Origin of the sequence: Shewanella aestuarii, assembly GCF_011765625.1 — a bacterium.
Lineage (GTDB): Bacteria > Pseudomonadota > Gammaproteobacteria > Enterobacterales > Shewanellaceae > Shewanella > Shewanella aestuarii_A.
The window spans coordinates 182,501-297,843 of record NZ_CP050313.1 but is presented as its reverse complement, the minus strand read 5'-3'; the positions used below and the strand labels follow the sequence as shown (position 1 = coordinate 297,843).

At 41.9% G+C, this 115,343-nt stretch carries 107 protein-coding genes, 1 tRNA gene, 2 rRNA genes and 3 pseudogenes (2 of these 113 running past the window's edge); 61 read left to right on the top strand and 52 right to left on the bottom strand.

The window, feature by feature from the left end:
- The 8 genes from HBH39_RS01500 to HBH39_RS01465 form a co-directional block, all read right to left on the bottom strand.
- Positions 1 to 362: the beginning of an AAA family ATPase gene (locus tag HBH39_RS01500; protein ID WP_167674950.1), read on the bottom strand. Its footprint begins 1,135 nt before the window's first position; 362 of the gene's 1,497 nt are visible here — the first part of the coding sequence; its start codon is at positions 360 to 362; its stop codon lies off the left edge, out of view.
- Between the two features lie 18 nt (positions 363 to 380).
- Positions 381 to 1,457 carry a 3-dehydroquinate synthase gene (aroB, locus tag HBH39_RS01495; protein WP_167674948.1) on the bottom strand — a complete coding sequence of 359 codons (1,077 nt, stop codon included), beginning with the start codon at positions 1,455 to 1,457 and terminating at the stop codon, positions 381 to 383.
- A 9-nt stretch (positions 1,458 to 1,466) separates the two neighbouring features.
- Positions 1,467 to 1,982: a shikimate kinase AroK gene (gene aroK, locus HBH39_RS01490; protein ID WP_167674946.1), complete on the bottom strand. Its 516-nt coding sequence runs from the start codon at positions 1,980 to 1,982 to the stop codon at positions 1,467 to 1,469.
- 234 nt (positions 1,983 to 2,216) lie between these two features.
- Positions 2,217 to 4,265, bottom strand: coding sequence for a type IV pilus secretin PilQ (locus tag HBH39_RS01485; RefSeq protein ID WP_167674944.1), 2,049 nt, complete (start codon positions 4,263 to 4,265; stop codon positions 2,217 to 2,219).
- A gap of 21 nt (positions 4,266 to 4,286) precedes the next feature.
- The gene (locus tag HBH39_RS01480; RefSeq protein ID WP_167674942.1) at positions 4,287 to 4,805 is read right to left on the bottom strand and encodes a pilus assembly protein PilP; all 519 of its coding nucleotides are present in this window, start codon (positions 4,803 to 4,805) and stop codon (positions 4,287 to 4,289) included.
- Positions 4,806 to 5,426 (bottom strand): type 4a pilus biogenesis protein PilO, encoded by a 621-nt coding sequence (locus tag HBH39_RS01475; protein WP_167674940.1) that lies wholly within the window; start codon positions 5,424 to 5,426, stop codon positions 4,806 to 4,808.
- Positions 5,423 to 6,007, bottom strand: a complete 585-nt coding sequence (locus tag HBH39_RS01470) for a PilN domain-containing protein (RefSeq protein ID WP_167674938.1) — start codon at positions 6,005 to 6,007, stop codon at positions 5,423 to 5,425. The genes HBH39_RS01475 and HBH39_RS01470 overlap by 4 nt, the downstream gene beginning before the upstream one ends.
- Positions 5,995 to 7,074, bottom strand: coding sequence for a pilus assembly protein PilM (locus HBH39_RS01465; RefSeq protein ID WP_167674936.1), 1,080 nt, complete (start codon positions 7,072 to 7,074; stop codon positions 5,995 to 5,997). Before HBH39_RS01465 ends, HBH39_RS01470 begins: the two co-directional genes overlap by 13 nt.
- A gap of 187 nt (positions 7,075 to 7,261) precedes the next feature.
- Between HBH39_RS01465 and HBH39_RS01460 the strand changes: the two genes are divergently transcribed.
- Entirely contained in the window at positions 7,262 to 9,868 is a 2,607-nt protein-coding gene (locus HBH39_RS01460) for a penicillin-binding protein 1A (protein WP_167674934.1), read from the top strand.
- Between the two features lie 94 nt (positions 9,869 to 9,962).
- Here HBH39_RS01460 and yjjG read toward each other — a convergent pair whose 3' ends face one another.
- The 3 genes from yjjG to HBH39_RS01445 all read right to left on the bottom strand — a co-directional run bounded on the left by yjjG (position 9,963) and on the right by HBH39_RS01445 (position 13,031).
- Positions 9,963 to 10,643, bottom strand: coding sequence for a pyrimidine 5'-nucleotidase (gene yjjG / locus HBH39_RS01455; protein ID WP_167674932.1), 681 nt, complete (start codon positions 10,641 to 10,643; stop codon positions 9,963 to 9,965).
- Between the two features lie 32 nt (positions 10,644 to 10,675).
- Complete coding sequence (locus HBH39_RS01450) at positions 10,676 to 11,743, bottom strand: aminoglycoside phosphotransferase family protein (protein ID WP_167674930.1); 1,068 nt, start codon at positions 11,741 to 11,743, stop codon at positions 10,676 to 10,678.
- Between the two features lie 64 nt (positions 11,744 to 11,807).
- Entirely contained in the window at positions 11,808 to 13,031 is a 1,224-nt protein-coding gene (locus HBH39_RS01445; RefSeq protein WP_167674928.1) for a hypothetical protein, read from the bottom strand.
- A gap of 158 nt (positions 13,032 to 13,189) precedes the next feature.
- Here HBH39_RS01445 and gmk point away from each other — a divergent pair, with 158 nt between their 5' ends.
- The 28 genes and pseudogenes from gmk (at position 13,190) to HBH39_RS01310 (ending at position 40,887) form a co-directional block, all read left to right on the top strand.
- Entirely contained in the window at positions 13,190 to 13,813 is a 624-nt protein-coding gene (gene gmk / locus HBH39_RS01440; RefSeq protein WP_167674926.1) for a guanylate kinase, read from the top strand.
- A gap of 61 nt (positions 13,814 to 13,874) precedes the next feature.
- Complete coding sequence (rpoZ, locus tag HBH39_RS01435) at positions 13,875 to 14,153, top strand: DNA-directed RNA polymerase subunit omega (protein ID WP_167674924.1); 279 nt, start codon at positions 13,875 to 13,877, stop codon at positions 14,151 to 14,153.
- A 13-nt stretch (positions 14,154 to 14,166) separates the two neighbouring features.
- Positions 14,167 to 16,263 (top strand): bifunctional GTP diphosphokinase/guanosine-3',5'-bis pyrophosphate 3'-pyrophosphohydrolase, encoded by a 2,097-nt coding sequence (gene spoT, locus HBH39_RS01430; RefSeq protein WP_167674922.1) that lies wholly within the window; start codon positions 14,167 to 14,169, stop codon positions 16,261 to 16,263.
- A gap of 29 nt (positions 16,264 to 16,292) precedes the next feature.
- Positions 16,293 to 16,676 carry a RidA family protein gene (locus tag HBH39_RS01425; RefSeq protein WP_167674920.1) on the top strand — a complete coding sequence of 128 codons (384 nt, stop codon included), beginning with the start codon at positions 16,293 to 16,295 and terminating at the stop codon, positions 16,674 to 16,676.
- 264 nt (positions 16,677 to 16,940) lie between these two features.
- Positions 16,941 to 18,596, top strand: coding sequence for an AMP-binding protein (locus HBH39_RS01420; RefSeq protein WP_167674918.1), 1,656 nt, complete (start codon positions 16,941 to 16,943; stop codon positions 18,594 to 18,596).
- Between the two features lie 156 nt (positions 18,597 to 18,752).
- Positions 18,753 to 19,685 carry a calcium/sodium antiporter gene (locus tag HBH39_RS01415; RefSeq protein ID WP_167674916.1) on the top strand — a complete coding sequence of 311 codons (933 nt, stop codon included), beginning with the start codon at positions 18,753 to 18,755 and terminating at the stop codon, positions 19,683 to 19,685.
- 323 nt (positions 19,686 to 20,008) lie between these two features.
- Positions 20,009 to 22,084 carry an ATP-dependent DNA helicase RecG gene (gene recG, locus HBH39_RS01410; RefSeq protein WP_167674914.1) on the top strand — a complete coding sequence of 692 codons (2,076 nt, stop codon included), beginning with the start codon at positions 20,009 to 20,011 and terminating at the stop codon, positions 22,082 to 22,084.
- A 113-nt stretch (positions 22,085 to 22,197) separates the two neighbouring features.
- On the top strand, positions 22,198 to 23,073 hold the full coding sequence (locus tag HBH39_RS01405; RefSeq protein WP_167674912.1) for a DUF3014 domain-containing protein: 876 nt from the start codon (positions 22,198 to 22,200) through the stop codon (positions 23,071 to 23,073).
- A gap of 205 nt (positions 23,074 to 23,278) precedes the next feature.
- Complete coding sequence (locus tag HBH39_RS01400) at positions 23,279 to 24,007, top strand: beta-ketoacyl synthase chain length factor (RefSeq protein ID WP_167674909.1); 729 nt, start codon at positions 23,279 to 23,281, stop codon at positions 24,005 to 24,007.
- Positions 24,000 to 24,830, top strand: coding sequence for a lysophospholipid acyltransferase family protein (locus tag HBH39_RS01395; RefSeq protein ID WP_167674907.1), 831 nt, complete (start codon positions 24,000 to 24,002; stop codon positions 24,828 to 24,830). Before HBH39_RS01400 ends, HBH39_RS01395 begins: the two co-directional genes overlap by 8 nt.
- Positions 24,830 to 25,087, top strand: coding sequence for a phosphopantetheine-binding protein (locus HBH39_RS01390; RefSeq protein WP_167674905.1), 258 nt, complete (start codon positions 24,830 to 24,832; stop codon positions 25,085 to 25,087). The genes HBH39_RS01395 and HBH39_RS01390 overlap by 1 nt, the downstream gene beginning before the upstream one ends.
- Before the next feature lie 8 nt (positions 25,088 to 25,095).
- Positions 25,096 to 25,344 (top strand): acyl carrier protein, encoded by a 249-nt coding sequence (locus HBH39_RS01385; RefSeq protein ID WP_167674903.1) that lies wholly within the window; start codon positions 25,096 to 25,098, stop codon positions 25,342 to 25,344.
- Positions 25,344 to 25,895 carry a hypothetical protein gene (locus HBH39_RS01380; protein WP_167674901.1) on the top strand — a complete coding sequence of 184 codons (552 nt, stop codon included), beginning with the start codon at positions 25,344 to 25,346 and terminating at the stop codon, positions 25,893 to 25,895. Before HBH39_RS01385 ends, HBH39_RS01380 begins: the two co-directional genes overlap by 1 nt.
- On the top strand, positions 25,888 to 27,255 hold the full coding sequence (locus tag HBH39_RS01375; protein ID WP_167674899.1) for an AMP-binding protein: 1,368 nt from the start codon (positions 25,888 to 25,890) through the stop codon (positions 27,253 to 27,255). The genes HBH39_RS01380 and HBH39_RS01375 overlap by 8 nt, the downstream gene beginning before the upstream one ends.
- Positions 27,248 to 27,621, top strand: a pseudogene (locus HBH39_RS01370) (thioester dehydrase). The gene HBH39_RS01375 and the pseudogene HBH39_RS01370 overlap by 8 nt, the downstream one beginning before the upstream one ends.
- Before the next feature lie 3 nt (positions 27,622 to 27,624).
- Positions 27,625 to 29,055 carry a glycosyltransferase family 2 protein gene (locus tag HBH39_RS01365; RefSeq protein WP_432280132.1) on the top strand — a complete coding sequence of 477 codons (1,431 nt, stop codon included), beginning with the start codon at positions 27,625 to 27,627 and terminating at the stop codon, positions 29,053 to 29,055.
- A gap of 17 nt (positions 29,056 to 29,072) precedes the next feature.
- The gene (locus HBH39_RS20075) at positions 29,073 to 29,309 is read left to right on the top strand and encodes a hypothetical protein (protein ID WP_432280131.1); all 237 of its coding nucleotides are present in this window, start codon (positions 29,073 to 29,075) and stop codon (positions 29,307 to 29,309) included.
- 4 nt (positions 29,310 to 29,313) lie between these two features.
- A complete protein-coding gene (locus tag HBH39_RS01360; protein ID WP_167674897.1) occupies positions 29,314 to 30,879 on the top strand; it encodes an HAL/PAL/TAL family ammonia-lyase in 1,566 nt (521 codons plus the stop codon).
- A complete protein-coding gene (locus HBH39_RS01355) occupies positions 30,879 to 31,316 on the top strand; it encodes an acyl-CoA thioesterase (protein WP_167674895.1) in 438 nt (145 codons plus the stop codon). The genes HBH39_RS01360 and HBH39_RS01355 overlap by 1 nt, the downstream gene beginning before the upstream one ends.
- 10 nt (positions 31,317 to 31,326) lie before the next feature.
- Entirely contained in the window at positions 31,327 to 32,118 is a 792-nt protein-coding gene (locus HBH39_RS01350; RefSeq protein WP_167674893.1) for an outer membrane lipoprotein carrier protein LolA, read from the top strand.
- Positions 32,119 to 34,488: an MMPL family transporter gene (locus HBH39_RS01345; protein WP_167674891.1), complete on the top strand. Its 2,370-nt coding sequence runs from the start codon at positions 32,119 to 32,121 to the stop codon at positions 34,486 to 34,488.
- Positions 34,489 to 34,491: 3 nt separating this feature from the next.
- Entirely contained in the window at positions 34,492 to 35,754 is a 1,263-nt protein-coding gene (locus tag HBH39_RS01340; protein ID WP_167674889.1) for an NAD(P)/FAD-dependent oxidoreductase, read from the top strand.
- Positions 35,747 to 36,373 (top strand): DUF3261 domain-containing protein, encoded by a 627-nt coding sequence (locus HBH39_RS01335; RefSeq protein ID WP_167674887.1) that lies wholly within the window; start codon positions 35,747 to 35,749, stop codon positions 36,371 to 36,373. Before HBH39_RS01340 ends, HBH39_RS01335 begins: the two co-directional genes overlap by 8 nt.
- Positions 36,374 to 36,432: 59 nt before the next feature.
- Positions 36,433 to 37,635, top strand: coding sequence for a beta-ketoacyl-[acyl-carrier-protein] synthase family protein (locus tag HBH39_RS01330; RefSeq protein ID WP_167674885.1), 1,203 nt, complete (start codon positions 36,433 to 36,435; stop codon positions 37,633 to 37,635).
- Between the two features lie 11 nt (positions 37,636 to 37,646).
- The gene (locus tag HBH39_RS01325) at positions 37,647 to 38,138 is read left to right on the top strand and encodes a hotdog family protein (protein WP_167674882.1); all 492 of its coding nucleotides are present in this window, start codon (positions 37,647 to 37,649) and stop codon (positions 38,136 to 38,138) included.
- A 38-nt stretch (positions 38,139 to 38,176) separates the two neighbouring features.
- Positions 38,177 to 38,902, top strand: coding sequence for a 3-ketoacyl-ACP reductase FabG2 (locus tag HBH39_RS01320; RefSeq protein ID WP_167674880.1), 726 nt, complete (start codon positions 38,177 to 38,179; stop codon positions 38,900 to 38,902).
- Entirely contained in the window at positions 38,899 to 40,128 is a 1,230-nt protein-coding gene (locus HBH39_RS01315; protein ID WP_167674878.1) for a beta-ketoacyl-ACP synthase, read from the top strand. The genes HBH39_RS01320 and HBH39_RS01315 overlap by 4 nt, the downstream gene beginning before the upstream one ends.
- Positions 40,129 to 40,143: 15 nt before the next feature.
- Positions 40,144 to 40,887, top strand: coding sequence for a hypothetical protein (locus tag HBH39_RS01310; RefSeq protein ID WP_167674876.1), 744 nt, complete (start codon positions 40,144 to 40,146; stop codon positions 40,885 to 40,887).
- Between the two features lie 73 nt (positions 40,888 to 40,960).
- Here HBH39_RS01310 and HBH39_RS01305 read toward each other — a convergent pair whose 3' ends face one another.
- The 8 genes from HBH39_RS01305 to HBH39_RS01270 form a co-directional block, all read right to left on the bottom strand.
- Positions 40,961 to 42,463, bottom strand: a complete 1,503-nt coding sequence (locus HBH39_RS01305; protein WP_244325713.1) for a methyl-accepting chemotaxis protein — start codon at positions 42,461 to 42,463, stop codon at positions 40,961 to 40,963.
- 105 nt (positions 42,464 to 42,568) lie between these two features.
- Complete coding sequence (locus tag HBH39_RS01300; RefSeq protein ID WP_167674874.1) at positions 42,569 to 43,195, bottom strand: SCO family protein; 627 nt, start codon at positions 43,193 to 43,195, stop codon at positions 42,569 to 42,571.
- Between the two features lie 82 nt (positions 43,196 to 43,277).
- Complete coding sequence (locus HBH39_RS01295) at positions 43,278 to 43,871, bottom strand: FMN-dependent NADH-azoreductase (protein ID WP_167674872.1); 594 nt, start codon at positions 43,869 to 43,871, stop codon at positions 43,278 to 43,280.
- A gap of 234 nt (positions 43,872 to 44,105) precedes the next feature.
- Complete coding sequence (locus HBH39_RS01290; RefSeq protein ID WP_167674870.1) at positions 44,106 to 44,594, bottom strand: thioesterase domain-containing protein; 489 nt, start codon at positions 44,592 to 44,594, stop codon at positions 44,106 to 44,108.
- 16 nt (positions 44,595 to 44,610) lie between these two features.
- The gene (gene dtd / locus HBH39_RS01285) at positions 44,611 to 45,048 is read right to left on the bottom strand and encodes a D-aminoacyl-tRNA deacylase (protein ID WP_167674868.1); all 438 of its coding nucleotides are present in this window, start codon (positions 45,046 to 45,048) and stop codon (positions 44,611 to 44,613) included.
- 17 nt (positions 45,049 to 45,065) lie between these two features.
- Entirely contained in the window at positions 45,066 to 45,632 is a 567-nt protein-coding gene (locus tag HBH39_RS01280) for a YbjN domain-containing protein (protein WP_167674866.1), read from the bottom strand.
- 44 nt (positions 45,633 to 45,676) lie between these two features.
- The gene (locus tag HBH39_RS01275; RefSeq protein ID WP_167674864.1) at positions 45,677 to 46,624 is read right to left on the bottom strand and encodes an alpha/beta fold hydrolase; all 948 of its coding nucleotides are present in this window, start codon (positions 46,622 to 46,624) and stop codon (positions 45,677 to 45,679) included.
- A complete protein-coding gene (locus tag HBH39_RS01270) occupies positions 46,617 to 47,642 on the bottom strand; it encodes a virulence factor BrkB family protein (RefSeq protein WP_167674862.1) in 1,026 nt (341 codons plus the stop codon). The genes HBH39_RS01275 and HBH39_RS01270 overlap by 8 nt, the downstream gene beginning before the upstream one ends.
- Positions 47,643 to 47,795: 153 nt before the next feature.
- Between HBH39_RS01270 and HBH39_RS01265 the strand changes: the two genes are divergently transcribed.
- Together HBH39_RS01265 and HBH39_RS01260 are read left to right on the top strand one after the other, a co-directional pair.
- Positions 47,796 to 48,029, top strand: a complete 234-nt coding sequence (locus HBH39_RS01265) for a hypothetical protein (protein WP_167674860.1) — start codon at positions 47,796 to 47,798, stop codon at positions 48,027 to 48,029.
- A 47-nt stretch (positions 48,030 to 48,076) separates the two neighbouring features.
- Complete coding sequence (locus HBH39_RS01260) at positions 48,077 to 48,727, top strand: DUF2959 domain-containing protein (protein WP_167674858.1); 651 nt, start codon at positions 48,077 to 48,079, stop codon at positions 48,725 to 48,727.
- A 102-nt stretch (positions 48,728 to 48,829) separates the two neighbouring features.
- On the opposite strand, the gene HBH39_RS01255 is transcribed toward HBH39_RS01260, so the two are convergent.
- From HBH39_RS01255 to leuA, 6 genes and pseudogenes are all read right to left on the bottom strand, one after another.
- The gene (locus HBH39_RS01255) at positions 48,830 to 49,288 is read right to left on the bottom strand and encodes an Lrp/AsnC family transcriptional regulator (protein ID WP_167674856.1); all 459 of its coding nucleotides are present in this window, start codon (positions 49,286 to 49,288) and stop codon (positions 48,830 to 48,832) included.
- Positions 49,289 to 49,407: 119 nt separating this feature from the next.
- Positions 49,408 to 51,003, bottom strand: a complete 1,596-nt coding sequence (locus tag HBH39_RS01250) for a sensor domain-containing diguanylate cyclase (protein WP_167674854.1) — start codon at positions 51,001 to 51,003, stop codon at positions 49,408 to 49,410.
- 360 nt (positions 51,004 to 51,363) lie between these two features.
- Positions 51,364 to 51,969, bottom strand: coding sequence for a 3-isopropylmalate dehydratase small subunit (leuD, locus tag HBH39_RS01245; RefSeq protein ID WP_167674852.1), 606 nt, complete (start codon positions 51,967 to 51,969; stop codon positions 51,364 to 51,366).
- Positions 51,970 to 51,988: 19 nt separating this feature from the next.
- Positions 51,989 to 53,401 (bottom strand): 3-isopropylmalate dehydratase large subunit, encoded by a 1,413-nt coding sequence (gene leuC / locus HBH39_RS01240; RefSeq protein ID WP_167674850.1) that lies wholly within the window; start codon positions 53,399 to 53,401, stop codon positions 51,989 to 51,991.
- Positions 53,401 to 54,494 (bottom strand): annotated as a pseudogene (leuB, locus tag HBH39_RS01235) (3-isopropylmalate dehydrogenase). The gene leuC and the pseudogene leuB overlap by 1 nt, the downstream one beginning before the upstream one ends.
- On the bottom strand, positions 54,491 to 56,059 hold the full coding sequence (gene leuA / locus HBH39_RS01230; RefSeq protein ID WP_167674848.1) for a 2-isopropylmalate synthase: 1,569 nt from the start codon (positions 56,057 to 56,059) through the stop codon (positions 54,491 to 54,493). The pseudogene leuB and the gene leuA overlap by 4 nt, the downstream one beginning before the upstream one ends.
- Positions 56,060 to 56,556: 497 nt before the next feature.
- On the opposite strand from leuA, the gene HBH39_RS01225 reads away from it, so the two are divergent.
- On the top strand, positions 56,557 to 58,353 hold the full coding sequence (locus HBH39_RS01225; protein ID WP_167674846.1) for a tetratricopeptide repeat-containing diguanylate cyclase: 1,797 nt from the start codon (positions 56,557 to 56,559) through the stop codon (positions 58,351 to 58,353).
- 36 nt (positions 58,354 to 58,389) lie between these two features.
- Here HBH39_RS01225 and recQ read toward each other — a convergent pair whose 3' ends face one another.
- Positions 58,390 to 60,234, bottom strand: a complete 1,845-nt coding sequence (gene recQ, locus HBH39_RS01220) for a DNA helicase RecQ (protein ID WP_167674844.1) — start codon at positions 60,232 to 60,234, stop codon at positions 58,390 to 58,392.
- Between the two features lie 192 nt (positions 60,235 to 60,426).
- Here recQ and HBH39_RS01215 point away from each other — a divergent pair, with 192 nt between their 5' ends.
- Together HBH39_RS01215 and rarD are read left to right on the top strand one after the other, a co-directional pair.
- Complete coding sequence (locus HBH39_RS01215) at positions 60,427 to 60,891, top strand: thioesterase family protein (protein WP_167674842.1); 465 nt, start codon at positions 60,427 to 60,429, stop codon at positions 60,889 to 60,891.
- A 123-nt stretch (positions 60,892 to 61,014) separates the two neighbouring features.
- Positions 61,015 to 61,929 carry an EamA family transporter RarD gene (gene rarD / locus HBH39_RS01210; protein ID WP_167674840.1) on the top strand — a complete coding sequence of 305 codons (915 nt, stop codon included), beginning with the start codon at positions 61,015 to 61,017 and terminating at the stop codon, positions 61,927 to 61,929.
- Between the two features lie 5 nt (positions 61,930 to 61,934).
- On the opposite strand, the gene HBH39_RS01205 is transcribed toward rarD, so the two are convergent.
- The 5 genes and pseudogenes from HBH39_RS01205 to radC all read right to left on the bottom strand — a co-directional run bounded on the left by HBH39_RS01205 (position 61,935) and on the right by radC (position 65,507).
- The gene (locus HBH39_RS01205) at positions 61,935 to 62,456 is read right to left on the bottom strand and encodes a PH domain-containing protein (protein ID WP_167674838.1); all 522 of its coding nucleotides are present in this window, start codon (positions 62,454 to 62,456) and stop codon (positions 61,935 to 61,937) included.
- A 135-nt stretch (positions 62,457 to 62,591) separates the two neighbouring features.
- Positions 62,592 to 63,911 carry an amino-acid N-acetyltransferase gene (gene argA / locus HBH39_RS01200; protein WP_167674836.1) on the bottom strand — a complete coding sequence of 440 codons (1,320 nt, stop codon included), beginning with the start codon at positions 63,909 to 63,911 and terminating at the stop codon, positions 62,592 to 62,594.
- Positions 63,912 to 64,286: 375 nt separating this feature from the next.
- Positions 64,287 to 64,460: a 50S ribosomal protein L33 gene (gene rpmG / locus HBH39_RS01195; RefSeq protein WP_028773492.1), complete on the bottom strand. Its 174-nt coding sequence runs from the start codon at positions 64,458 to 64,460 to the stop codon at positions 64,287 to 64,289.
- A 6-nt stretch (positions 64,461 to 64,466) separates the two neighbouring features.
- On the bottom strand, positions 64,467 to 64,703 hold the full coding sequence (gene rpmB, locus HBH39_RS01190) for a 50S ribosomal protein L28 (RefSeq protein WP_167674834.1): 237 nt from the start codon (positions 64,701 to 64,703) through the stop codon (positions 64,467 to 64,469).
- A 121-nt stretch (positions 64,704 to 64,824) separates the two neighbouring features.
- A pseudogene (radC, locus tag HBH39_RS01185) lies at positions 64,825 to 65,507 on the bottom strand (RadC family protein).
- A gap of 149 nt (positions 65,508 to 65,656) precedes the next feature.
- On the opposite strand from radC, the gene coaBC reads away from it, so the two are divergent.
- The 5 genes from coaBC to folE all read left to right on the top strand — a co-directional run bounded on the left by coaBC (position 65,657) and on the right by folE (position 70,935).
- Positions 65,657 to 66,901: a bifunctional phosphopantothenoylcysteine decarboxylase/phosphopantothenate--cysteine ligase CoaBC gene (gene coaBC / locus HBH39_RS01180; RefSeq protein ID WP_167674832.1), complete on the top strand. Its 1,245-nt coding sequence runs from the start codon at positions 65,657 to 65,659 to the stop codon at positions 66,899 to 66,901.
- The gene (gene dut / locus HBH39_RS01175) at positions 66,898 to 67,356 is read left to right on the top strand and encodes a dUTP diphosphatase (protein ID WP_167674830.1); all 459 of its coding nucleotides are present in this window, start codon (positions 66,898 to 66,900) and stop codon (positions 67,354 to 67,356) included. Before coaBC ends, dut begins: the two co-directional genes overlap by 4 nt.
- Positions 67,357 to 67,392: 36 nt before the next feature.
- Complete coding sequence (gene slmA / locus HBH39_RS01170; RefSeq protein ID WP_167674827.1) at positions 67,393 to 67,986, top strand: nucleoid occlusion factor SlmA; 594 nt, start codon at positions 67,393 to 67,395, stop codon at positions 67,984 to 67,986.
- 134 nt (positions 67,987 to 68,120) lie between these two features.
- Positions 68,121 to 70,082, top strand: a complete 1,962-nt coding sequence (locus HBH39_RS01165) for an alpha/beta hydrolase family protein (protein ID WP_432280130.1) — start codon at positions 68,121 to 68,123, stop codon at positions 70,080 to 70,082.
- A gap of 202 nt (positions 70,083 to 70,284) precedes the next feature.
- Complete coding sequence (gene folE / locus HBH39_RS01160; RefSeq protein ID WP_167674823.1) at positions 70,285 to 70,935, top strand: GTP cyclohydrolase I FolE; 651 nt, start codon at positions 70,285 to 70,287, stop codon at positions 70,933 to 70,935.
- 57 nt (positions 70,936 to 70,992) lie between these two features.
- Here the strand turns inward: folE and pyrE are convergent, their stop codons facing one another.
- Positions 70,993 to 71,634 carry an orotate phosphoribosyltransferase gene (gene pyrE / locus HBH39_RS01155; protein ID WP_167674821.1) on the bottom strand — a complete coding sequence of 214 codons (642 nt, stop codon included), beginning with the start codon at positions 71,632 to 71,634 and terminating at the stop codon, positions 70,993 to 70,995.
- 86 nt (positions 71,635 to 71,720) lie between these two features.
- Positions 71,721 to 72,434: a ribonuclease PH gene (rph, locus tag HBH39_RS01150; protein WP_167674819.1), complete on the bottom strand. Its 714-nt coding sequence runs from the start codon at positions 72,432 to 72,434 to the stop codon at positions 71,721 to 71,723.
- 163 nt (positions 72,435 to 72,597) lie between these two features.
- On the opposite strand from rph, the gene HBH39_RS01145 reads away from it, so the two are divergent.
- Complete coding sequence (locus HBH39_RS01145) at positions 72,598 to 73,461, top strand: YicC/YloC family endoribonuclease (RefSeq protein WP_167674817.1); 864 nt, start codon at positions 72,598 to 72,600, stop codon at positions 73,459 to 73,461.
- 64 nt (positions 73,462 to 73,525) lie between these two features.
- Here the strand turns inward: HBH39_RS01145 and rpoH are convergent, their stop codons facing one another.
- The 4 genes from rpoH to ftsY all read right to left on the bottom strand — a co-directional run bounded on the left by rpoH (position 73,526) and on the right by ftsY (position 77,746).
- Positions 73,526 to 74,386: an RNA polymerase sigma factor RpoH gene (gene rpoH / locus HBH39_RS01140; protein WP_167674815.1), complete on the bottom strand. Its 861-nt coding sequence runs from the start codon at positions 74,384 to 74,386 to the stop codon at positions 73,526 to 73,528.
- Between the two features lie 238 nt (positions 74,387 to 74,624).
- Entirely contained in the window at positions 74,625 to 75,590 is a 966-nt protein-coding gene (gene ftsX / locus HBH39_RS01135; RefSeq protein WP_167674813.1) for a permease-like cell division protein FtsX, read from the bottom strand.
- Positions 75,590 to 76,276 (bottom strand): cell division ATP-binding protein FtsE, encoded by a 687-nt coding sequence (gene ftsE, locus HBH39_RS01130; RefSeq protein ID WP_167674811.1) that lies wholly within the window; start codon positions 76,274 to 76,276, stop codon positions 75,590 to 75,592. The genes ftsX and ftsE overlap by 1 nt, the downstream gene beginning before the upstream one ends.
- A gap of 6 nt (positions 76,277 to 76,282) precedes the next feature.
- Positions 76,283 to 77,746 (bottom strand): signal recognition particle-docking protein FtsY, encoded by a 1,464-nt coding sequence (gene ftsY, locus HBH39_RS01125; protein WP_167674809.1) that lies wholly within the window; start codon positions 77,744 to 77,746, stop codon positions 76,283 to 76,285.
- 179 nt (positions 77,747 to 77,925) lie between these two features.
- Here ftsY and rsmD point away from each other — a divergent pair, with 179 nt between their 5' ends.
- Positions 77,926 to 78,504: a 16S rRNA (guanine(966)-N(2))-methyltransferase RsmD gene (rsmD, locus tag HBH39_RS01120; RefSeq protein ID WP_167674807.1), complete on the top strand. Its 579-nt coding sequence runs from the start codon at positions 77,926 to 77,928 to the stop codon at positions 78,502 to 78,504.
- Positions 78,505 to 78,539: 35 nt separating this feature from the next.
- Positions 78,540 to 78,809, top strand: a complete 270-nt coding sequence (locus HBH39_RS01115) for a DUF1145 domain-containing protein (RefSeq protein WP_167674805.1) — start codon at positions 78,540 to 78,542, stop codon at positions 78,807 to 78,809.
- A gap of 78 nt (positions 78,810 to 78,887) precedes the next feature.
- Here HBH39_RS01115 and HBH39_RS01110 read toward each other — a convergent pair whose 3' ends face one another.
- From HBH39_RS01110 to plsB, 4 genes are all read right to left on the bottom strand, one after another.
- A complete protein-coding gene (locus HBH39_RS01110; protein WP_167679919.1) occupies positions 78,888 to 79,451 on the bottom strand; it encodes a NapC/NirT family cytochrome c in 564 nt (187 codons plus the stop codon).
- A 345-nt stretch (positions 79,452 to 79,796) separates the two neighbouring features.
- On the bottom strand, positions 79,797 to 80,573 hold the full coding sequence (locus HBH39_RS01105) for a VOC family protein (RefSeq protein WP_167674803.1): 777 nt from the start codon (positions 80,571 to 80,573) through the stop codon (positions 79,797 to 79,799).
- A gap of 125 nt (positions 80,574 to 80,698) precedes the next feature.
- A complete protein-coding gene (gene mtr, locus HBH39_RS01100) occupies positions 80,699 to 81,955 on the bottom strand; it encodes a tryptophan permease (protein ID WP_167674801.1) in 1,257 nt (418 codons plus the stop codon).
- The gene (gene plsB / locus HBH39_RS01095) at positions 81,955 to 84,378 is read right to left on the bottom strand and encodes a glycerol-3-phosphate 1-O-acyltransferase PlsB (protein WP_167674799.1); all 2,424 of its coding nucleotides are present in this window, start codon (positions 84,376 to 84,378) and stop codon (positions 81,955 to 81,957) included. The genes mtr and plsB overlap by 1 nt, the downstream gene beginning before the upstream one ends.
- 292 nt (positions 84,379 to 84,670) lie before the next feature.
- On the opposite strand from plsB, the gene lexA reads away from it, so the two are divergent.
- From lexA to HBH39_RS01065, 6 genes are all read left to right on the top strand, one after another.
- Positions 84,671 to 85,285, top strand: coding sequence for a transcriptional repressor LexA (gene lexA / locus HBH39_RS01090; RefSeq protein ID WP_167674797.1), 615 nt, complete (start codon positions 84,671 to 84,673; stop codon positions 85,283 to 85,285).
- Positions 85,282 to 85,800 carry a cell division inhibitor SulA gene (locus tag HBH39_RS01085; protein WP_167674795.1) on the top strand — a complete coding sequence of 173 codons (519 nt, stop codon included), beginning with the start codon at positions 85,282 to 85,284 and terminating at the stop codon, positions 85,798 to 85,800. The genes lexA and HBH39_RS01085 overlap by 4 nt, the downstream gene beginning before the upstream one ends.
- Before the next feature lie 395 nt (positions 85,801 to 86,195).
- A complete protein-coding gene (gene coxB, locus HBH39_RS01080) occupies positions 86,196 to 87,761 on the top strand; it encodes a cytochrome c oxidase subunit II (protein WP_167674792.1) in 1,566 nt (521 codons plus the stop codon).
- Between the two features lie 9 nt (positions 87,762 to 87,770).
- A complete protein-coding gene (gene ctaD, locus HBH39_RS01075) occupies positions 87,771 to 89,363 on the top strand; it encodes a cytochrome c oxidase subunit I (protein ID WP_167679918.1) in 1,593 nt (530 codons plus the stop codon).
- Between the two features lies 1 nt (position 89,364).
- The gene (locus HBH39_RS01070; protein ID WP_167674790.1) at positions 89,365 to 89,928 is read left to right on the top strand and encodes a cytochrome c oxidase assembly protein; all 564 of its coding nucleotides are present in this window, start codon (positions 89,365 to 89,367) and stop codon (positions 89,926 to 89,928) included.
- A complete protein-coding gene (locus tag HBH39_RS01065) occupies positions 89,925 to 90,800 on the top strand; it encodes a cytochrome c oxidase subunit 3 (protein WP_167674788.1) in 876 nt (291 codons plus the stop codon). Before HBH39_RS01070 ends, HBH39_RS01065 begins: the two co-directional genes overlap by 4 nt.
- 18 nt (positions 90,801 to 90,818) lie before the next feature.
- Here HBH39_RS01065 and HBH39_RS01060 read toward each other — a convergent pair whose 3' ends face one another.
- The gene (locus tag HBH39_RS01060; RefSeq protein WP_167674786.1) at positions 90,819 to 91,037 is read right to left on the bottom strand and encodes a DUF2909 domain-containing protein; all 219 of its coding nucleotides are present in this window, start codon (positions 91,035 to 91,037) and stop codon (positions 90,819 to 90,821) included.
- On the opposite strand from HBH39_RS01060, the gene HBH39_RS01055 reads away from it, so the two are divergent.
- The 6 genes from HBH39_RS01055 (at position 90,985) to HBH39_RS01030 (ending at position 95,964) form a co-directional block, all read left to right on the top strand.
- On the top strand, positions 90,985 to 91,803 hold the full coding sequence (locus HBH39_RS01055; protein WP_167674784.1) for an SURF1 family protein: 819 nt from the start codon (positions 90,985 to 90,987) through the stop codon (positions 91,801 to 91,803). The two genes, HBH39_RS01060 and HBH39_RS01055, sit on opposite strands and share 53 nt — an antisense overlap.
- 22 nt (positions 91,804 to 91,825) lie before the next feature.
- Positions 91,826 to 92,377 (top strand): hypothetical protein, encoded by a 552-nt coding sequence (locus HBH39_RS01050; RefSeq protein ID WP_167674782.1) that lies wholly within the window; start codon positions 91,826 to 91,828, stop codon positions 92,375 to 92,377.
- The gene (locus HBH39_RS01045) at positions 92,377 to 93,357 is read left to right on the top strand and encodes a COX15/CtaA family protein (RefSeq protein WP_167674780.1); all 981 of its coding nucleotides are present in this window, start codon (positions 92,377 to 92,379) and stop codon (positions 93,355 to 93,357) included. Before HBH39_RS01050 ends, HBH39_RS01045 begins: the two co-directional genes overlap by 1 nt.
- 15 nt (positions 93,358 to 93,372) lie before the next feature.
- Entirely contained in the window at positions 93,373 to 94,281 is a 909-nt protein-coding gene (gene cyoE / locus HBH39_RS01040) for a heme o synthase (RefSeq protein WP_167674778.1), read from the top strand.
- A 34-nt stretch (positions 94,282 to 94,315) separates the two neighbouring features.
- The gene (locus tag HBH39_RS01035; protein WP_167674776.1) at positions 94,316 to 94,984 is read left to right on the top strand and encodes an SCO family protein; all 669 of its coding nucleotides are present in this window, start codon (positions 94,316 to 94,318) and stop codon (positions 94,982 to 94,984) included.
- A gap of 92 nt (positions 94,985 to 95,076) precedes the next feature.
- A complete protein-coding gene (locus HBH39_RS01030) occupies positions 95,077 to 95,964 on the top strand; it encodes an IS982 family transposase (RefSeq protein WP_167674774.1) in 888 nt (295 codons plus the stop codon).
- A gap of 53 nt (positions 95,965 to 96,017) precedes the next feature.
- Here the strand turns inward: HBH39_RS01030 and HBH39_RS01025 are convergent, their stop codons facing one another.
- Positions 96,018 to 97,115, bottom strand: coding sequence for a polysaccharide deacetylase family protein (locus tag HBH39_RS01025; RefSeq protein ID WP_167674772.1), 1,098 nt, complete (start codon positions 97,113 to 97,115; stop codon positions 96,018 to 96,020).
- Positions 97,116 to 97,151: 36 nt separating this feature from the next.
- Here HBH39_RS01025 and dinF point away from each other — a divergent pair, with 36 nt between their 5' ends.
- The 4 genes from dinF (at position 97,152) to HBH39_RS01005 (ending at position 101,803) form a co-directional block, all read left to right on the top strand.
- Positions 97,152 to 98,492 (top strand): MATE family efflux transporter DinF, encoded by a 1,341-nt coding sequence (gene dinF, locus HBH39_RS01020; protein WP_167674770.1) that lies wholly within the window; start codon positions 97,152 to 97,154, stop codon positions 98,490 to 98,492.
- 113 nt (positions 98,493 to 98,605) lie between these two features.
- Complete coding sequence (locus HBH39_RS01015) at positions 98,606 to 100,555, top strand: alpha/beta hydrolase family protein (protein ID WP_167674768.1); 1,950 nt, start codon at positions 98,606 to 98,608, stop codon at positions 100,553 to 100,555.
- Between the two features lie 80 nt (positions 100,556 to 100,635).
- Positions 100,636 to 100,980: an FKBP-type peptidyl-prolyl cis-trans isomerase gene (locus HBH39_RS01010; protein WP_167674766.1), complete on the top strand. Its 345-nt coding sequence runs from the start codon at positions 100,636 to 100,638 to the stop codon at positions 100,978 to 100,980.
- 145 nt (positions 100,981 to 101,125) lie between these two features.
- The gene (locus HBH39_RS01005) at positions 101,126 to 101,803 is read left to right on the top strand and encodes a sulfotransferase family protein (protein ID WP_244325712.1); all 678 of its coding nucleotides are present in this window, start codon (positions 101,126 to 101,128) and stop codon (positions 101,801 to 101,803) included.
- A 112-nt stretch (positions 101,804 to 101,915) separates the two neighbouring features.
- Here HBH39_RS01005 and argH read toward each other — a convergent pair whose 3' ends face one another.
- The 5 genes from argH to argC all read right to left on the bottom strand — a co-directional run bounded on the left by argH (position 101,916) and on the right by argC (position 107,371).
- Positions 101,916 to 103,280, bottom strand: coding sequence for an argininosuccinate lyase (gene argH / locus HBH39_RS01000; protein ID WP_167674764.1), 1,365 nt, complete (start codon positions 103,278 to 103,280; stop codon positions 101,916 to 101,918).
- A 109-nt stretch (positions 103,281 to 103,389) separates the two neighbouring features.
- The gene (locus HBH39_RS00995) at positions 103,390 to 104,613 is read right to left on the bottom strand and encodes an argininosuccinate synthase (RefSeq protein WP_167674762.1); all 1,224 of its coding nucleotides are present in this window, start codon (positions 104,611 to 104,613) and stop codon (positions 103,390 to 103,392) included.
- Positions 104,614 to 104,659: 46 nt separating this feature from the next.
- The gene (locus HBH39_RS00990) at positions 104,660 to 105,565 is read right to left on the bottom strand and encodes an ornithine carbamoyltransferase (protein ID WP_167674760.1); all 906 of its coding nucleotides are present in this window, start codon (positions 105,563 to 105,565) and stop codon (positions 104,660 to 104,662) included.
- A gap of 11 nt (positions 105,566 to 105,576) precedes the next feature.
- On the bottom strand, positions 105,577 to 106,356 hold the full coding sequence (argB, locus tag HBH39_RS00985) for an acetylglutamate kinase (RefSeq protein ID WP_167674758.1): 780 nt from the start codon (positions 106,354 to 106,356) through the stop codon (positions 105,577 to 105,579).
- A gap of 34 nt (positions 106,357 to 106,390) precedes the next feature.
- On the bottom strand, positions 106,391 to 107,371 hold the full coding sequence (gene argC / locus HBH39_RS00980; protein ID WP_167674756.1) for an N-acetyl-gamma-glutamyl-phosphate reductase: 981 nt from the start codon (positions 107,369 to 107,371) through the stop codon (positions 106,391 to 106,393).
- Between the two features lie 266 nt (positions 107,372 to 107,637).
- Here argC and argE point away from each other — a divergent pair, with 266 nt between their 5' ends.
- From argE to HBH39_RS00965, 3 genes are all read left to right on the top strand, one after another.
- Positions 107,638 to 108,789: an acetylornithine deacetylase gene (gene argE / locus HBH39_RS00975; protein WP_167674754.1), complete on the top strand. Its 1,152-nt coding sequence runs from the start codon at positions 107,638 to 107,640 to the stop codon at positions 108,787 to 108,789.
- 142 nt (positions 108,790 to 108,931) lie between these two features.
- A complete protein-coding gene (gene ppc / locus HBH39_RS00970; RefSeq protein ID WP_432280129.1) occupies positions 108,932 to 111,580 on the top strand; it encodes a phosphoenolpyruvate carboxylase in 2,649 nt (882 codons plus the stop codon).
- Positions 111,580 to 112,116: a DUF1439 domain-containing protein gene (locus tag HBH39_RS00965; RefSeq protein WP_167674752.1), complete on the top strand. Its 537-nt coding sequence runs from the start codon at positions 111,580 to 111,582 to the stop codon at positions 112,114 to 112,116. Before ppc ends, HBH39_RS00965 begins: the two co-directional genes overlap by 1 nt.
- 47 nt (positions 112,117 to 112,163) lie before the next feature.
- Here the strand turns inward: HBH39_RS00965 and HBH39_RS00960 are convergent, their stop codons facing one another.
- The 4 genes from HBH39_RS00960 to HBH39_RS00945 all read right to left on the bottom strand — a co-directional run.
- The gene (locus HBH39_RS00960) at positions 112,164 to 113,438 is read right to left on the bottom strand and encodes a CinA family nicotinamide mononucleotide deamidase-related protein (RefSeq protein WP_167674750.1); all 1,275 of its coding nucleotides are present in this window, start codon (positions 113,436 to 113,438) and stop codon (positions 112,164 to 112,166) included.
- A 420-nt stretch (positions 113,439 to 113,858) separates the two neighbouring features.
- Positions 113,859 to 113,935 (bottom strand) — tRNA-Asp (locus tag HBH39_RS00955).
- A gap of 11 nt (positions 113,936 to 113,946) precedes the next feature.
- Positions 113,947 to 114,062, bottom strand: a 5S ribosomal RNA gene (rrf, locus tag HBH39_RS00950).
- Between the two features lie 168 nt (positions 114,063 to 114,230).
- A 23S ribosomal RNA gene (locus tag HBH39_RS00945) occupies positions 114,231 to 115,343 on the bottom strand (it continues 1,779 nt past the right edge of the window).

Below are 115,343 nucleotides of genomic sequence, written 5' to 3'. Positions count from 1 at the left end.
TCTGCCCATAATGTTTTTGGCAGTAAATGTGCATCATCAATAATGATGTGTAATGGCTTGGTTAGAGTAGATTGAATACGTACAAAAGTCTCAATCAGAGGTACATCATCATCAAAAATGGGAGACGAAATAAGCTGAACGAGGATTTTACGGCGAATTTCACAAGGTTCAGCATGTTGCGGGCATAAAACCAGCGCAGAATTATACTCATCAAGCTCGCTTGCTAAGGCAATACTTAAAGTGGATTTTCCTGAACCTTTGACTCCACAAAGCAATAATAATTGCTCACTATAGCTAGCAATATGTTGCAGCCTTTGAATCAAGGCGTCTTGGCTGGGGAGTAATAATAATTCTGAGCTCAAAGATCTACCACACGTTATTTATGCGCGGCTGATCACCTGTTCAAGCATGGCTTCAGTTACATCACTGAAGACATCTGCTTGACCTAAAGCAGTAGGAAGAATCAATCTGATTTTTCCCCCTAGCACTTTCTTATCACGCCGCATGTGCTTTATAAAACTGTCAAAATCCATAGAATCCGGCGCATTGACGGGTAAATCAAACGCGATGAATAAATCCCGAATTCGACAAACTATTGACTCGTCGATTAAATTTAGTTGTTGTGCTGTTTGAGCAGCAAGAATTGTGCCTACGGCAACAGCGTCACCATGCAGCCACTCGCCATAGCCCATTTCAGCTTCAATCGCATGGCCAAAGGTGTGGCCTAAATTTAATAGTGCACGTACACCGCGTTCAGTTTCATCTTGAGTAACAACATCGGCTTTAATCTGACAGCACTTGGCAATGGTATATTCAAGTGCTTGGGTGTCTAAGCCTTTTAATGCTGCGACATTTTGCTCAAGCCACTCAAAAAACTCACTATCCCAAATAATGCCATACTTAATGACCTCCGCCATTCCGGCAGCAAATTCATTTGCCGGCAAGGTCGATAAACAATCGGTATCAATCACCACTGATTGAGGCTGATAAAAAGCACCAATCATGTTTTTACCTAAAAGATGATTAACCGCCGTTTTACCACCGACAGACGAGTCAACTTGTGATAACAAAGTAGTTGGCACCTGCACAAAATCAATGCCCCGTTGATAACATGCAGCAGCAAAGCCTGTCATATCACCAACCACACCGCCACCAAGTGCCACAAGAACTGAATCTCGGGCAAAGTTTTTTTCTAATAATGCAGAAAAAATGTCATCGAGATGCTGTAAGTTCTTAAACTTTTCACCATCGGGAAGAATAATATGCTCAACACACGCACAAGACACCATTGCCTGTTCCAATGTGTTTAAATACAAAGGGGCAATAGTGTCATTGGTTACGATGAGTACATTCTTGTTTGCTAGGTAGCGACTAAATAAGTCGCCATCACACATCAAATTCTGGCCTATATAAATGGGGTAACTTCTATCACCTAATTCAACCTGAATTTGTTGCATGTTTTTTTCCTAAAAACCGAGTTGCTCAATAATTTGATTGGCGACAATTTTCGCACTTTGCTCATCTGTCTTAACGATGACATCTGCAATCTCTTCATATAAAGGATTACGGATTTCAGCTAAGCTTTCGAGCACTTCACGAGGATCATCAACTTGTAGTAAAGGACGACGCTTATCACGTTGCGTACGAGCAACTTGCTTGTCGATTGTCGTCTCTAAGTAAACCACGATACCACGTGCTGAAAGGTAATTGCGGATGTCCTTACTTTGAACAGAACCACCACCCGTTGCTAATACAATTCCTTGCCTCTCTGAAAGATCGGCAATGACTTGTGCTTCACGACGACGGAAACCTTCCTCACCTTCAACATCAAATACCCAAGCGATATCAGCACCTGTACGTTGCTCTATCTCTTGATCTGAATCGTGGAAATCTAAATGCAGCATTTGAGCCAAATGACGGCCAATTGTGCTTTTACCTGCGCCCATAGGGCCTACTAGAAAAATATTACGTTTTTCAGCCATTGCGTATACGTCTGAATCTTATATTGAAGAATGCCAGATCGACGAAAGATAGCGTCGACCAACTAAATTATTACCTTGCTCTATTGAGACTTGACGCGGGATTATCTCAGTTTAGGCCTACCGCTGGCAAGTGATGGCGACAATTTATAACCATTTTATTAAATAAAGCCTGTCAAAATGCTTAAAAACAAAGGCCAGCATGGTGTTTGCTGGCCTTAATATATTTTCTAAACCTTATAATTCATCAGATATGATTTTGGGTGTAACAAATATCAATAGCTCTTGGCGCTCATTACTATCAGTACTATTACGGAACAAGAATCCAACTAATGGAATATCCCCCAAGACTGGCACTTTGCTCACTCGGCTTATCAAGTTTTGCTGGTAGATTCCGCCTAAAACGATGGTTTCACCATCATTAACCAATACCTGAGTACCAATGCGTTGGGTATCAATCGATACAGCCTGACCAAGAGGGGTATCAACCGTCTGACCTTGTGAATCTTGGGTTATCTCTAAATCCAAAATCACACGATTATCAGGGGTAATTTGTGGCGTTACCCGCAGCGATAATACTGCCTTTTTAAACTGTACAGTTGCTGCACCACTTGATGCTGACTCAACATAAGGTATCTCGATACCTTGTTCGATGTATGCTGCCTTTTGATTTGAAGTCGTGATCCGTGGACTTGCAATAATTTCACCTTTATTTTCTTGCTCAAGTGCACTTAACTCTAAATCAAGCACAGTACCATCGGCTAATTTGGCTACATGGAAAGCAATACTCGTTGGGTTTGAAACCGCTGCAGGTAAATTCACATTTAGGCGGTCATCCATACTTGGAATTAATCCACCAGCAATACCTTCCGCTCCTTCAAGCGAGCCTGATGTACCTTTAGTACCTTGCTGATCAGTTACCCCCCAGCGTATACCTAAATCTTCTGACACATTATCTTTCACTGTCACCATGCGTGATTCAATCAGTACTTGTTTGATTGGAATATCAAGCACTTCAATTAAACGATGAACGCTTTCTAAAATTTCAGCCGTGTCTTTCACTAATAGTGTATTGGTACGCTCATCAACCGCCACTGTGCCACGAGATGAAAGTAAACTTGAATCACTACCTTTGAGCAACTCGGCAATATCAACTGCCTTGGCATAATTAATCTGCAAAAACTCTGAATAAAGCGGCGCAAGCTCTTTCACTTCTTGCTTGTTCTTTAAATCATTACTTTCACGGATTGCTAATTCTTCACTTGGGGCAACCATTAAAATATTGCCTTCAATACGCTTATCTAACCCTTTGGTTTGCAGGATTAAATCTAACGCTTGGTCCCATGGCACATCATCTAAGCGTAAAGTAATATTACCTTCAACAGTATCACTGGTCACCAAATTGAAATTGTTATAATCAGCAATAATCTGCAATACCGTACGCACTGAGATATTTTGGAAGTTTAATGATAATGAACGGCCATTGTATTTCTTAGCTTCTTTGGCAACAGAGACTCGCTCAACTTTGTCGATATTAACCTTAAATACATTACCATCTTGCTGATAGTTGTATTCATAGTTGCCTTTTACATCGACTAAAATGCGCGATGTTAAGTCTTCTTTGAATGTTTCAAAACTACTGACTGGCGTAGCAAAATCTTGCACGTCCATTACATATAGTAAATCGTCACCCATGTTGGTGTTATATAATTTAATTTCTAATTTTGCGCCAATCTGTTCAACATTGGCAGCGACAGAACGATTGCTAAGATTGAATAATAGCTCGCCTCCACCTTTGCTATTACGCTTAAAGTCGATGCTATTAACTGTATTAACAAAAGGATTATCTGCACTTGAGGGCCCTGAAGTTGCATCATTAATAGTTAATCTGTAACGATTACCTTCAATTTTACCTTGGTAAGGTTTTACACTTTCTAGCGCCACAATAATTGACAAATTGTCTGCTTGTTGTTGCGCCGTTAAGTGCTTAACCCCTACATTGTCAATTGGTAGCCGATCTTTTGGTAAATTAGAAATGCTGTCATCAAAATTTAAAATTATTTCAGCTGGGTCAGCAGATAAATCAACTTCTGGTGAAGTAATATCTGATTCAAAAACCAACTCTAATTCTAATTGATGATCGACAACTGTATGGTATTTGACATCTAATAGACGATTTGCAGCTACAGCACTAGGCAGCGCACATATTAATAATGCAGCCCCAAAAAAGGCTTTAAAAGTTGATGAACTCGTCATTGATGCTTTCATCGCGGCAGAAGATTTCATTATTCCCTCATCCTTCGCACGTTACTTGCCAGATAATTCTAAGTTACTTGGACGTTCTGCCCAGCAACCTGAACCATCAGGAATTAATTCTATAATTTCGATATATTGGGGCGTTACATTTGAAATGCGACCATGATAAAGCCCTAAATATTCACCCACGCCCATTCGATAAACATTTGAATCGGCAGATTCGATCAATGCCCAAATTGTATCGTCTTCACTCAACGTTCCGCGCATTCTTAAATTATCTAAAGCATAGGTTTCTAAACGCCCTTTACGACGCTTTAAATCTGGCTGTAAACAATCTTTTGAAGTATCAATAACTTCTTCCGTCAATTCCCTTGATGGCGGAACAAATGGACTACGCATAAGTTCTGCTTGATAGGCAAAATGCTCAAACTTAGGCGTCTCTTTTAATGGTGGTATACGAGCTACATGCTGTGCTTTAGTGGTAGTAACAAATAACTCTAAGTCACTGTGATCACCAATACAACCTGTTAGCAATAAGCTAGCTCCTATTAATACGGGTAGGGATCTCATTTATTTCTTCCCCCCTTTTTTTGGATCTTTGGCTAACTCAGCCCCCTCTTTAAAGCGGTAGGTTTTTGCCAATATAGCCATAGATAACCCACCATTCTCTTTATGAGTAATGGTAAAATCATGCAAACTGACGATACGAGGTAACTTTGCAACACCACTTACCATATTACCAATTTGATGATAGTCACCTTCCACATTTAAACGAATAGGGAACTCAATATAGAAATCACGTTCTATTTCGTTATCCCAATCTAAACTGTTAATTTTTAAACCTGCGTCTGTTGCAACAAAGGTGACATCATCGAGTAGTCCGGGCATCTCATTTTCTGAAGGCAGCATCTTTAATAATTCAGCAAACTGCGCTTCCATAACCACTAATTGTTCTCGATATAATTTTAGATTAGCAGCTAATCGATATTTCGTTTCAAAATCTGCTTTTAATTCGATTTCTTTGTTTTGCTCTGATTCCATCACAGCAATGGTATCTGCAATAAATAAATAATAACTAGCACCAATAACACATATTGACAAAAAGGCAGCAAAAACGATTTTAACTAATTTTGGCCATGCACCGATATTTTCAAAATCAATATCATTGAATTGATCTAAATCTAAATTCATTTTTTCGCTCCTTGCTGCATATCAAGGGCTTGATTACCAAATTCATCAGTTATCGTTACTCTTAACTTAAATCGTTGCAACTGACGTAAGTTTTCATTTTGAGTAACAATGGATTGCATACTAGGGTCATTTAAATAACTTGAAGTTTTAACCTTACGCATCATATTAGCTACGTTATTGTTAGATTCGCTTCGACCCTCAATCCATAAAATACTGCCTTTCTTATCAACACTTGAAAGGTAAATTCCCGGCGGCACGATTCTAACAAGCTCATCTAAAACGTGGGTTGGCAAGTTACGAGATTGCTGAAGCCCTAAAATAATTTCTGTTCGCCTTTCGATATCTTTTTTACGTTCAGTAATTTTTTTAATTTCTGCAATTTGGGTATCTAATAAACTAATTTCTGTCTGTAAATAATTATTGCGCTGACGTTGATCATCGGTCACTAATTCCAAGTAACTAATAAACAAATACACCAATAACGAGGTCACAAGAAATACGAGTGCCAAAATACCAATAAAGTCACGTTTTTGTTTTTCCCTAGCTTCTTCACGCCAGGGTAATAAGTTTATGTTCGCCATTGAGCGTAACTCCTTAGCGCTAGGCCGCTTGCGACCATGAACTTATTAATTGATGGTTGCAATTGAGTTTTAATTGCTTCATCGGCGTGCAAACAGCCTTGAAATGGATCGGCGACAATTGTGTATACACCAAGCTCGTCGGTTAATACTTTTGCCATTCCTTCAATTTTTCCAGTTCCACCACACAGCACCACATAATCAACTTTGTCACGGCCACTTGCAGTGCAATATATTTGTAAGGTACGTTTAATTTGCTGCAATAATTGGGTTTGAAAAGGAGATAAAACCTCAAACATATAATTGCGGGGAAGATTGCCACTGACTTTAGCCAATTCCGCTTCAGCATATGGCATACCATAAAAAGATAGAATTGATTGGGTGAATAACTCTCCACCAAATGCTTGCTCTCTAATAAAAGTGGTTTCACCATTTTCCACAACAGCAAAAGTAGTGATATTGGCACCAATATCAACCATAGCGATGGTCTTAGCTTTCGCGCCTTCAGGAAGTTGCGCATAAATAAGCTCAGCTGAACGCCCTAAAGCATAACCTTCAACATCAACCACTTTAGCGTCAAGATCGACCTCAATAAGCGCATCTACTCGAGAGTCGATGTTTTCGGTTCGACAAGCACTTAACAGTACATCGACTTTAGTTGGGTCTGTGGTATTGGGGCTTAAAGTCTCAAAGTCGATACTCACTTCATCAAGTGAATAAGGGATTAGGTTATCTGCTTCAATTTCAATTTGCGCTTCCATTTCTTCTTCATTTAATGAAGCATCCATGTAAATCACTTTTGTCATTACAGCAGAACCAGACACAGCAACAGACGCAAACTTCACCCCTTTTGGTAAAGACCGCTTAATTTGCCTTAAAGATTCTATTACCGCTTCAGAGTCTCGAATGTCATGATCAACAACAGCGCCCTTTTTGATAGGCACGGTCGCATAATTTTGAATTTTATATCCATCTGCAGTCTTGCTCAACAATATGGCTTTTACTTCGTGAGAACCGATATCGATCCCGACCATTTGAGGAGCCTGACGCTTCCATAGTTTAGAAAGCATAGTCCATCGTCACAATTCTATTATTGTTATTAAAAGATATTAGCACAAAATCATCTCGTTACACTTATTTGTACAAAATGTTTCTGTTTTTTACAAATAGTATTTTGAGTTTACACGTTTTTGCTTCACCAACAAGCCTGTCGCTTATATACTATTATATCTATTTAGGTTTTTGGGAATATGGCGTGTGAAGTGGTTTAAAAGAATACTTATTGCTGTTTTTAGCTTGGCACTACTTGGTATTGCTGCAATTACAGCTGCGTACTTTTATGTTCTACCAGAACTTCCAGATGTTAATTCTCTGAAAACGGTACAACTACAAACCCCGTTGCGAATTTATAGCAGCGATGGAAAATTGATTTCACAATTTGGCGAAAAACGTCGCATACCGGTTGAATATAAAGATGTACCACCACAGTTAATTAATGCTGTTCTTGATACCGAAGACGCTAGATTTTTTGAACATAAAGGCATAGATCCTATTGGTATTGTCCGCGCAGCAACAATATTAATCACCACAGGTAAAAAAAGCCAAGGCGCAAGTACCATTACCCAGCAAGTCGCTCGTGGTTTTTTCTTATCAAATGAAAAAACATATATCCGTAAAATTAAAGAAATCTTCTTAGCTCTAAAAATTGAAAAAGCATTAACCAAAGAAGAAATTCTAGAACTTTATTTGAATCGTTCATTTTTAGGTAATCGAGCTTACGGAGTTGGAGCTGCGGCACAGGTTTATTACGGCAAATATTTAAATGAACTTACCCTGCCAGAAATGGCCATGATTGCAGGTTTACCCCAAGCACCATCTGCAGCCAATCCTATTCGCAACCCAACCAGAGCCATTGCTCGTCGTAATTGGGTGTTAAGCAGGATGTTGGAAAAGAGAAATATCACTGAAGCTGAATACCAGCAAGCCATCAATGCTCCCGTTACCGCCAAATATCATGGTGCTGAAATTGATTTGTATGCACCCTACATTTCAGAAATGGCGCGTGACTATATGATCCAAAAGTATGGCGAAGAAGCAGCCTACACCAATGGCTATAATGTCTATACGACTATCTCATCTGAGCTACAGTTAATGGCTCAGGACGCATTACGTAATAATGTATTTAATTACGATCAACGCCATGGCTACCGTGGCCCAATTAAACAATTGTGGACTGATACTCCATTAAATCAAGACGATATCATCACTGTTCTCGCCAAGGTCACCCCAATGCAAGGCATTGTACCTGCTGCGGTATTAGATGTGGCAGAACAACAAGCCACGGTGATGTTAACTGATGGCAGCAAAATGACTCTTGAGTGGCCAGGACTTAAATGGGCTCGTAAATATATCACTGATAAACGTCAAGGTTTACCGCCAAAACTCGCCAGCGATATCCTACAAACAGGCCAACAAGTATGGGTACGTCATAATGGCGAATTTTGGCAATTGTCACAAATTCCTGAAGTATCAAGTGCAACAGTTAGTTTAGACCCATTTGACGGCGCCATTCGTACTTTGGTAGGTGGTTTTAGCTTTTCACAAAGTCAATTTAACCGGGTAACACAAGCTAAGCGTCAATTAGGTTCAAACATAAAACCTTTTATTTATGCAACCACGCTTGAGCAAGACTGGACTTTAGCAACCATTATTAACAATGCCCCAATCAATAAACCCGACACGCGTCAAGGTACTGCTTGGCGACCTAAAAACTCACCCGATATTTATGGTGGCCCAACCCGTTTACGAGTTGGACTTGCACAGTCAATTAACGTCATGTCGGTCAGAGCATTACGTCATGCGGGACTAGATAACACCATCAATGAACTAGTGAAGTTTGGCTTTGATGCAGGTGATTTACCCCGCAATGAATCTTTAGCTTTAGGTTCTCCTTCAGTAACACCACTTCAAGTTGCCACCGCGTTTAACGTGTTTGCCAATGGCGGCTACTTGGTAGAGCCCTATTTTATCGATCACATTACTGATGGGTACGACAATGTTATCGAGCAAGCTTCTCCAACGCTGGCTTGCTCACCAAGTGATAATGAAGAAGATCCATCTAACCATGATCAACAAGATAGCTTAAATGATGATCCTTTTGCGGCCATGAATGACGAATTAGCACAATTATCTGCTCCCAAAGATACACAAGCAGATGTTGCCGCCCAGCTTGATTACACTCATGAAGAGGAAGGAGAGTTAATTTGCAATCGCCAAAATGCGCGTTACGCTAAGCAAATAATCTCTGAGCAAACTGCATTTTTAATTACTGATGCGTTGAAAAGTGTCATTTGGGGTGGCGGTGATTGGAGTAAGGGTACAGGCTGGAACGGCACGGCATGGCGCGCATCTAAATTAATCAAGCGTCATGACATTGCAGGTAAAACAGGTACAACGAATGAATCAAGAGATACTTGGTTCAGTGGTTTCAACCCCACTTTAACCTCCACTTTTTGGGTTGGTTTTGATGATCACGGTCGTCAATTGGGTCGAACAAGCTGGATGGCAAACGGCGCACCAGATCAAATTTCAGGTACCGAAGCAGGAGCTAAAACGGCAGGCCCTGGCTGGAATGATTTTATGAATCAAGCTCTTAAAGGTACACCAGAAATAATCGCTGAACCACCAAAAGGTATAGTAACGGTTCGGATTGATCTTGAAACAGGTAAATTAACTCGTAGAACTGATCACACAACAGCATTTGAATATTTTGTTGAGGGGACCGAGCCAAAAGAATACGTCAGAGAAATCCAAGAAGCTGACGAAATTTTTATCGACAATTCCGCGGAAGATTTATTCCAATAAATCAGATCGCAACAAAAAGGCAGGTGTTGAGCTTTCAACATCTGCCTTTTTTATTTGTGGCACAGATAGAAAGGCATAGGCAATAGACGTTTGCTTAGCCCAATAAGCGTTGATGCAATTCGATTAATGAGCTGACCTGAAAATGCGGTGTGATCTTATCAGCAATTACCCCTTGCTGATTCAACCAGCAAGTATCAATACCATAATTTAACCCACCAAGAATATCTGAGCTTAATGAATCGCCTATCATCAATACCTGTTGTTTATTGGGTTGGCCCATGCGTTCAAATGCATGCTCAAAAATTGCTTTATCAGGTTTAGCTTTACCTACCTGCTCTGAAATAATCACCTGCGAAAATGAACTTTGCATGCCCGTTTTTTGTAAACGTAAACTTTGAAGCTCAGTAAAACCGTTGGTAATAATCCCCAAATTGACTTTATCTTTAAGGGCATCAACAAGCGCTTTGGCGCCTGGCAAAGGCTGGCAAATATCGACCATGGCTAACAAAAAGTCACTATTGAGTGTTTGTGGACAAACAGATAGCTTCTCTGCCCATGTATTGAAGCGGGTTGTTTGCAATGTTTTGGCGTCAATTTTACCATCTTGATAATCAACCCAAAGTGGCTTATTCACTGTTTGATATTGCGCAAAGTCATCCTGACTAAATTCAACGTTATATTTAGAAAACATCAATTTTAGCCCAGCATAAGCATCAAAATGAAACAAGGTTTCATCGGCATCAAATAAGATCCATTGGTATTTAGATAATTGCATTAAATCGCATTCCTATTTCTAAGCGGCATGGATTATTCAAATAAAGTCATTAACTGCGATTCTTGTGCAATTAAACTTTGATAGATAGTTAGCTGGTTTGCAGCACGATCTAAATTATGATTTAAGCGGTTAATGGCAAAATAAATATCACCATTAATATGATCCGTTAAAAAACGGCTGCCTAGCATCAAAGCCATCACTTTAATACCCAACCACAAACTACGCTTTTCTAAAGGCGTAATAATGTCGGCTAATTCATCAATGTAACTTTTACTTGCAGCGGCAATAATTTCGGGGCGGGCGACCACTTTATCTAATGCGGTAGAATCTTCCTCTTCTGGAGAACAAAATGCCCGTACCATGTCGCCAAAATCATACATTAAATAGCCTTTCATGCAGGTATCTAAATCGATTACTGCCATGCTTTTCATATCACGTTTATCAAATAGCATGTTGTTTATTTTGGTGTCGTTATGACATACCCGAAGCGGCAATTTGGGTTCAATTTGATTCAGCTCGTCAAATAAGGCTGTTTGCTTCAAAATCAAATCTACCCAGTGTTGACAGCCATCTAATCGATTATTTTTATTGTCCTTTACTGCTTGTTTAAGCTGTTTAATTCGAAACGGTAAGTTTAAAAAGTTATCAATTACATTTTCAATGCAATCAGGATTTAAAGTACTTAATGCTGCAGCAAAATGGCCAAATGCGCTGGCGGCCATTTGCGCTTGCGCGCTATCACTAACAACTTCAATAGTATGGCTGTTCGCTAAATAACTAATGGCTCGCCAAAATCCATGCTCACCCAAATCAACAGCAAATTGACCATTCACAGCGGCTATAGGATCAATAACCTTTAAATGATACCTCCCAAAACACTGCTGTTGATGCAAATGCTCACTAATATAACAAGCATTGTTAATTAAATTTTGCGGCTTAGGAAAAACATGAGTATTGATTTTTTGTAATACAAACTCACCTTCAGCCCAACGAACAAGATAAGTACGGTTGATATGTCCATTTCCAAGTGTTGATATAGTGAGATTTTTACAACTAATACCAAAATGAGGCAACACCTGCTGCCTAATAAAATCACTCACTTACACACTCCATTTCTAAACGCTATGATCCATAAATCAATTAATTTTTAAACACGATACTTTTTTATTGCACTAAATAATCTGAAAATACATGATGCTGCATTAAGGTGGCTTGGCTGCCTTTTAAACTAAAGTCATAACCACAAAGTTTAAAACTACCACGCATTGCAATATGATTAATAATAGATTTGTTATCTAAAGGTGAAAAAGTCGCCTCAGTTCCACCATCGTTCATTAATTCGACACTGATAGGGCGATAGCGACTGCCATCGTTGAATACTAATTCACTACAGGTTTGATCACCCTCTGCTGTCGCAAGTTGCCATAAACGTTTGGCATCTGCATCTTCACCCAACCAGCGCACAGTTAAAATTTTGTTCTGCATTACAACCCAAAATCCATCAGGAAGTTTTACCGACACTCGCTGGTTAGCGATAGAGTGCTCATTAGATTTGACGCTAGCAGAACTTGGTTCATCATCAGAATTTAATTGACTAAAACTCACCATAGCCCACACGATTAAAGCGGAGATAACGAATACCCCAGCAACCTTAGCACCAAACAAAATTGATTTTTCATGGGTTTTAGCACTATTAACCCAAGACTTGACCAACTCAGTCACAGAGCCAGACGCTAAGTCATCTTGATCAACATCAAAACGTTCAAACTGCTGAAATGATTGCTTGAGGGATGATTTGGTCATCGGCTCAGCCTGTAGCCCATCCAATTCACCTGTGTCTGTTGCTGTTTTATCCTGCTTAGGCGCACTTGCAAAAATAGCTTGCGTTTCTGAGTAGGCATCATGACTTGATGCATCGATACCCGTTGTTACTTGCTGATTGTGCTCACCAAAAACTTGCGGTTCTTGTCGACGTCTGACATTACCCAGTTCAACTTTTTCATAAGATGCCGGACCGTTGTAACCCTCAATATAGTTACGCTTTTTATTGTCAGATGCGAATAACCCAACATAAACACTGCTGGCAAGGGTCAACAAACTTAAACCAGCAATCACGCCGATTGGAGCAAAATAACAGCTGAGCACAAGCAAAAAACTTGGCACCATCACCATAAGCATCAATCGCTTAGATTTCGCTGCATCTCGTAACCGACGCATAGTAGAAGCGCTCTGCACCAAAATAAGCACCACTCCAATCATCAATATTAATACTGATTGAGGAAAGACTAACGTAACTAAAGATAACAAAAGTAAACTAACCAACATTACGATAAGAAAGCGTAGCGGATTGTCACGACCTTGAAGACACCAAAGAGTGTTAAACTGCATGTAAAGTCCTAGAAAAAATAAAAATAACGCAATATATTTGCGGGCAAGTATTTTAATATGGATAGCCCAAAAAAGAGAGTACCAATAATGACTCATCTTGAGGGATTTTTAGGTTATAATATTAATCTTTGTTAACTGTACTGTGTGAGCCCTAAAATATGAGTAGTCGTGGAAATCTTTTTATTGTGTCAGCCCCTAGTGGCGCTGGAAAATCATCTTTGATCTCAGCACTATTGAAAGACCAACCCAGCGATATGCAAGTTTCTGTCTCTCACACGACACGCCAACCTCGCCCAGGTGAAGTAAACGGCCAGCACTACCACTTTGTCACTGTTGATCAATTCAAAGCATTGATCGCTGAAAATGCTTTTTTTGAGTGGGCTGAAGTGTTTGGTAATTATTATGGCACTTCCCGCACAGTGATTGAGCAGACATTAGCAAACGGTATAGATGTTTTTTTGGATATCGACTGGCAAGGTGGCGAGCAAGTAAAAGCGCTCATGCCTGAAGCTATTGGGGTATTTATTTTACCTCCATCTAAGCAAGAATTAGCTCGTCGTTTAACAGGCAGAGGCCAAGACAGCCAAGAAGTTATCGATAGCCGAATGGCACAAGCTGTGTCAGAAATGTCACATTATCAACAATACGATTTTGTCATTGTAAATGACGATTTCGACCAAGCTTTAGCGGATTTACAAGCAATCATTCGTAGCCAAAGACTAACCTGTGCTAGTCAGAGCTATACTCACAATGATATGCTTGTCGATCTATTGGCAGATTAATTGTCTTAGTGTACAATTTTGCGTCATTTTTTTCCCATAGATAACACTGGAGTTTCACACCATGGCTCGCGTAACTGTAGAAGACGCTGTAGAACAAATCGGCAACCGCTTTGATATGATTTTGGTTGCGGCGCGTCGTGCACGCCAAATTGCCGTGCAAGGTAAAGACCCTATGGTAGAAGAGATGAATGATAAACCAACGGTTATCGCATTACGTGAAATCGAATTAGGTTTAGTCACCTCTAACACTTTAGACGCTGATGAGCGTCAAACCGTGCGTGAGCGCGAAGCAGCTGAAATTGCTGCTGTAGCTGCCATTGCGGAAGGCCATGTAATTTAAGGAGTAGCGTCACTTGTATCTGTTTGAAGGTCTCAAGGAGTCTGCTTCGGCCTATTTAGGGCCAGAGCACGTTGAATTACTCAAGCAGGCCTATTTGGTTGCGCGAGACGCCCACGAAGGGCAAATGCGCACAAGTGGCGAGCCTTACATTACCCATCCGGTTGCGGTCGCCCGCATCCTAGCAGACATGCGTCTTGATTATGAGACGCTGATGGCAGCCCTGCTTCATGACACCATTGAAGACACTCCCGTCACAAAAGAAGAGCTTGCTGAGCTTTTTGGAATTGATGTGGCGGAACTCGTCGAAGGTGTATCAAAGCTTGATAAAATCAAATTTCGCGACAAGAAAGAAGCCCAAGCTGAAAACTTTCGTAAGATGATGATGGCAATGACGCAAGATATTCGCGTCATTCTAATCAAGTTAGCCGACCGTACCCATAATATGCGTACGCTCGGCGCCTTACGGCCTGATAAGCGCCGTCGAATTGCCCGCGAAACCCTTGAAATTTATGCGCCAATTGCGAATCGCCTTGGTATTCACAATATCAAAATTGAACTTGAAGACTTAGGTTTTCAGGCTTATTACCCGATGCGTTATCGAGTAATTAAAGAGGTAGTTAAATCGGCTAGGGGCAATCGTAAAGAACTGATCAACAGCATTGAAGGTGCGATAAAAACTCGCTTAGACGATGCCGGTATCAAGGGCAAAGTCAAAGGCCGAGAAAAAAACCTCTATTCCATCTACCGCAAAATGCATAACAAAGAACTGCAATTTGAAGAGGTAATGGATATCTACGCATTCAGAGTGATCGTGGATAGTATCGACACATGCTATCGCGTATTAGGTGCAATGCACGGCTTGTACAAACCTCACCCTGGCCGCTTTAAAGATTATATTGCTATCCCCAAAGCTAATGGTTATCAGTCATTGCACACGTCATTATTTGGCCCACACGCTGTGCCAGTAGAAGTCCAAATTCGTACCGAAGAAATGGATCAAATGGCTGATAAAGGGGTTGCTGCGCATTGGATGTATAAAAGCAAAACCGATGCATCACAACAAAGTACCACTCAAGTTAGAGCACGTAAATGGATGCAAAGCTTGTTGGAGTTACAGCAAAGCGCATCTAGCTCATTCGAATTTGTCGAGAACGTTAAAACCGAACTGTTCCCTGATGAAATTTATGTATTTACGCCAGAAGGCCGCATTCTTGAATTACCAGTCAATGCCACTGCTGTAGATTTCGCTTATGAAGTACACACAGATGTGGGTAACACCTGTGTAGGAGCACGAGTAAACCGCCAAGCCTATCCATTAAGTCAGCCACTTATTTCTGGTCAAACCGTTGAAATTATTACCGCCAAGGGTGCTCGACCTAATGCGGCATGGCTGAACTTTGTCGTAACAGGTAAAGCACGCGGGAAAATTCGCCAATTTTTGAAAAGCCTTAAAGGCGATAACGCAATTGCACTGGGTCGTCGTTTATTAAACCATGCACTTGGCGAAACCAAAATCGATGATCTACCAAAAGATTTAGTTGATAAAATCATCAAAGAGACTAAACACAACAGCCTAGACTCATTACTGGCAGATATTGGTCTAGGTAATGCTATGAGCATTGTCATTGCACAACGGTTACTGGGTCATAAACTGGATTCCGCTGACAATAACATGATGCCCATTCGTGGTGCTGAAGGCATGTTAGTCACATATGCTAATTGCTGCCGCCCAATTCCAGGTGATGCGGTTATTGCACACGTGAGTCCAGGTAAAGGACTTGTCGTTCACATGGAAAGCTGTGCCAATATTCGTGGTTATCAAGGTGAGCCAGACAAGTATATTTCAGTGCATTGGGATAACACCGAAGGGATTGAATACCAAGCTAACCTCAGAGTTGAGATTGTTAACCATCAAGGCGCATTGGCTAAAATCACCTCAATTATCGCCTCGGCGGGGTCTAACATTCACAACCTCAGCACAGAAGAGCGTGATGGTCGCGTGTATCTCATTAACTTACGTATTTCAGTCAATGATCGAGTACATTTAGCGAATGTGATGCGACGTATTCGGGTTCTACCAGAAGTACTGCGTACTTCTCGTAATCGCTAAATTCAACATTAACAACTAGAGATAACATCATGGCAGATAAAATTATCATCGCAACAGACAAAGCCCCACAAGCAATTGGAACTTATTCACAAGCGGTTAAAGTCGGTAATACGGTTTATTTATCAGGCCAAATCCCGTTAGATCCAATAACCATGGCAATGGTTAGCGATGATTTTTCAGCCCAAGTCGTACAAGTTTTTGAAAACTTAACTGCTGTATGCGAAGCTGCTGGCGGCACGATGGCGGATATTGTTAAGTTAAATATTTTCTTAACCGATTTATCTCACTTTGCTACCGTCAATGAAATCATGAGCCGTTACTTTCATCAACCCTATCCTGCACGTGCGGCAATCGGCGTAAAAGAGTTACCTAAAGGCGCATTGGTTGAAATGGATGGCGTTATGGAAATTTAATTTCCAATTCAGCTATCGGTGATATTTTCGAAGTAAATAGACTAAAAGCGCACAATGCGCTTTTTTTATACCTGAAAAACGTCACTTTTAGAGTTTTTACTCCTTTTAAGTTGTTTTAAAGCTATATTCTGCTAGGTTACTTCACATTAAGAAGGTTTGGTTTTGGGGTGTATTTTAGGCATATCGTTTGCGCCAAGTCACAAATATAGCCATACTCATTCTTAACAAGTAACGAAAATAACAATAATGAACACGGAACTGTCGATGGAAAATATCATGAAAAATCCAGTTGAAATGCTTGCTCATTGGGTAGACACCCAAGGCGACCAAGTTTATCTTCGCCAGCCTATTAACGGTAAATATGTCGATTACACATGGCGAGAAGTACAACAAAAAGTACACCAAATTGCTGGAGCCTTGCGTCATCTAGGCTTAGTACCAGGCGATAAGGTCGCCATTTTATCAAAAAACTGTGCCGAATGGTTTATCACCGATTTAGCCTTAATGCATGGTGGCTATATTAGTGTGCCAATTTACCCAACTGCTAACGCCGATACCATTCGTTATGTATTAGAGCACAGTGGCAGCAAGGCCATTTTCATCGGCAAACTAGACTATTGGGCAGATCAAGAAGAAGGGGTTTCAGGTGAGTTACTGCGCTTAGCTATGCCTTATGACACCATGCCAGCACAGTATCATTGGGAGCAACTATTAAATCTAGGTCAGCCATTAGTTGTGGCAGATACGCCGCAGCCAGATCAAACCATGACCATCATTTATACCTCTGGCTCAACGGGCAAACCTAAAGGCGCGATTCAAACCTTCGCTAACTATAGTTGGACCTGCGAAGCAGTAGTGCGTGATTTACAAACCAATACAACAGACCGTCTTTTATCCTACTTACCGCTAGCTCACATTACTGAACGTGTTGCAATGGAAGGCTCTTCGTTCTACTCAGGCTCATCGGTTGCTTTTGTTGAAAGTCTTGATAGTTTCGTGATTGACGTTCAACGTTGTCGGCCGACAGTATTTTTCTCTGTACCGCGTTTATGGACCTTATTCCACCTCAACATCATTAATAAAATTGGTGAAAGCAAACTTAACTTCCTACTTAAAGTGCCAATTATAAGCAGTATAGTAAAACGTAAAATTCAAAAAGGTTTAGGTTTAGAACATTGCCGTTTATTAGGTTCAGGATCTGCCCCTATTCCGCCAAGCTTACTTAAGTGGTATCACAGTATTGGGATGAATATCTGTGAAGCCTGGGGAATGACAGAAAACTGCGCCTACTCCATCATAAATTACCCTTTTAATGTCGATAAAATAGGTTCGGTCGGCCGCCCAATTGAAGGTTGCCAAGTGCGCCGCACTGAAGAAGGCGAGCTGTTAGTGAAAAGCCCTGGCGTAATGAAAGGTTACTATCTACAGGAAGAAGCTACCGCAGCGGCTTTTGATGAAGACGGCTTTTTCAAAACAGGTGATTTATGTGAAATTGACAGTGATGGTTATATCGATATAACTGGTCGCGTTAAAGATAATTTCAAAACCTCTAAAGGTAAGTATGTTGCTCCAGTGCCAATTGAGCGTAAACTGGCGCAGGATTCACATGTTGAATTAATCTGCGTGATAGGTTCAGGCCTACCGCATCCTATTGCATTAGTACAACTTTCAGAAGGCGCAACATTACAGCCTCGCGAAGAAGTGCGCACCTCATTAAAAGCAACACTGGATAGCATTAATCCTAATCTTGAATCTCATGAACATGTTGATGCTATTGTGGTAGTAAAAGAGCCTTGGACAATTGAAAATGATGTATTAACACCCACCTTGAAAATTAAACGCCATGTGCTTGAAAAAGCCTTTAGTGCCAAGGTTGAGGGCCTTCGCGGAGCCAAGGTGCGCTGGGAAGAAGAGCTTTAATTCAACTAGTTTAAGTCACCAGAAAAAATACACGCTTAATGCGTGTATTTTTTTGACATAATATGACAGTATACGCGCCAGTTACTTAGGTTAACCAAACGTAGCCTAAGTTAAATTTGTTGTGCTAGCCACTTCGTTAAGTAAATAGAGACTATTATGTTGATTGTACTGGCCATTATTGGCGGCTTTGTTATTTTAACCTTGGGTGCAGAAGCCCTTGTACGTGGTGCAAGCGCTGTCGCTTTGCGATTAGGTATTGCGCCGCTCATTATTGGCTTAACCATTGTCGCTTTTGGTACCAGCGCGCCTGAACTGGCGGTCAGTGTAAAGTCGGCTTTAGCCGGTAATCCAGGCATAGCATTAGGTAACGTCGTTGGTTCAAATATTGTCAATATTGGTCTTATTTTGGCGGTAACGGCGCTTATTCGCCCCATAAAAATTCAATCACAAATGGTTAAACGTGACATTCCTATCATGATAGGCGCATCGATATTTGTGTGGTTTTTACTGCTTGACGGTATTGTCAGTTTTTTCGATGGCTTCATTCTATTTAGCTTATTAGTGAGCTATTTAGTTTTTAGTTACTTTAATAGCAAAAATAATCCTGAAGATCTTGATGTTGATACCAGCCCGCAAAATCCCTTATTGTCAGTTACGTTAATTATAATTGGCATTTCCATGTTAGTTGGTGGTGGCATTTTATTTGTAAATGGCGCGGTAGATTTAGCCAAGCTATTTGGCATAAGCGAGGTCATAATCGGTTTAACCGTTGTTGCTATTGGCACCAGTATGCCTGAACTGGTTACATCAGTCATTGCTGCATTAAAAGGCCAAAGTGATATTGCAATTGGTAATGTGGTCGGCTCTAACCTATTCAACATTTTAGGTATTCTAGGAGCAACCGCGTTAATTCATCCGGTATCTGCAGAAGGGTTTAATGACATCGATTTTATAGTAATGCTGATTTTAGCCTTTATGGTACTGCCATTTGCATGGAGTGGTTTACGTATTGGTCGGCGGGAAGGCGGTGTTTTACTTGCAGCATATCTAGGCTACACCAGTTACCTTGTGGCTCAAGTTATTAGCTAATAAAGATGATTTTTCAAGTAATTAGGGAGTAATAAAACCTTTAGTCCCTAATTACTTCTACCTTTGTTTGATGATTATGATCGATTGATGAAAATTGCCATCGATAATTTAGCCCTCATGCAACACGGTTAGGCCATGGTGATATCAGTAATAACAACGTACAGTTTGAAGCTTGTACTGGGCTTGAAATTGTCAACCAAAACCCTGCTGATTTACCACAAGCTATTCATCACCTTAACCCTAATATTGCCTTAGCGATAAACTCTGCTAAGATAAGCCAAAACACATGTATATATTTACAGTAATCACTGGGTAGGTTCCATTTGTCGCGTCTAGATTTAATGCCAATCACCGAACTAAAAGGTGTAGCCAAAAAAGTCGCTGATAAGCTACATAAATTAGGCATTAAAACCGTACAAGATGTACTGTTTCATTTGCCATTGCGCTATGAAGACCGTACTCAAATCTATCCTATTGCCACGCTTTCCTTTGGCAGCTATGGCACCATTGAAGCTGAAATACAATCTACCCAAATTATTCAAGGTCGCCGCAGAATGCTTGTCTGCAATGTACGCGATAATACCGGCCCCATGACACTGCGTTTTTTTAATTTCTCAATAGCGCAACGCAATGCAATGCAACAAGGCGCGATAATTCGTGCATATGGTGAAATTCGTCGTGGTAATCACCATGCTGAAATCGTTCATCCAGAATACAAGATTATTCACGACGGAGAAGACATCAGCCTCAGTGACACCTTAACCCCCATTTATCCAACCACAGAAGGCTTAAAACAAGCCAGCTGGATCAAACTGACAGATCAAGCTTTATTAATGCTCGATCAAGGCGGCTTACAAGAATTAATTCCAGCCAGTCTGCAACCCAATAATTTAAGCCTTCATGAAGCACTACATATTTTGCATCGGCCACATAACCAAGTGGATCCTTTTACCTTAGAGCAAGGTCAACACCCAGCACAGCAGAGATTAGTCCAAGAAGAGTTATTAGCACATAATTTAAGTATGTTGCAGCTAAGACAGCGGGCACAACGTGACAACGCCGTCTCTATGGCAGCCAGCGGGCAGCTGCTGAACCCATTTTTAAAGCAATTACCTTTTAAGCCGACCGGCGCACAGCAGCGAGTGGTTGCTGACATAGCGAATGACTTGCAACAACCACATCCGATGATGCGCCTTGTACAAGGTGATGTCGGCTCAGGTAAAACCTTAGTTGCGGCAATGGCTGCATTGCAAGCCATTGAAAACGGTTACCAAGTAGCGATGATGGCGCCAACCGAACTATTAGCCGAGCAACATGCGTCTAATTTTACAGCGTGGTTTGAACCTTTAGGAGTAAAAGTTGGCTGGCTTGCAGGCAAATTAAAAGGCAAAGCCAGAGCACAGTCATTAGAAGATATCGCAACAGGTAGCGCTAAAATGGTCGTTGGCACCCATGCGATATTTCAAGAGCAAGTTGAATTTAACCAACTCGCGCTAATCATTATTGATGAGCAGCATCGCTTTGGTGTTCATCAGCGCTTAGGGTTACGTGAAAAAGGCGTCAAACAAGGCTTTCATCCACATCAGTTGATCATGACCGCCACTCCAATTCCACGCACCTTAGCCATGACAGCTTACGCCGATTTAGACACTTCGATTATCGACGAACTGCCACCAGGCAGAACACCAATTACCACGGTTGCCGTATCGGATAGCCGCCGTAATGACGTTATTGAGCGCGTAAGACAAGCCGCCATAAACGATAACCGGCAAGCTTATTGGGTCTGCACCTTAATTGAAGAATCTGAGGTGCTGGAGTGCCAGGCTGCTGAAGATACCGCTGCCGAGCTAACCGAGTTGTTACCAGAGCTTAAAATTGGCTTGGTGCATGGCAGAATGAAAAGTGCTGAAAAGCAAGAAATTATGGCCAAATTTAAAGCGGGTGAGTTAAATTTGCTGGTAGCAACCACTGTCATTGAAGTGGGTGTTGATGTACCAAATGCCAGCTTGATGATTATTGAAAACCCAGAGCGCTTAGGCCTTGCTCAACTGCATCAGTTACGTGGTCGAGTCGGTCGAGGAGCCGTTGCCAGCCACTGCGTTTTACTTTATAAAGCGCCACTATCGCACACAGCTACTAAACGCTTAGGAGTGCTGCGCAATAGTAATGACGGCTTTGTTATTGCACAAAAAGATCTCGAAATCCGTGGTCCAGGTGAAGTATTGGGTACCAAACAAACCGGTCTAGCGGAGCTTAAAATCGCCGACTTAATTCGAGACCAACACCTCATTCCCTGCATTCAAAAGCTCGCCGTGCATATTCATCAACAAGCCCCCCAAAATGTCGAGGCTATCATCCAGCGCTGGTTAGGTGAAAGACAGCAATACGTACAAGCTTAAGATGATTTTTTGTTTATATTTGAATTCGCCCCTAGACAATGAAAACCAATCTTGCACAATGTAAACAAGACGCAGATTAACCGTTGCCGCCATTTTAACGCTAAGGAATCAACATGCAGGTGAATCAAGAAGACAGAGCGACTCCCGTTTCAACGCCTAAAAAAAGTAGCAATGCCACGGTCATCGGCATGGTTGCGGTTGCGCTAATAGCTGGTGCAGGGTATCTCTACCTCAGCAATGATGAGCCAACGGTTGTTGAGCCAAGCATACCTGAACCGGTGCAACTGCCAGAAATATTACCCGAGAAGCCTATAGAGCAAATCCCTATTGAAGAACCTATAGTTGATGAATTAGCAGAAGATAGTGACATTGTGCCACTTGGTGAGCCAGAAGAAATCGTTGAGCCTTTACCTGCATTAGCAGAATCAGATGATTTTGTTGAGAAAAAAGCACTAACCGTTGCCGATGGCATGAAAATTGAGCCACTTATTTTGAAAAAAGATATGGCGCGCCAATTTGTGGTATTTGTAGATAATTTGGCACAAGGTGAGTTAATCCGCAAAGCCAGCCCACTCAAAGGCCCTGAAACTAACTTCACCGTCAGCGAAATTACCAATAAAACCTACTTAAATCCTGATAGCTATCACCGTTATGACTTATATGCTGATTTTGTTGATGGTTTAAACAATGAGCAGCTTGCTGCAACTTACCGTGAACTAAAACCCCTATTTGAACAGGCTTTTGATGAGTTAGGTTACCCAGACATGTCTTTTGACCAAAGAATGCAGCAAGCATTTAACATGATAGCCGATACCCCGATTATCGAAGACCCCATTGAATTAAGCTCAATTTCGGTCAACTATCAATTTGTTGACCCCAATTTAGAAGCCCTACCCAACGCACAAAAGTTTCTAATTAGAATGGGGCCAGAGAATACCCGTAAAATTAAAAATGCCATTAAGCGATTACAGCCGCTATTACCTAAGTAGCCCGAAAAACTAACAATAAAAAGCAGCGTAAGCCCAAAAACTTAACGCTGCTTTTTCGTCAATATCGCTTTTTTGCTAGTAATATTTTAGTGTACAATTGCCGCGTTAATTGACATTTAATAATAACTTTTCGCAACGCGAGATAAAGTGAATTGCTGTGATTAACACTTAGCAAAGGATTCCTAGGCGTTTAAGAGGCAAAGAAGTGCAACTAGCATTCGATATTTTATCTTGGGGAGGATGGACTCCTGACTTTCAAGACAATGAAAGCTGGTGCCATTGGCAATCAGCAAATCAATCTTCTGATCTCAATTCAGTTTCACCCTCACTAGTTCAAGTGCCTGCAATGCAGCGTAGACGCTTTAGTCGGTTAACAAAAATGATGTTGACTGTCGCGTTTGAGTGCCAAGCGACTCAGTTACGCAGCGTGTTCGCTTCTCGTCATGGCGAATTAAATCGTACTATTGGCTTACTCGAAGATGTGATTAGCAAAACGCCTCTGTCTCCCATGGCTTTTAGCCAATCAGTGCACAATACTGCCAGTGGTATTTATGGCATTGTTAATAACAACACGGCCTGCTCCACATCAATTGCCGCTGGCGCACAAAGCTTACCTCAAGCATTAATCGAAACATTTGCACAAATAAAACAATATCAACAACCTATATTATTAGTGTTTGGTGATGATCCTGTACCGCCTGTTTATAATGAGTTTATTAACGAAGTCGAATTACCCATTGCATTAGGTTTAGTGCTAGATGCAAGCGCAACAAAATCAGCTAACGCGATTGCTCAATTAACGATTGATTCAGCAAAGCCGAACATTACCGACAATAAAATATGCTTGAGTGAATTAATCCACCATATCGCATCAGGAAAGAATATTCAGGGTGAAATGTGTCATTGGCAATGGAATTTACATCATTATGCCTAATAGCGTAGTAACCGCTAAAAAACTATCTGGCCTTGATTATATTCCTAGATGGTTGGGCGGTGTTGCATGCTATATCACTTTTGGCCTAGGTGGACTAGTTTGTTCGCTAACCATATTACCGCTCATCTATCTATTATCAGGCTCCAAGGCAAAGCAAGTTGCACGAGTACAAAAAACCGTCAGTTTGATGTTTAAATTTTTCGTCGCGATGCTGACATTTACAGGTGTCATCAAAGTTAAACAACAAAACCTAGCTTCATTAGTAAACAGCCAACACACTATTATAATAGCCAATCATCCTACCCTAGTAGATGTAGTAGTGCTCATTAGCTTAATGCCTAATGTGAGTTGTGTAGTCAAGCAGGGGCTTTGGCGTAACCCATTAATCCGTAGTATTTTATCTGGCGCAGGCTATATCCCCAATAGAGGGGCTGACTTACTGTTACAAGATTGTCAGCAGGTATTAGATAGCGGCACCAATTTAATTATTTTTCCTGAAGGAACACGAACAATCACAGGCCGCATAATTAACCCTTTTGCTCGTGGAGCTGCAAATATTGCCATTCGAACTAACACAAGTATTTTACCTATCGTTTTAAGGACTGATGTTGCTGGGTTAACCAAACAACAATCATGGTATGAAATTCCTCGGCAAACGATTAATATGTCCGTTGAAGTCGGCAAACTTTTCTCTTGTGAAGATTACAATGAGTTGGCTGACAGCGAATCAAAAAAAGCCCGGCAACTCACCCGAGAACTTGAACAATTTTATATACAACAATTAGTAACCCCCGTAATACAAACAACCAATAAGAAAAATTAATGAAAAACTTAAATAATGAAATCAAAGAATTAATTATTAATTGTTTAGATCTTGAAGATATAACAATCGAAGATATTGACACCAATGCACCACTTTTCGGTGAAGGCCTAGGTTTAGACTCAATTGACGCCCTTGAGCTTGGTTTAGCAATAAAAAAACAATTTGATATCAAAATTGAAGCTAACTCAGAAGCAACTAAAGCGCATTTTCATAGCGTAGCCAGTCTGGCAAGTTTTATTGAGTCACAGCAAGTTTAGGAGTCGACATGCAAAGCAGTGAACAAATTTATGAAATGCTATGTGGCATCTTAGTCGATGAATTTGAAGTTGAGCGTGATGATATTAGCCTTGATGCATCCCTATATGAAGAATTAGATTTAGACAGTATTGATGCTGTTGATTTAGTCATTAAGTTACAGCAATTGACAGGAAAAAAAATTCAACCTGAAGAGTTTAAAGCTGTTCGCACTGTAAATGATGTGGTAATCGCCATTGATGGTTTAATGAAGCAATAATGAAAGCCTTTGTGCAAGTACTGTCTATACTCGCAGTAATGGGCTACCCCATTGCCGTTTATTTTGGCTTGCAGTATTTACCTAATGGGTTAATTGGCTTGATTTTATGTGGGTTATTAATCATCCGATTATCACTTAATAAAAATCAATTAAAGCCAATGCTAGTGCCGCTAGTCATTGGAATATTACTTACAGGCGCAAGCTTTATAGCCCAGCGTAATGACTGGTTATTGTATTACCCTGTTGTCATTAATTTGAGTATGTTGGCCTTGTTTGGTTTTTCATTAATCCAAGGACCAAGTTTGATTGAACGCTTAGCAAGGCTAAAAGAACCTGATTTACCTTCACAAGCCACACCATATTTAATCAAGGTAACAAAAATATGGTGTGGATTATTTGTCTTTAACGGTTTGATGGCGCTCTACACAGCAATGGCTACCGATATAACAATATGGACTATCTATAATGGCTTAATTGCGTATTTATTGATTGGCGGGTTATTGGGTGGAGAATGGATTTACCGCACTTTTTGGTTAAAACAACATGGATAATTTATTACTCAATTGGTTTAAAAACGGACCAAATACTCAGCAATTAATTAGTTTCAATCATCACGACATTGTGACCAGTGAACGTTTTACTGCCCAGGTAGCCTTCCTCTACCATCAACTTATTAGCCATAATAGCCAAAGATGGTTGTTAGCCGCCAAGCAAAGCGACTTATTTGCAGCTGCGCTTTGCGCAGGGCTTCTTGCTGGTAAAACTATTATTCTACCAGCAAATACCCAACCTGGAACAATCAGCGAGCTCAATCATCAATTTGATGCTGTTATTGCTGACAGCCCTATTTGTGAAATTAAAGCCTTTATTTCGCTGACACATGAACTAGCATTACCTGCGGGTAAGTGGCCCAAAGTTACCAAATTTGGTGAGTTAATTTTATTTACATCTGGCAGTAGTGGTGAGCCTAAAGCAATTCGTAAAAATATCACTCAACTGGATGCAGAAGTATCGATATTAGATCATACGTTTGCTGCACATTTACCACACTGCTCAGTCCTCGCCACAGTATCTCATCAACATATTTACGGCTTACTGTTTAAAATTCTATGGCCTCTGGCAGCACAAAGGCCCTTTTTAAGCGATCAAATTGAGTACCCTGAAACCTTAAGCTATTACTTGGCCATTATGCCAAACCTCTGTTTAGTAAGTAGCCCGGCTCAATTATCTAGATTACCAGAAGCACTTGAAAATCAACCACAGAATAATCGTCCTAGCTTAATTTTTAGCTCGGGGGGTCCGTTAAGCTATCAAGCAGCCAATGATATCCTGCACTGTTATGGCCAACTTCCTATTGAAATTTTTGGTAGCACAGAAACAGGCGGAATAGCACATCGACGACAATTAACTCAACAAGAGCCTTGGCAAACATTCTCTGCGATTAGCATAAAACAAACTGGTAATAACGGTGTACTTTGCATCAAATCACCTTATTTGGAAAACAGTGACCAATGGTATCGCTGCGACGACAGTATTGACTTAATCAGCTCACATCAATTTCATTTACTTAATCGTGTAGATCGCATAGTTAAAATTGAAGAAAAACGCATTTCAATGGCGCAAATGGAGCATTTATTATGCAGTCACCCTTTAATTCATGATGCAGCAATTTCATTTTTAACCCAACCAAGACAAATGTTAGGTGCGATAATTGAATTAACTCCTGAAGGACAGGCTTTATTAGCAGAGCAAGGTAAACTAGCTGTCAACAACCTAATTAAAAAGCATTTACTCAGCCAGTTTGAGCGCGTGACGCTACCAAGGCGCTGGCGTTACCCGGTTAGAATCCCTCAAAACTCAGAAGGAAAACGAATTCAAGCAGAGCTGGTTTCGTTGTTTTACCATGATTAAATCAATACTACCGACCATTATTAGCCAACAGCAGCAAGGTGATAGTATCACTTGGTACATATTTGTGGGGCCCAGTTAGATTTTTTTAAAGGCCACTTTCCTGAGCAAGCTGTTTTGCCTGGTGTTACTCAGCTTGATTGGGCCATTCAACTTGGTTGCAAAGCATTTGGTTATGAACCACAAGTTGCCAGTGTTGAAGTGCTAAAGTTTCAACAATTATTGCTTCCTGACCAATATGTTTATTTAACTATTAGCCACAGTCCAAGCAAAGCCAAGTTAACTTTTCAATATAACGACGCCGATAAGCGCTTCGCCTCTGGTCGCATCGTACTGGCAAAACAATCCACCAATATGCAAGGCGAGTAGTTTATGAAATTGGCGTTGATTATCCCCAATTACAATCATCATCAGGTTATTGAGCAAACACTCACACAACTGGCGCAATTTAATCTACCTTGTTATTTAATTGATGATGGCAGCCAAGATGAAACCCGCTACGTGCTGCAAGAGATGGCAGATAAGTTTCCGTGGGTAACTTTAATCCATCATCCTTTTAACCGTGGCAAAGGCGCTGCGGTTATCACTGGTTTGCGCGCCGCCTTTGCTGATGGCTTTAGTCATGCATTACAGATTGATGCTGATGGGCAGCATAATCTTGCAGACATACCAAATATGATAGATTGTGCTCAAGCTAACCCACTAGCATTAATATCTGGTAAGCCTGAATATGATGACTCCGTTCCTAAAGGGCGATTATACGGCCGTTATATCACGCATTTTGGGGTATGGATTGAAACCCTAAGCTTCGACATTCAAGATTCCATGTGTGGCTTTAGAATCTATCCTCTGGCCGCAACGGAAGCTTTATTTCAGTATGAATCTTTAGGTGAAAGAATGGATTTTGATATTGAAATCATGGTCAAGCTTTATTGGAAAAAAACGCCAGTTATTCAAATACCGACTAAAGTTATTTACCCTGAAAATGGCATCAGTCACTTTCAGGGGTTCCAGGATAATTTGCGTATCAGCTGGATGCACACTAAGTTATTTTTCGGCATGCTTAAACGTCTTCCACAAAAACGAGCAAGTCATCATGACAATCGCCATTGGTCAACAATGCAAGAGCGTGGCAGTTATTGGGGAATAAAGCTATTAGCCGAAAGCTACCGCTTTGGAGGTCATTGGTTATGTCGCGCCATCATGTACCCGGTTATTGGCTATTTCTTCTTAACTGGCAGCACGGCACGTAAGGCCTCGATCGATTTTTTACAGCAAGTACAAAATATTAGTGACAGCACTAAGAAAATTAGTTGGCAAGATAGCCTGAATCATTTTCTATCCTTTGGTAATGCGGCATTAGACAGAATAGATGCTTGGTGCGATCGCATTAAACTCAGTGAAGTTGATTTTGCTGATCGACAAATTCTTGCCAAACAAATTGAAACCGGTAAAGGCGCAGTATTATTGGTATCACATTTAGGTAATCTAGAGCTATGCAGGGCAATATCAATCCACCAGAAAAGAGTTAAAGTTAATGTCATGGTTCTCACTCACCATGCAGAAAACTTTAACAAGGTGCTGCAACAGCTTAATCCAAAAAGCAGCTTAAATTTAATTCAAGTAAATGAGCTAGACCCTAGCACTGCCATGTTATTACAACAGAAAATAGAACAAGGTGAGTTGGTCGTCATAGCTGCCGATAGAACCTCAGCGAACAGCCAAGGTCGTGTGATCGATCTTCCCTTTTTAGGTAAGCCAGCCCCTTCCCTCAAGGCCCTTTTATTCTGGCTAGCTTATTAGACTGTCCAGTATTTACCATGTTTTGCATTAAACAAAATGGACGCTATCAAGTACATGTAGAGCAATTAGCTACTACCTTAAAGGGCCCAAGAAAAGGCCGAACCGAACGCTTAACTCTCGCGATGACAAAATACAGTCAACGTTTAGAACACTTCGCCAAAATTGCACCATCACAATGGTTTAATTTCTATGACTTTTGGCGTAAAGACAGTCAAAGCCAACGCAACATAACAACTTATCAGCAGGAAAAATAACGCGATGACCCATTCGATTTCGCAACACGAAACCATTCATTTAGGCCATATCGACTTTTATCAAGGGCAATTGAATATTGAGCAAGTTGTTGCGATCGCAAAAGGGGCCCCCATCAAACTCAATGACAGCCCTGAGTATCAACACTACATTGAAAAGGGGGCGCGTTTTATTGACAGTTTATTACATGAAGAAGGCGTGGTTTATGGTGTCACGACTGGTTACGGTGATTCTTGTACTGTTAATGTCAGCCTAGAGTTAGTCCATGAATTACCACTACACTTATCACGATTTCACGGCTGTGGCTTGGGAGATGTATTAAGTCCAATGCAGGCGCGCGCTGTAATGGCATGCCGCTTAAATTCGCTTGCGGTCGGTAAATCAGGCGTCAGTTATGCATTGTTACAACGTATCGAATGGTTACTCAATCATAATATCACCCCTGTAATTCCAGAAGAAGGTTCAGTGGGTGCCAGTGGAGACTTAACTCCACTATCTTATCTTGCCGCAGTGTTAGTTGGCGAGCGAGAAGTGGTATACCAAGGTGAGCGACGCCCTACGGCTGAAGTCTATAAACAACTGAATGTCAATCCATTAACGTTACGCCCAAAAGAAGGTTTAGCACTAATGAATGGCACCGCAGTGATGACTGCGCTAGCTTGTTTAGCTTTTGACCGTGGCCAGTATTTAGCGCGCTTATCTAGCCGTATTACTGCAATGGCATCACTTACCTTAAAGGGTAACTCTAATCATTTTGATGATATTTTATTTGCCGCTAAACCTCACCCGGGCCAAAGCCAAGTAGCAAGCTGGATCCGCGATGATCTAAATCATCACACCCATCCGCGTAATTCAGACCGCTTGCAAGACAGATATTCCATTCGTTGTGCACCACATATCATTGGCGTATTACAAGATGCACTTCCATTTATGCGCCAGTTTATAGAAACCGAACTGAACAGTGCTAATGACAACCCAATTGTTGATGCACAAGGCGAGCATATTTTACACGGAGGCCACTTTTACGGTGGGCACATTGCTTTTGTGATGGATTCAATGAAAAACACCATTGCCAATATCGCTGATCTAATTGATCGTCAAATGGCATTAGTCATGGACACTAAATTTAATAATGGCTTGCCAGCCAACCTTTCGGCCTCAACAGGAGAGCGCCGCGCCATAAACCATGGCTTTAAGGCGGTACAAATTGGCGTTTCCGCTTGGACAGCTGAAGCATTAAAAAATACTATGCCTGCCAGTGTTTTTTCACGCTCTACAGAATGCCATAATCAAGATAAAGTCAGTATGGGTACCATTGCCGCTCGAGATTGTATGCGCGTATTACAACTTACTGAACAAGTTGCGGCAGCGGCATTATTAGCGATGAGCCAAGGTATAAAACTAAGAATTAAACAAAATGAGTTGGATGAAAGTAGCTTAACACCGTCATTGGCAAAAACCTTAGCTCAGGTAAATCAAGACTTTGAATTACTGGTTGAAGATAGGCCGCTTGAATCTGTGTTGCGCCAAACTGTTGAGAAAATTCAACAAGCACAATGGGAGGTTTGCTAATGAAGACCATCCTAAGTATCGACATGGAGATGAACATCCCCTTTCATGATGTCGATTCAATGGGAATTACGTGGCATGGTAACTACTTGCGTTATTTTGAGGTTGCTCGCTGCAAACTATTAGACAAACTTGGCTACAACTATCGTCAAATGCAAGCCTCTGGCTTCGCTTGGCCTATCGTTGATGTGCAGGTTAAGTATGTTAAAAGTAGTACCTTCGATCAGTCGGTAACTGTCAGGGCAAGCATAGTCGAGTGGGAAAATCGTCTAAAAATCACCTATCAAATCATTGATACCCAAACAGGAACGCGAATCACCAAAGGTTACACCATTCAAGCTGCGGTAAATATTAATACTAAAGAGCTATGTTTTGTTACTCCTGAGGTATTTCAAAATAAAATTCGACCATTATTAGTCTCTTCAGATGTGACAAATTAAGGTGACTCGTATGACATCATTTTTAAATAGGCGCTTACAAAGCAAGTTTGTGCGGGCGCTGACAACATTTAACCTCGTCATAGCACTTATTATCATCGGCCAGGCTCAAGCTAAGACGGCACCAATGCTAGAACCTGAATTTGTTAGCTCGCTATTTCAGCAACTCGCCACCGAAAAAGATCTCCAATACCTTAACCAATATGCACAGCTAAATCAGCAGTATACACAAGGAAAGTTTATTCAGACGCGTTATTTAGCTGTATTAAAAAAACCATTAAAAAGTATGGGAGAGTTTAGTTTTCACCCCTCAATAGGAATGTTATGGCAACAGAAAACACCATTTGAAACCACCATGGTGATGCAGCAAAACAAAATCAGTCAGTTTGATAGCAAAGGGGAATTACAGCAACAAACACAATCAGAACAGTCAGATAACCCTTTAGCAAGTCAAATTCCAGCATTATTGCAAGCGATGCTCAGCGGTGACTTATTGACATTACAACAAGATTTTAACTTGTATTACGACAACCAAGAGACCGAGATTGAGAATCCATCTTGGTCACTAGGATTAGTCGCTAAAGATGATTATCTGCGTCAAGCATTAGGATATTTAGTGATTCAGGGCAATATCCAAATTAATCGCATATTAATGCTTCGTGAGCTACCCAGTAATAGAGGATCATCAAGTAATAAAGGACAAAACGACATCACTGACATCCAGTTTTCAGAGCTTAATAGCCTTGCCTTTAGCACTCAACAACAGGCTTGGTTTGACGCTGCGACACAAGGTATGACTCCTTAAATGACAACATGGCTGAACAAGCTAAACACCATATCTGCTAAATGGCGCTTTAGTCTTTGGGTTCTATTATTTAGCGTAGTTGCTTTTTATGGCTTGTTTTTATGGCAATCGGGGGCAAAAATCCAAAGCGACATGCTAGCGATGCTACCTCACTATAGCCAAAATCAACTCGCTGAAACGGCTCTCAATCAGGTGGAAAAACGCTTAGCGGATCGTGTTTATATTGCAGTAATTGCCGATGATAAAACGACAGCAATTCAATCAGCCAAAAGCATTATCGACAGCTTACAAAACAATCCGGGCCACCCCTTTAGTGACATTACTAGTGCAGGGGACACAAACTATAATCAAATCGGTAAATGGTATTTTGAGCATCGTTTTCATCTTCTCACCCCCACTCAACAGCAGTCGCTATTAAATGATGATATTCAAACACTGATTTTAAAAACTCAGCAACAACTCTATAGCGCTTTTGGTGTGGCCAATAGCCAATTAATTAGCCAAGACCCTTTACTACTGTTTACCGATAACTTGTTGGCACTGAGCCCAAAAGGACAATTAACGGTCGAGCAAGATATTTTATTAAATCAGCATCAAGGAAAAGTCGCAGCCATCATTAGCGCCAAGGGGCGCAAAAGTGCATTTAATCCTGATGGACAACAGCAACAATTAGCAGCATTAAACGTGGCATTTAGCCAAGTAACAGATAACAAGGTTACCATACTTAAAGCCGGTGCTTTGTTTCATGCACAAGCCGCGACAGCTTCAGCAAAGTTTGAAATCAGTTTGATTGGTGGCTGTTCACTGTTAGGGATAATGGCTTTAGTATGGTTAGGTTTTAAAAGCTTAGTGCCATTGGCACTTGCATTGTTAACATTAACAAGTGGCTTTGTCATGGCAATAGTTGCTACCCTTGCCATCTTTACAGAGATTCATTTACTCACATTAGTCTTTGGAACCAGCTTAATTGGAATCGCCATAGATTACAGTTTTCATTTCTACTGCGATAAACTCAACAGCCCACAAAATAATGCAGCACAAATTATTCAACGTATTTTGCCTGCAATGAGCTTAGCATTATTAACCAGTTCTTTAGCCTTTATTGGCGTTGGATTTACCCCATTTCCAGGCATGCAACAAGTAGCCGTATTTTGCACAGCCGGACTTATGGGTGCTTATATAACATTAGTACTAGCCTTCCCACTGCTGGCAAATCGACCACTAAAATCCACCCGAACATTAACTTGGTCGCAAGCTTATTTAAACTTAATAGAGCGCTGTGCAAACAAACCCGCCTTATTATCAAGTGTCATATTGCTAATGTTATTGTTACTTGTTTTTGGTCTGCCTCAAGTCACACATAATGACGACATTCGTAATTTACAGCAAAGCCCGCAGGCAATTACCGATGAAGAAAATGAGCTGCGACAATGGCTAAATGGTGGTACTGATAACCAATTTATACTCGTTTCGGCTACCTCAGAAAACCAACTGATAGATAACTTACATCAGCTTAATCCTGTGCTTGAACAAGCCATATCTAGCAAGATACTCAACCAGTATTTTAGCCTTGCACAGTTACTACCTAGTCATGCTGAACAACAGCAAAACTATCAGTTACAAGCAAAAATCTATCAAAATTTACCACAAATTATTGATACCTTAGGATTAGACAATACAAGCAATGCAATTAGCCGACCACTATTAGTAAATTATCAATATGCCAAAGACCACTATTTGAATATTAAAGATTTACTGACCATTAGCGGCAATGAGCTATCTGGATTGTGGGTAGAAAATACGCAAAATGAGTTAGGCGCAATTATTTTACTAACTGGTATAAATAATCTACCGGCATTAAAACAGCTACTAACACAAACACAGCTACCTGTGGGGCAAGTGCAATTGATCGATAAAGTGGGTGATATCTCCCAGTTAATGGGGCACTACCGTCAACTCACCCTTTATTTATTGCTCGCAGTTCTCATCATTGCAGGAATTATTTTTTGCGTTAAATACCCAGTAAAATTGGCTATTGCGGTCATTGGTGTACCTAGCTTAGCGATTTTATTAACCCTCAGCAGTTTGGGCTTGTCACAGTCACCATTGAGCTTGTTTCACGCATTAGCTCTCATTTTAATTTTAGGGATCGGCATAGACTACAGCTTATTTTTTGCCGAAGCCAAGCATTCAAGTCGAGGGGTTATGATGGCAATATTTATGTCAGCCTGTTCAACATTGCTCGCCTTTGGGCTATTGGCATTAAGCCAAACTCATGCGATTCATTTTTTTGGCTTAACGTTATTACTTGGTATTGGTTTTACCTTCCTGATCGCCCCCTTTATGACACTCATTTCAAGGAAATTTTAATAAATGCACAAGAATCAATCTAATCAAGTGAACAACATATCTGTTGATGTTGCGATTATTGGTGCAGGTCCTTCAGGCGCGATTGCCGCTAGTTTGCTAAACCAACTAGGTAAACATGTGGTGGTACTTGAAAAACAATACTTTCCACGCTTTTCAATAGGTGAAAGCTTACTTCCTTGCTGTATGCAGTTTATAGAACAAGCAGGCATGTTAGAGGCGGTTAACCAAGCGGGGTTTCAATTTAAAGATGGTGCCGCATTTCGTCACCAAGACCGCTACACCACCTTTGATTTTACCGATAAGTTTACTCCTGGACCTGGGACAACCTTTCAAGTTCAGCGTGGAAAATTTGATAAGTTATTAGCAGACACGGCTATACAACAAGGGGTAGAGATACGTTACGGCCACAGCGTAAAACAGATTAACTTAACTGATTCACCTTTACTCACAGTGTCAAACGAGCTAGATGAAATATATCAAGTCCAAGCTAAATTTGTTCTAGATGCGAGTGGTTTTGGGCGTGTTTTGCCTCGACTACTAAACTTAGAAAAACCCTCTAACCTGCCCTTACGCAGTGCGATTTTTACTCATATTGAAGACAATATTAATGATCCGAATTTTGATCGAAATAAAATTTTGATAAGCGTACATCCTGAACATAAAGATATTTGGTACTGGTTAATTCCATTTAGTGATAATCGCAGCTCTATTGGTGTTGTGGGTGAGCCTCATTTGCTCGCAAATCTAGAAGGCAATTTAGAACAACAATTAATGACTATAGTGCACCAAGAGCCAGGACTAAAACAGCTACTCGTCAATGCTAAAGTCATCCAAGACTGTGCAACTTTACAAGGTTACTCAGCTAATGTGAGCACACTTGCTACAGATAAATTTGCATTATTGGGCAACGCAGGAGAGTTTCTAGACCCCGTGTTTTCATCCGGTGTGACCATAGCAATGCAATCTGCCACAATGGCAGTAAATAGCTTGGTAAAACAGCTTAATGGTGCAACCATTAATTGGCAAACAGAATACGCCGAGCCATTAATGAAAGGGGTTAATACATTCAGAACTTTCGTGCAGGCTTGGTATGATGGACGTTTTCAAGATGTTATTTTTTATCAGCAGGCTAACCCCGCAATCAAACAAATGATTTGTTCCATTTTAGCTGGCTATGCGTGGGATCAAAACAACCCTTTTGTTGCAGAATCAGAACGCCGCCTTAACACCATTGTTGAACTATGCAAAGAGCCAAACGATGCATAAGCTTTTTTCTCGCTTAAAATACACAAGTCTGGGGTTTATGTGGCTTGTGCTGCTAAGTATCAGCACTATTACAGGTTGCAGTCAGCAATTACAACGACAGACCTGCGTTGCATTGGCGGATAATATTAATTACTGCCTAGCGCCACCAGTAGCAAATCATAATGTTAATGACTCTATTAGCCAGATGGTTACTTTTAGTCGCAATGGTATCAGCCACCAACTTATTACTGAGCTACAAATCGATGGCAATAGCATGACATTAGTTGGGCTCGCGCCATTAGGGCAAGCCTTGTTTACCATTGTTTACGATGGACACGCATTAATTAGTCAACAAAGCAGCTTACTTGGAGAACAATTTAAAGCAGAATACTTGATGGCAATAATGCAATTGGTTTATTGGCCGGTAGACATTGTTAATAACCATTTATCTGCTGGATCATGGCAAACACAGATTTGCGGCACCAAACGATGTAGCCAGCTTATTAATACTCATGCCGATAACAATCAACCATTAAGTATCATATCGGTTGAATACAGCCAATATAATCCATGGTTAGCTAATATCACTGTTGAGATAAAACAAGCTGATGTGAATATCATGATTCAAACGCTACAATAATCAAGATTAACCTTTAGCTCATTCAACCTAAATTAACCAACGCACATAAAGACACAATAATGACAGGCATCGCCATTAAACACATAGGATTGTGTACCCCACTGGGCAATACGCCAGAATCCGTGTTAACTAAATTACTTTCAGCAGACAATAGCGCCATGCAATGGCGTGACGATCTGTTATTTGAAACCCGGACCTTAGTTGGGATGGTGAATGATAGCCAGCTGTTAACCATACCCGAACATTTAAAAGAATTTTCATGCCGCAACAATTGCTTATTACACACTGCGGCAATGCAAATTGCTGATATGGTTGAAAATGCAAAACAGCAATATGGTGCTGACCGAATTGGTGTTATTTTAGGCTCAAGCACTTCAGGAATATCAAAAGGTGAAGCTGCGCTTAAACATCGCGCCGAGCATGGTCATTTCCCACCAAGTTATCATTACTCACAGCAAGAGCTTGGCAGCACAAGCTATTATTTGCAGGCATTATTTCAGATAAGCGGCCCATGCTACACCATTTCAACCGCCTGCTCATCAAGTGCTAAAGTCTTTGCTGCTGCTAAGCGACTATTACAAGCAGATTTGTGCGACATGGTGATCGTGGGTGGAGTGGATAGTTTGTGTCAACTGACCTTAAATGGCTTTGATGCATTAGAGTCAGTGTCTAAGAACAACTGTAATCCTTTTAGCATCAACCGAGATGGCATTAACATTGGTGAAGGTGCGATATTATTCACACTTGAAAAAGGGACAAGCTCAGTCATGCTTGCTGGTACGGGGGAATCGGCTGATGCACATCATATATCTGCGCCACACCCCGAAGGTTTGGGCGCAATTGCAGCAATGCAACAAGCACTTGATGATGCCAATATAGATACTGATAGTATTGACTACATTAACCTACATGGCACCGCGACACCTAAAAATGATGCGATGGAGTCTCGTGCTCTTAATGCCCTGTTCAAACACCGCATTCCACCTTGTAGCTCAACTAAACCACTGGTGGGGCACTTATTAGGTGCAGCAGGCGCAATTGAAGCAGCTTTTTGTTATCTATTATTAAGCGAGCTAAACCCAGGCAACCTATTACCACCACAACGCTGGGACCATCAACAAGATCCAAATGATCCAATACTGCCATTAGTGATCCCACATCAGGCTTGTACAAAACTACAATATGTGATGAGCAACTCGTTCGCGTTTGGCGGCAGTAATGCCAGCCTCATTTTTATGAAAAACCCAAACTGCCTCACCTAAGGACCAGCTAAATGACACAGGAACAACAAGCCAGTCCAACGTTATTGGCACAAGATATCAGCAACTTTATTCCGCATCGTTCACCGATGATTTTAGTGAATGAAATTTTATCTCATCAGCCAGATGGGTTAAGCACACTTATCCATATCACCCCGCAAAGTCCTTACTTTAATGAATCGTTAAACGGCGTTGCAAACTATGTATGCATTGAATACATGGCGCAAAGCATTGCCGCATTAGCTGGCGTAGAGGCTAAAATGCAAAACCAACCTATTCGTGTTGGCTTTTTATTGGGAAGTCGCAAACTACAAATGCACATCCCCTATTTTGCAAATGGCGTGTCATACCGCACCCAAATCACTCGTTTATATCAAGAAGACAGTGGCTTAGCGGTATTTGATTGTGCCATTTTTCACGAGCAAACATTGGTCGCATCTGCAAATGTAAATGTATTTCAACCTGATGATACCCATGAATACATCAAGCAGAGCCAAACTACATAAGGCTACACCTTGATACCATCTTGTTACGGAGAACAACCTTGAATAAAAGAGTTTTAATCACGGGCTCAAGCCGTGGAATAGGTAAAGCAATTGCCATTTCATTAGCAGCTGCAGGCTATGATATTGCGCTGCATTATCACAGCAACATCAGCGCAGCGAAAGCCACCCAAGATGAACTGAACGCTTTGGGCAGCAAAGTGAGCTTATTACAGTTTGATGTAGCTGACCGAGTAACCGTTAAACAAACTATTGAACAAGATATCAGTGAACATGGTGCTTATTATGGCGTAATTCTAAATGCTGGCATTAACCGTGATACCGCCTTTCCAGCGATGACAGAGCAAGAATGGGACAGTGTGATCCATACTAACCTAGACGGCTTTTATAATGTTATTCATCCTACTATTATGCCTATGGTACAAAGCAGAAAAGGTGGGAGAATTATTACCTTGGCTTCAGTTTCGGGCATTGCGGGGAATCGTGGACAAGTCAATTATAGTGCTTCAAAAGCAGGTATTATTGGCGCGACTAAAGCACTCTCATTAGAACTTGCCAAACGAAAAATTACGGTAAACTGCATTGCCCCCGGCCTCATTGAAACCGACATGGTTAGTGATTTTCCCAAAGAAATTGTTGACCAAATGGTACCAATGAAGCGAATGGGTAAGCCAAATGAAATTGCTGGACTGGCCAAATTTTTATTATCTGACGATGCTGCTTACATAACGCGCCAAGTGATATCAGTAAACGGAGGCATGATATGAGCCGGAGAGTTGTCATTACTGGAATGGGCGGAATTTCTGCACTCGGCCATGATTGGCAAACCATCAAAAGCAATTTACTGGCAAGAAAAAATTGTGTTATCAAGATGGAAGAATGGGATAAATATCCAGAACTCAACACTCGCTTAGCTGCGCCCGTTACCGACTTTGAAGTGCCAAGTCATTATTCCCGTAAAAAAATTCGCTCAATGGGACGAGTATCATTGATGGCAACTCGTGCCAGTGAACTGGCTCTTGAAGATGCTGGCTTACTCGCTAACCCAATTCTCACCTCTGGTGAAACAGGTGTTGCTTACGGCTCATCAACTGGTAGTACTGATCCCATCATAGGATTTGGTGAAATGCTTAAATCTGGTTCTATGTCGGGGCTAACCGCGACTAGCTATATTCGGATGATGGCACATACAACTGCGGTCAATATTGGCGTATTTTTTGGTTTAAAAGGCCGCATCCATACCACCAGCAGCGCATGTACCTCGGCAAGCCAAGGTATTGGTTATGCATATGAAGCCATAAAATACGGGCAACAAACGGTAATGTTGGCGGGAGGTGGCGAAGAACTTTGCCCGACGGAAGCCGTAGTTTTTGACACGCTATTTGCCACAAGTACACTTAATTATGCCCCAAAAACAACCCCAAAGCCTTTTGATGCCAATCGTGATGGCTTAGTTATTGGTGAAGGAGCTTGCACCTTAATTTTAGAAGAGCTCGAACACGCCAAAGCCAGGGGAGCACATATTTATGCCGAACTAGTTGGTTTTGGTACTAACTCTGATGGCTTGCACGTAACTCAACCTAACGCGGAAACAATGGAAGTGGCAATTCGCTTAGCGCTAAAAGATGCTCACTTAACTGCTGATAAAATTGGCTATGTCAATGCTCATGGCACAGCTACCGATAGAGGTGATGTTGCAGAAACATCTGCCACCCATGCTGTATTTGGCTCATCCATGCCTATCTCATCATTAAAAAGCTATACCGGGCATACACTTGGTGCCTGTGGCTCACTAGAGGCTTGGGTAACCATTCAAATGATGAATGAGCAGTGGTTTGCCCCAACCCTTAACCTCACTGACGTAGACCCTGAATGCGCTTCACTGGATTATATTCGAGATGATGTGCGCTACTTAGACACACATTATGTAATGAGTAATAATTTTGCTTTTGGTGGCATCAATACATCATTGATTTTCAAACGCTGGCAATAAACATAAGGACATGACATGAAAAAAATCGCCCTAGCACTCGTGCTCAGCAGTAGTTTCTTTACCACTGCTGGCTTTGCAAGTACGCTGACTTTAGAAGACTACTCACTTGTTTTTCAAGGTGATAATAAACAACAGCAACGGCAAGCTATGGAGTCACTTATCTTATCTGGCTTTGATGACCCCAGCATATTTGACAATATTGAAGCTAAATTGACGGCAAGCTTGCCACTTGCAACGACAAAAAATAGTATCGATTATTCATCTTGGTTAGCGAAGTCTTTAGGCTATTCAGGAAATGAGAAATATCAACCCACTTTGCAAGGAGTTGTTAATGGCAACTACCATAAAAAGCTACGTAAATATGCACAAGAAGGGCTAACAAATATTAGTCAATTTGCCCTTTGGAACCCGATTTTAAATAATAAAAACCATTTTGACGAAAGCCAACCTCGCCAACTTAATGTACTTGCTAATGCTATTGCTAGCGGTGACTTAGAGCTTAAACGGATTGCCGCTAAAAAAATTACCAACGAGCGAATTTATAATGAGTACATTTTACAAAAACTTGCAGAACAATTAACCAGTCTAGATCAATTACAGCACACCAAACTATCGATTGATACCTATGCATGGCTCGCTAAAGCGCTAGCATCTTCAGGCGATGAAAAGTTCAAATCAATACTGGTTACGTTATCTGAATCTGCGCCTGAAGAAAAACTTCAAAGATACGCCAAAAAATATCTTAAAAGTTACTACTAGATTTTCAAATCAGCTTAGCAGTTCTGTCATGGTTATATAATGGGCTCATAATATTGGCCCATTATTACAACCGTTAAAGCTGATAAATTGCAGCTTTGGTTTGATACTCTTGAGTGATTTGTTTCATTTGGTTGACCCCTACGGTCAACTTTTCAACTTGCTCCGACAATTGATTCATTGTGTTAGCATTTTCAATAATTTCACTACCAATATGGGTTAATTGAGTGCCTTGCTGCTGCGCTTCGTCAGCCACTTCACGGCTTAAACTGGCCACACTGTCAATTTGAGTCGCACGCTCAGCTAAGCCGCTGGCAATATTATTCGTATGCTGAACATTGTCGGTAGTGCGCTGCTTACTTTCATCCATCGACTCAACGGTTTTCAACATACTGGAATTTAAGCGACTTAAAACAGTTTCGATTTCATCAGTAGATTGACTCGTGCGTTGGGCTAATGCCCGTACTTCATCAGCCACAACGGCAAAACCTCGTCCACTTTCCCCTGCCCTTGCGGCCTCAATCGCTGCATTTAAGGCTAGCAAATTGGTTTGTTCTGAAATACTACGAATGGCCTGTAGCAGTGTGGTGATGGCGCTGACATCTTTAGTTAAATCGGTTAGTGAAGTCGTCACGCTTGTGGTGTTGGTTTCTAATAATTGCATGTCATGCATAATACCCAAGGCGCTTTGTCTATCCTGTACACTTGAGGAAGCGGCCAGTTTGGCTTGCTCTGCCGATTGCTGACTATTTTCTGTCACCTGCTGAAAATACTGAATCACACTTTGCGCTGTTTGTGAAATAGAGTGAGCTTGTTGCTGCTGATGTAGCACCGCAGCTTGAGTTTGCTCACTTAGTGTCAATAATTGCTCTGAGGTATCCGTCATCTTTAGCGCAATATTGCGATAATCGGTAAATAGTTGATTTAATTCTTCAAGCATTAAGTTAAAAGATTGTTCAGCATTGGTTTGCGCAGGACTTAAGCGAATGGATAAATCTTTATTGGCTGATATATGCTGAATTGCAGAAGCTATACGTAAGTTCGCCGAAGACTCGGCCCGCATAAATAACGAGATACGAATTAAAATTATGGTTTCAGCCGCTGCAAATAAAGCGTGAACCAACATGATGCTCCATGAACAATTACCCGCAAAAATCATCAAAGGCGTATCAAACATACTGCCTTCAGCAAGTTGGATATAGGTAAACAGTAAATGATGCACTGCAACCGTTAATAATGCCGCAAGTAAAGGTTGCCAACTTTGGTAGATAAGAAAAATAGCCATTGAAGCAAAGATATGAAAGTGCATTTCAATCATACCCATTTGGCTTTGAATCAATATTGCTGACACCGTCATCATGATCACGGCAGCCACAATGCCAAACAACGCTGTGCCTTTTAATGCCATGTACGCCACTTGCACCAAAATCGCTATCGCTATTGCAGAGATAACACTAAAGGTAAGCATTTTAGCGCCTAAAAAGCCGCTCACTAACAGTAATGGGGCTTGTAACATCAAAATTTTATAAATATAAGCATCATTTTTTAAAAATGATTGAGTCGTTTGCGCATCAGTCATAAAAAGGTACCTTAGCTCGATTTATTATTTGCGTGGTAACCATGTGCACATCTTCAAGCAAAGACACGTAAGGCGAATGTTAACCCCGAGCTTGCCTTACTGACATTATTTATTACCACTGGCGTCCATATATTGTTTTAGTTCGGCTAACATCTTGTCGGTCGAGAGGTGTTTTGCTGTGTAAACGCGGTCGATTTTTCCATTGGGAGCGATTAAGTATAGATTGCCTACATGATTATTTGTAGCTGAATGTGATTGAATGTTTTCAGAAAGTTGATTTGATAAACTCAAAAGCTGATCTTCCTGTAACGTTGCACTGACAAACCGAGGAGATTGATCATCAATTACAGCTTTACGGATTGTGGGGGTATCGTTTTCGGGATCGATAGTAATAAATAAAAATTGAATCGCTTTGCTTGCTAACATGGGATCGGTTGCAATAGCAGCTTCTAATTGATGCAACTGTTTAATGCGAATAGGGCAAATTTCTGAGCAAGATAGAAAACCCATAAACATATAACTAAACATGGGCTTACTTGCAGGAAAAGCGTGTTGCTGCAGGGAAGTATCTGTCCACTGAAATGACACTCCATCAAGATGAGGAACCTGTAGTCCATAGACGGAAGCATTATCACGAGATTGAAAAACCTGCGTTCCCAGCATTATTGCTGGTACCAACAAAACCGATAGTACTATCAGTAATACTGCTAACCACAGATGCTTTTTTGTCATTACACTCCCCGAAGTAACAAGCCTATTAGGGGATAATAGGCTTGAGGACTTACGGGCAACAAGTTAAATCGTGGATTTTCTACTACAAAGCTAGATTTTGCAGTGCTTGTTTGGCACTACTGATACCTTCTTCTGCACTATCCGGCCCCATATTAAGGCCTTCAGCATAAACAAACTCAACCTCATTAATACCGATAAAACCAAGTACGGTTTTCAAATAAGGCACAAGATGATCGCTGCCATTATCTTTATGCATACCACCACGAGAGGTAACGACAATGGCACGCTTACCGGTAACCAATCCTTGCACACCCGCTTCAGTATATTTAAAGGTTTCACCCGCTCGAGCGATGAAATCAATCCACGCCTTTAATTGGGTTGGGATCATAAAGTTATACATAGGCGCACCAATCACTATGATGTCATTAGCTTTAAGCTCAGCAATGAGTTCATTGGATAAAGTAATGGCTTCTAACTGACGCGCGGACAGATTGTCACCACCACGTAAGCCTGTGGCCAATTCACCATCAAGTAGAGGTATTGCTTCTACTGCTAAATCACGCTGAGTGATATGAGCGCCTTGCTCTCGCCAAAGGCCGGCCAAGCTATCCATTAACATTGATGATTGAGAATGATCACCTAAAATACTCGACTTCAACATTAATACACTTTTCATCTTACTACCCTCAATAAAAAAATCAGTTCATCCTGCTTTGATGAACTTATATTATTTGCGATTTTATAAAACAAAAAGTGCAATTAATCGCCAAAATAATTCTATTAAATCGAATGTTATTCCTCTTGGAAAATAAGTTCTCAGTAACTGTAGGGGGCTGAAGCGATTTTGCGCAGCAGTTAACAGTGTGGGCAATCGATAATATTTTGCGAATTTAGGATAGTCGAATCACAGCTAACGCTTAACTGGCAGAGACACATATATCCCAGTAAACGTGGCGCATAAGGTATCTTGGCTGTATAACTCGACCGTTAGCGCCACCTTAACTCGCTTGCCACGCGCTAATGCGGTTAGATCTGTGGTTGTCTTGTCATTGCTGGGCCAAATCACCTTAGCCGTTGGTTGATGCGTAACAGGTGCGAGATACTTAACTTGTGCATCTGCAAGGACAATATCGCCTTGCTGACCGGCTAGTTTTTGTTGCAACCACACCATGCCCCAACCAGTTAATGTCATTAACGTATAAATACTGCCTGCAAACATGGTGTTATGTAGATTAATATTGGGAGCTAAAGGTGCAGTCGTCACTAATACTGAAGGCGTGGTTTTATCTGCACTTGGCGGCATAAACCTATGCACCTTTACCTGCATGAACTCACTCAATGGAATGGTTTGATGCCAAGTGGTTTCAAGCTGTTCAATTAATGCTAACTCTGCCACCATTGTGCCTCTTCGAAAGTTATACCGATAAGTTAAATGTCACTGGACCATCATTAACCAGCGACACTTGCATATCGGCACCAAAACTCCCGGTTTGGGTTTCTATGCCTAGCTCACGGCAATAAGCCACAAATGCTAAATATAATTCATTGGCTTGTTCGGGCGTTGCCGCCCCAGAAAAACTAGGCCGCAAACCCCGCCCCGTATCCGCAGCTAAGGTAAATTGCGATACCACCAGTAATTTACCTCCCACCTGCGCCACATTCAGATTCATCTTGCCTGCATCATCACTAAACACTCGATACTTGGTGATTTTAGTCGCTAACTTTTGCATTTTTTCGAGGTTATCTTCTCGCTCAACCCCAAGTAGCACTAATAACCCTTGATCAATTTCACCTATGGTTTCATCTGCTACGGTAACTTTGGCGTGTTTAACACGCTGAATTAATCCAATCATCTTGAGTTATTCGCTCATTAATCTTGTGGATGTTGCATCACTGGGATTGGTTTAATAAGCTTTTCGCTGTCAGCAGGCATGGACTTCGCCACTTGCAGTAGTCCCTCATCAGTCCATAATAAAAAGCGGCGTAGCTCTTCCAATTCCATGGTACCAACAAATGTTGCACTGCTTTGAACTTGAATAATGGCACCGTTTTCACGAATAAAAAACTTAGCAAAATTGAGCTTTTGATTTAATTGGCCAATTAATAACAACAACTCTTTACTGCTTTGCAGTTGCGGATGCACAGCAAAAAAACGATTCGCTAAAATACGATCAATGGCTTCTGGGTTCATACTAGGTTGTAAGACAAACTGTCGTTCCCCCAATTGCACCGCAACACGATTAGGGCCCACTTTGTCGGCTAGGTAATTAGCTTTTACCAATGCTTGCAATAATGTATCGGTTGCATCCTCATTGCTCATCCCTTGCATATTAACTTGAGTCGGTGCTCGATTACTCGCAGCCACCGTCGTGTCAGTTGATGTCGCTGAACATGCTGTTAGTGCGAATAAACAGCCAAATAAGAATAGCTTTTTCATATAACTCCCAAGTTTTCTTTGATGAAACATTCGGTTAGACGCAGTTAATTTTGCGCCATGTATTGTATTTTTTGCATCACTCTGGCTTGCATCTTAGCATCATTTAAACCGTGATAACCGGATTTAACTTCATCGAAAATTAAATTTGAGTGTGTCACGTTAGCCAAAAATGGCATCAATAAATGTTGAGGGCAGATCCAATCAAACTCACCCTGTATCAGGGTCGTTTTAGCGGTAATCGATGGTGTGACGGTTTCAAATAGCCTTACTGCATTAAAGTAGTCATGCTCAGCATGATGATGCTCAATTTTAGCTAAATCATAAAGTTCACTAGATAAAACAAAAATACGAGATTGATTTGGTGAGGCGAGAGTCAACTCCCATTGGTTCCATGCTTTAACCGACTCGGCACAAATACTGTCATCAATCGATGACAGAAGCTGCCCATAGCCAGATAAAATGGATTGTACATCTGCTTGTTCAAACCATGAGCAATATTGATAAAGAGGCTGAATAAACTCAGCATAGTCATCTGCAAAAAAAAGCGCCGCACCATGGGGACTGTAAAGCCAATCTCGCGCCTTAGGAGTGGCTAAAAATAATCCCCACAATACTTGTTCGCTCACACGATCAGGATAAAGCCCACTATAAAGCCAACCTAAGGTTGCACCATATGAGCCACCAGTGACCGCCCATTGTTCCACACCAAAATAGCGCCTAACTGTATCAATATCATCAATTAATTCTATTAAAGTATGCGAGGCTAAATTAGCCATTTTAGTTGATCGCCCACAATGGCGTTGATCAATAAAAAAAACCTGCAAGTCTAGGTTATCAAACAAGGCCACATCAGCCGCATGGCATCCAGCTCCTGGCCCACCATGCAAATAAACCACGGGCTTAGCACCAATTAGGCCATATTGTGACACCGATAATTGCACGCCCGGATTAACTTCAATAAAGCTTTGACCAATAAATGCCAGCCTAGCCATGGTTTACTTCTGATGAAGGACGAGTATCGTTTTGCTTAGCTATGCTAGATTGAGTCGCGCTAGCGTCAACTGAACTTGATTTAGCACTACCAGCTAGTCCAGTGTCTGACGACTCTTCAGCGACGTCATTCGTAGTATGCTCAGGCTTTAAATGATGCAATAAATGCTCGACATGTTTATCTAAATATTCAGGTAAAGCAGCCGTGATCACTGCCCCCAACAACACAATCATCCAAGATAAATACACCCAAACAAACATGATAGGAATAACGGCTAAGGCACCATAAATAGCTTCATAGCTTGGAAATTGTGTCACGTAAAAGGCAAAGCCTTTTTTACCGGCTTCAAACAACACCGCTGCAACAATCGCGCCTAACAGGGCATGCCAAAAGCGCACTTTTTTATTCGGCACCACCATATAAAGCAATAATATCGACGCCACAGAAAACATCATAGGTAAACGTTTGACCAGCCAAGGTAACAAACCAGAAAGCTCTGTATCGCTAAGCAGCTTTAACGACACCACATATGAGGTAGCGGCAATACTGGCACCAATGAGCACAGGCCCTAATGTTAATACCATCCAGTACATTGAAAATGACACCACATAAGAGCGTTTTTCCGTTACTCGCCAAATGCTGTTGAGCGACTTATCAATGGCAGAAATCAGCATAATGGCTACGACCACTAGCGCAGCAATACCAACAAAAGTGCCTTTAGAAGCGTTGGCGACAAACTCATTAATATACACTTGTACTGTATCACCCGCAGCAGGTAAAAAGTTTTCGTATATAAAACTCTCAATGTGCTCTCGGATCCCTTTAAATACAGGAAAGGCCGATAACATCGACATGGTTACGGCAACCATGGGCACTAACGAGAGTAAGGTGACGTAGGTTAAATGTCCTGCGCGAATATTGATTTGGTCTTCTATTAAACGCTGCTTGAGGTGTAATAAGAAATGCCACACACCGACAAAAAAACGCTGTACTGAAAACATTCGGTTACTGTTGGACATATTTATCCTTGTTTAGAATAACCTGAGATAAGATATTCATTGTAATCACATTTCAACATCGTACAATGTTATAACAAATGCACTAACAATTGATATATATCCACACATCTTCTATTGCTAGATGAAGATATGCCATTTCAAAAGGACGAATTTATGTCACAACAAGGTTCTGCTGGTAATGTGATTGCCGCCATCGCTAGCTTATTCTGGCCCGGTTTAGGGCAACTTTTACAAGGGCGCATTTTGGCTGCGCTATTATTTTTTAGCATTACCGTTGTGAGTTACTTTTTCTGGGTATTAATTATTCCAGCTATTATTGGCGGTATTTTCCATTTATGGAGCATTATCGATGCCGCTAGATACGCATCGTCGTCGAAACCAAACTAAAATACACATCTAACTTAAATCCAAACTAATTAGCTGGGAGAAATAAGATGAACAAATGGGTTTTAACAACACTGTTAGCCAGCAGTTTGGCTTTAGCAGGTTGTCAAAGTGCTTATTACGGCGCGATGGAAAAAGTGGGTTACCATAAACGCGATATCATGGTTGATCGCGTTCAGGATGCCAAAGAATCGCAAGAAGAAGCGCAACAGCAATTCAGCTCAGCCCTGGAAGAAATGCAAGCCTTACTGGCTTTTGATGGCGGCGATTTAGAAAAAGCCTACAACAAAGCCACCGATGAATATGAATCGGCTCAATCTGCCGCCGATGAAGTCAGCAACCGGATAGATAAAGTAGAAGATGTTGCACAAGCACTTTTTGAAGAATGGCAGTCTGAAATCGATGAAATAAGCAAAGCCAGTTTACGTCGCAACAGTGCGGCTAAGTTAAAAGAAACTCAGCGCTCTTATCAGTCTTTAGTTAAAAGCATGCGCCGCGCAGAAGCAAAAATGCCACCCATTTTAACGGCAATGAAAGACAATATGCTGTACTTAAAACATAACTTAAATGCCCAAGCCATCGGTGCCATTAAAGGCGAGTTTACAAGCTTACAATCAGACATTTCTAGCTTGATCAATGAAATGAACAAATCGATTGCTGAATCAAACAAGTTTATCGAATCTATGGAGCAAGGCAGCTAATCTAGCTTGTAGTGTCTCACTTATAGCATTAACAAAAACAGCATCGCCAAAAGCGATGCTGTTTTTTCCACTCATTCCCAAATGCTTAGACGAAAGGCAGCATTAATCGCTAAGAGGTAAACCGGTTCTGCTTAGGTGTTGTTTTAATACCAAAGTAGAATTTATGTTGGCAACACAGGGTAAAGAGCCTAGTACTGATTTTTCAAAGCGTTGATAACTTGCAAGGTCTTTAGCAACAATTTTTAATAGATAATCATCTGCACCAGTCACCGCTGAACACTCCATCACCTGAGCAAACTTTGCTATCGCTAATTCAAACTCTTCCGAAGCCGCTTCTGTCGGGTTGGTTAAGCGAATAAAAGCATACACGGTAACATTCCAGCCTAACTTTTGACTGTCTAACTGTGCGCAATAACCTTTAATAACCTTATCTTGTTCCAGTTTTTTTACTCTGCGTAAACATGGAGTGTCTGACATATTCAGCTTATCAGCCAAATCTGAAATTGGAATTCGACCTTGAGATTGTAAAATATCGAGCAGCTTGAGATCTTTTTTATCCATATACGAGCAATATCAACCAGTGACTACATTTGCCTACTTTTATCACATTAAAATAAAAACGTACTCTAATTCTGTGAAAAATATCGGCCAAAGTTTAATATTCTCAGACAAATCCAAACTTACGATGCAATTTTAACCTGATCTTTACCATTGTGTTTTGCTTGATACATAGCAATATCAGCGCGATGAATGAGCGCATCAACACTGAATTCATTCTCCGTTGCCACCGCAACACCAATACAGGCACTTATCGACATCACCATGCCTTCTATTTCGTATGGACGCTTAATACTATTCAAAATTGAATTAGCCACTTTGTTCGCCATTAAGGTATTGGGTGAATTGGGTAGCATCACCACAAATTCATCACCACCGTAACGTGCGATAACATCATCAGCATTTAATAACGCAGCACTTCTTAAGGCGACTTGATTTAAAATGGCGTCACCTACAGCATGACCATAAGTGTCATTAATCACTTTAAAGCCGTCTAAATCAATAAATAACACAGCAAATGCTTGCTGAGCTTGAAGTTGTTGCTGTAATTGTTGGCGAATAGCCATTCGGTTAGGTAATCCGGTTACCGTATCGTGGTTTGCCATATAAATGACATCGGCTTTAGCTTTAGCTATTTCAGCAGTTCGTTCAACCACTTTATGTTCCAACTCTTGTTGGTTAAGGCGTATTTTATCTGCCATTTGATCAAACTGTTCAAATGCATCCATAAACTCAGACACTTTTACCCCAGAATAAGGATATGGATGGTAATGAGGCTCTGCTTTCGCTAATTGATTCGAGTTACGCGCCAAAATGTTAATCGGACGACTAATCAAACCTGATAGCCACCAAGATGCTAATAGGGCAATAACTAAAGACGTGACCGCTAATATGCCAATTAAGATTAATTTTGGCTGTATGCGAGAATAGAGCTCACTTATCGGTTGCGGTAGCATCACGCCCCAACCCGTTTTAGGCACAGTGCTGTATGCCGCTATCATATCCGCCTCAACCGCTGGCGAATAAAACTCACTAACACCAGATTGCCCAGCTATCATTTGCTGGATAATACTAATGTCACTGATATTTCTAGCTTCTGCTTGCCATTGTTCATTGGGATGAGCGAGCACATTACCCACCCCATCAACGATAGCTGCATACCCATTTTGGCCAAGCTTAACCTCAGATTGCAACTGGCTAATATAATGGGTGTGAAGGGCTGCCAGCCAAATACCTTTCGAGTCTTGACGGATCATATACAAGCTTGGTGAACCACCACTCACTTTGTGAACTGAGGTGAAATAGCTACTCGTTGTATTATTGGCAATATTATGACTTAACTTAAATGGTCCATCTTCTGAAATTAAACTTAACGGTTGGCTACTTTCTGTGCCGAACAAGACCATTAAACGTTCACCTTGCGGGCTGTATTGCCCAAGAGAAATAACATCAACATCTTGCAGTAATTTGACCATTGCAGGATTGATCGTATTTTGGCTGACAGACTCAGTTGCACGTCTAAATATAGCTAAAGCATCAATAGCATAGCGGTCTAACGTTTGTGAAATATGATTCGCCAACAGTAAGTGTTTTTCTTCGATGGTTTGGTATTCTTGTTCCACTGAGGAATGAACTGACCAAAAACCAAGAGATAAAATGGGCACTAAAGACACCAAAGTCATCACCAAAAATAATGACAACCGAAAAGATAATTTCATAAAGGATCCGTTACTTTTATTATTTTTAGACTGTTACATCACATTAAATGCTCAAAAGACTGACTTTTTATTCGTTCAATAACACCAAAGTGCTATTGAACTAGTCATACACACTATTCAACCATAAAACAAAAATCAAACAAATATTTAACATTTGGTTTTGTTCAGTGAGTTTTTATACCTATCACAGAAAATAAGTGGACAGAAATAGGGTAGAAAAATGTGTGATAAAAAATCTAACCCAGTTATCAGGTATTTTCACAAGCTAGAATGATCAATTATTTATTATGATTTGTATTAGTCGCCCAATAAAAAACCCTTCAAAATGAAGGGTTTTGATTCTAATCAATTATTGTTCGATTATGCATACCATGCAGGTATCTTTTCTTCATAATCACTAATTTGCTGCTCGAACGATAAAGTTAATCCAATTGCATCTAAACCATTTAATAACTTATGGCGCGCTGACTCGGCAAGACTAAAACTAAATACCACTCCTGTTGGGGAGGTAACAGTTAATGCTTGTAAATCAACGGTGATCTGCGCACCTTCTTTGGCTGCAACTTCATCCATTAATTGCTGTACTTGTTCTGCAGGTAATTTGACAGGTAAGAGACCATTGTTAATCGAATTACCATAAAAAATATCTGCAAAGCTTGGGGCGATAATCGCTCGTAAACCAAAATCGGCTAGTGCCCACGGAGCATGTTCACGACTCGAACCACAACCAAAATTTTCTTGAGCCAATAAAATTGATGCCCCCTGATAACGTGGCTGATTCAGCACAAAATCAGGATTAGGTTTATCACCAGCCTCATCTAAATAACGCCAATCGTGAAATAAATGTATACCGAATCCATCACGAGTGACTTTTGATAAAAACTGTTTTGGAATAATCTGATCGGTATCAACATTCGTGCTATCAATGGTTACCGCTAAACCGGTATGGGCAGTAAATGCTTGCATGTTAGTCTCCTATCTCGGTTTAGTATGGTTGACGAATATCAACAAAGTGACCCGCAATTGCCGCTGCAGCCGCCATTGCTGGGCTGACTAAATGGGTACGACTACCACGGCCTTGACGGCCTTCAAAGTTACGATTACTCGTTGATGCACAGCGATCGCCCGGCTCTAATCTGTCATCATTCATGGCTAAACACATTGAACACCCAGGTAAACGCCACTCAAAGCCAGCTTCAATAAAAATTTTATCCAAGCCTTCAGCCTCAGCTTGCAGTTTCACTTGCCCCGAACCGGGAACCACAATAGCGGTCACCCCTTCTGCTACTTTACGATTTTTAGCATGAGCAGCAGCAGAGCGTAAATCTTCAATGCGTGAATTAGTGCACGAACCAATAAACACCTTATTAATGCTAATATCGGTCATTTTAGTGCCCGGCGTTAATGCAATGTACTCTAAGGCTTTTATCATGCTATTGCGTTCAGCAATATTGGATTCATCAGCGGGATCTGGTACAACGCCATCAATAGCCACAACTTGACCAGGATTTGTTCCCCAAGTTAATTGCGGCGCAATGTCCTTGGCTTCTAGCACCACTTGAGCATCAAATTGAGCGCCTTCATCAGTTTTAAGCTGTGACCAAGTAGCAACCGCTTGATCCCATAAAGCTCCTTTGGGAGCAAACTCACGCCCTTTCAAATACTCAAAGGTCGTTTGATCCGGTGCAACCATACCTGCTTTAGCGCCCATTTCGATGGCCATGTTACATAACGTCATTCGGCCTTCCATCGATAAAGCTTCAATGGCTTCACCACAAAACTCAACCACGTAGCCCGTGCCGCCATCCATGCCTACCCGACCAATAATTGCTAAAACAATATCTTTAGCTGTCACACCATCGGTGACTGTGCCACGCACTTCCACTTTCATGGTTTTGGCTTTTAATTGACGTAAGGTTTGGGTTGCTAATACATGCTCAACTTCAGAGGTGCCGATACCAAATGCCAAGGCACCAAAAGCTCCGTGAGTCGCGGTATGTGAATCGCCACATACAATCACTGCCCCGGGCAAGGTGATACCTAATTCAGGCCCCATTACATGGACAATACCTTGATTTGGATGATGAATATCATATAAACGAACACCAAAATCTTTACAATTTTGTGCAAGAGTCTCTACTTGGGTGCGCGCCATTGAGCTTAATGCATCTAAGCTGGCACTTTTGGTGGATGTGTTATGATCCATGGTCGCAAAGGTTTTTTTAGGCGCACGTAATTGACGGCCAGCCACCTTTAATCCACTGAATGCCTGTGGTGAGGTCACCTCATGCACTAAATGGCGATCGACATAAATAATTGGCGCTTCACCCTCTGGACTGGCAACAAGGTGCGCATCCCAAACTTTTTCGTATAAGGTTTTCGCTCTTTCCTGAGTCATTACACACCTTCCTTAACTGCATTAGCAATATAGTCGCCCATTTCAGAGGTTGATTTGGCTTTGTGGCGCTCATTAGCATTTAATAACTCACCGGTTAAGTATCCGGCAGATAACGCTTTACCCACTGCTCGTTCAATAGCGCTTGCTGCCTCTTCAAGTTTCAAGCTGTGACGTAGCAATAATGCCGCAGATAAAATTTGAGCCACAGGGTTCGCAATACCTTGGCCTGCAATATCCGGCGCGCTGCCACCAGCGGGTTCATACATACCAAAACCACTGCTGTTAAGGCTGGCTGAAGAGAGTAGCCCCATTGATCCGGTTAACATGGCAATTTCATCTGAAATAATGTCGCCAAATAAGTTAGAACACAGCATCACATCAAATTCATTTGGACGACGTAATAACTGCATGGTGGCGTTATCGATATAGATGTGCTCAAGCTCAACATCAGGAAAATTTTTAGCCACTTCTTCAACCACTTCACGCCATAATACCGAGCAGGCTAATACGTTGGCTTTATCGACTGAGGTTACTTTTTTGCGACGACCTTGAGCCGACTGAAACGCAATACGCGCAATACGTTCAATTTCACGGCGGCTATAACGCATGGTGTCAAAGGCTTCTTCATCTTGGCCTTCCCCCTGACGCCCTTTGGGCTTACCAAAATAAATCCCCCCGTTAATTCACGCACACATAGCACATCAAAACCTTTGCTTGAAATATCACTACGTAATGGTGACATATGCTCAAGACCGCTATGCAACTTTGCCGGACGTAAATTACAGAACAACTCAAAATGACCACGCAGCGGTAATAATGCACCTCGCTCTGGCTGATCATTTGGGGCTAAATGTTCCCACTTAGGACCGCCAACACTGCCAAATAAAATTGCATCAGCGGCTTCACAGCCTTTTAACGTGGCATCAGGTAATGGGCAACCATGGTTATCAATGGCAATACCACCTACATCGTACTCGGCATATTCAATATTTAGCTCAAATCTGGCTTCAACTTCCTTGAGCACTTTACGTGCCTCGGCCATAACTTCAGGCCCAATACCATCACCAGCCAATACTGCTATTTGATAACTCATACTCCACCTAACTCCCTATCTTTATGAATCTGCTCTTTAAAATCAGCCACTTTGTCTGCTCGGCAAGTTAAGTTCATTACATGAACTAATGCCTGAGCAGAGGCTTCAACAACATCTGTCGCTAGGCCTACACCATGGAAATTTTGCTCTTTATATTTAGCGGTAATATCCACTTGCCCTAATGCATCTTGGCCTTCGCCCTTGGCACTGATTTTATAATTAGTAATATTAATGTTTCGCTTAGAAGCACGCGCTATCGCATTGTAAGCCGCATCAACAGGTCCATTACCAGTAGCGGCTTCGGTTACAGAATGACCATCGACATCTAATCTCACTGTTGCAGTTGCAACACCTTCGGTCGAATCTGAATGCACCATTAAATGTTTTAATGAAAAATGGTCATCATCATGGGTTTGTGACTCCATAAACACTAGGGCTTCTAAATCGTAATCAAATACTTGGCCTTTTTTATCAGCCAATTTTAAGAATTGCTCATACAAGGTTTCCATATCGTAATCTGATGACTGATAACCCATTTCTTCCATACGATGTTTAATCACATGGCGACCTGAACGTGAGGTCATATTTAAGTTGTTGCGGTTTAAGCCGATGCTTTCTGGCGTCATGATTTCGTAGGTATTTTTGGCTTTTAGCATGCCATCTTGGTGAATACCTGATGAATGCGAAAACGCATTGCTGCCGACGATGGCTTTATTCGCTTGAATAGGCATATTGCAAAGCTGACTAACTAAACTAGAGGTGCGGTGAATTTCTTTGGCGTTAATGCCGCATTCCAAATTTAATAAGCCTTTACGTGTAGACAAAATCATTGCGATTTCTTCTAATGAACAGTTACCTGCCCGCTCACCGATGCCGTTAATGGTACATTCGATCTGACGAGCGCCCATTTCTACCGCTGTGATGGAGTTAGCAACCGATAGGCCCAAATCATCATGACAATGCACAGAAATAATCGCTTGGTCGATATTTGGCACCCGATTAAATAATGTTTGAATAATGCCACCGAATTCACTTGGAATGGTATAACCCACAGTATCGGGAATGTTAATGGTACGTGCGCCTGCTTTGATGGCGGCCTCAACCATACGGCATAAATTATCAATTGGTGTGCGTCCCGCATCTTCGCATGAAAATTCAACATCATCCGTAAAACGACGTGCATACTTAACCGCACTAACGGCCATATCTAACACATCGTCAAAACTTCGCTTTAGTTTACTTTCAACATGAATGGTTGAAGTGGAAATAAAGGTATGAATTCGAAATTGTTCCGCAACCGATAAGGCTTGAGCGGCAGCATCGATATCTTTTTCTAGTGCGCGAGATAATCCACAAACCCGGCTATTCTTAATTGTTTTAGCAATGGTTTGCACAGACTCAAAATCACCAGGAGATGAAACAGGAAAACCCACTTCCATCACATCAACCCCTAAGCGCTCAAGAGCCATGGCGATTTGAAGCTTTTCTTTAACTGTTAAACTGGCCGCTAACGCCTGCTCACCATCACGTAATGTGGTATCAAAAATTATGACTCTATCGGACATCAGCTTTCTCCATTTTGCCTTGGCGTGTTGCTAAATAAACAACAGGCTAGTTTTTAAAAGTGTATAAATAAAAAACCCCGCGGCGTTAGGCGCGGGGTTTGTGACTGGTGAAAAGATTAATTCACTTGTAGCACAACAGGCTCCGCGCAATATTTGCGAGAGAGGAGAAGGAGCCCTAGTAATACGTAAATTCTATTCATATTTTTTAAATAACTATTCTTATTTGAATCTTTTCTCTGTGACCTAATATTTACCCTGACCAATAGCTGCTGTCAACCCTCTTTTTCCCAAGTTGAATAATATGAATGACTCTCCTATTCATTAGTAGGTAGCTTTATTCGCCATATGCTATCAATAACCAAGAACAAGCATTCGTAATGCCTGCCAAATGCAAAATATCAATCTAAAGCTAAGCCTATGCTTATTAATAATTATTCTGCCCCAAAGACAATAAAGTCGTTATACTGCCAAACAATATAATCAATCAACGAATCTAGATGAAATCACTGTTTTGCTTATTACACATTTTCTGCGCCACACTCACTAGCTATCTGGTCTTCTCAAACAATGCATCGGCTTCAGACCTATATAAGATTGATCTGTCTCATACTGAATTTACTGCCAGCACCACCAGCCAAAAATTGGATTATATTGCGTGGCTATCTCCGCAATATCCTTCTCGCACCCAAGAGTTAATTGCGAGTTTAGCGCAGCAGTCTAATACGTTATCTGATAGCGATAATTTACGGTTAATGCTATTAAGCTGCTTGAATTACAATGATTTAGGACAAAGCGAAAGCGCGTTAAATGTTGCCTCCAGAGGCATTCAGCTGGCCGCACAACTAAAACTTGAAATAACTCGACCTTATTTTTTAAATTGCAAAGCAAACGCATTTGAATTTTTAGGTGACCAGACCCAACTGGTCTTGGCAAATGAAGAGTCAATAAGATTAGCTCAACAATATGTTCAACCACAGGCATTAATCTCAGGGCTATTAATGCGAAGTTTACAAAGTAATTTCAGTGAAAACTTTGCCGATGCCTCAGAAAACTTAAAAATGGCATTGAGTTTGTATCCCTCTGCGGAACAACAACTTCAGACTTGGTATTTAATTCCTAAGTTTTATTTACAATTAGTCATGAGCAACTTGTTATTTTCTTCAGGTGACCACACTGGAGCAATGTCATTAACCAAGGAAATACAAAAAGATCCCCAAGCAAATGGACAGGTTGCGACAGCATTAAATATCTATCTCGCCCGCTTTGCAATTTCTGCTGGAGACACAAATTTAGCGCGCCATTATTTAACACAAGCAAAGTTTGATGAAGCAAAAATAAATAACACTTCTTATAATGCTGTATTTAATGCTCACTCAGCATATATCGAGCTCCATATCGGTAATCTAAAGGCTGCTGAAAACTCAATTAACTCTAGCATCCATTATTTTTCGAGCCAGCGTGACAAATTTCAACTAATACGGGCCCAACGGACACTTGCGATGATCTATTTTGCCCAAAACCGCAATACCGATGCCTTAGCCCTAATGAGTGACATCATCAGCCAAGCGACTCAATATGAACAATATTATGATTTAATCGACTTTAATCAAATTCTGAGTGATTACTACCAAAAACAAGGTGATTTTGAAAACGCTTTTTATCAACAAAACTTTAAATATGCCGCAAGCCAAAAAGCCCACGCAAAACTATCGAATACACATATCGCACAATTAAAAGCCGATAGGGAAAGTATTAATAATATTATTGCTTATAGTGATGCTGACGCTTCTTCACTCACCTTTAAAGCACAAAATATTGCCTTGTTAAGCTTAGGTATTTTGATTCTTTTGGCATCATTTATGTTCTTTGTTTTTCGTAAACCGACACCCAAAATGCGTATTGATCAGGAAGATGAACAACAACAAACTGAACTCATTTTACACAATGCCAAGCAAGGTAATTACCCTTTGTCGTTATTGTTGCTCAATATCAGTGCCATACGTGAGGTTGATGTGGCTATCGTGCAAAATAAACTTCAACAAGCATTACGTGAACAAGATTATATTGTGCGTAAAAACACTGATGAAATGATGATTCTATTGCCTTACACCTCGGAAAAGGGGGCGCAACGGGTCGCTATGCAATTAACTTCTCAAGTGCAAGCCTTTCAAAGTTCTGTGGTGAATTTTGGCGTGGCAAATTTACAGCAATTAGATAGTGTTGAAACCTTAACCAAACGCGCCAGCCTGAATTTGTTAAGCCAGATCCAGAAAAAAAATCAGAACCTTGTATAATATTTAATCCAATAGCAAAATAAGGCTAATATGGGCCTAGTTGCCCGTTAAAAACTCACTGATTTCATCTAAAAACTCCCCCCCAAAACGGTCGAGTTTAATTTGTCCCACGCCATTAACGGCTAGCATTTCACCTGGGCTTGTTGGCAACATGGCCGACATCTCAGCCAAAGTGGCATCGTTAAACACCAAATAGGGTGGAATATCATGTTGCTCTGCAAGTTCACGCCTAAGTAGCTTTAATCTGGCAAACAGTTTTCTATCGTATTGCTGTGGAATACGTGAGCTTGATTTACGCTTAATATCTAACAACTCAATACGCGGCTCAGCAAGCATAAGTGCTAACTCACCCTTTAAAATAGGTCTGGCTGCTGGATTGAGACGAACACTCGAGCCTCGAGTAACATCTTGGCTTGCCAAGCCTAAATGAATAAGTTGACGTAGTACGCTTAACCAGTGCTCTGCTGACTTATCTGCGCCAATTCCCCAAGTCGTTAATTTGTCATGGCCACGATCAACAATATTTGCGGCTTTTGAGCCGCGCAGCACATCAATAACATGATGCATACCAAACCGCTGTTGCAACCTGAATACACATGACAACACTTTCTGCGCATCTTCGGTGCCGTTATAACGTTTAGGCGGATCGAGGCAAATATCGCAGTTACCACAGGGTTCCGATGCGCTCTCGTCAAAATAGTGTAACAACACTTGGCGCCGACAGGTTTGCGCTTCAGCAAAGGCTGCCATGGTATGCAATTTGTGAAAATCGACTTGTTGCTGCGGTCCCGGCTCCGACTGCTCTATAAGATGACGTACTCGACCAATATCGGCAGGATCAAATAGCATATAAGCTTCCGCATCTAAGCCATCACGTCCTGCTCGACCGGTTTCTTGGTAGTAAGCTTCAATACTTTTAGGAATGTCATAATGCACGACAAAACGCACATTGGATTTATTAATACCCATGCCAAAGGCAACCGTCGCGACCACAATATCTATTTGATCTTTTAGGAACTTATCTTGAATATCAGCCCGTTCATCTTGGCTTTTTCCCGCATGATAACCTTCGGCTTTGAACCCTTGCAGTCGCAGACGCTCAGCCACTTCATCGACCCGACGGCGACTGCTGCAATAAATAATGCCACTTGTACCATTTTGGGCTTGCAAATATTGCCTTAGCTGATTCGCGGCATTCAGTTTTTCAGCAACGGTATAACGGATATTCGGACGATCAAAGCTTGCTAATAACACAAATGGGGTGATGTTTAATCGCTCGCAAATACTCTGCCGTGTCGCTTGATCTGCCGTTGCGGTGAGCGCCATTAGTGGTATGTGCGGGAAATGCTGTTTTAGCATGCCTAAAGCGGCATATTCAGGCCTAAAATCATGGCCCCATTGGCTAATGCAATGTGCCTCATCAACAGCAAATAATGAAATAGTTAACTCATGCATTCGTTCGATAAAATCAGGTCTAAGTAACCTTTCAGGTGATACATATAACAGCTTTATCTCACCTTGATGTAATTGGCGCAAAATGGCTGCGCTTTGATCACCGGGCAATGAAGAGTTTAAATAGGCTGCACTAACACCACTCTGACGTAAACTATCTACCTGATCTTTCATCAGTGAAATCAGTGGCGACACCACCACAGTTACCCCAGGTAACACCAATGCAGGAAGCTGGTAGCACATACTTTTGCCACCACCAGTAGGCATAATCACTAAGGTGTCGATACCTGCCATAGCTTGTTCTATGACTTCACGTTGCCCATCACGAAAATCTCGATAGCCAAATACTTGCTGTAAGCTAGTGGCAAGCAAGTCTGTCGATGATTGAATGTCAGGTGTTGCTATGGGTAATGTAGAGTCAGTTTCCATGGTTTACAGCGTAAGCAAAAATGAGCCTATATTCTAAAGCACCCTAAGCAAGATGTCTTGAGTAAACCAAAATTGAATTGAACCCGATGTAGTTTAGCGCTAGATTAAATACTCTATGCATTTTAAGTTAGTTGATACCTGATACCTTTTAGCTTGAACAAAACCCGAGCCACAATAATAACAAGGATGAATATGACCACTCCAATACAAGCGCAGGTGCTAAAACAAGTTGCCGAGATTTTTGATCAACATGTTCCATTTCATAATCTTTTAGGACTTGATATCAAACATTACGATATTGAGGGCGTAGAAGTGGTTATTAATATGAAACCTGAATTAATCGGTAACATTCATCAAAATATTTTACATGGCGGGGTTACGGCTACTTTATTGGACGTAGTGGGTGGATTAACCGCATTTGCAGGGTTAGTTGCCAGCCGTGAAGACTGGCAAATAGATGAATTACAACAACGCCTAACAACATTAGGCACCATTGACATGCGGGTTGATTACTTGCGCCCTGGTCGTGGGCAAATATTTACCGGAACAGGGACCGTCATTCGAGCTGGAAATCGCGTTTCGGTTTGTCGAATGGAGCTGCATAATGAGTTAGGTACTCATATTGCTTTTGGTACAGGAACCTACATGGTCGGTTAACCCGTTAGAAAAAGTGAAATCTTTACAGTCTTATGGACTTTTTATTCATTGCAGCTATTGAGTCATTAGCCACAGCAGCCTACAATCGCCAGTCCATTTTCAGACTACCCCTTGTGACTTTTTATGCCAGATTTAGAATACCGTAAAGGTGTCATTCTTGCTTTATGCGCTTACTGCATGTGGGGAGTCGCACCGCTTTACTTTAAATTGCTCACCCAAGTATCAGCATTGGAAATTTTAATGCATCGAGTGATTTGGTCATTCGTATTTTTGATTGTATTAATGCAATTTTTAGGTGGGTTTGGTCGATTACGTTTATTACTCAAACAACCCAAACAACTTGGTGTGCTGCTAATCACCTCCGTGCTTATTGCCGTAAATTGGCTGATTTTTATTTGGGCGGTAAATAATGATTTAATGCTAGATGCCAGTTTAGGCTATTTCATTAATCCATTATTTAATGTGTTTTTAGGTATGTTGTTTCTAGGCGAAAGGCTACGAAAACTACAATGGCTAGCGGTATCATTAGCCTTTATTGGGGTGCTAATCCAGTTATTCTCATTTGGTTCAATACCGTTAGTGTCATTATCTTTGGCTGCCAGTTTTGGTTTTTACGGCTTATTGCGCAAAAAAGTAAATATTGACGCAAAAACCGGTTTATTGGTTGAAACAGCATTATTACTGCCTATTGCACTTGGCTATTTAATTTTTACCTTAGATACCTCAGCGACCAGCATGATAGTGAACGACCTAAACCTAAATTTAATTTTAATTGCCGCAGGTATTGTTACCACTATTCCGCTACTGTGTTTTGCTGGTGCTGCAGTACGAATACCCTTTTCTATCTTGGGCTTTTTCCAATACATCGGCCCTAGTATTATGTTTATTCTGGCCGTTAAGCTATTTAACGAACCTTTTGATATAGAAAAAGCAATCACCTTCGTATTTATTTGGATTGCGCTAGTGGTGTTTGTCAGCGATATTTTGCTTCAACGCTACAAAAATAATCAGCCCAATAACCGCCAGGTAGTGCGTTAAAATAATTATTGCTGTTGATGCAGTTCAGCCAGCATTTGGCGTGGCTGATCAACACTGACCATAATCACATAGTCTTGATGTGTCGGCAGCACGATGACCTGCTTTGATTCTGTTACCGATAATAATGCTTTTTGATCATTGTTTAAGGTAAACCACCCCAGCGAATAGCCTGGCAGCCCCACCCCATTATTACGCCATTTAGGTTGCAGGCCTTGTTCAACGCTCAAATCAGCAATAAAGGCACCCTGCAAGTCGATATCAGATGTCGGCAAGGTTTGGCTATACAGCGGCACTTTAAAATCAACTACAGTTTGGTCCCATTGCAATTGACTATGAAACGATTGATAAAGTGTTAAGGTAAACATGCTAAACACGGCAAGCATGATCCCCATAGCAGCATATTTCGCATTTTTGGGCATGGGCTTTATCAGTACGATAACAGTGATAAGCAACAAGCCAATCAATAACCCGACCAAACTATACTGGGTTGTGGTGCTAAGCGTACTTAAAGGAATGGTATGCATCATCTTGTTCCAGCAGTATTTATCGCTTAATAAAATGCCACTCGCGACATATTATGTCAACCAATAAAAATGCATCGTTCTTTAATCAACAGCCATAAAAAATGCCGGAATACCGGCATTTAGCTAATAACACAGGTATTATAAATCTAACGCTAAAATCTTTGAACGGCGCTGATAGTTGTAAAGTTGTTTCTTTTTATTGGGTAGTGCATCCACTTCCACAATATTAAAGCCGTGCTCTAAAAACCAATGAATACTGCGGGTGGTTAACGCAAACAAACGAGAATAACCCCGAACACGGGCTTGACCAATAATGTTATTCAGCAACACACTACCACGGTCTGCATCACGATAATCTGGATGTACGACTAAACAGGCAAATTCACCTGCGTTATCTTCTTCAAATGGATATAAAGCCGCGCAGCCAATAATTAAATTATCACGCTCAATCACCATGAATTGCTCAATTTCCATCTCTAATTGCTCACGAGAACGGCGCACTAAAATTCCCTGCTCTTCCAAAGGACGGATAAGGTTTAAGACGCCTCCAATATCACTAATCGTTGCACGACGTAAACGCTCAGCACTTTCAGTAACAATTTGGGTACCAATCCCTTCGCGTGAAAATAATTCTTGCAGTAAGGCTCCATCGTCTAAATAACTCACTAAATGACAGCGTGGCACGCCATTACGACACGCATCAATACTGGCCTTAATAAACGCAATTGTCCCCGTGCATACCGTGCCACTTTGCTCCATAACCGCTAAATAGTCTTGAGCTTGATTTGGCATTAACTCGGCAATGACATGACCTTGCTCGTCCAATAACCCATTGGTCTCACTAAAGCCAATAATTTTATCCGCCTTCAGCTTTACAGCGACCTGGGTCGCCACTTCTTCAGCGGTTAAATTGAAACTTTCACCGGTAACCGATGCCGCAATAGGCCCCATTAACACAATACAGTTATTATCTAATTGACGCTTTAAACCTTGGGTATCAATACGGCGCACTTTACCGCTGAGGCAAAAGTCCACACCATCATCAATCCCTAATGGTTGGGCAATCACAAAATTTCCGCTCACTAAGTTTATTTGGGCATTCTGCATTGGGGTATTACCCAAACTCATTGATAAGCGCGCAGTAATATCAAACTGAGCAGCACCTGCAACTTGTTTGATCACTCTTAAAGTGTCTTCATCAGTAATTCGCACGCCATTGTGATAGGCAGGGGCGATACCAGCGGTTGCCAATCCAGCATCAATTTGCGGCCTTGTGCCATAAACTAATACAATTTTAATCCCCAATGAATGCAGCAACGCCACATCATTCAAAATACCTCGAAAATGATTACTTACCAGCGCTTCACCACCTAACATAACAACGAAAGTCTTACCACGATGTGCATTAACATAAGGCGCGGAGTGACGGAATCCATCAACCAATTCAGTGGTTCTCACAGGCAAATTCACCTCTAATAAAGTAATAATGAATAAATAGTAGCCGATTAGCTAAGCTAATCAAATTTGACGCAATATTATTGCATTTTAATTCACTTTAAAAGCATTTATTTTCATTTGTAAGGTGAATTTTTTCTGATCGCTAAATATAAAATATATACAAGCCAGGAACTTAACCCATATGAACTGAATATAAGAGATTAACTAAGGTGCTCATTGAGTCAATATTAACGTTAATGTTTATTCTGGGGCGCGATTTTTATAAAAGAGCTTAAGTAAGGTTGCCAGCAAAAGATGCAAATTCAATTAACGCCTATTTTCTGTAGGCATAAAAAAAGCCCCATGAGAGGGGCTTTTTTAAAGAATAAGAATCAATTACTTGATTTTAGCTTCTTTGTACATAACGTGCTGACGGATAACAGGATCAAATTTCTTGATTTCCATTTTCTCAGGCATGTTACGCTTGTTCTTTTCAGTAGTGTAGAAATGACCAGTTTTAGCACTAGAGACTAATTTGATCTTCTCACGGTTACCTTTAGCTTTAGCCATTTTCTATTATACCTTTTCGCCACGGGCACGAAGTTCAGCAACAACTGCTTCAATGCCTTTCTTGTCGATGATACGAATACCTTTAGTAGATACACGTAATTGTACGAAACGCTTTTCTTCTTCTAACCAAAAACGGTGGTTTTGTAGGTTAGGTAAAAAACGACGACGAGTCGCGTTTTTAGCATGCGAACGGTTGTTACCAACCATAGGCTTTTTGCCAGTTACTTGGCATACTCTTGACATGTCAATCTTCTCCAAAACAAATTTTTAACGCTCGAGCATTAATGTGCCTCGTATGGCCGTCGCCCGAGGCACAAAGAGGGCGCATTTTATACACGATTGGCTACACAAGATCAAGTAAAGTTTAATTTATCCATCCTCGCTCGGCGAAGGACACTATCTCTTTATCACCTACAACCATATGATCTAGCAAAGAAACATCGATAGTTTCTAAGGCAATTTTTATTCGCTCAGTTATCCGCCGATCAGCTTGACTGGGCTCTGCAATGCCAGATGGATGGTTGTGACACACTATTACAGCCGCCGCACCTTTTTCCAACACAAGGCTTACCACCTCGCGGGGATAAACAGAGGCTGCATTAATGGTGCCACGGAATAATTCTACAAATTGAATGACTCTATTCTATGTTGGTTGTCCAACAATAGTAAGGCGAACACTTCATAGGATCGGTCCGCTAATTGTCTCATTAAATAGTCCCGAGTTAAATCAGGATTTGTCAAAATTTGACCTCTTTGTAGATTTTCTCGTGCAATTCGCTTAGAAATCTCTGCCGCAGCCTGTAATTGAGCAAATTTTACCGGTCCAACACCGGCTAATTTACATACTTGCTGCTTAGGTGCCGATAATAATTTACGCAATCCACCAAATTGGTTAATTAATTCTCTGGCTAAATCGAGGGCATTTTGGCCAGGTAAGCCATTTCTTAGCAATACGGCCAGCAATTCAGCATCAGATAAATGCCCTGCACCATTGGAGAGTAATTTTTCACGCGGCCCTTCTCCTTGCGGCCAATCTTTAATCGCCATTAACACTCCTTGTTTTATGCGCTGTAATCCATCATATACATTTTTGATTCGCTACAAGTATGGACCAATATTTTGATATTGGATCTTCACCCACTTGGTTTGCTTTGTGGTATCTTAAGCCGCATTAAAGAATGAAGCGGATTTTACCCATGCTGACAAATAAGAAAGTATTATTAGGTATTGGTGGCGGCATAGCGGCTTATAAAAGTGCAGATCTTATTCGCCGCCTCAAAGAGCGCGGTGCTGATGTCCGTGTCATCATGAGCCAAAGTGCGATGCAATTTATCACTCCGCTAACCATTCAGGCCTTATCTGGTCACCCAGTGGCGTCAGATTTACTGGATCCCGCTGCTGAAGCGGCAATGGGACATATTGAATTAGCGCGTTGGGCTGATGTCGTATTAATCGCCCCAGCAACGGCCAATGTGATTGCTCGGGTTAATGCCGGTATGGCTGATGAACTGTTAACAACAACTTGCTTAGCCACCAGCGCACCTGTGATTATTTGCCCTGCGATGAATCAGCAGATGTACCAAAATATCGCGACCCAAGAAAACTTAGCCAATTTGCAGCGTAAAGGCATTACAATTTGGGGGCCGGCAGCTGGCAGCCAAGCCTGTGGTGAGGTAGGTTTTGGGCGAATGTTAGAACCATTAGACATTGCTGAACAATTAATCGGCTTTTTAAATTCTACCCCAGTTGTCAGCAACGCAGTTACCAATCGCAATCCTGCAACCAACAGTCTGCCTTTGATGGGTAAAAAATTACTGTTAACAGCCGGCCCGACCCGTGAAGCTATTGACCCTGTACGTTATATTTCAAACCACAGCTCGGGCAAGATGGGCTTTGCACTTGCACAAGCAGCCATTGAACTTGGCGCGGAAGTCACACTTATCTCTGGTCCCGTCAATTTAGCGACCCCAGATAAGGTCAAGCGAATTGATGTCGAATCTGCGCAGCAAATGCTTGATGCTGTCATGGCAAATCTAACCGAACAAGATATTTTTATTGGCTGCGCCGCCGTAGCCGATTATCGTTTAGCGGATGTGGCTAAAGAGAAAATCAAAAAGTCAGCTGAAAACATGCAACTTGCATTAATTCGTAATCCCGATATTTTAGCCACCGTCGCGCAGCAGCAACCAAGACCTTTTACCGTAGGGTTTGCCGCCGAGACCAATAACGTTGAGCAATATGCCCGTGGCAAACTGCAGCGCAAAAACTTAGATATGATTGCCGCTAATGATGTCTCAGTTCAAGGCTTAGGTTTTAATGCCGATAACAATGCATTACAGGTATTTTGGCCACAAGGTAGTCAACAGCTACCCACTACAGACAAACTCACGCTAGCGCGTCAGCTGCTTACTTTAATTAACCAACAGTTACCAACATCATGAAAACACCGATTGAGCTAAAAATTTTAGATTCGCGTATTGGAAGTGAATATCCGCTACCAGCTTATGCTACTCCTGGTAGTGCTGGTATGGATTTACGCGCCATGATTGATACTACAATTGTGATTGCACCGGGTGAAACAGTGCTAATCCCGACTGGAATTGCAGTGCATGTGGCAGATCCAAGTCTTGCGGCAGTGATTTTACCTCGCTCAGGTCTAGGCCATAAGCACGGTATTGTATTAGGTAACTTAGTCGGCCTCATTGATTCAGATTATCAAGGACCATTAATGGTATCTTGCTGGAATCGCGGCAATAAACCTTACACATTAGAAATTGGCGACCGTTTGGCACAATTGGTATTTGTGCCTGTGGTACAAGCACAGTTTACACTGGTAGATGAATTTAATCGCTCAGATCGTGGTGAAGGTGGATTTGGTCATTCAGGAACCAAATAACCTTTACAAGTCGTCACGAAGTCAAGGAACACAAGAATGGCGGAAAGCCCAAAGATCAATCGTCGTGAACATATTCTGCAATGTTTAGCTCAAATGTTAGAAACCAGCCCAGGACAAAGGATCACCACAGCCAAATTGGCAGCAGAAGTCGGTGTCTCTGAAGCGGCGCTGTATCGCCACTTCCCCAGTAAAGCAAGAATGTTTGAAGGCTTAATTGAATTTATCGAAGATGCGATTTTATCGCGTCTAAATATCATCATGGATGAAGAAAAAGACACAATGAAACGCTGTCAGCTTGTTTTACAGCTGCTGCTGGTTTTTTCAGAACGTAACCCAGGTATTTCAAGAGTCTTAAACGGTGATGCGTTATTAGGAGAGAATGAACGCCTACGCAGCCGAATCAGTGCTTTATTTGCCAAAATTGAAACTCAAATCAAACAAATCTTACGTGAAAAAACCATTAGAGAAGGACATGGGTTTAACTTAGATGAGGCCATCTTAGCGAATCTATTATTAGCCTTTGCCGAAGGCAGAATTTCTCAGTTTGTTCGCAGTGAGTTCAAACAAAAACCCACCCAACACTTTGATGAGCAGTGGACATTTATTCAGCAGCAACTGCTGAGAAGTTAATCATAATTAGCAGATTGTACTTTTTAAACAACCCTCATTCTGCAACACTTCAAATACCGCTAAACAGCTGATATATTTGGCATACTCAATTAATTTGAGTATGCCAAATTTTTATGGAATGCCACCCCCCAAGGATGAAAATGAATAACAGCCGCTATCTATTACTATTATTACTCGCCCTATCACCACTCTGTTTGAGCGCCAGTGTCACTGAGCTGTTTAGTAAAGGCGCGCAATATGATCAAGTCAAAATCTCTCCTTCTGGTGACTACCTCAGCGCCATCATGAAACTTGAAGGTAAAAATGTGTTAGTGGTGATGGAAACACACTCTAAAAAGCTACTCAATACCGTTCACTTTGGTGAAAATGCGCAAGTGGGTGATTATCAATGGGTCAATAATGATCGTCTTGTATTGGCTAAGGAGTACCTAAAAGGCTGGACTGACGTGCCGCTATATTATGGTGAGCTATTTGCCGTAAATGCCGACGGCTCAAAACCTAAATATCTGTTTGGTTATAATAGCGGTGAAATGCAAACAGGCTCGCACATTAAAAAAAATACCGCCATTCAAGCCACCGCATACATTCTTGACCCCATCCCCAACGACAAAAAATACATGTTAGTTAATGCAATCCCTTGGGGGATGGGTAGTTCTTTAGGTTACGACAGCCTTCAAGATGTTTACCGTGTTGATGTTTATAATGGCAGAAGAAAAAAACTCACCAGATCACCCATAGGCCAATCACAATTTTTAACCAATCATGATGGTGAGGTAAAATTTGTGTCTGGCAAAAATGAACATTATGACACCAAATTATTTTATCGAGACGACGGCGACTGGATAAGCAGCGATAAATTAAATATCAATTTAACCGAATTCACCCCAATTTCGTTTGCTGGCAACGATGCAGAAATATACGCCGTAGGTCGCAATGCTGATGAAATCATGGGAGTGTATAAAATAAATCTTGAAACTGGTGAGCAGCAAAAAATCATTCAAGATGACAAAGTCGACCCCAGTAATTTTTGGAAAAATAACCGCACCCACCAACTTTATGCAGTTGAGTTTGAATACGACTATCCTACCTATGCCTTTGTCGATGCGACTGACTCGCACAGTGTGCTGTTAAAACAGCTGATTGCGGCATTGCCTGGCCATCAGGTTCACATAGTTAGTGAAACCCTTGATGTAAAAAAGTTCATTATCAAAGCTTTTAACGATCGCAACCCTGGCGACTTTTACCTGTTCGATACCGAAAAACTTAAACTTGAATACCTTGTCTCAAGTAAAAGTTGGTTAGATCCTGATTTAATGGCTGAAGTAAAACCCATCAGCTTTACCAATAGAGACGGCCAAACCATTACAGGCTTTTTAACCCTACCCAATGGCAAGCAAGCTAAAAACTTACCTTTAGTGGTTAATCCCCACGGCGGACCGCATGGTGTCAGAGATTGGTGGGGATTTGATCCACAAAACCAAATGCTAGCCCATGAAGGCATCGCCGTTTTACAAGTGAACTTTAGAGGGTCTGGTGGATTTGGGCTTGCATTTCAACAAGCTGGCTATCAAAAGTGGGGCACTGATATTCAACATGACATTATTGATGCCACCCAATATCTCATTGATCAAGGCACAGTAAATGCTGATAAAGTGTGTATTGTCGGCGGTAGCTTTGGCGGATACAGTGCACTGCAAAGTTCGATTCTGGCACCTGACTTATTTAAATGTGCCATTGGTTTTGCAGGCGTTTATGACCTAGCTTTAATGTTCAAAGAAGGCGATATATCCGATAGAACGGCGGGATTAAGCTACCTCAAAGAAGTATTAAGTGAAGATCCTAAAAAATTAACGGCAATGTCTCCGGCTAAAAATGTCGATAAGCTTAAAGCAAAATTATTGCTAGTTCATGGTGGTGATGACGAACGCGCCCCCATTGAACAACTCGAAGCGCTTGAGTCATCCCTTAAAGCCCATAACTACCCTTATGAAAAGCTCGTTATGAGCAATGAAGGTCATGGTTTTTATAACGATGAGCACCGTGCTAAATACTATGCTCAAATGCTGGCGTTTTTAAAGCAGCATCTGAACATCTAACCCCATTGCAGGATCATCATAAAAGCCGATACTTGACTAAAAAGGTCGGCTTTTTTTGATGACAACAGTGTCATTTTCAGCCAAATCGCGTTATTCTCCCCGTCCCGCTGCAATAAGCTATTCAAATGCGTCAATACCAATTTTAGCAGCAGGCTAATTTTTATCTTACACTTACCATCTATATCAGTTGTTGGAGGATGTTATGGCATTATCTGAAGCCGCAATCAAAGTTCAAGCTGCACTCAAAAACAGTGGCTTAGAAACCCCTATGTTGCCTAAAACCTCAACACCAGAAGAGCGTAAAGTAAAGATTGAACACCACATGCGTGAAATCTTAACCCTAATGTCGCTCGATTTAGCTGATGACAGCTTAGCTGATACTCCACGTCGCATTGCCAAAATGTACGTTGATGAGATTTTTTCTGGACTTGATTACGAAAACTTCCCCAAAATCACCGTCATCGAAAACAAAATGGGCGTTGATGAAATGGTACGCGTTCAAGATATCAGCCTTACCAGCACCTGTGAACATCACTTAGTCACCATTGATGGCTTTGCTACCGTGGCATACTTGCCGCGCACTAAAATTATCGGCTTATCAAAAATTAATCGTATTGTGCGCTTTTTTGCCCAACGTCCACAGGTACAAGAACGCTTAACTCAACAGGTGTTAGTAGCATTACAAACCCTGTTAGAAACTAAAGATGTCGCGGTGAAAATGGATGCGGTTCATTACTGCGTTAAGTCGCGAGGGGTAATGGACTCAACCAGCTCCACCACCACGACAGCCTTAGGCGGGGTATTTAAATCTAACCCAGCAACCCGTGCAGAGTTTCTACATCAAGTGAAATAGCCCAAACAAAAACGCAGCTCAATGAGCTGCGTTTTGCAATTAATACACTACAACATCTTAAATGCCATATTGCTCACGATAGGCGCTCACTGAAGCGAGTTCCACTTCCATACCTGACTTTTCTGACAAATAGTTAATTAAATCAGCTAATTTGATAATTGACACAATCTGACAACCAAAATCACGCTCGACTTCTTGAATAGCTGACAATTCGCCTTTGCCTTTTTCTTGTCGATCTAATGCAATCAATACCCCAGCAAGCTCAGCATTATGGGCATTAATAATATCCATAGACTCACGAATTGCAGTACCAGCAGTGATCACATCATCAACTAGCATCACTTTGCCTTTTAGTTCACTTCCTACAAGGCTACCGCCTTCGCCATGAGTTTTGGCTTCTTTACGATTAAAGCAATATGGCACATCTTTATCATGATGATCACACAAAGCGACCGCAGTAGTCGTTGCAATCGGAATGCCTTTATAAGCAGGGCCAAACAACAAATCAAACTCAATGCCCGCATCCATCAAAGCGGCAGCATAAAAGCGGCCTAAGCGCGCTAAATCTTTACCGGTATTGAACAAACCCGCGTTAAAAAAATAAGGACTGGTGCGGCCTGATTTTAAAGTAAACTCACCAAAACGTAATACTTGGCGCTCTAAGGCAAATTCAATAAACTCTTTTTGATAGGCTTTCACTGCGATTCCTCATGACTTAACTTCAAAATGACAAACTTTGCTTTTAAAAAAAGGAGCCCAAAGGCTCCTTAATATACTGCGTGATTTTAACTTAATGCCGCTTTTTGCACATCGACAATTTCACGAATACTGTTTTTAGCTAGCCCAAGCAGCTCAATTAGCTCTTCATGGCTAAAGGGTTCACCTTCAGCAGTACCTTGAATTTCAATGATTTTACCGGTTTCGGTCATCACAACGTTCATATCTGTTTCAGCAGCACTATCTTCGATATACTCTAAATCGCTGATAGCCTCACCCTCATAAATCCCCACACTTACAGCAGCAATTAAAAACTTAAGTGGATTGGTTTTAATAATACCTTTACCACGCGCCCAGTTAAGGGCATCAACCAAAGCCACACAAGCCCCTGTAATCGCTGAAGTACGTGTACCGCCATCGGCTTGAATCACATCACAATCAATCACAATAGTGTTTTCGCCCAAGGCTTTCATATCGACTGCTGCACGTAACGAACGGCCAATTAAACGCTGGATTTCTTGAGTACGACCCGATTGCTTACCACGAGCTGCTTCACGGTCCATACGGCTATGAGTTGAACGAGGCAACATACCATATTCAGCCGTGACCCAACCTTGACCTTGGCCTTTAAGAAAACGTGGCACACCTTCAGTAAAGCTGGCAGTACACAGTACTTTAGTATCACCAAATTCTACTAAAACAGAGCCCTCAGCATGGGCAGTAAAATTACGTGTAATAGTAATAGGGCGAGTTTGAGCGGGCGTACGATTGCTTGGGCGCATGTATAGTCCTGTTATCGAATTCATATCAAATAGGGGCAATATTATAGTGCTTCACGCCTGCAGATGCCATTCAAAGCAGCAATTCTATGCAGTAATCCTTTAATCAGCTCAACGAAAACGGCTATACTTAGCCTTCTAATTGGTTAATCACAAAGGAAACTTCATGATCCAAAGCATGACAGCCTATGCTCGTATCGAGCACAAAGCAGAATGGGGCACCGCCTCATGGGAAATCCGTTCCGTCAATCAGCGTTATCTTGAAACGTATTTACGCTTACCTGAACAGTTCCGCAGCTTTGAACCTGTGCTTCGTGATCGCCTACGTAAACGTTTAAACCGCGGTAAAGTAGAAGTCAATTTACGCTATGATTTTTCCGATACTAACAGTAATGAACTGCAACTGAATCAAGATCTAGCCAAACAATTATTAAGCGCAGCCAACTGGCTAAAACAAGAAGCCGGACAAGGCGAATTAAGCTTAACCGACGTATTGCGTTGGCCTGGCGTATTATCTTCAGCCGAGCAAGATATGGACGCCATCGGTGCAGAACTACTGACCGTGTTTGATAAAGCGATAGATCAATTTATTGAAGCACGTGGCCGTGAAGGCAGCGCAATCAAAGACATGCTTACCACGCGTTTAGACGCGGTTATGGAGCAAGTTAATATCGTGCGAGAGCACATGCCAACCGTGATGCAATACCAGCGCGACAAACTCACCAATCGATTAGCAGATATTCAAGGCGAGTTAGACCCAGCCCGCATTGAACAAGAAATGGTATTACTCGCCCAAAAGCAAGATGTTGCAGAAGAGATGGACAGACTTGAGGCCCATGTCACTGAAGCGCGTCGTATCTTGAAAAAAGGCGGCAGCGAAGGCCGTCGTTTAGACTTTATGATGCAAGAGTTTAACCGTGAATCAAACACCCTCGCCTCAAAATCTATCAGCGCAGAAATTACGTCAGCAGCGGTTGAATTAAAAGTGCTTATTGAGCAGATGCGCGAGCAGATCCAGAACGTGGAATAAGATGTTCTTCAACCCATAAAAAAACCTGCCGCGGCAGGTTTTTTTATCAACTCACTCATCAAACTTAGATTTCCATACAAGCTTTAAGCTTGTTCATAGCATTTTTTTCTAACTGTCTGATGCGTTCAGCAGATACTTGATAGGTTGAGGCTAATTCTTGCAATGTGGTTTTATCATCATCTAACCAACGGGCGCGAAGAATATGCTGACTGCGCTCGTCTAAAGTTTTGATGGCTGATAATAAACGATTTTGCGAGTCTGATTCCCAATTATCATCTTCTACTTGCTGTGCAACATCTGATGAATGGTCCTCTAAATACAATGCCGGTGCGTAATCCGTGGTGTCATCATCACTGTCGCTAGCAAGATCAAATCCGGGATCTTGGGCTGCCATGCGTGATTCCATTTCGGTCACATCGGCTTTAGAAACACCTAGGTTTTCAGCAACCATTGATACTTCTTCATCACTAAACCAACCTAAACGCTTTTTCGCCTTGCGGATATTGAAAAACAATTTACGTTGAGCTTTAGTGGTTGCGACTTTGACAATGCGCCAGTTTTTCAGTACGTATTCATGAATTTCGGCTTTAATCCAGTGCACCGCAAATGATACGAGGCGAACCCCAACATCGGGATCAAAGCGTTTAACCGCTTTCATCAAGCCAACATTGCCTTCTTGAATTAAATCAGCTTGTGGTAAACCGTAGCCCGAATAGCCTTTCGCTACATGTGCCACAAAACGTAGATGCGACATAATGAGTTGCTTAGCGGCTTGCAGATCGCCAGTTTCTTGTAAACGCTTGGCAAGGTCATACTCAGTCTGTGCATCTAACATTTCAATGTTAGAAACTGATTGGATATAAGCTTCTATGCTACCACTGCTTTGTGGTAACGCTAGCGCCATTGATTGCGTTTGATAAGTCATTCGCTCTCCTACTACATAAAAAAACAAGCTATTAGACTGTGAATACGTGAAATATACTTTAAAGTTCACAACACAAAATTAGCTGATGAACTTGCGTTTATTATGACATCTTATGTCAAATAAAGTTCAATCGAATCGTTATTTAACCCGTTAATGGGTAATTTTGCAAGTGAACATTGGTTCATTTGTAAGTCAAATAATCGATTATGTTAATTATGTATATCTATCAGAAAGTTAATTATGATGGCTCTATTTTACGTAGGTGCTGTCTAACCGATAAGTATGAACCTAACCAGCCTAAAAAAGAGGCTAATAACACTAGTTGCCCAAGTTCAGCCAAGGTTAATGATTCTAAACTTAACTGACTACCATAAAGCCCCATTAACTCAGCTAAAGCACTGTCGAGATACCAAACCAAAACGTTAATGATCAACCAAGCTAGAATGCCACCAATAACCCCGTACCAAATGCCTGTATATAAAAAAGGTCGCTGAATAAAGGCTTCGGTAGCACCAACCAACTTCATAATTTCAATTTCACTGCGTCGATTCATGATCGCTAACCTGATGGTATTACCTATAACTAACACCACTGCCAGCACCAATAGCCCTGCTATCGCTAGGACAGTTTTTTCAAGCAGTCTGACTAAAGCCTGTAAACGCTCTAACCACTCGATATCTAAGCGACCAAAGCTCACTTCGGGTTCACGCTCAAGTTTACGTAGCAACTCTCTGGCACCTGTGGGGCTTGAATATTTCAGTGACGGAGTAACGGTAACAACCGCAGGCAAAGGGTTTTCATCTAAGTAAGATAACGCCTCTCCAAAACCTGACAGGCGTTGAAACTCTTCTAAGGCCTGTTCACGACTGATGTAATCCACGGTTTCAACTTCGCGGAACACTTTAATGCGAGAAATTAAACTTTGAATTGATTGCTCGCTACGACCTTCGTTAATAAATAGCGAGATTTCTGCTGCGCTATTCCATGACTGAGTGATGGTTTCAGCATTTTTAACCAACACTTGTAATGCTGCCGGTAAGCTTAAACTTACACCTAAAACTGCCATGGTCATAATGGAAGACACAGGATTGCGCCACAATTCACCAATACTCGACATACCTTGCTGAATATGGCGAATAAAAAACATCACTATCCGGCCACTGAGCGGTAATTTACTTTGGGTAATATTTGGCTGGTTACTCATTAGCGGGCTCCTGCCGAAGTAGACTCTAGCTGACCACCCACCATTTGGCCTTGCTTTAACGTTAAGGTGCGATATTTCATCCGAGCAATTAAACCTAAATCATGGGTAGCAATTAATACGCTAGTGCCTGAATCATTTAACACTTCAAATAGGCGTAAAATATCCATCGACAATTTAGGATCCAAGTTACCTGTAGGTTCATCTGCTAGCAGAAGTGGCGGCTTGTTCACAATTGCGCGGGCAATACCAACTCTCTGCTGCTCTCCGCCCGATAACATCACAGGTAAGTGCCGTTCTTTGCCATACAAACCCACCATATCAAGGGCGCCTGCAACACGCTTTTTAATTTCACCGTGGGTGAAACCTTCAATAACTAATGGTAAAGCTACATTGTCAAAAACGCTTTTATCCATTAATAAATGGTGGTTTTGAAAAATCATACCGATATTTCGGCGCAAATAGGGCACATGCTTAGCTTTTACGTGGGCAATATCGTGACCATTAATGGCAACTCGCCCTGCTGTTGCACGCTCAATCACAGTGATTAATTTGAGCAAGGTACTTTTGCCTGCACCTGAGTGGCCAGTTAAAAAAGCCATTTCACCTTGTCTAAGATGAAAGTTAACATCCAAAAGGGCTTTTTGCCCGCCAGGATAGACCTTACTAACTTGCTCAAATTGGATCATGTCTTATTATTCTGCCTTCTCTTGACTAAATAATGCCTCAATAAAATCGTTAGCATTAAATGTACGTAAATCATCAATTTGCTCACCAACACCAATATGTCGGATAGGAATATTAAACTTATCAGCTATGGCAAAAATAATCCCGCCTTTTGCGGTACCATCTAACTTACTTAATGTTATTCCGGTAACACCTACGGCCTCTTGGAACAATTGTGCTTGGCTAATAGCATTCTGACCGGTGCTGGCATCTAAGGTTAGCATCACTTCATGAGGTGTATTCGGGTCGAGTTTTTTCATCACTCTGACGACTTTTTTAAGCTCTTCCATCAAGTGACCTTTGTTTTGTAGACGCCCTGCTGTATCGGCAATCAATACGTCAACTTTACGAGCTTTTGCCGCTTGTAAAGCATCAAATAATACAGAGGCGCTATCAGCCCCCGTATGCTGGGCGACAACAGGAATATCGTTACGCTGTCCCCACACTTGAAGCTGCTCTACCGCCGCTGCACGGAATGTATCACCAGCAGCTAACATGACAGATTTGCCTTGATTTTGATACTGTTTTGCTAATTTGCCTATCGTCGTGGTTTTACCCACACCATTTACACCCACCATTAAAATAACAAATGGGCCGTCTGCATTTTCTGGCACTAATGGAATGGCAACCGGCTCAAGCATTTTATGCATTTCTTCACGCATTAACTCATAAAGCGCTTCAGCATCTTTAAGTTGTTTGCGAGACGCTTGCTCGGTCAAATTGGCAATTAGCTTGGTGGTAGTTTCTACCCCTACATCGGCAATCAGTAGCTGCTCTTCTAGCTCTTCAAATAAATCATCATCAATTTTTTTACCGCGAAATAAGCCAATAAAGCCTGAACCAATATTTTCGCTAGTACGCATTAAGCCGCGCTTTAAGCGGGCAAACATGCCTTCTTTTTTAGGTTTGACTTGCGGCTCTGGCTGATGTTCTTCTTGATTGGCTGACACTTCTAGCGCTTTGGCCTCAGCTGCAATACGTGCTTCTTCTGCCGCTTTGGCTTCGGCCGCAACACGCGCTTCTTCTGCCGCTTTGGCTTCGGTCGCAATACGCGCTTCTTCTGCCGCCTTGGCTTCGGCCGCAACACGCGCTTCTTCTGCCGCCTTGGCTTCAGCCGCAATACGCGCTTCTTCTGCCGCCTTGGCTTCGGCTGCAATACGCGCTTCTTCTGCCGCCTTGGCTTCGGCTGCAATACGTGCTTCTTCTGCCGCCTTGGCTTCAGCCGCAATACGCGCTTCTTCTGCCGCCTTGGCTTCGGCTGCAATACATGCTTCTTCTGCCGCTTTGGCTTCGGCCGCAATGCGCGCTTCTTCTAGCGCCTGAGCTTCTTGGGTTTGCTCCGCTAACTGTGCACTATCATCTTTTGCCGCTTGTTTTACATCTTCGGCGCTCTTGTCTTTGCGAAACCAAGAGAAAAAACCTTTTTTAGCCATGTTTGCTACCAGTGCTGAATGTTTAATGAAATGAAGTTACAGTCAATTTTAGCGATCAATGGAGAAGATTTAAGATTCCTCAACATTAGACTAAAGATTGATATAAAATATCGACTGCTTTTGGTGGGCATAGTCTACCACTTTCTTTTTCTTTGTTCAGGCAAAATCACGAGGAACAAATGGCGCGTAATAACTTAAGCAGCGGACAAGTCAGAATTATTTCTGGCCAATGGCGTTCTCGCAAGCTCCCGATCCAAGATTTAGAAGGCTTACGTCCTACCACAGATAGGGTGCGTGAAACCCTTTTCAATTGGCTTGCAAGTGATATTAGAGGATCGCGAGTGCTAGATTGCTTTGCTGGAAGTGGCGCTCTAAGCCTTGAGGCCTTGTCTCGCTATGCGAGTTTTGCGCAAATGTTTGAATTACAAAAAAATGCAGCAAATCAGTTAACCAAAAATCTTGCTACGCTAAATTGTAGCACAGCCAAAGTGGTTCAAGGCGATAGCTTAAAACTGCTTGCTAAAGGTACAGTTCAAGGTTTTGATGTGGTGTTTATTGACCCACCATTCAGAAAGGGGTTAGCACCTAAAACAATTGAGTTACTAATGCAGCATGCATGGTTGAATGACAATGCGCTAATTTACCTAGAGACAGAATCAGAAATCGCTGACTTAGTCATTCCGACGAGCTGGCACCCGCTAAAAGAGAAGGTGGCGGGTCAGCTTACTTACCGTCTTTATCAATATTGTGGACAATAAACTAGCTTCACTGTACAAATTTTAGGAACAAGTTAATGAAACTGATTATTAAATTAGGTTACGGGGCAACCGCTTTTACTTGGCTAGTGATGTTCTACAACCTGTTTATGCCATTTGAAGGCAATATAGGATTATTACTCAATATATTACTAGGCCTTACCATCATTATGCATGGTTTACAGCTATTGATTTTTAACACTATGTTTGCTGCGGCTCTGCCATTAAAAGCAAAAGACTATTTGATGGTTTATATCTTTGGTGTGTTTGGATTACTCGCTTATCGCCAAAAAGTGCTGCAAAAATAAGTTTATAATTGATTGCGTACAAACAAAAAAACCTCGTTATTTCTAACGAGGTTTTTTATTTAATTAGCTAACTCAGTTTTACTTTTTAGGGTAAACGTGAGCTACACCTTTGTGACAGTCGACGCATGTCTTTCTATCTTCTGGTGCTTTCTTGAAGTTATTCTCATGCATTCTCTTCGCCATCTTCTTCATTGTTTCTGGCTGATTTTCATAGATGCGAGTATGACAGTGCTGACAGTTAGCTGAATCATTGGCTTTAAAATACTTAAGCGCAATGTCGGCTTGCTCTTTACGGTTTTCATCTAACCATTCTTGTGTATTGAAGCCATCAATAGTTAAGTAACCATATAAGTCTTTAGATACGATAATCTTCTTGATTAAATAATCAACTGGGCCATGAGGTAAGTGACAGTCTTGACATTGAACGGTGATACCTGCGCTTCCACCGCCATGTGGTGATGCTAATACTTCATCTTTTAATGAGTGATTGCTATGACAAGTCATACAAAATTCATCTGTGCTTGTCGCATGTAACGTTTGTTGGGTAGCAAAATAGCCCACTACACCAACTACTATACCGATAACAATCAGTACAATAACTGAATATTTTGCGCTTGGTTTAAATAGTGCACGCCAGTTCATCATCTTTCTCCGTTTATACAGAATTCATACGTTTTTAATTTAACGCAAGTGTAGAGTGTTCTGCCGCTTAAAAAGTGGATATGCATCTATATTTGCATCAAAAAATAACAACTTAACACGTAAACTTTGAAGTCGATCAACAATCAACTGAAGATGTTTACGCCAAACTTAAGCTAAACTTAATACAAGTTCAGTGACTTCACAACAAAACATCAAATATCAAAGGCATAATTGCAACCTAGATCTCATTAAGTCGCCCATTTCAGCCATTGAAATTTTATTAGGCATTTTGTCAATGAGGCTCAACCTATTCGAACTTTCATCGCCGTAATTTATCAGCCTGATTCACGATTCTGCTAACGCGATCACCGAAAAAATACCACCTTGGGGATCATTTATAACGGCATAACGCCCAACATGAGCGATATCGGTAGGCGGTACACATATTTTTGCTCCCAAGTCTATGGCTCGAGTGACTGTTGCATCACAATCTTCAACAGCAAAATACAACATCCAGTGAGCAGGAATGTCACCCCACTCCGCGGACATTTGCATCATGCCGCCAACAGCCTGTGCAGCCACATGCCATTCAGTGTACTCAATACCACTCATATCCACCTTTTGAGGCTGCAAGCCTAAAGTTTTAGCGTAAAACTCACTCGCTTGCTGCGTATCACGGCAAGCCAGCTCAACCCAGCACAAAGTATTAGGAATTTGCGCCTGCTTGATACCGATGTGATTAATTGCCTGCCAAATCGCAAATCGACTGCCCTCTGGGTCGGCAAACAATGCCATTCGCCCTGCGTCGCCCACATTGTGAGGACCAACGATCAACTGTCCACCAGCTTGTTTAATTAACTCAATCGTGTCATCAACATCATTGACCGCAAAATAAACTGTCCAGTGAGTTGGTGCATCAATACCCATTGCACCAGAAAGCTGATACATGGCAGCGACATCTTCATTATCAATTTGTAGCAAGGTGTAATGACCATCAGGAATCGATAAATCAATGGCTTGCCAATTAAATAAAGATTGATAAAAGACTTTAGCCGCCGCCCAATCAGTAGATGCCAGCTCTGCCCAGCAAGGCTGGCCTTGTTGATAACCTGTCACTTTCATTATTGCCCCTTAACCTGCACAACAAACATAGATGTATGCCAACAAGTAAAGATGCAAAATACCGTAAATGCAAAAAAGCCTTCCGAAGAAGACTTTTTAATCAATCAGATAAAATCAATAAATGATTAGCGATAGACAGGTAGAATATCAGCCATCGCCAGTAAATGGCATATTGCCGTGATCGCTCCAAATAGCACCACCACAAAAATAAGCACATTGCCACCTGGGACTCTAAAACTGTTACTGTTTGGATAAAGTTGACGAGTTTTATAAGCCAATAACGCTGGCACAATTACAGCCCAAATTGTGGCCGCTAATGCGGCAAAACCAATGGCAATTAAAAAGCCATTTGGAAACAACAAGCCCAATAATGTTGGCGGAATAAAAGTAATGGCTGCGGTTTTTAATCGACCGATGCGTGAGTCATCAAAATCGAATAAATCTGCCAAATAATCAAATAAACCTAAAGTGACACCCAAAAATGATGATGCCACCGCTAAATTAGCAAACAAGGTTAGTACTCTAGAGAGATTCTCGCTGGCAATGGACTCTGATAACGCGCCAACTAACACTCCCATGTTACCGCCTTGAGCGATAATATCGGAAAACATGCTGCGTGAAATATTGCCCATTGTCACCACTAGCCAACAAGCATAAATCACTAACGCGACACTGGTTCCAAGCACCAATGCTTTAACAATGGTTGATGCATCTTTACCATAGTATTTAACCAAGCTTGGAACATTGCCATGATAACCAAAACTCGCTAAACCAAATGGCAAAGCCGCAAGCATATAAGGTAAATATCGTGACTCACCATCGGGAGAAAACAGGCTTGTAGGCTCGATCTCCATCAACAAATTGCCGGTTGCTAAAAAGAAGGTGATCACCATGCCACCAAGCATAATCGTGGTAATACGGTCCACCGCCTTAGTACTAATAAGGACTATTAGCGCTAATACAAATGCAAAGGCAAAACCAGCAACACTTTGCGGCAGAGTAATCCCAAAGCCCTGCAAACTATGATTAACAATCGAACCGCCGCCACTGATATATGCATAAGTCAGAATGTACAATACAAAGGCAATCGATAAGCCGTTAACTATCCGCCAAAACTGACCAAGTGTGTCACGGGTTAAGGTGTCAAAACTGGCACCCGGCTCAAAATGTAAATTGGCCTCAAGTAAAAATAAGCCAGACATCAACATGCAAAACCAAATGCCGACTAACATTAACATTGAATAACTAAACCACATGCCTGCCCCCACAACTGGCAGCGAGAACATCCCCGCACCGACAGTGGTACCCGCGATAATCATCGCGCCGCCCAGTAAAGATTTTTTGTTTGAACGGCTTTTGGCCGCATTCATGTGATTGGTCATTAACTTAAATGCTCCGCATTAACGCTGTCTTGAATGGTTTGTTTAACTGAAGAGCGCAATAATCCATTCGCGTGGTCACGTATACGAGCAACATCTTCCACATGCTCCGTACTAGATAAATAACCTAACTCTTTTAATTTAACGCTTAAGGTGTTGTATAACTTTTTATCGTAAAACTCTGGGGCTGTGATGCCATGTAAAGCCCCTAAACGTTGTGCCAACAAGTGGCTATCACGTTCTAAATCCGGTCTATCCAACTCTGGTTTAATGGCTAATAAATTGAAAATAATCGCATAACGCTGCAAGGTTTCACTAACGGTTTCAGCTAACAAGGTCAGCTGATAAATATTATGTTCAACCACAACATAATGGCTATCACCTTTGATAAGGTTAGCTTTGGTCATCAGTTCAAGCACCTGATCAACATAGCCTGGAATATCATCTATCCCCATAAACAATTCGGCTTTAAGTAGCGGATAAAAATCTTCAACCACAGCTAAAATTTGGTTGCGGTTGCATTCTTCATAACGCACTAAACAGCTGGCAATTAAAGAAGGGATAACCATTAAATGAATAATATTGTTTCTATAGTAACTCATCGTAATAGAAGAGCTTTCTTCTATTGAAATAATCTCACCTAATGGATCTTTATCAGAAATAAACTTATTCAATGACAAGCAATGATCAACAATCGATTTGCCATCACCTTCCGCTACAGAGGTGTAACCTGTATAAGGTGCACCTTTAAGCAAGGTTAAATAAAAATCTAACTGGCGTTCAAGTTGTTGACGCTGCAAGGCATTTCGTTCTGATGCAAGCAAGATAAGACTTGCCAAGGTCACTGAACTTGCTGCGGCTGCACCATTGATGTTTGTCATCACTTTGTTAGCCAGTTGATTAACAGCAGGTGTTAACCATGTTGGCTTTTGTTCTGGGTCATTCGCGACTTCTTCACGCCAATCTGGGGCCTGTTGCTTTAAAAAGTTTTGAATATTAATCGGCTCACCAAAATTGACATAACCTTGACCAAAATTACCTAATTTTCGAATTGCGCCAAACACTTGCCAAACAGACTCTTTCTGTTTTTTCTTGCCACTTAATTCTTTATGGTAAGTAGCCACTTCCATAACGTGATCGTAACCTAAGTAAACAGGCACTAAGGTGACAGGGCGTTCAATACCGCGCAGTACACTATTGATAGTCATCGCTAACATACCGGTTTTTGGCGCAAGTAATCGCCCTGTACGAGAGCGCCCACCTTCAGTGAAATATTCGACCGAATAACCTTTAGCGAATAACTGATCTAAATAAGCTCTAAATACGGCGGTGTAAAGTTTATTACCGTTAAAACTACGACGAATAAAAAAGGCTCCGCCACGACGGAACATTGGGCCTGCTGGCCAAAAGTTGAGGTTAATACCCGCAGCAATATGCGGTGGCACCATACCTTGATAATATAAAATGTAAGATAACAGCAGGTAATCCATGTGACTGCGATGACACGGCACATAGACTATTTCGTGGCCATCATGATGTAATTGGCGGATCTGCTCAGCACCTCGAATATTAATTCCGCTATACAACTTGTTCCATAACCAAGTTAAAAAACGTTCTGCAATTCGCACTAAACTATCTGAGTAATCGGCTGCGATTTCATCAAGGTATTCTATGGCCGTTTCACGTGCTTTTTCTTTAGAAATTTTCTTGTTCGCCGCTTCTTCTTCGATAGCTTTGATAATCGATTCTGACTTGAGTAACGACGCGAACATCATTTGGCGATTAGGTAATTGCGGCCCCGTCATCACTTTACGCTGACGTCTGAAGTGAACTCTTGCTACACGTGTCAGCTTGTGGGCAATTTCTTTATCACTGCCGTGTTCATCTGCCATGTAGCGAAGAGACATCGCATTGGAAAACTGCACAAAGTTGTGACGACCTAAAAAGAGTATCATCAGCCATTTGCGTAACCAGGTTGGATTTTCACGCTCCAACACTGCTGCTTTCATCGTGTCATCTTCTTTACCTGGTGTGCGCCCCCAATAAAGGCTAACAGGCACAAGCTGGATATCTAAATCTGGCTGCTGGCGGTGAAGAGCAAGTAAACTAGTGAAACAATCAATAAATTTCTCACCACTTAAACGCTTACCAATAATAGGCTTTCGACCTTCTAAGCACACGACTCGCGGCACTTTTAGCCCATCTAGTTGCAATGGTTCATATGGACTAGGCAGCCCTAAATCATCCGTAATTTCACTCAATGCAGCCGAATCACTAATTGATTCCGTTTTCATAACGTAAACAATGGGTTTTTCGGGATCAATGTTCAAATCAGCAAAGGGATCGTGTGGCACAACAATGGTATGCACCATCTTCTTTTGGATCCATCGCAACAGTCTAAGCATAATTGAGTCTGGTTTTGACATAATAATCTTCGCAATAAAAGCTACTTTAATTGGCCGCATAGGATACCAGAAGCGCATAACCCGCACTACCGGAAGATTTTTTACTCTGTATACAGTAATTTTCACCGGATATACAATATGTTTCTAATACTAGCCCCCTCACAACACCAAAATCGCAACATTACTAACACATTGATACAAAACCATAAAACAAAAAATATTACATAAGCACGAAAAAATAGCTGGTGAATACTTGCGCAAACAACAACACTGTATATAATGACAGTTACTGTATAGAAAGACAGGAAACAACATGAGACCTTTAACACCACGCCAAGCTGAAATTTTAGAGCTTATTAAAACCAATATCTCTGAAACAGGTATGCCACCTACACGGGCTGAAATTGCCACACGTTTAGGTTTTAAGAGTGCTAACGCAGCTGAAGAGCATCTTAAAGCGCTGGCTAAAAAAGGGTGTATTGAAATCATGCCTGGCACTTCTCGAGGCATTCGATTACCTCAAGAAGATGACACCGAAACAGGTTTACCACTCATTGGCCAAGTCGCCGCTGGTGAACCTATCCTGGCGCAAGAACATGTTGAGCAATATTACCAAGTCGATCCAAGTATGTTTAAACCTGCTGCCGATTTCCTACTGAGGGTGCGCGGCGACAGCATGAAAGACATTGGTATTTTAGAGGGCGACTTACTTGCTGTGCATAAGATGCAGCAAGCAAGAAATGGCCAAGTTGTGGTTGCACGAGTAGAAGATGACGTTACAGTCAAGCGCTTCGAAAAAAAGGGCAATGTGGTCTATCTGCACCCCGAAAATGAAGCCTATTCGCCAATTAAAGTTGATTTAAGTTACCAAAGCCTCACTATTGAAGGGCTTGCTGTTGGTGTTATTCGTAATGGAGCTTGGTTATGAACAAACTAATGGGAACGGCCCCTAAACACCCTGGATTATGGGTCGATATGCCAAAAGCAGATATAAGCCTAGGACAACCTATCACTACCCTTCAAACCAGCAACCATGGCATAACTGAGCTAGCTCATTATGCAAGTCAACTGGCGCAACTTAGCCAACAGGGTCAATGGATAGTGTTAATTAATCCAGCCAATATTAGCTATAAGCAAATGCTAGCCAGTGCTGGGGTTAGAATGGACAGAGTCTTGCTGGTGCATACCAAAGATGAAGTTGAGACTTTATGGGCGATGGAAAAAGCGTTAACCAGTGGAACCTCCAGCGCTGTTATCACTTGGACTCATTCGTTGGATGCTCGTGACAGCCGCAGGCTTGAATTGGTGGCCAAAAGTGCTCGCGCATTAGGTGTTGTGATTGAAGATGTGTCAGCCTCGCTAACGACACAAATTCCATCAAATAACGCACTGCCAAATACAACTGCGAGCCTAAATTCAATTAATTTAACCTCTTTTCATTAATTTAAAATTAAGTAAATCCTAAGCCCTGACCGATGTTCAGGGCTTTTTTGTACATTTTTTCAGCTAATTAGGCGTAAAAGTGATCTTGATCAATATCGGTTCTACAAGTAATGTAATTAACAAGGTTGAAACAAATTCAATCTAACTAAAACGCAATGGTGTGGCAGTAACTTCCAGACCAATAAAAGCGTCAAAACAGAATTGATAAGTTCAGTTGTAGGTACCAGCGTGGTGCACGTCGTAAATTAAATCAGTAAGCCTTAAACGCTTACAACCACCAATGTACTTTGAAGTCATCAAGCTTTTTTGGGAACCGAAGAGTTTGCATAGAGCAGAGACTTACTGTGTGACTCTTCTTTGTAGTTGCTATTCGCAATTGGCAGAGGAGAAGTCTTGTGAAGCAATGGTTGTATTGTTTAATGGCGGTGTTACTGGCACCTCCCCTTGGGGCAAACGAAATGCCCCTCAACATGACACAAGGTGTAACAGAGATCAGTGGCAAGGTTTATGACCTCCATATGATAATTCTTTACATCTGCTGTGTTATTGGCTTGATAGTGTTTGGAATAATGATTTATTCCATGATCTATCACCGCAAATCAAAAGGCGCAGTCGCCGCAAACTTCCACGAAAGTACAAAAGTGGAAATTGCATGGACAGTGATCCCCTTTATCATATTAATTGGCATGGCGATCCCCGCCACAAAAACGTTAATTGCTATGGAAGACCCTTCAAATGCAGATTTAACAGTTAAAATTACCGGTTCTCAGTGGAAATGGCATTACAGCTATTTCAATGAAGGTGTCGAGTTTTACAGTATTTTATCCACGCCTCGCGAACAGATTGATGGTAACGCAATTAAAAGTGATACTTATCTTTTGGAAGTGGACAAGCCTTTAGTGCTACCCATAAATCGCAAAGTTCGCTTTTTAATGACATCTGATGATGTAATCCACTCATGGTGGGTACCTGCTTTTGCCGTTAAAAAAGATGCGAACCCAGGCTTTATTAATGAAGCTTGGACAAAAATTGATAAGCCTGGCATTTATCGCGGTCAATGTGCAGAGCTTTGCGGTAAAGATCATGGTTTTATGCCTGTAGTGGTGCAAGCTTTACCAGAAGCTGACTACGACGCATGGCTAGCTGACCAAAAAAACTTGGCTAAAAATGCACAGGCAGCAGCCCAAGCAGCATTGTCGGAAACCCTATCAAAAGATGAGTTAATGACTCAAGGTGAACAAATTTACATGGCACGATGCGCGGCTTGTCACCAACCTAATGGCGCAGGTCTGCCTGGTGTATTCCCATCATTAATTGGTAGCCCATTAATCAAAGGTCCAGTTGCTGGTCATATCGATATTGTCCTTCACGGAAAACCAGGAACGGCCATGCAAGCATTTGACAAGCAATTAACTGCTAAAGAAATTGCGGCTGTAGTTACTTATGAGCGCAATGCTTGGGGTAATGATACAGGGGATGTGATTCAAGCTATTGATGTGAGTAACGCCGCCAATGGTGATGCCATGCCTGCTGATACGTCCGCAAGCATTACTAATGCGATAGATGAAACCATATCTGTGGCGGTCGAGGCAGTTGCTGCTCAAGCTTCTGATATGGCTGCCACTGTCATGCCTGTAGATCTAACAGAGCTAAGCCATGAAGAGCTCATGACAGAAGGCCTGCAAGTATACACTACCAGCTGTGCTGCATGTCATCAGGCAACTGGCGCAGGTTTACCTGGCGCATTCCCCTCTCTCATTGGTAGTCCTATCATTACAGGCCCTGTTGATGAACATATCGACATTGTTCGCAATGGTAAACCAGGGACGGCAATGCAAGCGTTTGCAAGCTCATTATCGCCACGCCAAATGGCCGCGGTAATTACTTATGAGCGCAATGCATGGGGTAATAATTCTGGCGACACAGTGCAAGCCACTGACGTTAACAGCCATGGACAATAGGGGATAATGATGAGCACAACTACGCACGACATTGCTGCAGCCCATGATGATCACCATCACGGTGCCCCAAAAGGCATCATGCGCTGGCTGCTAACAACTAACCATAAAGACATTGGATCATTATATTTATGGTTCAGTTTTATTATGTTTTTAACCGGTGGCGCTATGGCCATGGTCATTCGCGCCGAGTTATTTCAACCCGGATTACAACTGGTTGAACCAAACTTTTTTAACCAAATGACCACAGTTCATGGTCTTATCATGGTGTTTGGTGCAGTCATGCCCGCCTTTACCGGCTTGGCTAACTGGCTTATTCCTATGATGATTGGTGCACCAGATATGGCGCTACCAAGAATGAACAACTGGAGTTTTTGGATTTTACCTTTTGCGTTTGCTATTTTGCTTAGCTCGCTATTTATGGAAGGCGGTGGACCTAACTTTGGCTGGACATTCTATGCCCCGCTATCAACAACTTACAGCCCAGACAGTACGGCACTATTTGTGTTTTCAGTGCATATTATGGGGATCAGCTCCATTATGGGCGCCATTAACGTCATTGTGACCATTGTCAATATGCGCGCTCCAGGCATGACATGGATGAAGCTGCCTTTATTTGTTTGGACTTGGTTAATTACCGCATTTTTATTAATTGCGGTCATGCCAGTGTTGGCCGGCGTGGTCACCATGGTATTAACCGATAAGTACTTTGGAACCAGCTTCTTTGATGCTGCAGGTGGTGGTGACCCAGTTATGTTCCAGCATATTTTCTGGTTCTTCGGCCACCCTGAAGTGTACATTATGATTTTACCGTCATTCGGTATTATCTCTGCCATTATCCCTGCGTTTAGTCGTAAAAAACTGTTTGGTTACTCGTCGATGGTTTATGCCACGGCCAGTATTGCTATTTTGTCATTCCTTGTGTGGGCACATCATATGTTCACCACAGGTATGCCAGTATTTGCCGAACTGTTTTTCATGTACTGCACCATGCTAATTGCCGTGCCGACAGGCGTTAAGGTATTTAACTGGGTAGCGACCATGTGGCGTGGGTCAATGACATTCGAAACACCTATGTTATTTGCATTAGCTTTTATCATTTTGTTCACCATTGGTGGCTTCTCAGGATTAATGCTGGCGATTACCCCTGCTGATTTCCAATATCATGATACCTACTTTGTGGTTGCGCACTTCCATTATGTACTGGTAACCGGAGCCGTATTCTCGATTATGGCGGCAGCCTATTATTGGCTGCCCAAATGGACAGGTCACATGTATAGCGAAACCTTAGGCCGCTGGCATTTTTGGTGCAGTGTGATTTCGGTTAACGTGCTGTTTTTCCCTATGCACTTTTTAGGGCTGGCGGGTATGCCGCGTCGTATTCCTGATTACGCCATCCAATTTGCAGACATTAACCAAATTGTTTCTATTGGTGGTTTTGCCTTTGGTTTATCTCAACTTATCTTTTTAGCTGTAGTACTCAAATGTATTAAAGGCGGCGAAAAAGCACCAGATAAACCTTGGGAAGGAGCAGAAGGCTTGGAGTGGACCATCGCAAGTCCAGCACCATACCACTCCTTCACCACACCACCAGAGGTGAAATGAGATGACTCAGCCAACAAAATCAAACCGTAAATTAGTCACCATGCTGATTTTAGGATCGCTCGGCATGTTCGGCTTTGGTTTTGCTTTGGTGCCTTTGTACGATGTGCTGTGCGATGCTTTGGGAATTAACGGAAAACCTCAAAACACAGCCAGCACTTACGAAGCGGTCATTGTTGATAAAAATAGAACGGTAACCATTGAGTTTGTTGCACATGTGCAATCAGGAATGGCGTGGGAGTTTACCCCAACAGTGAACAGTATTGAGGTTCACCCAGGCGAACTGACACACGCTAAATTTCATGCACGTAACCTGTCTGCCAAAGATACCGTCGGGCAAGCAATCCCCTCGGTATCGCCGGGGCAAGGTGCGGCATATTTTAATAAAACAGAATGCTTTTGTTTTAATCAACAACCGCTTGCGGCATCAGCCAGCGCTGAACTTCCATTGATATTTTATGTGGATCCTGATTTACCAGCATCCATCAATACATTGACCCTCTCTTATACCCTTTATGACATCACAGCCAAAGTTGGTGGTGGCATAAAGCAAGGAGCAGCAAAATGACAACAAAGCACGAAGCTTATTATGTGCCAGCACAAAGTGTTTGGCCTATTGTGGGCGCCATAGGGCTATTTTTAATCGCCTTTGGAGCTGGCACTTATGTACAACAACTTTCGACTGAACAAAGTTCGGGGGGCTATATTTTAATTGCCGGTATTGTGGTGATTTTATGTATGCTTTTCGGCTGGTTTAAAAATGTGATTGATGAGTCAATGTCAGGCTTATATTCAGCTCAGATGGACCGGTCATTTCGTCAAGGAATGAGCTGGTTTATCTTTTCTGAAATCATGTTTTTTGGCGCGTTTTTTGGGGCATTATTTTATGCCCGTACGGTAGCGGTCCCTTGGTTAGGTGGCGCATCAAATAATGCCATGACCCATGAAATTCTATGGCCAACGTTTGAAGCCATGTGGCCATTAATTAAAACGCCTGATGGCACCACAACCGAAGCCATGCCTTGGACAGGATTGCCATTAATCAATACGATAATACTGCTGACATCATCGGTCACGCTGCATTTTGCTCACACCAGTTTAGAAAAAGCCAAACGTACACCATTAACTATTTGGTTAGCATTAACCATTGCATTAGGTGCCGTATTTTTATTCTTACAGGTTGAAGAGTACACCCATGCTTATCATGAAATGGGGTTAACCCTAGAGTCAGGAATTTACGGTAACACCTTTTTCTTGCTAACTGGTTTTCACGGTATGCATGTCACATTAGGTACCATATTTCTTATCATCCTTTGGCTTAGGGTAGTAAAGGGGCATTTCACTGCAGACAAGCATTTTGCCTTCCAAGCCGGTAGTTGGTATTGGCATTTTGTGGACGTAGTTTGGTTATGTTTATTTGTGTTTGTCTATGTGTTGTAAGCAAATCAATAACATAAATTAGTAAGGCCGTGGGTTAGGCTGAATAACGCCTAATCCCATGGCAATTAATAATAGGATCACCACCAAGGCAGAAAACATCACTCTTCTCCCTAAAAAAGGACTCATGGATTGTTTGTTTTCTCCTTTAACCATAATAAATAATGCACGGGCTAAATTGAAAAGAATGAATACAAGCAGTAGCACTAAAACTAACTTAACGATCAGAGGGGCTGTCACTGGCAATCCTTTTGCTGGTTTAGGTTGGGCTACCTTGATATTTATTCTTATTACTGTGAGCGTGTTTAGCGTTTTGGTCAAGCTTGGTTTATGGCAACTTGAACGCGCACAGTACAAACAAGCGTGGGAACAAACATTATTGGCGCGTCAAAGCCAACCTGCCCTGAGTGTTGAGCAACTACAAAATACTATTCAAGCGCTACCGAATCAAGACCAAGCTGCGTCGTTAACGGGTTATCGATTAGCCATTTCCGCCTCTCCCGTAACAAACTCCATTTTACTGCTGGATAATCAAGTATTTGAAGGGCAAGTTGGCTACTTAGTTTATCAAGTTTTCAGTATTCAACCAGAGTCAACAAAGATAGTAGTAGAGTTAGGCTTTATTGGCGCAGATAAAGATCGCCGTGTGTTACCGCAAATACCTGCTATTCCCGCAGGAGACTACACTCTCATTGGCCGAGTTTATCAAAAGCAAGCTAATCCGTTGAGCGAACATTTATTGGCAGAAAGCGGTAACCCTACTCGAATTCAAAACCTCGCCATGAATGAGCTAGCCGAACATCTAGGTTATCCCGTTCTACCTGTTGTACTCCAACCAGATAATGTACCGCATTCAACTTTACCCCAACCTTGGCACCCCATTCCTTTGTCAGCGCAAAAGCATCAAGGCTATGCATTGCAATGGTTCACCATGGCTGCGGTATTTTTAGGATTAATGACTTGGCTCGCCATTAAAAACTGGCGTCAACTTACCCATAAACAATAACGATGTAATAAGAGGAGATGGAATGAACTCCCAACCTAAAAGAAGTAATAAAACACTATTTATTCTACTACTGGCATTTGTTTTACCGGTGGCAGCAGCTAAATTAGTGCTGAGTTTAGATTTATATCATGGCGGTGCGACCAATAAAGGTGCATTACTTGATACTCATCTCACTTATGAAGCACTTGAAATAGAAAACCCCAAGCCTCATTTGTGGCAAATGGTGTATCTGTTGCCCGCAAATTGTGCACAGCAGTGTCAGGATAGTCTTTATGTTCTAAAGCAAAGTTACATTGCTTTAGGACGCGACCGCGACCGAGTAAGCCCAGTTATTTTATTGCAGCCAGACAGCGATACCCAGGCTCTTGAGCAATTACAAATCCAGTTTGAAACTGTCAATGCCAATAATAAAATTGCCAGTGTATTTGCTAATCAACCTGTGATCATTGTTGATCCTCTAGGTAGCTTAGTAATGCAATACGATAGTGTGGCTGGTCGTGATGCAAGTATTTCTCAAGGCAAAGCCATGATTGCCGATCTTCGAAAAATGTTAAAACTTTCGAGGGTTGGCTAATGAAAATCAATTACTTATTAAAATTTACTTTAGTATTCACCTTGATGGTGATTTTAATGGGGGCCTATACTCGGCTGTCTGATGCTGGGCTAGGTTGTCCTGATTGGCCGGGTTGTTATGGTCATTTAACGGTACCAAATGAAAGCCATGAATTAGCTAAAGTTGAAGCCCATTTTCCTGAACACACGGTTGAGCCAGAAAAAGCTTGGCTCGAAATGATCCACCGCTATGTTGCCGGCATACTAGGCTTAATGGTATTTGCGGTTTTAGTGTTATGTTTAAAACACCGAGAAGCGCCCAAAAAGTTACCCATATTTATTGCCGCATTAATCATTTTTCAAGCCGCACTGGGGATGTGGACCGTCACCATGAAGTTAATGCCCATTATCGTCATGTCTCATCTAATCGGTGGATTTAGCTTATTCTCATTATTACTGTTGCTATACTTACGCACTAAACCACTGCGCATACCCGGTGGTGATATTTATGCACGTAAGCTTGCGCCTTTAGCAATGGCAGGGCTGGTTGTGTTAATCATTCAAATCGTGCTTGGCGGCTGGACCTCCTCCAACTATGCTGCTCTAGCTTGTACAAGCTTGCCGATTTGCGAAGGCAATTGGGTGGATAATTTACGCTTTGCCGATGCCTTTTCCCCCTTTCAAGGCCATCACCCTAGTTTTGAATTTGGGGTGCTCGATTATGCCACTCGCATGACGATTCATGTTACCCACCGACTTTGGGCAGTAGTTACTGCTGCGATATTAATTTTACTCGCTATCAAACTACTTAAAGCACAATCAACTGTGATGCGCCAAAGTGGTTACGTGCTTATTTTGTTAGTGGTGTTACAAGTTGCACTTGGAATCAGCAACGTAGTGATGCACTTACCATTAGGCATTGCGGTTTCTCACAATGGTGGGGCAGCACTATTGCTGCTTTCAATGGTGTTTATCAACTATGCCTTATGGCGTAAAGCGTAATTAGAGGACATAACTATGACAAAACCGCTCATCCTCAACGCCCCTAGTGCTGTAGTCACTTGGCAATGGCGTGCTTATTTTGAAATGACCAAACCCAAAGTCGTCGCACTAATGCTACTGACTGTTTTGGTCGGTATGTGTTTAGCTGTGCCAGGAGCAGTTCCTTTACAACCGCTATTAGTTGGCATGACCGGCATTGCTTTAATGGCAGGTGCGGCGGCGGCGTTTAATCATTTAATTGATCGCCGCATTGATGGCTTAATGGCAAGAACCTATAACCGCCCGCTTCCCAAAGGAAAAATATCCGGTACCAAAGCGGGGATTTTTGCAGTATCGATTGGCATCCTTGGCTTTGTATTACTTTATGCCTGGGTTAATCCATTAACCGCCTGGCTTACCTTTGCTAGCTTGATTGGTTATGCATTGGTTTATACAGCCTATCTAAAGCGCGCCACATCACAAAACATCGTAATTGGTGGGCTAGCGGGTGCCATGCCACCTTTACTTGGGTGGACAGCGGTAACTAATGAGTTACATGGTCATGCTTTGTTGTTGGTCATAATTATTTTTACTTGGACGCCACCACACTTTTGGGCACTGGCGATTCACCGTAAAAAGGAATATGCCAAAGTCGATATTCCCATGTTACCTGTTACCCATGGGGTTGAGTTTACTAAAACTTGTATTTTGCTTTATACCATTTTACTGGCGATTGCTTGCCTTCTTCCTGTTTTGGTCGGTATGTGTGGCCCGGTCTATTTAGTGGGATCAACCTTACTCAGTTGTGGCTTTATTTATAAAGCATGGCAGCTTAAATATCATGACTACCAAGGCTTAGCGATGAATGTATTTAAGTTTTCAATTTATCACTTAATGGTGTTATTTATTGTGTTACTTGTTGACCATTATTTCTGGGTAAATTAAGGCTTAATGGCTAATTAAATAAAAAGGAAATTAAATGAGTAAAGCTGGATTTGTGATTGCATTACTATTAATGATTGCTGCTGGTTTTGGAGTGTATCAGTGGCAGCAAACACTTGGTCATAATCAAACGAATAAGGCAACAATGCCTGCTCAGGTTGATTTAGGTTTAGCCACCAGCTTTATATTTGATACCCCAAGAGCACTCGCGCCGTTTGAGTTAAGCGATCAATACGGCAATCGTTTTACCAACCAAGATCTGCAAAATAAGTGGAGTTTGTTTTTTATCGGCTTCACCTCTTGCCCTGATGTTTGTCCGACCACATTAAATAAATTAGCGGCGGCTTATCCCGATTTACAAGCGATTAGCGATCAAATACAAATCGTGTTTGTTTCTGCCGATCCTCAGCGTGACACGCAAACTAAGCGTCTTGACTACATTAATTTTTTCAATCGTGATTTTAAAGCCATTACCACAGAACACAGCGGGCTATTTCCTTTCAGCCGTGATTTAGGTTTTGCCTATGCCATGGTAGGGGATGGGGATAATTATCAAGTTGATCACAGTGCATCTTATGTATTGGTGTCGCCTCAAGGTGAAAAAATCGCAGTATTTAAAGCCAAGCCAAAACCCGGTGAAACACCGCAAATTTTAAATGAAGAGTTGATAGCTGATTTTAATAAGATAGTGAGCCATTTTAGTTAACCTGAATTCGGGATAAAAATAGAAGGGAACTAAAAGCTGGTTCCATGATCAGATCTTTCGACCAAGAAGGATTGACCACAAAGGAACCAGCTATGCGTAAACTAGTAGATTTATTTTGTCATGTCGATGATTTTTGTAAGGCTTTTCTACCTCAGTGGCAGCAACTTCAACTTGAAAGTGGCGAGCGAAAGCGTAATCGTAAAGGACGAATGTCTGAAAGCGAAATTATGACAATCATTGTCGCTTTTCATATGTCTCATCAGCGTGATTTTAAAAACTTTTATCTGGGAATTATCTGTCGTTATTACAAAAATGATTTCCCTAAACTTCTCAGTTACACCCGATTTATTGAAGTGATGCCATCGATGCTTATACCACTAAGTGCTTTCTTTACCCATGTTAAAGGAGTGCCTACAGGTATTGAGTTTATTGACTCTACAAGCATTAAAGTCTGCCATAACTTACGCATCCCGAGACACAAGGTATTCAAAGGAACGGCTGCAAGAGGCAAAGGAACAATGGGCTGGTTTTATGGATTTAAGCTGCACATTATTACCAATCATCTTGGCGATATTGTGGCAGCTAAGCTTACTCCTGCTAATACGGATGACAGAAAGCCCGTTCGGGAACTGTCAAAAGGGCTACTCGATAAGCTTTACGCCGATAAAGGTTATATCAGTAAGGCGCTGACTGAAGATTTGAAAGAAAACGGGATCACTCTTATAACAACTCAACGAAAGAACATGAAGGCGAAGATATTAGCGGCTTGGGACAGAGCAATGCTGTCTAAACGGTTCATCATTGAAACCATCAACGACCAACTGAAGAATATTTCTCAGATAGAGCATTCAAGACACAGGAGTTTACATGGATTCATGTTGAACTTGCTAGGTGGATTAATCGCATATTGCCTAAAACCAGAAAAGCCATCATTGAACATCACACCTACAGAAAAGTCAGGGTTGATGGCGATGGCTTAAACCGATCTCAGGTTAGTTAGCAATTTCACTAATATCGTGATGATAAGATTGAATTACTCTTCCACCCATGTGCCATCATCTTTTGTTCTTATCCAAGGCTGTGAAAACCAATAATAATCACCTTTAGATTTGCTTGGCGCAGTGCAATTATAGCGAGTGCGGCCTGGATTAAGCGCTGTGGTGGCTTGAATCGTAAAGGTGTTTTCATTTATCCAAGCTGGTTGCTGACTACCCTGCCCTTGAATAAAACACATGACTTGATGAGGATAAATATCTTGCGTATCGATGGTTAATTTAAGCTGCGGTTGCCATTGTCCAAATGCTAATAGCGGATCGGTGATATTTTGCTTTAACACAGGCATGTTCAAGCTTGAAAACTTCACTCTTAAACTTTGCAGATCAGCATAAGCATCCGCTATCGGAAACCGTGGCAGCGCCGTTAACGAAGAATACTTTCCCGCCGCTCCCGATTGCTGACCAAAGGCCACAAACCCCAACTCGGCAACCAAGGCTTCCAACTGGGTATGATATTCACCATAAGGGTAAGCCAACAACATGACACTTTGACCCGTTTGCTGGTTAATTCTTTGTTCGGTATCTAACAGATTTTGCTTAACACGCTGACGCCACTGGCTGATTGTTTCATTATCAAGCTGACGAATAAGATGCTCATGCCCTTTAGTATGGTTAGCAATAATTACTCCTTGATCTGACAACTGTTTCACTTGCTCCCAAGTCATCATGCCTTCATAGCCTGCATCAATAGGATCAACAGATAAAAACACCGTATACGGAAATTGGTGCTTGGCTAAAATAGGGGCTGCTTGAGTAAAGATACTGTCGTAGCCATCATCAAAAGTGATCACAACCTGCTTCGACTCTTCCTCTTGCTGATTTTTAATATCGGTGACAGCATCAGTTAATGAAATAACTTGATAGTCGTTATCGGCAAGGTACTGCATTTGCTCAGCAAACTGCGCTGGCGTCACACTGGTTCTTTTAGGGGTAGTATCAGATACATGATGATATTGTAAAATAACGACTGCCGTTGCCGTATTAGGCAAAATGCTACAAAGTAGGAACCCTATGACACAAGATGTATAATTCAGAGTGCGCCCTTTTAATGCCAAAAGGTTAAACCACTTTCTCATCACTCTTCCCATAATCAACATGGTGCCTCTTTAATAATGTCTGTGTTTAAGTTACTCAATAATGGAGATAAAAATCGTCGGTTAATGGCACTGGCATTACCGATGATTTTGTCAAATATTACCATCCCCCTATTGGGTTTGGTTGATACAGCAGTGATTGGGCATTTAGGTAAAGCGTATTATCTTGGTGGCGTAGCGCTGGGCAGCACCATTATCACCTTGATGATTTGGTTACTTGGTTTTTTACGCATGTCGACCACAGGATTAGTCGCCCAAGCTTATGGCGCTAATGACAATCACACCCAACAACAATTACTTATCCAAGGGATCAGTTTAGCTCTTTTGTTGGCATTTTTCGCAATAGTTTTTCAACAACCGATTCTATCTCTCGCTTTACACTTAACCGAAGCCAGTGAACAAGTGCAAATGTACTGTCGTCAATATGTGCAAATTCGTATCTGGTCTATGCCGTTTGCACTGACTAACCTGGTATTACTTGGTTGGCTACTAGGTCGCCAAGCGCCCAAAGCTGCTATGTGGCAATTGATTATTGCCAACATTGTTAACATTATCCTCGACTTAGTGTTTGTACTGGTTTTTCAGTGGCAAGTACAAGGAGCGGCACTGGCTTCTGTGATTGCCGATATGTGTGCTTTTTTGGTCGCTGCGACAATGGTGGTTAACCAACTTCGACAACAAAACGACTTTCAATTTTCGTCTTTATTGTCACATATCAAGCTGCAAGGTATTTCACGCTTATTAACCTTAAACCGCGACATTTTTATACGTAGTTTATGTTTACAGGCTGCTTTTAGCTTTATGACTTTTCATGGCGCAGGATTAGGCGATAACACTCTCGCGGCCAACGCTGTATTACTCAACTTACTCATGCTGATTTCTTACGCCTTAGATGGCATTGCTTATTATGCTGAAGCTGAGGTAGGCAGAGCTTATGGTCAAAAGAATCGTCAGCTATTACAAGACTCTGTCAGCTTGGCATTTGCTTGGTCAGCCGTTGTCGCGCTGTTATTTAGCTTTGGGTTTCTGATTGGGGGGAGCTTAATTATCAACATGCTTACCAATATTCCTGAGGTGCAACAAACCGCCAATCACTATTTAATCTGGCTAATACTAATGCCAGTTTTAGCCTTTGGGTGCTACTTATTTGATGGTGTTTATATTGGTGCGGCACAAGGTCGTGTCATGCGTAATAGCATGGTAGTAGCCACTTTTGCGGTCTATTTTCCGATATGGTGGTTACTACAAGGTTATGGAAATCATGCATTATGGGCGGCGTTATCCCTGTTTATGTTAGTGCGTAGCTTAAGCTTAGCTTGGCATTATTATCGCAAGCTTCGCTTGCAAATCCCTTATTAACCTTATGTAAGCCATTCATTAAAAAACAATTAAACCATTATCACTTGAAGTTGCACTGCGCAAACGTTTAACATTGAGTTAACATCACACTTTATTTAACATATGGATTAATAATGAAACGGATTTTAACCCTGTGCTGGTTATTACTGGCTTTGCCCATATTGCACCTTAATAGCCAAACCTTACCTATCGAAGCATTTGCCAGCATTCCCGATGTCAGTGATATTACCCTATCACCCGACGGTAAAAATATAGCCTCAGTCGTCAAGCTAACATCGACCAAAGAACAAGGTACACTCGTCACCCTCACCAATGTGGATACCCAAAAACAAACCTTTGTTGCCAAAACAGACAACCAAAAGTACACGGTGCAAGGATTATCTTGGGCCAGTAATGACATGCTATTTATTTATGCCAAATTCCCCGCAACAAGGAATGGCACACCGGTATCGGAATATCGCTTGTTCAAATATTCTGTATCAGAAGCCAACTTATCTAGTGTGATTAAACCCATGGTGTTAAAGCGCTTTAAATGGGCCCCGCAAATTCAATCAGACATTATCGATATGCTAAGAGACGATGATGACCATTTATTGATGAAATTTAATGGCTTAGGTAATGACCCACAATATGAATCAGTAATGAGAATCAACTTAACAGACGGGCGTTCATCAGTGGTGCAGTATGCTGAAAAAAATGTCTATGACTGGATGACCGACCGACAGCATAAAGTACGTATTGGCATACAACGTGATGAAACTACATACAAAATACTTGAACAAGCAGATAACAACGAAGACTTACGCACTTTGTGGCAGTTTGAAGCCTTTGCTGAAGATCAAGTTTGGCCACTTGGGTTTGGAGAAGACCCTAACATCTTGTACGTTCAAGCTTACCATAACGACTTTAAGGCCATTTTTAAAGTCAATTTGACTGACCCCAAACTGACTAAGGAACTCGTATTTAAACGTGATGACTATGATGTTAATGGCGGATTAATTTACTCAAAAGTAAAACAAAAAGTTATTGGCATTAACGATGGTGCAGACTCTGAGTACACCTTTTGGGACCCTGAATATGTCGGATTAGTTAAAGGCTTAGATTCAGTACTACCAAACAATCGCAACTACATTACCCAATTTAGTGAAGATGAACGCCGCTATATTGTTTTCTCCACCAGCGCTGTTGACTCAGGTACTTATTATTTAGGTGACAGAGACCAAGGTACACTCCTGCCAATTGCATATCGATATGAAAAGCTTTTACCAGAGCAAATGGCAAAAACAAAAACCATTAACTATAGCGCCCGGGATGGTTTAAATATTGAAGGCTTTTTAACCACCCCGCTTAACGCCCCAAATTCAGCCAAGTTACCCGCTATCATCTTTCCTCATGGCGGACCGATTGACTTTGACTCAAACAGTTTTGATTATTGGACCCAATACTTTGCTAACCGCGGTTATGCCGTATTACGAATGAATTTTCGCGGCTCAAGCGGTTATGGTTATCGCTTTATGAAAGCTGGTCTTAAAAACTGGGGCTTAGAAATGCAAACCGACGTAGAAGACGGTGCCAGATGGTTAATTAGTGAAGGCATTGCTGACCCCAAAAGAATGTGCATAGCTGGCGCAAGTTACGGCGGATATGCAGCGTTAATGGCCGTGGCCACCACTAAAGATTTATTCCAATGTGCCATTAGCTTTGCTGGCGTTGCTGATGTGGAAGATTTAGTAAAATCACATCGTGGGTATACCAATTTTGACATTGTTAAAAAGCAAATAGGCGATGATTATGATGCCTTATATGAGCGCTCACCCGTTAGTAAAGCCAACAATATTAATGTGCCAGTATTGCTGATCCATGGCGAAAAAGATCGGAGTGTGGATTTTGAACAAAGCGAAGATATGTATGACGCACTGAAAAAACATAAAAAGCCGGTGGAGTTTGTTGTGCTTGAAAATGGCGATCATTACTTAAGTGACAATGCTGATAGATTAAAAGCCTTTCGCAGTATTGAAGCGTTCTTACAACAGCATTTACCGGTTAACAAGGCTGCAGAATAACTAACCAATATATTGGTCAAGTCTAATGCCCACATCCTGTTATAATGCGGGCACTATTTTTTACAGTAAAAGGCATTTGAATGAGCCACCTTACAGAACTAATGATTAACGATATCACTATTGGTGAAGGTAAAGCTGCCGAAAAAGGCGCGCTAATCACCTGTAAATATACCGGCAAATTAGCTGATGGAAGCGTGTTTGATAGCGCTGAAGCATTTCAAGTGGTGATCAGCGCCAAACGAGTTATTCAAGGATGGTATCAAGGCATTATTGGCGACAACCCAATGAAGGTGGGTGGTAAACGCGAGTTGTCAGTGCCTGCAAACCTAGGTTACGGCGAGCGCCAAATTGGCGATAAAATTCCTGCTAATTCAGATTTGTTTTTTGAAATAGAATTACTTGAAGTGTTAACCCGTGATGATTAAGTCATCACTTTATTTAGCTGCTCTGATGCGCCTCGCATACACGGAGTTTCATCCTATAATGTTGCCGCCTAACAACCTTTGATTAATCCCATCTACGTGTTACCTGTTATAATGCGCCACCCAGAATTAGCGCCCATTTATAACATTGACGATACCATCAGATTTATCAGCCTATCATGCCAATAAAATATTCATTATTGGTTTGCCACGTACCGGCACTACCAGCGTGAGTGTGGCTTTGCTTGAACATGGTTTAACTGTGGCGCACCAAGCATTTACTAAGCAGGCGTTTATGTTGGCAGATGCGGTGTCAGATGCGCCGTGTTTTAGCGATTATCAGCAATTAGATAAGTTGTTTCCTACTGCTAGGTTTGTGTATTTAGACAGGTCGTTAGATAAGTGGATCCCGTCGATGCAAATGTTGCTTGGACGCATGTTGGTGCATTTAGATAAACAAACTGGGCGCTTTCACCCGATAATGAAACGCAGCTTTGAGCACTGTTTTAAAATATGGAACGTGGTAGAACCTGCTGATGCGGATCATTTACGCAAATGTTATTTGGCCCACCAGCAACAGGTTAATGAATATTTTGCAGGCCGAGATAATTTTATATCACTCGATATTAGTCAAACAGGGGCTTTAACTCAGTTGTTGGCATTTATCGGATTGAATAGCCCATTACCCTCGGCTAAAAAACTGGATTTTCCGCGACTTAACATGGGTCGTAATGTGGCCAGTTGGGATGAATATAAGCATCCCAATAAAGTTAGCGCGAATGCTTCAGGCCCTGAAAGAAGGCAGTTTTTTAACTATTCTCTTTGAGTGGTCGTAGCAAACTGCTGCTTTTATCGTTACGTCTCACCAGCAAGTAAGCAAAAATAAAGCCCTGCTTAAAAATCAGCAGGGCTTTATTTATAAGTTACCGACTTGTGCTTTAGGCTTTTTTCGCGGCGATTGCTGCTTTAACTTGTTTTACAGCAGTTCCACCTAATACATCACGCTTATCTAAACAGGCTTCGATGGTTAAATTAGGGTAAACATCGTCGCTGATCACCTCAGCAAACTGTTGTAATTGCGCGACGGTTAACTCTTCAATTGGTTTTTGCTCGCCAATGGCAAACACTACAACTTCACCAACCACATGGTGCGCTTCACGGAACGGCATACCTTTGGCAACTAAATAATCGGCTAACTCAGTGGCATTAGCATAGCCTTGTTGCGCAGCAACTAATGCTTGCGGGCGATTCACTTTAAGACCAGATAGCACTAATGCCGCCATGTCTAAACAAATTGCCCAGCTATCAACCACATCAAATAAACCTTCTTTGTCTTCTTGCATATCTTTGTTATATGCCAACGGTAAGGCTTTCATGGTGGTTAAAATACCCATTAAGCTGCCATAAACACGACCCGTTTTGCCGCGAATTAGCTCTAATGCGTCAGGGTTTTTCTTTTGTGGCATTAGTGATGAGCCAGAAGTGACTTCATCCGCTAATGAAATAAAGTTAGCTTCGCCTGAATTGAAGAAGATTAAGTCTTCTGCCATGCGGCTTAAATGCATCATGCTGATTGAAGCTGCACTGCAAAGTTCAACCACATGGTCGCGGTCTGACACAGTATCTAAGCTGTTTAATGTTGGACGCGCAAAGTTCAATGCCGCCGCCAATGCATGACGATCAATCGGATAAGCGGTTCCGGCTAGTGCACCAGAGCCAAGTGGACAAGAGTCGGCACGGTTAAGTGCATCTTGTAAACGGCTGATATCGCGCTCAAACATTTCCACATACGCCAACGCCCAGTGACCAAAAGTAACCGGTTGGGCACGTTGTAAATGGGTGTATCCCGGCATAACTGCATCGACTTCACGCTCAGCCACAGCGATAAGCTCGGCATGTAATGTACCTAAACGAGCCAGTAATGCCGCGCCTTCTTTTTTACACCATAGCTTTAAGTCTGTGGCAACTTGGTCGTTACGTGAACGACCTGTGTGTAACTTTTTACCTAAATCGCCCACTTTAGCAATCAGCTTTTGCTCAACAAAGCTGTGAATATCTTCTGCACCTGTACTGATAATCGTTTGTGGATCATCGCCTACTTCTTGCAGTAATTCATTTAATGCTGCTTTTAAATCAGTACACTCTTGTGCGGTAATAATCCCCACACTGGCAATGGCATCAGCCCATGCTATTGAGCCAACCACATCTTGCTCAAATAAGCGGTAATCAACTGGCAGTGAGTCATTGAATAATTTAAAAAGTGCACTGGTTTCGCCTTGAAATCTTCCGCCCCATAATGCCATTGTCGTATTCCTCTTTTGTCGCAAATTGAGTTAAGTGCTTTTTTGGTTGAATTACATTGCACTAAAAATAAGGGCGCTATATGGCGCCCTTGAATTATGTCAGGCAGGTTTATTTAGTATTTAGCGCGCGAATACGGCTCGCTAAAGAATATAAACGGATAAAGCCTTCAGCATGTTTTTGATCATATACATCGTCTTCGCCAAATGTCGCAAAGCTTTCTGAGTATAAGCTGTTTGGTGAACGCTTCTTCACTGGCGTTGCTTGGCCTTTGTAAAGCTTGACCACTACATCACCATTAACCAGTTCAGCTAATGATTCTGATGCTGCAATAAGTGACTTACAAAGTGGTGTAAACCAACGACCATCATAAACAAGGTGTGACATTTGACCAGCAATTTGCTCGCGCCATGTACGGCTAGTTTTATCTAGCACCAACTCTTCAATAGCACGTAAACCGGCAAACATTACTGTACCACCAGGAGTTTCATAACAGCCACGAGACTTCATACCAACTAAACGGTTTTCAGTAATGTCGATACGGCCAACACCATGTTTACCTGCAATGTCGTTTAACTTCATCAATGCGGCATAGGGTGATAATGCTTCATCATTTACATGGGTAACACGGCCATTTTTAATCGATAACGACACATATTCTGGCTCGTTTGGTGCATCTTCTGGGGCAACAGTTAACGTCCATACGCCTTTTGATGGCTCGTTCCATGGATCTTCTAGCTCGCCGCCTTCATGAGAAATATGCCATGCGTTAGCGTCGCGGCTATAAATTTTCGTTGCTGAAGCGGTTGTTTGAATATTACGCTCTGCAAGGTATGCCAGTAGGTCTTCACGGCTACGCATTTCCCATTCACGCCAAGGGGCAATCACTTTTAAGTCAGGCGCTAATGCCGCAAAACAACCTTCAAAACGAACTTGGTCGTTACCTTTACCGGTACAGCCATGACACACTGCATCGGCACCAACTTTACGCGCCACTTCAACTTGCGCTTTGGCAATAATTGGACGAGCCATTGAAGTACCTAATAAATAAGTGCCTTCATAAATTGCGCCTGTGGCGATAGTTGGGTAGATATAATCAGCAACAAACTCTTCTTTTAAGTCAACGATATAACACTCAGAAGCGCCCGATGCGATGGCTTTTTCATGTAGACCAACAAGCTCTTCCTCACCCTGACCAACGTCAGCACAAAACGCAACGATTTCACAATTATCATAGGTTTCTTTTAACCATGGAATAATTGCTGAGGTGTCTAATCCTCCAGAATAGGCTAGCACTACTTTTTTAACGCCGGTTTTTTTCACTGTTTGAGACATTTTAATTTTCCTACAATCAATTGATTTGCTGAGTCTTGACTCAACATTAACTTAATAAGGTAACTAACACAGCGTTTTGCGCGTGCATACGGTTTTCTGCTTGATCTAAAATCAATGAGCCTTCGCCATCAATTACTTCAGCGGTTGCCTCGACTTCACGATATGCAGGTAAACAATGCATAAAGTACTTAGCCCCGACTTTTGCCATTAATTGTGAATTCACTTGGTAAGGCATAAATTTAGCTTCTATTTCTGCCATTGGGGTTTTATCGCCCATTGAAATCCAAGTATCAGTATAGATAGCATCTTGGTTATCCATAGTATCAATATCAGATGTCAAAATAAGTTGGCCACCATATTGCTCTGCTAATTGCTTAACATCGGCAACGACTTCGTCAGCAGGGAAGTGCCCTTCTGGGCAAACCACTGTCATGGTTGCGCCAAGTATTGCTGCACCATACATAAGTGAGTGCGCAACATTATTGCCATCACCCACATAAGCCAATTTCACTTTGCTGACATCTTCAAATTTTTCAGATAAGGTCAGAAAATCGGCTAAAGCTTGGCACGGATGATATAAGTCTGACAACGCATTGATAACGGGCACTGTACCGTGTTCAGCCAGTTCTTCAATTGTGCTATGTAAATAGGTACGCGCCACAATGGCATCTGCCCAGCAGGATAAGTTGCTGGCAAAATCAGATACAGGTTCACGCTTACCTAAAGCGCCATTTTGCTGATCAAGGTATAAGCAATGACCACCTAATTTATTAATGCCGATGTCAAAGCTAACTCGGGTGCGAAGTGATGGCTTTTCAAATAACATCACCACACTTTTACCATCTAAGGCGCGACGGTAATCAGCTGGATTAGCTTTAATTTTTTTCGCTAATGCTAATAAATCTAATAGCTGAGATTGAGATAACTCTTTGATCGACAATAGGTGTTTCATAAACTACTCCATTAAGGTTGTATCTGGGTCCCTATAGACCCACCTTGTGCTAATGTTTTTAACTGTTCGGTGTCTTGCCATGAGGCCACTAAAACAGGCTTGCCCATCCATTGTGCCACCTCAAGTGCAGCTTCAACTTTTACTTTCATGCCTTTTTCAATCACGCCCTGCGCGACTAAGGCTTCAATTTGGTTTTTATTTAAACTTTTAATGACTTGTTTATTGGCATCCCACACGCCTGACACATCAGATAACAATACCAAGGTACCGTTAACTAATTTGGCTAGTGCTGTTGCTGCTTGGTCTGCATTAACGTTTAGCATGTCACCAGCGTCAGAGACTGCAATAGAACTACAAATTGGCAGCCAGCCTTGACTTAAAATGAAGTTCAAATAAGTGGCATCGTCTGGCGTGACTTCGCCCACCAGTCCAAGTTTTTCATCTTTAATTTTGGCACTAACGACATTACCATCACCAAGGCTCATGCCTACGCTAACAAGTCCTGCTTTGGCCGCTGCGGCTTGAAGAATTTTGTTAGATGTTCCCGCTAATGCACCTACAACAATCGGGATTTGATCTGCTGGGGTAACACGTAAACCATCGAGCTTAATAATTTCTTTACCATTGGCACTGAGCTGCTCATCGACCAAACAACCACCACCATGCACTAACACAATTTTTTGGCCTGATGTGGTCATATCTTTGATGGCAGCCATCAGGTTGGCCATACCTGACTCGGTTTGCAGTAATGCGCCGCCCACTTTAAGTACTAAAACAGAATTGGTTGTCATTGTTGTACCTTTTTACTCTTAACTTAGACTTAATCTAGACGTCGAAATGGATTTTAATGCACTGTAAGCCTTGGCTTGCTGCACCTTTCATTAAATTATCTATGGCGCTTGCTACCACTAGGTAGCCACTGCTGGCATCAAACTTCCAGCCAAGATGACAATTAGGCGTTAATACCACATCATCAACTTTAGGGAATTGATTATGCTTAACGGTCACAATAGGTGAGTTATCGTAAACACTATAGGCTTTAGCAACGTCGGCCTCTGTCGTACCGGGTTTTAATTGCACTGTAATGGTTGCCAAAATACCACGCTTAAAATTACCTAAATGGGGGGTAAAAATCACCTCTTGACCTAATTGTGTTGCAATCTCAGGTTGATGTCTGTGACCCAGTACGCCATACGGAGTTAAGCTGACTTCACAAAAACTGGTATGCAACTGCGCTTTACGACCCGCCCCCGTAACACCACTCACAGCATTAATCACAGGATAAGATGAAGTTAATAATGCCTTTAACGGCTTTAACGCCGTTAATGAAGCCGTAGGATAACAGCCAGGAACCGCAATCATTTTTGTTTGCTTGATTTGCTCAGCATTCCATTCAGCCAAACCATAAACAGCATTCGCTAACACTTCAGGCTGAGTATGCTCAAAGCCATACCATTTGGGATATTGCTCTGCATCAGCAAAACGGTATGCACCGCTTAAGTCAAACACTGCTAAACCTTGATTATAAAATTCTGCAGCCAACTCTAAGCTGACAGAATGCTCGGTCGCGAGTACTACGCCATCAGCTTGTGCCACAATGGATGCTTTAGCTTCAGCGGTTAATGGTGATAGCGCGTAGTGCATATGGCTATAGATAGGATATAAATCTGCCAGCTTGCGGCCTTTGTCTAAGCTGTTCTCAGACACATACAAACCTTGAACACTTAGGTTGGCATCGGCATCAATTAACGAGGTAATTTGTGCGCCTGTGTAACCACTTGCGCCAATAATTGCGATATTTTTCATATTTTTTTAAATTCTTATATTAAAAATGACTGGGTTAGCATAGTACATTGCTAGACCGACACGGCCTATATCGCACTATCGTCGCAGGAAGTGTTGACGCAGAGTTGGTATAGTAGATTTTAACGCTAAGCTATGCATAAATTTTTTCATTTCAAACAATCAAGTTATGGTGTCATTAACAGCTGGGTGATAGACTAGCACACATAATTTTTTATGCAATATTATTGAATAAGTATTTATTATTTTTTGACAGGCAAGGATAGATAATGACCAGAATACCGGATTTAAAGACTTGTTTTAGCCAGCTTATTGCCACACCATCCATCAGTGCGCTAGAACCAGAACAAGATATGAGTAACCATGCAGTTATCAGCTTGTTGCAAGGATGGTTTTCTGAGCTTGGGTTTAGCTGTGAAACACCAACGGTTGCCGATTCTCGCAACAAGCAAAATTTAATTGCCCGCATAGGAAGCGGTAATGGTGGATTATTACTTGCTGGTCATACCGATACCGTACCATTTGATGAAGGTCGCTGGAGTCAAAGCCCATTTGCCTTAACAGAAAAAGACAATCGCTGGTATGGGTTAGGCACCTGCGACATGAAAGGTTTTTTTGCTTTGGTATTAGAAGCCTTAAAAGATCTACCACTCAATGAGTTTAAGCGCCCATTAACCATTTTTGCGAGTGCCGATGAAGAAACCACCATGAGCGGCGCAAAAGCCTTTGCTGATTCTAAAGTTATCGCGCCTGATTATGCCGTTATTGGTGAACCCACAAGCTTAAAACCGGTTTACATGCACAAAGGTCATTTAGCACAAGGGATCAGAGTGATTGGACGTAGTGGTCATTCATCGGATCCGGCCCGCGGCTTAAACGCAATTGAAATCATGCACCAAGTTATTGGTCAACTGCTTAAACTGAAGCAGCATTTAAGTGAAAACTATCGCGAAGATGCGTTTACAGTACCATACCCAACCATGAATTTAGGCCATATACATGGTGGTGATGCCGCTAATCGCATTTGTGGCTGTTGTGATTTGCACTTAGATATTCGCCCACTACCGGGCATGGAGTTGGCAGAACTGGAACTACTAGTCCTAAATTATCTTGCAGACATTAGCAAACAATACCCAGGCAGTATTAGTGTCAGTACTTTATATCCGGGCGCAGAATCATTTGCCGGTAAAGCAGACAATCCATGGACTCAACTCGTCGAAGAGTTATCCGGCAATGAAGCAGAAGTCGTTAACTACTCAACAGAAGCACCGTATATTAATCGATTAGGTTGTCAAACCTTAGTTCTTGGACCTGGCAGCATTAACCAAGCTCATCAACCCGATGAGTACATAGGTTTAGAATATCTCACGCCAACGGTGGAACTTGTTAAAAAGATGATTTACCACGCATGTATCAAATAGAAATGACAAAATAAATACCAAAAAAACTGTTTTCTGTAATTTTTTGACGAAATAAAACTACAAAAATAACCTGTCAGATATTGACCGCAACTTATTGGCTAGTTATTGTGCTAAGCAAGTTAGAAACAAATTGGGAGTATGTATGGCTGAACAAGTGGCAGATATGTATGCATCACTGCGATCAAATGTGAGCAACTTAGGCCAAATATTAGGTGAGACGATGCAAAGCCATTTAGGTGATGCATTCTTAGAAAAAGTAGAGCAAATCCGTATTTTAGCCAAACAAGCTCGTAAAGGTGATGAAAGCTCGCGTGAGCAGATGTTAGCCTTGTTAACCTCATTACCGGATGAAGAACTTGTCCCTTTCGCCAAAGCTTTCAACCAATTTTTAAACTTGGCCAATATTGCCGAGCAATACCACAGCATTAGCCGTAACTGCGATGAATTAGTTTGTGTTCCCGATCCGGTTGAGCAGCTCTTAGGCCGTTTACTGAATACTAATCTTGATGCTAACGATGTGATCGAAAGCTTAAAGCAAATGGACATCGATTTAGTATTAACCGCGCATCCAACAGAAATTTCACGCCGTACGCTAATCCAAAAGTACACCTCAGTCGTTGACTGCCTAACAGACGATGAAAACAGCCAATTATCAGAGCGTGAGCGCCAACAAAACACTCTGCGTTTACGTCAATTAATCGCTCAAATATGGCATACCAATGAAATCCGCCGCGAACGTCCAACACCCGTTGACGAAGCACGCTGGGGATTAAGCACTATTGAAGCCTCGCTATGGCAAGCCATTCCTGACTTTTTACGTCAGTTAAATGATCAGGTAGAACAGCGTACAGGACAAGAACTACCAATCGATATTGCTCCAGTCCGGTTTTCTAGCTGGATGGGTGGTGATCGTGACGGCAATCCATTTGTCACTTCCGTTGTGACACAAGAAGTACTGGACCGAAATCGTCATGCTGCGGCACGTTTATACCTTAAAGATGTTGTCGCTTTAGTCAGTGAGCTATCAATGTCGCAAGCTAATGCCGAGCTAAGGGAGTACACCAATAATAGTGATGAGCCTTATCGTGATGTATTAAGGCAGCTGCGCAGTAAATTACGTAATACCATCGATTACTTAAATGCGCGCTTAGAAGGTCAACATCCTGATATTGATACCGCCACCTTAATATGGCAGCAAGCTGACTTACAAAAACCATTAGAGATGCTTTACAAAAGCTTATGTGATTCAGGCATGCGTCTAATTGCCAATGGTTTATTGCTAGATATCCTACGCCGTTTAGCGTGTTTCGGCATTCATATGCTTCGTTTAGATATTCGCCAAGATGCAACACGCCATAGCGATGTTATCGCTGAACTCACACGATACTTAGGCATGGGCGATTACAATCACTGGGATGAAAATGAAAAGCAGGCTTTCTTACTGCGTGAGCTAACCAGTCGTCGTCCGCTAATACCAGCAAACTGGCAACCTAGTGCTGATGTTGCCGAAGTGGTCAAAACCTGTGCATTAATCGCTACCCAACCTAAAAATGCACTGGGCTCTTATGTCATTTCTATGGCTGGCAAACCATCTGATGTACTGGCGGTGTTGTTACTATTAAAAGAAACCGGCTGCAGCCACCCAATGCGCGTAGTGCCATTATTCGAAACCCTTGAAGACTTAACTAATGCCGCAAGCTGCATCGAGTCACTACTAAATATCGATTGGTATCGTGGTTATACCAAAGGTATGCAAGAAGTAATGATTGGCTATTCTGACTCAGCCAAAGATGCCGGCGTAATGGCCGCAGCTTGGGCACAGTATCGCGCCCAAGAACAACTTGTCTCTGTGTGTAAAAAAGCTGAAGTAAAACTGATGCTATTCCACGGACGAGGTGGTTCAATTGGTCGTGGTGGCGGGCCTGCCCATAAAGCTATTTTATCGCAACCACCTGGTTCGGTAGACGGTCGCATCCGCGTGACGGAACAAGGCGAGATGATCCGCTTTAAGTTTGGTTTACCTAAACTTGCTGTACAAAGCTTAGCGTTATATACCTCCGCAGTACTAGAAGCGACTTTATTACCGCCTCCGGAGCCGAAAAAAGCCTGGCGAGACTGCATGGAACGTATTGCTGCTGAGTCAGTTGATCACTATCGTGGTATTGTCCGTGAAGAAAAAGATTTTGTGCCTTATTTCCGCTCAGCAACCCCTGAAGTTGAATTAGGTAAATTACCATTAGGTAGTCGCCCAGCTAAACGTAAAGTTGATGGTGGCATTGAAAGCTTACGTGCAATTCCGTGGATTTTCGCTTGGTCACAGAACCGCTTAATGCTACCAGCATGGTTAGGAGCGGGTGAAGCACTGCAAGGTGCCATTGATCGTGGAGAGTTAGAACTACTGCGTGAAATGGAAGCCCAATGGCCGTTTTTTGAAACCCGTATCTCAATGTTAGAAATGGTATACATGAAAGCAGAGCCCAATTTGGCACGCTATTATGAAAACTGCTTAGTAAAACCTGAATTACATCATTTAGGTGAAAAATTAAGAGCTCGCCTACAATTGGGCATTGATACTGTACTGTCACTGACCGAATCAGATGAGCTTATGGCGCATACACCATGGAATCGTGAATCAGTAAAACTTCGCAATCCGTACATTGATCCACTAAACTTTCTCCAAACCGAGCTTTTGGCACGTACCCGCAAAGAAGTTGAACCTTCTGAACATGTACAGTTAGCCTTAATGCTTACCATTGCAGGCGTTGCCGCAGGTATGAGAAATACAGGATAATGATAAAACTAAAGCTGATTGCGCTATCCATGCTATTACTACTGACTGGCTGTGCCAGTCAGTACAGCATTACTGAATCTGAAATTGAAAACTACCTTAACAAAGAAATGCACTTTGAAGTTAAGCAAGGCAATCAATTTATTGGCATTAACGTAGTATTAAACGATATGGAAGTCGCCCTTGGCGATAAACCCAACACCATGGGTTTAACCGCCACAACAAAAGTAAGTGTTAGTAACCCACTACTGCCTATTAGCGCCAAATTGAAAACTACCTTTGAGGCTCAACCTTGGTATGATCCTGATACCAAAAGTGTCTATTTAAGGCAGCTTGATTTAGTTAATGTTAGCGCGGAGCCAGCCGACGTAGAAAAAATGCTAACCAGCATAACGCCACAACTGATGACTTTTCTACGCGGTTTTCTTGAAAGCAAACCGGTTTATACTTTAGATATGAATGACACCAATCAAGCTTTAATGGCTAAAATGACTAAAGAGCTACAAGTACAAAAAGGTAAATTGGTGGTTAAGTTTTAAAACACTTCCATTCTAAAAAAGCGCCGAATGGCGCTTTTTTTATCCAATTACTCACCACATCGTGGGATGGAAGGGTAATCAACAATTACCTCCTCACCTAGCAGTTCTCGGCGTAACATATCATAGGCAACAGCAGCACTTAAACTACGAACTAATTGTCGTGATCGCCGCGGCAATTTAATCATTTGACTATAAACCCCCTCTTTGGTCGCCAATGCAATTGCAACGGTACCCACAGGCTTGTCATCTGAACCACCATCTGGACCAGCAATGCCACTAGTGGCTAAAGCAAAATCACTGTCCAAAATAGCTCTTACGCCCTGGGCCATGGCTTCAACAGTTTGGACAGATACTGCACCATGGTCATCCAAAATTTGCGGATTAACACCAAGTACATTTACTTTTGATTCATTACTGTAGGTGACAAGGCCATGATGCAAGTATGACGAACTACCAGGAAAATCGATCAACTGACTGGTGATCATCCCACCAGTACAGGATTCTGCAACACTAAGACTAAATCCTGATTGATATAAACGATGGTGAATTTCAGCTGCTAATGTCGGTCTATTTTCAGCAACCACAGCGCTACCAAGTAAAGCCCTTACTTGTTTTGTGATATCAGGCAGTTGCCGAATAGCTTTTTCACCACGGGCAAAAATCTTTATTTCAATATGTGGCATTGATGAGCGATAACCTAGTTCAATGCCTGCAGGTAAGGCAATTGACGACAAAGTATCAGCAAGTGATGACTCACCATAACCAATGGTCAAAAACTTCTCTAAAGCAGATATATCTTGAACCCCAAACTCTTGGCGAATAAATGGAATGAATTGCTCCCTAATCATGTGCTTTAATTCATGAGGCACACCAGGAGTAAAAAAAAGCCATGCATTATTGAGCTTTACTCTAAAACCACAAGCAGTACCAACAGGATTATCAACCATAACGGCTGAAGCGGGTAACCAAGCTTGCTTCAAATTACTTTTGGGCATCACACGATTATTTCGCGCAAACCAATCTTGTAAGTGTTCACGCCATTGCACATTTTCGACAAGTTCTTCACCTTTTGCCTTTGCCATCGCCAATGCAGACATATCATCACTAGTTGGTCCCAAACCACCATTAACGATAATCACATCAGCATGCATACTGCGTTCTTGGAATACGTTAATAAGGTCATCTAAGCGATCACCAACAGTCACTCTATATTGCATCTCTATCCCTAACTCCATCATGGTATTAGCAACCCAAGCAGCGTTAGTATCAATTATCTGACCCGATAAGACTTCTTCACCCGTGCAGATCATCTCAAGCTTCATGGCACATCCTTTATTAAAATAATTGTTCTCTAAGTTAGGTAACCAATATGGCAATAGCAAGAGAATAGATCTTTTTTTGAAGAAGGCTTTAAAATTCAGATACCAAAGCCTAACATTTTTGCTAGGGCTTATCATAATGCTGGCTGAGCAGATGGGACTCGAATATGCCTTCGGCACGCGTGACCGGCCGCTTTCTATTTAAAAGAGCCTAACCAACTGAACTGCCCCTTCGATGATGTTTAGAAACAAAAAGCCTCGTCATTTCTGACGAGGCTTCTATGTAAGTGGCGGAGCGGACTCCGCGCCCCCCGGCGTGACAGGCCGCTTGTTATGTAAAAGAGCCTAACCAACTGAACTGCCCCTTCGATGATTTTTAGAAACAAAAAAGCCTCGTCATTTCTGACGAGGCTTCTATGTAAGTGGCGGAGCGGACGGGACTCGAACCCGCGACCCCCGGCGTGACAGGCCGGTATTCTAACCAACTGAACTACCGCTCCACAAAATTGGCGCCTGGAAATGACCTACTCTCACATGGGGAGACCCCACACTACCATCGGCGATACTGTGTTTCACTTCTGAGTTCGGAATGGGTTCAGGTGGGACCACAGCTCTATGGTTTCCAGACAAATTTGTCTATTTAACGCCTTGGCATTAAATAATAATTCGGAAAGCTGATTTGAGTTCACACTGCTTAAGTGCTTTATCCTAATACTAAGTATCAGTACGACCTCCACGGAAGGAGGAAGTGCTTTAAACGTCTGGAACGTTTTAAGTAAAACCCATCTGGGTTGTATGGTTAAGCCTCACGAGTCATTAGTACATGTTAGCTCAACGCCTCACAACGCTTACACACCATGCCTATCAACGTCCTAGTCTCGAACGGCTCTTTAGAGGTCTTAAAGACCTAGGGATGACTCATCTTAGGGCTCGCTTCCCGCTTAGATGCTTTCAGCGGTTATCGATTCCGAACGTAGCTACCGGGCAATGCTATTGGCATAACAACCCGAACACCAGCGGTTCGTCCACTCCGGTCCTCTCGTACTAGGAGCAGCTCCCTTCAATCATCCAACGCCCACGGCAGATAGGGACCGAACTGTCTCACGACGTTCTGAACCCAGCTCGCGTACCACTTTAAATGGCGAACAGCCATACCCTTGGGACCGACTTCAGCCCCAGGATGTGATGAGCCGACATCGAGGTGCCAAACACCGCCGTCGATATGAACTCTTGGGCGGTATCAGCCTGTTATCCCCGGAGTACCTTTTATCCGTTGAGCGATGGCCCTTCCATTCAGAACCACCGGATCACTATGACCTACTTTCGTACCTGCTCGACGTGTATGTCTCGCAGTTAAGCTGGCTTATGCCATTGCACTAACCGTACGATGTCCGACCGTACTTAGCCAACCTTCGTGCTCCTCCGTTACTCTTTGGGAGGAGACCGCCCCAGTCAAACTACCCACCAGGCACTGTCCTCAACCCCGATTAGGGGCCAGAGTTAGAACATCAACACTACAAGGGTGGTATTTCAAGGACGACTCCACACAAACTAGCGTTCATGCTTCAAAGTCTCCCACCTATCCTACACATGTAGGGTCAATGTTCAGTGCCAAGCTATAGTAAAGGTTCACGGGGTCTTTCCGTCTAGCCGCGGGTATACGGCATCTTCACCGCAATTTCAACTTCACTGAGTCTCGGCTGGAGACAGCGTGGCCATCATTACGCCATTCGTGCAGGTCGGAACTTACCCGACAAGGAATTTCGCTACCTTAGGACCGTTATAGTTACGGCCGCCGTTTACCGGGGCTTCGATCATGAGCTTCTCTTGCGATAACCCAATCAATTAACCTTCCGGCACCGGGCAGGCGTCACACCGTATACGTCATCTTGCGATTTTGCACAGTGC

Coding starts and splice junctions, on each gene's coding strand:
- argB (WP_167674758.1), bottom strand. CDS start 106,356: ATGACAACCAATTCTGTTTTAGTACTTAAAGTGGGCGGCGCATTACTG.
- HBH39_RS01260 (WP_167674858.1), top strand. CDS start 48,077: ATGAACAAATGGGTTTTAACAACACTGTTAGCCAGCAGTTTGGCTTTA.
- HBH39_RS01225 (WP_167674846.1), top strand. CDS start 56,557: ATGAAATCACTGTTTTGCTTATTACACATTTTCTGCGCCACACTCACT.
- cyoE (WP_167674778.1), top strand. CDS start 93,373: ATGACAAAACCGCTCATCCTCAACGCCCCTAGTGCTGTAGTCACTTGG.
- HBH39_RS01250 (WP_167674854.1), bottom strand. CDS start 51,003: ATGAAATTATCTTTTCGGTTGTCATTATTTTTGGTGATGACTTTGGTG.
- HBH39_RS00990 (WP_167674760.1), bottom strand. CDS start 105,565: ATGAAACACCTATTGTCGATCAAAGAGTTATCTCAATCTCAGCTATTA.
- dinF (WP_167674770.1), top strand. CDS start 97,152: ATGTCTGTGTTTAAGTTACTCAATAATGGAGATAAAAATCGTCGGTTA.
- HBH39_RS01485 (WP_167674944.1), bottom strand. CDS start 4,265: ATGAAATCTTCTGCCGCGATGAAAGCATCAATGACGAGTTCATCAACT.
- leuA (WP_167674848.1), bottom strand. CDS start 56,059: ATGTCCGATAGAGTCATAATTTTTGATACCACATTACGTGATGGTGAG.
- HBH39_RS01065 (WP_167674788.1), top strand. CDS start 89,925: ATGACAACAAAGCACGAAGCTTATTATGTGCCAGCACAAAGTGTTTGG.
- rpoH (WP_167674815.1), bottom strand. CDS start 74,386: ATGACTTATCAAACGCAATCAATGGCGCTAGCGTTACCACAAAGCAGT.
- argC (WP_167674756.1), bottom strand. CDS start 107,371: ATGAAAAATATCGCAATTATTGGCGCAAGTGGTTACACAGGCGCACAA.
- HBH39_RS01270 (WP_167674862.1), bottom strand. CDS start 47,642: ATGTCCAACAGTAACCGAATGTTTTCAGTACAGCGTTTTTTTGTCGGT.
- HBH39_RS01425 (WP_167674920.1), top strand. CDS start 16,293: ATGGCAGATAAAATTATCATCGCAACAGACAAAGCCCCACAAGCAATT.
- HBH39_RS01315 (WP_167674878.1), top strand. CDS start 38,899: ATGAGCCGGAGAGTTGTCATTACTGGAATGGGCGGAATTTCTGCACTC.
- HBH39_RS01325 (WP_167674882.1), top strand. CDS start 37,647: ATGACACAGGAACAACAAGCCAGTCCAACGTTATTGGCACAAGATATC.
- HBH39_RS01310 (WP_167674876.1), top strand. CDS start 40,144: ATGAAAAAAATCGCCCTAGCACTCGTGCTCAGCAGTAGTTTCTTTACC.
- HBH39_RS01390 (WP_167674905.1), top strand. CDS start 24,830: ATGAAAAACTTAAATAATGAAATCAAAGAATTAATTATTAATTGTTTA.
- HBH39_RS01365 (WP_432280132.1), top strand. CDS start 27,625: ATGAAATTGGCGTTGATTATCCCCAATTACAATCATCATCAGGTTATT.
- slmA (WP_167674827.1), top strand. CDS start 67,393: ATGGCGGAAAGCCCAAAGATCAATCGTCGTGAACATATTCTGCAATGT.
- HBH39_RS01420 (WP_167674918.1), top strand. CDS start 16,941: ATGGAAAATATCATGAAAAATCCAGTTGAAATGCTTGCTCATTGGGTA.
- HBH39_RS01345 (WP_167674891.1), top strand. CDS start 32,119: ATGACAACATGGCTGAACAAGCTAAACACCATATCTGCTAAATGGCGC.
- rpoZ (WP_167674924.1), top strand. CDS start 13,875: ATGGCTCGCGTAACTGTAGAAGACGCTGTAGAACAAATCGGCAACCGC.
- rph (WP_167674819.1), bottom strand. CDS start 72,434: ATGCGCCCAAGCAATCGTACGCCCGCTCAAACTCGCCCTATTACTATT.
- HBH39_RS01070 (WP_167674790.1), top strand. CDS start 89,365: ATGACTCAGCCAACAAAATCAAACCGTAAATTAGTCACCATGCTGATT.
- HBH39_RS01050 (WP_167674782.1), top strand. CDS start 91,826: ATGAACTCCCAACCTAAAAGAAGTAATAAAACACTATTTATTCTACTA.
- recQ (WP_167674844.1), bottom strand. CDS start 60,234: ATGGAAACTGACTCTACATTACCCATAGCAACACCTGACATTCAATCA.
- HBH39_RS01145 (WP_167674817.1), top strand. CDS start 72,598: ATGATCCAAAGCATGACAGCCTATGCTCGTATCGAGCACAAAGCAGAA.
- gmk (WP_167674926.1), top strand. CDS start 13,190: ATGAGTAGTCGTGGAAATCTTTTTATTGTGTCAGCCCCTAGTGGCGCT.
- yjjG (WP_167674932.1), bottom strand. CDS start 10,643: ATGCAATTATCTAAATACCAATGGATCTTATTTGATGCCGATGAAACC.
- HBH39_RS01110 (WP_167679919.1), bottom strand. CDS start 79,451: ATGAACTGGCGTGCACTATTTAAACCAAGCGCAAAATATTCAGTTATT.
- leuD (WP_167674852.1), bottom strand. CDS start 51,969: ATGCAAGCATTTACTGCCCATACCGGTTTAGCGGTAACCATTGATAGC.
- HBH39_RS00995 (WP_167674762.1), bottom strand. CDS start 104,613: ATGTCTCAAACAGTGAAAAAAACCGGCGTTAAAAAAGTAGTGCTAGCC.
- rarD (WP_167674840.1), top strand. CDS start 61,015: ATGCCAGATTTAGAATACCGTAAAGGTGTCATTCTTGCTTTATGCGCT.
- ppc (WP_432280129.1), top strand. CDS start 108,932: ATGGCTGAACAAGTGGCAGATATGTATGCATCACTGCGATCAAATGTG.
- HBH39_RS01045 (WP_167674780.1), top strand. CDS start 92,377: ATGAAAATCAATTACTTATTAAAATTTACTTTAGTATTCACCTTGATG.
- HBH39_RS01405 (WP_167674912.1), top strand. CDS start 22,198: ATGCAGGTGAATCAAGAAGACAGAGCGACTCCCGTTTCAACGCCTAAA.
- HBH39_RS01355 (WP_167674895.1), top strand. CDS start 30,879: ATGAAGACCATCCTAAGTATCGACATGGAGATGAACATCCCCTTTCAT.
- HBH39_RS01035 (WP_167674776.1), top strand. CDS start 94,316: ATGAGTAAAGCTGGATTTGTGATTGCATTACTATTAATGATTGCTGCT.
- HBH39_RS01330 (WP_167674885.1), top strand. CDS start 36,433: ATGACAGGCATCGCCATTAAACACATAGGATTGTGTACCCCACTGGGC.
- HBH39_RS01350 (WP_167674893.1), top strand. CDS start 31,327: ATGACATCATTTTTAAATAGGCGCTTACAAAGCAAGTTTGTGCGGGCG.
- HBH39_RS01465 (WP_167674936.1), bottom strand. CDS start 7,074: ATGCTTTCTAAACTATGGAAGCGTCAGGCTCCTCAAATGGTCGGGATC.
- lexA (WP_167674797.1), top strand. CDS start 84,671: ATGAGACCTTTAACACCACGCCAAGCTGAAATTTTAGAGCTTATTAAA.
- HBH39_RS01275 (WP_167674864.1), bottom strand. CDS start 46,624: ATGGCTAGGCTGGCATTTATTGGTCAAAGCTTTATTGAAGTTAATCCG.
- HBH39_RS01480 (WP_167674942.1), bottom strand. CDS start 4,805: ATGAGATCCCTACCCGTATTAATAGGAGCTAGCTTATTGCTAACAGGT.
- HBH39_RS01280 (WP_167674866.1), bottom strand. CDS start 45,632: ATGAAAAAGCTATTCTTATTTGGCTGTTTATTCGCACTAACAGCATGT.
- mtr (WP_167674801.1), bottom strand. CDS start 81,955: ATGACCAATCACATGAATGCGGCCAAAAGCCGTTCAAACAAAAAATCT.
- HBH39_RS01395 (WP_167674907.1), top strand. CDS start 24,000: ATGCCTAATAGCGTAGTAACCGCTAAAAAACTATCTGGCCTTGATTAT.
- HBH39_RS01305 (WP_244325713.1), bottom strand. CDS start 42,463: ATGACTGATGCGCAAACGACTCAATCATTTTTAAAAAATGATGCTTAT.
- aroK (WP_167674946.1), bottom strand. CDS start 1,982: ATGGCTGAAAAACGTAATATTTTTCTAGTAGGCCCTATGGGCGCAGGT.
- HBH39_RS01445 (WP_167674928.1), bottom strand. CDS start 13,031: ATGCAGTTTAACACTCTTTGGTGTCTTCAAGGTCGTGACAATCCGCTA.
- argE (WP_167674754.1), top strand. CDS start 107,638: ATGACCAGAATACCGGATTTAAAGACTTGTTTTAGCCAGCTTATTGCC.
- folE (WP_167674823.1), top strand. CDS start 70,285: ATGGCATTATCTGAAGCCGCAATCAAAGTTCAAGCTGCACTCAAAAAC.
- HBH39_RS01360 (WP_167674897.1), top strand. CDS start 29,314: ATGACCCATTCGATTTCGCAACACGAAACCATTCATTTAGGCCATATC.
- HBH39_RS01205 (WP_167674838.1), bottom strand. CDS start 62,456: ATGATGCATACCATTCCTTTAAGTACGCTTAGCACCACAACCCAGTAT.
- HBH39_RS01255 (WP_167674856.1), bottom strand. CDS start 49,288: ATGGATAAAAAAGATCTCAAGCTGCTCGATATTTTACAATCTCAAGGT.
- HBH39_RS01030 (WP_167674774.1), top strand. CDS start 95,077: ATGCGTAAACTAGTAGATTTATTTTGTCATGTCGATGATTTTTGTAAG.
- coaBC (WP_167674832.1), top strand. CDS start 65,657: ATGCTGACAAATAAGAAAGTATTATTAGGTATTGGTGGCGGCATAGCG.
- HBH39_RS20075 (WP_432280131.1), top strand. CDS start 29,073: ATGTTTTGCATTAAACAAAATGGACGCTATCAAGTACATGTAGAGCAA.
- HBH39_RS01380 (WP_167674901.1), top strand. CDS start 25,344: ATGAAAGCCTTTGTGCAAGTACTGTCTATACTCGCAGTAATGGGCTAC.
- HBH39_RS01025 (WP_167674772.1), bottom strand. CDS start 97,115: ATGAGAAAGTGGTTTAACCTTTTGGCATTAAAAGGGCGCACTCTGAAT.
- argH (WP_167674764.1), bottom strand. CDS start 103,280: ATGGCATTATGGGGCGGAAGATTTCAAGGCGAAACCAGTGCACTTTTT.
- HBH39_RS01085 (WP_167674795.1), top strand. CDS start 85,282: ATGAACAAACTAATGGGAACGGCCCCTAAACACCCTGGATTATGGGTC.
- HBH39_RS01010 (WP_167674766.1), top strand. CDS start 100,636: ATGAGCCACCTTACAGAACTAATGATTAACGATATCACTATTGGTGAA.
- HBH39_RS01265 (WP_167674860.1), top strand. CDS start 47,796: ATGTCACAACAAGGTTCTGCTGGTAATGTGATTGCCGCCATCGCTAGC.
- rpmG (WP_028773492.1), bottom strand. CDS start 64,460: ATGGCTAAAGCTAAAGGTAACCGTGAGAAGATCAAATTAGTCTCTAGT.
- HBH39_RS01165 (WP_432280130.1), top strand. CDS start 68,121: ATGAAAATGAATAACAGCCGCTATCTATTACTATTATTACTCGCCCTA.
- dtd (WP_167674868.1), bottom strand. CDS start 45,048: ATGATTGGATTAATTCAGCGTGTTAAACACGCCAAAGTTACCGTAGCA.
- plsB (WP_167674799.1), bottom strand. CDS start 84,378: ATGTCAAAACCAGACTCAATTATGCTTAGACTGTTGCGATGGATCCAA.
- HBH39_RS01340 (WP_167674889.1), top strand. CDS start 34,492: ATGCACAAGAATCAATCTAATCAAGTGAACAACATATCTGTTGATGTT.
- HBH39_RS00965 (WP_167674752.1), top strand. CDS start 111,580: ATGATAAAACTAAAGCTGATTGCGCTATCCATGCTATTACTACTGACT.
- HBH39_RS01300 (WP_167674874.1), bottom strand. CDS start 43,195: ATGACAAAAAAGCATCTGTGGTTAGCAGTATTACTGATAGTACTATCG.
- rsmD (WP_167674807.1), top strand. CDS start 77,926: ATGGCGCGTAATAACTTAAGCAGCGGACAAGTCAGAATTATTTCTGGC.
- HBH39_RS01470 (WP_167674938.1), bottom strand. CDS start 6,007: ATGGCGAACATAAACTTATTACCCTGGCGTGAAGAAGCTAGGGAAAAA.
- HBH39_RS01115 (WP_167674805.1), top strand. CDS start 78,540: ATGAAACTGATTATTAAATTAGGTTACGGGGCAACCGCTTTTACTTGG.
- HBH39_RS01015 (WP_167674768.1), top strand. CDS start 98,606: ATGAAACGGATTTTAACCCTGTGCTGGTTATTACTGGCTTTGCCCATA.
- leuC (WP_167674850.1), bottom strand. CDS start 53,401: ATGACTCAGGAAAGAGCGAAAACCTTATACGAAAAAGTTTGGGATGCG.
- HBH39_RS01290 (WP_167674870.1), bottom strand. CDS start 44,594: ATGGTGGCAGAGTTAGCATTAATTGAACAGCTTGAAACCACTTGGCAT.
- HBH39_RS01375 (WP_167674899.1), top strand. CDS start 25,888: ATGGATAATTTATTACTCAATTGGTTTAAAAACGGACCAAATACTCAG.
- HBH39_RS01105 (WP_167674803.1), bottom strand. CDS start 80,573: ATGAAAGTGACAGGTTATCAACAAGGCCAGCCTTGCTGGGCAGAGCTG.
- ftsY (WP_167674809.1), bottom strand. CDS start 77,746: ATGGCTAAAAAAGGTTTTTTCTCTTGGTTTCGCAAAGACAAGAGCGCC.
- HBH39_RS01055 (WP_167674784.1), top strand. CDS start 90,985: ATGAATACAAGCAGTAGCACTAAAACTAACTTAACGATCAGAGGGGCT.
- HBH39_RS01385 (WP_167674903.1), top strand. CDS start 25,096: ATGCAAAGCAGTGAACAAATTTATGAAATGCTATGTGGCATCTTAGTC.
- HBH39_RS01415 (WP_167674916.1), top strand. CDS start 18,753: ATGTTGATTGTACTGGCCATTATTGGCGGCTTTGTTATTTTAACCTTG.
- ftsE (WP_167674811.1), bottom strand. CDS start 76,276: ATGATCCAATTTGAGCAAGTTAGTAAGGTCTATCCTGGCGGGCAAAAA.
- ftsX (WP_167674813.1), bottom strand. CDS start 75,590: ATGAGTAACCAGCCAAATATTACCCAAAGTAAATTACCGCTCAGTGGC.
- rpmB (WP_167674834.1), bottom strand. CDS start 64,703: ATGTCAAGAGTATGCCAAGTAACTGGCAAAAAGCCTATGGTTGGTAAC.
- HBH39_RS01335 (WP_167674887.1), top strand. CDS start 35,747: ATGCATAAGCTTTTTTCTCGCTTAAAATACACAAGTCTGGGGTTTATG.
- HBH39_RS01475 (WP_167674940.1), bottom strand. CDS start 5,426: ATGAATTTAGATTTAGATCAATTCAATGATATTGATTTTGAAAATATC.
- dut (WP_167674830.1), top strand. CDS start 66,898: ATGAAAACACCGATTGAGCTAAAAATTTTAGATTCGCGTATTGGAAGT.
- HBH39_RS01215 (WP_167674842.1), top strand. CDS start 60,427: ATGACCACTCCAATACAAGCGCAGGTGCTAAAACAAGTTGCCGAGATT.
- ctaD (WP_167679918.1), top strand. CDS start 87,771: ATGAGCACAACTACGCACGACATTGCTGCAGCCCATGATGATCACCAT.
- aroB (WP_167674948.1), bottom strand. CDS start 1,457: ATGCAACAAATTCAGGTTGAATTAGGTGATAGAAGTTACCCCATTTAT.
- HBH39_RS00960 (WP_167674750.1), bottom strand. CDS start 113,438: ATGAAGCTTGAGATGATCTGCACGGGTGAAGAAGTCTTATCGGGTCAG.
- HBH39_RS01295 (WP_167674872.1), bottom strand. CDS start 43,871: ATGAAAAGTGTATTAATGTTGAAGTCGAGTATTTTAGGTGATCATTCT.